This is a genomic window from Massilibacterium senegalense (assembly GCF_001375675.1).
Lineage (GTDB): Bacteria > Bacillota > Bacilli > Bacillales > Massilibacteriaceae > Massilibacterium > Massilibacterium senegalense.
Window position 1 is genome coordinate 352,845 of sequence record NZ_LN831786.1, and the last position, 115,343, is coordinate 468,187.

A 115,343-nucleotide genomic window follows, 5' to 3' on the forward strand; every position below is an offset into this window, starting at 1 on the left:
AGGCATATTCGTCGAAACAGATTTAAATGAAAAAATTGTCGTGTTAGTAGACGATGTATTATATACTGGTCGAACGGTTCGGGCAGCAATGGATGCCATTATGGATCGAGGAAGACCATCGAAAATTGAACTTGCCGTTTTAATTGACCGAGGTCATCGGGAATTGCCGATTAGCCCTGATTTTGTAGGGAAAAATGTTCCGACAGCTCGGATGGAAAATGTGTTAGTAGAATTAAAAGAAGTAGATCAAGAAGATCAAGTAAGTATTCAAGAAAACATATCCCTTTAAACGCGGTCCAGAGAGGCTGCAAAGGATGGAATCGCTTGAGTTTACTTTCGTTTGCACAAAAAAGAGAAGAATTTTTCATCTTTTTAGCATACAGGAAGAACGATTCGACTCCCCCTTTGTTGACGAAGGGGGAGTTTTTTTATAGTCATCTTAGAGGAGGAAAAACAATGGGAATCAAACCAAATTTAGATGTTCACGAAAGGCCTAAACTACTGCATTGGATTTCCTTAAGCTTACAACATTTATTTGCTATGTTCGGTGCAACTATACTTGTTCCATTTTTAATAGGCCTAGACCCAGCGGTAGCTTTAATTTCAAGCGGGGTCGGAACGATTACGTATTTAATTGTCACAAAAGGACAAATTCCAGCATACCTCGGTTCGTCTTTTGCTTTTATTTCGCCAATCATATTGGCAAAGCAAGCAGGCGGGATACAATCAGTAATGCTTGGAGCATTTATAGTCGGATTAGTGTATGGAATTGTGGCGCTCGTTATTTATAAAGTAGGATTTAATTGGATTATGAAATTATTACCGCCAGTTGTGGTCGGACCAGTCATTATGGTAATTGGATTAGGGCTAGCAAATACCGCAGTTGGGATGGCGATGAACCACCCCGACACAGGGAAATATAGTATGACTCATTTTTCAGTCGCACTTGTTACTTTAACAGCCGTTATGATTGCGACAATGTTCTTTCGTGGATTTTTATCACTTGTCCCAATTTTAATTGGAATTATCGTTGGATATATTTTTGCTTATGCAAAAGGATTGGTTGACTTTACGAAAGTAAAAGAAACACCATGGTTTTCCATTCCAGATTTTCATATTCCATTTGTAACGTACAGCCCTGATTTTCAATGGGGAGTTGCCCTTGCGCTTGTTCCTATCGCAGCGGTGACGATGACTGAACATATTGGGCATCAAATGGTATTAAAAGAAGTTATCGGTCGAAACATATTAGAAAAGCCAGGTCTTCATCGCTCGATGCTTGGGGACGGTCTTGCCACGATGTTTGCTTCGCTAATCGGTGGACCACCAGCAACGACATATGGAGAAAATATCGGTGTTTTAGCGATTACGAGAGTATTTAGTGTGTATGTATTGTTCGGTGCAGGATTGATTGCGATAACGTTTGGATTTGTTGGTAAAATTACCGCATTAATTTCTACAATTCCGACGAGTGTGATGGGGGGAGTATCCATCTTGTTATTCGGAATTATTGCTTCTCAAGGTATTCGGACGATGATTGAACACAAAGTTGATTTTAGCGAAAAACGAAATTTAGTGATTACAGCGGTTATTTTAGTGTTAGGGATTGGGGGAGCATATTTAGAGCTTCCTGGAAACTTTCAATTATCCGGAATGGCATTAGCAACATTAGTCGGAATCATTTTAAATCTTGTCTTACCAAAACAAGAAGGGGGAAATAAATAATGAATCATTTGTTGACGATGGCAGAATTACCAATAAAAGAAGTAACGGAATTATTAGACGATGCAGAACGATTTTCAAAAGGAGAAATCGATAAAGTTTCGGAACAAACGTTTATTGCCAACTTATTTTTTGAACCGAGTACACGCACAAGAAATAGTTTCGAAGTGGCGGAAAAAAAGCTAGGACTCGATGTGTTAAACATCCATACAGATGCTTCAAGCGTACAAAAAGGCGAAACACTTTATGACACGATTAGAGCGCTTGAAGAGATTGGCATCCAAGCAGTAGTCATTCGTCATTTTGAAGATGATTATTTTGAACCGTTACGTCACATGGTTCATATCCCCATCTTAAATGCAGGAGATGGTTGTGGAAATCATCCGACGCAATCGCTTCTTGATCTTTTAACGATTCGCCAAGAGTTTGGTCAATTTAAAGGATTAAAAGTAGTCATTGCAGGGGATTTAACACATAGTAGGGTTGCAAAATCTAATGCAAACATTTTATCTAGATTAGGCGCAGAGTTAATTTTTACAGGACCAAAAGAGTGGTTTGAAAATAATGGAGACTTTTCAGTTGGGACATATCTTCCGATGGATGAAGCAGTGAAAGAAGCAGATGTGATGATGCTCTTACGGATTCAACACGAAAGACATGAGCATTTAATGGAAATGTCGAAAGCAGAATATCATCACATGTATGGGCTGACAGAAGAACGATACAACCAATTGAAGGATTATTGTATTATCATGCACCCAGGCCCTGTAAACCGAGATGTAGAACTTGCTTCATCTTTAGTAGAATCTAAAAAGTCACGTATTTTTAAACAAATTCATAACGGTGTATTCGTCCGAATGGCTGCGATCAAACGGGCATTACAACGATAACAAGGAGGCATATCAATGGGTATTTTATTGAAAAATGGTGTGATCTTAAATGAGTCAGGTGATTTGGTGCAAGCGTCTGTTTTAGTAGAAGACGGGAAAATTGCAAAAATTGCTCCGACGTTAGAAGAAGCAACACACGAAGTAATCGATGTCGAAGGAAAGTTGATTAGCCCAGGGTTTGTCGATTTACATATTCATTTACGTGAACCTGGCGGAGAGCATAAAGAAACGATTGCAACAGGAACACTCGCTGCAGCAAAAGGTGGTTTCACAACGGTAGCAGCAATGCCGAACACTCGTCCAGTGCCAGATACAAAAGAGCAATTACAATGGCTGAACGAACGTGTTAAAGAAACAGGTCATGTACGCGTTCTTCCATACGCTTCTATTACAGTAAGAGAAGCAGGAAAAGAATTAACAAACTTTAAAGAGCTAAAAGAAGCAGGAGCATTTGCTTTTACAGATGATGGTGTTGGGGTACAAGAAGCAAAAATGATGTATGAAGCAATGCAACAAGCAAGCGGGTTAGACATGGCGATTGTCGCACATTGTGAAGATAACTCACTTATTTATAAAGGATGCGTACACGAAGGAATATTTAGTAAAAAACAAGGACTAAACGGAATTCCTTCAATTTGTGAATCGGTACAAATTGCACGCGATGTGTTGTTAGCAGAAGCAGCAAATGTGCACTATCACGTTTGTCATATTAGTACAAAAGAATCGGTACGTGTGGTGCGAGATGCTAAAAAAGCAGGGATTCGCGTAACATGTGAAGTAACACCACATCACTTATTGCTATCAGACCTAGACATTCCAGGAAACGATGCAAATTATAAAATGAATCCACCGCTTCGTAGCATTGAAGATAAACAGGCGTTGATTGTGGGATTATTAGATGGAACGATTGATTTTATTGCAACGGATCATGCGCCACATACTGCAGAAGAAAAAGCAGAAGGAATGGAATTGGCACCGTTTGGAATCGTTGGATTAGAAACAGCTTTCCCACTTTTATATACAAATTTTGTGAAAACAGGCATCATCACATTAAAGCAACTGATTGATTATTTAGCAATAAAACCAGCAGAAACATTTAACTTACCATATGGAACATTAGCAGAAGGTAGCATTGCAGATATTACTGTGATTGACTTAAAGCATGAAGAAGAAATTGATGCAAATTCATTTGTATCAAAAGGTAAAAATACACCATTCAATGGCTGGAAATGTGCTGGCTGGCCAGTACTTACAATCGTAGATGGAAAAACGGTTTGGACGAAGGAGTGAAGAAAATGAAAAGACAATTAATTTTAGAAGATGGCTCATTTTTTGTAGGAGAAGCATTTGGTAGTTCAACAGAAGTGACAGGTGAAGTGATTTTTTCAACAGGCATGACAGGATACCAAGAAACGATTACAAATCCGGGAGCATTAGGAACGATTGTTACATTTACGTATCCGCTAATTGGAAATTACGGGATCAATCGTGATGACTTTGAAGCAATTAAGCCTTGGGTACAAGGAGTTGTCGTAAAAGAAGTTTGTACACATCCTTCTAATTTCCGTTCTGAAAAAACATTAGATGAGTATTTAAAAGAATACGACATTCCAGGAATTGCAAATATTGATACACGTAAATTAACGAGACTTATTCGCGACAAAGGGACATTAAAAGGACGCATTTGCTCAGCAGATGTTTCAGTGGAAGAAGTAGTAGAAGAATTAAAAGCAACGAACTTACCAACAGATCAAGTAAAACAAGTGTCTACAAAAGACCCTTACGTTTCACCAGGACGAGGACATCGAGTAGTGATGGTGGATTATGGAATGAAACACGGATTATTACGCGAGTTAATCAAACGTCAATGTGATATCGTTGTTGTCCCATATGATACAACAGCAGAAGAAATTTTACGCTTATCACCAGATGGGATCCTTTTAAGTAACGGACCAGGGAATCCAAAAGATATTCAAGATTCTATCGAAGCAGTAAAAGCATTATTAGGAAAAGTACCTGTATTCGGCATCGGACTTGGCCATCAAGTGCTTGCCTTAGCAGCAGGTGCAGATACAGAAAAAATGAAGCATGGTCATAACGGCGGAAATGCGGTGAAAGTAGTAGCAACAGGAAAAGTAGATATTACATCACAAGCACACGGATATGTGGTGACAACCAACTCTGTAACGAAAACAGATTTAGAAGTTACGCATGTTTCTTTAAATGATGAAACGATTGAAGGGCTTCGTCATACGAAATACCCAGCATTTTCTGTACAATTCCATCCAGAAGCGTCACCAGGAGCGGAAGACGCAAACGGCGTGTTCGACCAGTTCATCACACTCATCGAAAATACAAAGAAAGAGGGAATGTAAAATGCCAAAACGTACGGATATTAAGAAAATCTTAGTAGTTGGTTCAGGGCCTATTGTGATCGGACAAGCAGCAGAGTTTGACTATGCAGGTACACAAGCTTGTCAATCACTAAAAGAAGAAGGATACGAAGTAGTTCTTGTTAACTCTAACCCTGCGACGATTATGACGGATACAACCATGGCAGATAAAGTTTACATTGAACCTTTAACGGTTGAATTTGTGAGCCGAATTATTCGTAAAGAGCGTCCAGATGCCATCCTTCCAACACTAGGTGGACAAACAGGATTAAACATCGCAGTAGACCTTGCAAAAAGCGGTGTGTTAGATGAATGTGGCGTGGAAATTTTAGGAACGAAATTATCTGCTATTGAGCAAGCAGAAGACCGTGAATTGTTCCGTAATTTAATGAACGAATTAGGAGAACCAGTCCCAGATAGTGCGATTATTCATACTTTAGAGGAAGCGTATGAATTCGTAAACCAAATTGGGTACCCAGTAATTGTTCGTCCGGCTTATACACTTGGAGGAACTGGTGGAGGAATTGTTGAAAACGAAGAAGAACTAATCGAAATTGTTTCAAACGGATTAAAACTAAGCCCAGTTTCTCAATGTTTATTAGAAAAAAGTATTGCTGGCTTTAAAGAAATTGAATATGAAGTAATTCGCGATGCGTATGATAATGCCATTGTGATTTGTAATATGGAAAACGTCGATCCGGTTGGGGTTCACACTGGGGATTCTATTGTTGTCGCACCGACGCAAACATTAACGGATCGTGAAAACCAAATGATGAGAAATGCATCATTAAAAATTATCCGTGCGTTAGGAATTGAAGGTGGTTGTAACGTACAATTAGCGTTAGACCCTGATAGCTTTCAATATTACTTAATCGAAGTAAACCCTCGGGTAAGTCGTTCAAGTGCATTAGCGTCTAAAGCAACTGGTTATCCAATCGCAAAAATTTCATCTAAAATTGCGGTAGGAATGTCACTTGCAGAAATGATTAACCCAGTAACAGGTACATCTTATGCAGCAGTAGAGCCAACAATTGACTATGTTGTGGCGAAAATTCCACGTTGGCCGTTTGATAAATTTGAGTCGGCAAACCGTCAACTAGGAACACAAATGAAAGCGACTGGTGAAGTAATGTCGATGGGGCGTAACTTTGAAGAAGCTATTTTAAAAGCAATTCGTTCATTGGAAACAGGCGCTATTCACTTAGAAATCGAAGAAATGAAACAATTAGATGAAGAAACATTAGCGAAGCGGATTAAAAGTGCGGATGACGAACGAATTTTCGTAATTGCAGAAGCCTTCCGTCGCGGTAAATCGATTGAATATGTACATGAACTATGTAAAATGGATCGCTTCTTCTTACAAAAGTTTTATCACATCATTTCATTTGAAAAAGAATTACAACAACATAAACAAGACGTACAGTATTTAAAACAAGCGAAACAAATCGGCTTTGCAGATAACACGATTGCTAAACTTTGGGGTGTAGAAGAAAACGCCGTGTATCAAATGCGTTTAACAGAAAACATCCAACCAGTGTACAAAAAAGTAGATACTTGTGCAGCGGAATTTGTGTCTAATACACCATACTTCTACAGCACATACGAAGAAGAAAACGAATCCATTGTCACAGAAAAACCAAGTGTTATCGTACTAGGATCTGGTCCTATCCGAATTGGTCAAGGGGTTGAATTTGACTATGCAACGGTTCATTCGGTATGGGCAATCAAAGAAGCTGGTTACGAAGCAATTATTATGAACAATAACCCAGAAACGGTATCAACAGACTTTACCATTTCTGATAAACTATATTTTGAACCACTAACAATTGAAGATGTGATGAATGTTATTAATTTAGAAAAACCAGTCGGAGTTGTCGTTCAATTTGGTGGACAAACAGCGATTAACTTAGCAGAAAAATTAGCGGCACACGGAGTGAAAATTCTTGGTACAAGTTTAGAAGACATGGACCGTGCCGAAAATCGCGATAAATTTGAACAAGCATTAAAAGAATTGGGCATTCCACAACCGTTAGGAAATACTGCAACAAGTGTTCCAGAAGCAGTAAAAATCGCAAGTGAAATCGGTTATCCTGTATTAGTTCGTCCATCTTATGTACTTGGTGGACGTGCGATGGAAATCGTGTACAAAGAAGAAGAACTTCTTCACTATATGGAAAACGCGGTGAAAATTAATCCAGATCATCCAGTGTTAATAGACCGTTATTTAGTCGGAAAAGAATTAGAAGTAGATGGCATTAGCGACGGAGAAAATGTGTATATTCCTGGTATCATGGAACATATCGAACGTGCTGGGGTTCACTCTGGTGACTCGATTGCTGTGTATCCGCCACAAACGATTTCTCAAGAAGTGAAAGACAAATTAATTGATCGTACTATTAAATTAGCACGCGGATTAAACATTGTCGGTTTATTAAATATCCAATTTGTTCTTCATGATAACGAAGTATATGTTATAGAAGTAAACCCTCGTTCTAGCCGTACCGTACCATTTTTAAGTAAAATTACAGGCGTGCCGATGGCGAACTTAGCGACAAAAGTAATTTTAGGTCAAAAATTGCCGGAATTAGGTTATGAAACAGGATATCACGCGGAAAGTGACGAAGTAAGTGTCAAAGTACCGGTCTTCTCATTTGCAAAATTACGTCGTGTTGATATTTCACTCGGACCTGAAATGAAATCAACTGGGGAAGTAATGGGACGAGATAAAACGTTAGAAAAAGCATTGTTTAAAGGGTTAATTGCTTCCGGAATGAACATGCCAACGCATGGAACAGTATTATTTACAGTAGCGGATAAAGATAAAGAAGAAACATTACCACTTGTGCAAAAATTCCATAACTTTGGTTTTAGAATTTTAGCAACGGAAGGAACAGCACAAATGATTCGCAAAGCAAATATCCCAGTTCAAGTCGTGAATAAAATTGGGACAGAAAGCCCTAATTTATTAGATATCATTCGCAAAGGGGAAGCGCACTTTATCGTCAACACGTTAACAAAAGGGAAACAACCAGCGCGTGATGGCTTCCGTATTCGACGGGAAGCAGTAGAAAACAACGTTGTTTGTTTAACAAGTTTAGATACGACAAAAGCGGTTTTACGAGTATTAGAAGCGTTAACCTTTACAGCAGAAGCAATGCCATCTTTTGAAACAAATAAATAAGATGGGGTGACAAAATGAAAAAAGAACGGATGACGATTGTACAACATAGTGAAATTGCACGAAATATTTATGAATTAAAAGTAACAGGCTCGATTACTAATGATATTCAAGAACCAGGACAATTTGTTCACTTACGAGTCACAGATAGAACCGATCCACTTTTACGTAGACCAATTAGTATTTGTAACGTCGACGTGGATACACAAATGTTAACGATGATTTATCGTGCAGAAGGAAAAGGAACAAAATTATTAGCACAAAAAGATGCGGGACAAAAAATTGATGTATTAGGTCCACTCGGACATGGGTTTCCAATTGACCATATTCAAGAAGGACAAGAAGTATTATTAGTAGGTGGCGGCATTGGGGTTCCGCCTCTCTACTACTTGTCTAAACAATTAAAAAGTCGCGGTGCTCGTGTAACACACGTGTTTGGCTTTCAAACAAAGGACGTCGTGTTTTATGAAGAAGCGTTTCAAAAATTAGGTCCAACGTATATTGCGACGGTTGACGGCACACATGGTCATCAAGGATTTGTAACGGACGTGATCAAAGCAGAACAACTAGAAACGTTTGAGACGCTATATAGTTGTGGACCATTACCGATGTTAAAAGCATTGCAAACAGCTTATGGTGACCGGGATGTATACATTTCATTAGAAGAAAGAATGGGATGCGGCATTGGGGCTTGTTTTGCATGTGTATGCCATACGCCAGAAGGCGAAACAAGCTATAAAAAAGTATGTAGTGATGGACCAGTATTCAAAGCAGGAGAGGTGATTTTATGAGTCGATTACAAGTGGAATTACCAGGTTTACAATTAAAAAATCCGATTATGCCTGCTTCTGGTTGTTTTGGTTTTGGACGTGAGTATGCACAATTTTACGATTTAAGTAAACTAGGTGCGATTATGATTAAAGCAACAACCGTGGAGCCACGATACGGAAATCCGACTCCGCGTGTTGCAGAAACGCCAAGTGGGATGCTAAATGCGATTGGATTACAAAATCCAGGGCTTGATGTGGTATTAGAACACGAACTACCGTTTTTAGCGCAATATGATGTACCAATTATTGCGAACATTGCGGGTAGTGAAGCAGAAGATTACGTGCAAGTAGCAGAAAAAATTTCAAAAGCTCCGAATGTAAAAGCGTTAGAACTAAACATTTCTTGCCCAAATGTAAAACACGGTGGCATTATGTTTGGTACGGTTCCAGAAGTTGCAGCGGGGTTAACGAAATTAGTAAAAGAAGTGTCAGAAGTACCTGTGTACGTGAAATTATCGCCAAATGTTACCGATATTGTAGAAATGGCGCAAGCGATTGAAGAAGCAGGGGCAGATGGCTTGACAATGATCAATACGTTAATCGGAATGCGCATTGATTTAAAAACAAGAAAACCGGTTATTGCGAATCAAACAGGTGGCCTTTCTGGGCCAGCAGTGAAACCAGTAGCAGTACGAATGATTTATCAAGTATCACAAGCGGTTTCTATCCCTATTATCGGTATGGGAGGCGTGATGACAGCGGAAGATGCGGTTGAATTAATGATGGCTGGAGCGAGTGCGGTGGCTGTGGGAACAGCAAACTTTGTTAATCCGTATGCTTGCCCAGAAATTATTGATGAATTGCCTACGATTATAGATGAACTAGGTTTTGCACACATCACAGATGTTACGGGGGTGAGTCACAATGGTGGAAAAGGACGTCATAATCGCTCTGGACTTTGCCTCAACGAATGAAGTAAAAGAGTTTTTACAACCATTTAAAGGGGAACCGTTATATGTAAAAGTTGGAATGGAACTGTACTATCAAACAGGCCCAGCTCTATTAGAATGGTTAAAACAAGAAAATTATCGTATTTTTCTTGATTTAAAACTACATGATATTCCCAATACCGTAAAAAAAGCAATGCAGGGATTAGCGACGTTAGGTGTGGACATGGTGAACGTGCATGCAGCAGGCGGTATTAGCATGATGCATGCAGCAAAAGAAGGATTAGAAATCGGTGCGAGTGGTTCTCATCGTCCACTTTGTATTGCTGTAACACAATTAACGAGTACATCGAAGCAAGTGATGAACGAAGAAATATTACTTGCTGGAGAAGTACAAGAAATTGTACGCGCCTATGCGACTCACGCTAAACAAGCAGGACTGGATGGGGTTGTGTCTAGTGCTTTAGAAGTTCCAACGATAAAAGAAGCGTGTGGACAACCATTTTTGACTGTCACACCAGGTATTCGATTACTCGGTGACGCTACACAAGACCAAAAACGTGTCGTAACACCTGATAAAGCGTGCCAATTAGGTAGTGACTTTATCGTTGTTGGACGTAGTATTACACAAGCAAAAGATCCGCTTGCTCGTTACCGAGAAGTGAAACAATTATGGGAGGATAACAATCAATGAGTTTACAAGAAAAAATTGCCGGACATTTACTAGATATTGAAGCTGTTTCGTTAAAACCAAGTGATCCATTTACATGGTCTTCAGGAATAAAATCACCCATTTATTGTGATAATCGTTTAACTTTAAGTTTTCCTAGTGTCCGTCGTGATATTGAAAATGGTTTAGTTCAATTAATTCGCGAACATTTTCAGGAGGTTGAAGTGATTGCTGGTACAGCGACTGCTGGTATTCCACATGCTGCGCTTGTAAGTGAATTAATGGATTTACCGATGGTGTATGTACGTAGTAAAGCAAAAGGGCACGGAAAAGGAAATCAAATCGAAGGTCGGATTACAAGCGGACAAAAGGTAGTTGTGATTGAAGATTTAATTTCAACGGGTGGAAGTGCGATTACTGCTGCGAAAGCACTTCGTGAAGCAGGAGCAACAGTGCTAGGTATTGCAGCTATTTTTACGTACGAATTAGAAGCAGGAAAACGTAATTTAGAAGAGAACCATATGAAAGCATATACATTAACTGATTTTTCAACACTTGAAAAAGTGGCACTTGAAAAAGGGTATATTCAACACGATGAGCGCAACAAATTAGCAAAATGGAAACAAAATCCTCAATCAAGTGATTGGTTAAGCGAATAATAGACGAGGTGGTGTTGATTATTGCGTAAATTTGATGCAAAAGAATTTGATGAATTGGTTTGTTTCTTTGATGATATGGTACAAACTAATTGGCTGTCTTCAATCCATGAACGATTAAAAGAGTTAACAGGATCATGGCAAAACCAAGATGTGCTAGATGTAGGCTGTGGAACAGGACGGTTTTTAATTCGTGGAATAAACGAAGCTCGTTCGGTAACAGGTATTGATTTATCACCAGGAATGATTGAATTTGCCGAGAAAATTGTCCAAGAAAGTAATGTTGCTACCAAAGCGACTTTTTTAGCAGGAGATGCGTGTGCGTTACCTTTTCCAAATCAATCTTTTGATGTAGTCATTGCAACTTGTTTATTGTTTTTACTTCCAAATCCGGAAGATGGATTAAAGGAAATGATGCGAGTCGTGAAACCAAACGGTAAACTCGCCATTTTAAATCCATCGGAGCAATTAACCGAACAGGTAGCAGAAAACATTTGCAATGAATATGGGTTAGAAGGATTTGAGCGAAAAAGCTTTTTACACTGGGCGAAAGTAGCGACAAGAAGACATCGTTACGCCAAAGAAACATTTTCATCATGGTTTTATCCATACGCTATTTCCAGTATTCAACACCATACTGTTTTTCATGATTGTGCGTTATTATCGATTATTAAACGCTAAGCCATCTTTTTAAAAGGATAAAAGGTAAGCTTTTCTTTCGTTTTTAGCGAGAGAAGAGCTTACCTTTTTTATCTCTTGTTTACTACTTTGCGTTCTTTTTTAATTGAATGACGACATCTTCATCTGGCGTGACATAGATTGTTTGTTGTCTTTCATACGTCACAAACCCTGGTTTTGCTCCAGAAATTTTTTTGACGTGACGAACGAGCGTATAGTCGACAGGAACATTCGTAGATTGACCTGCTTTACTAAAGTAAGCAGCAAGTGTTGCAGCTTCCATTAACGTTTTTTCATCTACTTCTTCACTACAAATAATGACATGACTACCAGGGATATCTTTTGTATGCAACCATGTGTCATTTTTTCGAGCTAGTTTATTCGTTAAATAATCATTTTGTTTGTTATTTTTTCCGACTAATAGTTTTACTCCGGTACTGGAGTAATATTCTTCGATAGACGGTACTTTCGGTTTTTTGATTTTCTTCTGTTTTGTTTTCCGTTTTAAATATCCTTGTTCGATTAATTCTTCTCGTATTTCTTCCATATCTTTGGAAGTAGCCACTTCTATTTGATGGACCAGTTGTTCAAAGTATTGTATTTCTATCGTTGTTTTTTCAATTTGTTGTTGCACAATTTCTACTGAATTTTTCATTTTCGTATATGTTTTAAAATAGGCTTGTGCATTATTAGCTGGTGATCGCATCGGATTTAACGGAATGGTTACTTTTTTCTGTTCCGGGTCATAAAAATCGACGATTTCGATTTCTTTTTGCCCTTTTTTTATTTCGTGTAAAAAGGCAGTTAACAATTCTCCTTGTCGTCGATATTGTTCGGCATCTTTTGCCTTTTCTAATGTTTTCTTTAGTTTTAGTCGTTTTTTTTCATTTTTCTCAAGTTCATTTTTAATAAACCGTTCTAAATCATGGGATTGTTGCTTAATCCGGTCTCGTTCTCCTTTTTGATAATAAAATCGATCGAGCATTTCACAAACAGTAGAAAAGTATTTTTCTTTTCCATCTAAAGATGTTAAGGGGAATAAAGAAAAGTATTCTTTTCCACTTTTCTCGATTATACATGGAGTGTATGTATGCTCTTTAAGTGGATGAATGACAGAAAAGAACGCATTTCCGATTGTTTTTTCGTTGACTAAATGGGCGCGATGAATGATTTCATTTGCTGTTTGCATGCCCATTCCACTCATCGTGCGCACGAGTTGTTGATTCATTTTCCCTGCATTAAAATCTAACTGTCTTAACAAATCTTCTTCTGTTACCGACAACGGATCGCATTTATGTTGTGCTGGTGGTAACACATAAGGAAATCCTGGTAAAATGGTTCGATGTCTATTGATATTAGCTGAAATATGTTTAATGCTTTCTAATATCTTATTTGTTTGTTCATCGACTAAAATAATATTACTATGTCGCCCCATAATTTCGACATACATCGTTTTTAACGATAAATCGCCAATTTCATCCCGAGCTTTTACTTGGATTTTGATGATTCGGTCCAATCCCATTTGTTCAATGGAGTGGATAATCCCACCATCTAGATGCTTCCGTAAAAACATACAAAACATTGGTGGTTCGCTAGGAAAAGTGTATGATTGATCCGAAAGATGGATGCGTGAATATGTTGGAGAAGCAGAAAAATATATGATATGATTTTTTCTCAGAGAACGAATAGAAAATACTAAGTCCGTTGCAAATGGTTGATGTATTTTTGTAATTCGTCCGCCTATTAATGATTGTAATTCATGGACGACTGCTCGCGTCATAAAACCGTCAAAAGACATTGTGTTCACCTCTCAATGCTATAAGTATAGCATTTTTTTAAACGAAACAACTATGAGAATCCACCTTCGCTTTTCTCTAAGAAAAGAAACATGGATACGCTCCCTTTATTTCCATTGTTCAAGGTGGTAAAATTAGATAGAATAGTGACGTGGATGTGATATAATGATAAAAAGTATGACAGGATATGGTAGAAGTAACGTGCGGCTAGACGATTTACTTTTAACGGTGGAAGTAAAAAGTGTGAACCATCGTTTTTTAGAAACAGTATTTCGTATGCCAAAACAGTTCATGATGTACGAAGATAAAATGAAAAAACAAATTAGCTCATTCATTCATCGCGGACGGTTAGATATCTTTATGACGATTGATGACGGAGCATTTGTGAAACGAAAAATAAAAGTAGATCATTCTTTAATACAAGAGATTATGTCGACTCTTTCTACGATAAAAAAAGAACAACATATACATACAGACATTACGCTTGATCATTTATTGCACTTTGAAGATGCCTTTTCTATTATCGAAGAAGAACAAGAAAATGAAGAGTTAGAAAAAGTACTATTTGCCGCTTTAAAAGAAGCAATGGAAGAACTATTCCAAATGCGTGTGACAGAAGGAGAGACTTTATTTCAGGCTTTCTCTACTCAACTGGAGACATGTCGCACGGTATTGACAGAAATTCAAAAACACGCTCCGTTAGTGTGTCAAAAGTACCGAGAACGGCTAGAAAAACGAATAAAAGAAATGTTATCACAATCAGAGGAATGGGATGAATATAAAATTTTAACGGAAGTGGCGATTTTTAGTGATAAGTGTGATATTACAGAAGAATGCACTAGATTAAAAAGCCATTTCGATCAATTTTCTAGGATTATTCAAGAAGAAGGACCAGTTGGTCGCAAACTTGATTTTCTTATCCAAGAGATGAACAGAGAAGTCAATACGATTGGTTCGAAAGCAACAGATGTGAATATTAGCAAACAAGTTGTAGAATTAAAAAGTATGATTGAAAAAATGAAAGAACAAGTTCAAAATATTGAGTAGCAGCAACGATGAAGGAGGAATTCATGTGGGGAATACGCTCATTAACATCGGGTTTGGCAATATTGTGTTTGCCAATCGAATTATTGCCATCGTCAGTCCAGAATCAGCTCCGATTAAACGGGTTATTCAAGACGCGCGGGAACGCAGTCGACTTGTCGATGCTACATATGGAAGACGTACAAGAGCGGTGATTATTACAGATAGTGATCACATCATTTTATCTGCTATTCAACCGGAAACGGTGGCACAGCGCCTTCATGATAAAGAGATGGAAGTAGAGGAAAATTAACAGAATAAAGGAGTTACAACATGTATAAAGAAAAAGGATTATTAATCGTCCTAAGTGGTCCTTCGGGGGTAGGAAAGGGAACAGTATGTAAAGCATTACGAGAACAAAAAAAAGAAATTTTATACTCTGTTTCGGCAACGACAAGAAACCCAAGACCTGGGGAAGAACACGGTGTGCATTATTTCTTTAAATCAAAAGAAGAATTTGAACAAATGATTGAAAAAAACGAATTGCTAGAATGGGCAGAATATGTTGGGAATTACTACGGTACACCACTAGGTTATGTGCAAAATTCTATTAATGAAGGAAAAGATGTCATTTTAGAAATTGAAGTACAAGGTGCGATGCAAGTACAAAAAAATTTCCCAGAAGCCATTTTTATCTTTTTAGCACCACCTAGTTTATCTGAACTAAGAAATCGTTTAACGACTCGTGGAACAGAAACGGAGGACATTATTAACCATCGTATTCAAGTAGCCAAAGAGGAAATGGATATGATGGATTCGTATGATTATGTAGTAGAAAACGATTCTGTGTTAGCAGCATGCGAACGCATCCATGCGATTGTCGTAGCAGAACATTGTAAACGGAGTCGAATTCAAAAAAAATACAAACAAATTTTAACGGAGGTTGAAGATTAATGTTATACCCATCGATTGATGAATTATTAAAAATTGTAGATTCAAAATATACACTGGTGACTGTTTCAGCAAGACGAGCTCGTGACATTCAAGAAACGAAAAAAATGTATGTAGAAAAACCAAAATCTCATAAATATGTCGGCATGGCATTAGAAGAAATCTACGAAGGAAAATTAACGATTACGCGTCCTAATATGTAAGCAGTGTTCTAACATAAACAACCTATGTTTATAGGTTGTTCTTTTTTTCATGTAAAATAATCCATCTATTCATCTAGAAGGAAGATGTCTGTATAGAGGAGTGAATTCAAAAATGAAAAACATTTTATTATGTGTCACAGGTGGTATTGCTGTTTTTAAAGCAGCTAGTTTAACGAGTAAATTAACACAAAATGGCTTTCAAGTTCGTGTCATGATGAGTCAATCTGCAGAACAATTTGTAACTCCACTGACCTTTCAAGTATTGTCGAAACATCCAGTATATGATGATACTTTTGATGAAAAAGACCCGAGCGTCATTGCTCATATTGATTTAGCGGATTGGCCAGATGCGATTGTCATTGCACCAGCAACTGCTAATATCATCGGAAAACTGGCAAATGGCATTGCCGATGATATGATTTCTACGACATTATTAGCGACGACAAAACCAGTTTTTATCGCGCCAGCAATGAATGTGCATATGTATGAACATCCAGCAGTGAAGAAAAATATGCAAACATTAAAAGCATTCGGTTATCATTTCATTGAGCCAAATAGCGGGCACTTGGCTTGTGGTTATAATGGGGCAGGTCGATTAAAAGAACCAGAGGAAATCGTAGCAGAATTAAAACAATATTTTGATGCTTTGGAACATAAACCGCTACAAGGGAAAAAAGTATTGATTACAGCTGGTCCAACGCAAGAAAAAATTGATCCAGTGCGTTATTTTACAAATCATTCATCCGGTAAAATGGGGTATGAACTGGCGGAAATAGCCCGTCATTTAGGGGCAATTGTGACGCTCGTAACAGGTCCGACTCATTTAACGCCACCAAAAGGAGTAGACGTTGTTCGAATTACATCCGCTGCGGATATGTACGATGTGGTGATGACACGTTATCCTGAACAAGACGTCGTGATTAAGGCAGCAGCAGTTGCGGATTATCGACCGGTCGTTCAATTTGACCAAAAAGTAAAAAAACAACCAGGTGATTGGTCCATTGACATGGAGCGAACATTTGATATTTTAAAAACACTTGGTGAAAATAAAACGAACCAAATTCTAGTAGGATTTGCAGCGGAAAGCGAAAACGTAGAAGCAAATGCTCAAAAGAAGTTGCAAACAAAAAATGCCGATTTTATTGTTGCCAACAATATTACCCAAGTGGGAGCCGGTTTTAAATCCGATACCAACCAAGTTGTCATTTACCGAAAAGATGGCACAAAACACGATTTACCATTATTATCAAAAAAAGAAGTAGCAGAAGAAATATTAGCTGAAGTAGTGGCAGAAATGGAGCGACGATTCATCCAATGATTGCAAAAGTGTTAGTCGATGTCAAAACGAATCAGACGAATCGATTATTTGATTATCGTGTACCGAGCGATTATGAACCGTTCATAGAACGAGGAATGCGAGTGATCGTTCCTTTTGGAGCTAGAAAAGTACAAGGTTTTGTGATTGATTTTACCAATACAAGTGAGTTTTCTCGTTTAAAGTCTATTTCAGATGTACTGGATTATGAACCGGTATTGACGTCAGAACTCTTAGTATTAGGAAAACAAGTAGCAGAAGAAACGTTATGTTTTCTCGTCACAGCTTATCAAGCGATGTTACCTAGCGCATTAAAAGTAAAGGTAAAAAAAGAAGTCATTTTAAAAGAACATGCCAATCTTGATTTATTGCGACCAGAATGGAAAACTATTTTTCAACAGACAACAAAAGTTTCAACCGAACAAATTCAAAAAAATCCGCAATTATTTCGTTCGTTAAAAGAAATGAAAGAACGAGAAATCATTGAAATTCATCATTCCATTCAGCAGCATACAAAGAAAAAAATGAAAAAAGTGGTGCATGTCAACGGTTCGAAACAACAAATAGAACAAGCAATTACTGATTTGCCAAGTCAAGCAGTCAAACAAAAAGAACTATTAACCTACTTGCTAAAACATCCAGAACCGATGGAATCGACGACATTGATGAAAACAATCAATGTCAGCCGATCGACTATTCATAGTTTAGTGGAAAAACAACTAATTCTAGAAAAAGAAGAAGAAGTGTACCGAAACCCACACGAAAAAACATACAAACAGACGACAAAACTAGCGTTAACACCTCAACAAGAAAAAGCGATTCGACCAGTGTTGCAATCAATTTTGGAAAAAACGTATGGTACCTTTCTATTGCACGGGGTGACAGGAAGCGGGAAAACAGAAGTTTATTTGCAAATCATTGAACAAGTGATAGAAAATGGACAAGAAGCTATTGTTCTTGTCCCGGAAATATCGTTAACACCGATGATGGTTGATCGATTTATTGGTCGATTTGGTTCGAAAGTGGCCGTACTTCATAGCGGATTATCGCACGGTGAAAAATTTGATGAGTGGCGAAAAATTTACCGAAAGGAAGTACAAGTTGTCGTTGGGGCACGTTCGGCTATTTTTGCTCCATTTGAAAACTTAGGCGTCATCATTATTGATGAAGAGCATGAAACGAGCTACAAGCAAGAAGATCATCCAAAATATCATGCTCGTGACGTAGCAAAATGGCGTGGTTCTTATCATCAATGCCCTGTCATTTTAGGGAGTGCTACTCCAATGTTAGAATCATATGCTAGAGCAAAAAAAGGGGTATACCATTTATTGGAATTAACAGAACGAGTGAATAACCGTCCGATGCCCTCAGTAGAAATTATCGATATGCGAGATGAATTACGCGCTGGGAATCGTTCGATGTTTTCTCGTCTTTTATTAGAAAAGATAAAAGACCGACTAGAAAAAAATGAACAAATTGTGTTGTTATTAAACCGTCGTGGATATTCTACGTTTGTTATGTGTAGAAGTTGTGGTCACGTAATCGAATGTCCGCATTGTGACATTTCGTTAACCTATCACCGGACAGGTCACAAAATGAAGTGTCATTATTGTGGGTATGAGACTCCAATGGCGCAAACATGTCCAGAGTGTGGCAGTGAACATATTCGTTTTTTTGGAACTGGTACAGAACGGATTCAAGAAGAGTTAACGAAACTATTACCTGAAACAAACGTGATTCGGATGGATGTCGATACGACAAGTAGAAAAGGATCTCATGAACGACTCTTAACAGCATTTGAAAAACAAGAAGCTCAGATTTTATTAGGAACTCAAATGATTGCGAAAGGTCTTGACTTTCCAAATGTGACGTTAGTAGGAGTATTAGCAGCAGATTCGATGTTGCATCTTCCGGATTTTCGGGCATCGGAGCGAACCTTTCAACTTATTACGCAAGTTAGTGGCCGTGCTGGTCGCCATGAATTAACGGGAGAAGTAGTCGTGCAAAGTTATACACCAGACCATTATAGTATTGAGCTAGCGAGTCAGTATGATTATCATATGTTTTTTGAAAAGGAAATGGCTATTCGGAAAATGCTACATTATCCACCGTATTATTATGTAGCATTAATTACGGTTAGTCATTATGATGGTATATTAGCAAACCGTACGTTAGACCAAATATCGAGATATATTCAAAAAAATATATCAAATGAAGCGATGGTTCTTGGGCCAGTGCCATCTTCTATTCCTCGTTTGAATGATAGATATCGTTTTCAGACAATGATAAAATACAAACGAGAACCACATTTAAAGCAAGTATTAAAACAAATTATCGAACGTTATCAAAGTAAAATGACGAAAGAAGATTTATCCATTCAAATTGATTTGAATCCATATCATATGATGTAGGGAAGAAAGGTTGGCGTTTAACGTGTTAAAAATTATTTTTATGGGGACTCCTGATTTTTCGGTTCCTGTTTTAGATCAATTAGTCAAAGATGGGTATGATGTTTGTGCTGTCGTTACCCAACCAGACCGACCAAAAGGAAGAAAAAGAATTATTACACCACCACCTGTAAAAGAAGCGGCATTAAAACATCAAATTCCAGTATATCAACCGGAAAAATTACGAGATTCTGCTGAATTACAACAATTATTAGCATTACAACCAGATTTAATCGTAACGGCTGCATATGGGCAAATTTTGCCGCTTGTTTTATTAGAAGCCCCAAAACTTGGTTGTATTAATGTCCATGCTTCTTTATTGCCACAATATCGCGGAGGAGCACCAATTCATAAGGCGATTATCGACGGAAAAAAAGAAACGGGTGTGACCATTATGTATATGGTTGAAAAATTGGATGCAGGAGATATTTTAACGCAAGTAGTTGTTCCGATTGAAGAAGAAGACAATGTTGGAAGTTTACACGATAAATTAAGTATGGCTGGTGCTGCGTTGTTATCGGATACGATGCCAAAATTAATGGAACAATCGATTGAACCAAAGCAACAAGAAGAATCACTTGTGACATATGCGTGGAATATTACGCGTGAGGAAGAAAAAATAGACTGGTCAAAAGATGGAGAAGCTATTTATAATCAAATTCGTGGTTTACATCCGTGGCCAGTAGCATTTACGATCCTAGAAGGAAAACCATTAAAAGTATGGTGGGGACAAAAAGTGAAAACAACAAAAAATCAGTCACCAGGCGAAATTATCGCCATTGAAAAAGATGGATTTGTCATTGGAACTGGAAATGAAACTGCGATTAAATTAGTAGATATTCAACCATCTGGTAAAAAGCGAATGACAGCAGAACAATTTTTAAATGGTGCTGGAAATCATTTGCAAGTTGGGATGAAGTTAGGGGATTAAAATGAAAGAAAAAACGCTGCGTGAAATCGCGTTAGATACGTTAATACAAATTGAAAAAAATCGTGCGTACAGCAATTTGTTATTAAATCAAGTGATTGAGAAATCGAATTTAAATGCCAAAGATATCGGTTTATTAACAGAAATTGTGTATGGTGTTGTACAACATGATAATACGTTAGAGTATTATGTTGCTTCGTTTCTTTCAAACAAGAAAAAGACAGCACCTTGGGTGAAAATATTATTAAAAATGTCGATTTATCAAATGGTGTATTTAGACCGGGTACCTAATCATGCAATTTTTTATGAAGCAGTAGAAATCGCTAAAAAAAGAGGGCATAAAGGAATTGGTCAATTTGTCAATGGTGTTTTACGAAATATCGAGCGAAACGGACTACCTAAGATTGAAGATATTGACGATCCACTTCTACGCGTAAGTATTATGTATAGTCATCCAAAATGGTTGGTAAAACGTTTTATCGATCAATATGGAGAAGAAAAAGCGATTGAAATTTGTGCATCTAATTTAAAGACACCGAATATGAGCATTCGGGTAAATCGAACAAAAGTCACTCGCGATGAAGTGTTAAAAATGTTAGCGGAACATGGAATAGAAGCCAGAAAAAGCATGATTAGTAAAGATGGGATTGTCATTGAAAAAGGAAATCCGACTAAAATTCCAGCTTTTCAAGAAGGATTTTATACCGTGCAAGATGAAAGCTCGATGTTAGTAGTGGATGCATTAGATGTTCCAAAAGATTCCGTGGTGTTAGATGCATGTGCAGCACCTGGTGGAAAAACGACACATATCGGAGAACGATTACATCAAACTGGTCAAGTAATGGCAATTGATTTACACAAGCATAAAGTAAAATTAATTCACGACCAAAAGGATCGTTTACAGCTGACAAATGTTCAAGCGATAGAAGGAGATGCTAGACGGTTAACGGAAGTGTTTGAGAAGGAGTCCTTTGATCGGATCTTAGTAGACGCACCGTGTAGCGGGTTTGGGGTGTTACGTAGAAAACCAGATGCTAAGTGGCAAAAATCAGAAAAAGACATTGAACGGTTACCGGTGATTCAGCAAGACATTTTGGAAGAAGTTGTCCAACTGTTGAAAAAAGGTGGAAAATTAGTATATAGCACATGTACGATTGACCAGAAAGAAAATGAAGCAGTCGTACAGCAATTTTTACGAAAACATCCAGATTTTTCGCTCGATGATACGTTATATAATCGAGTGGAACCTGCTGTACAGCGCTTTATGAAAGAAAAAAGTATGGTGCAATTATTGCCTTGTGATTTAGACTCCGATGGCTTTTTTATTGCTTGTTTTGTGAAGTAAAGAAAAAATGGAAAAAGGAAAAGGTGTTAAGATGGAAAAAACAATCGAACAAGTGCAAACAAATGAACTTCCGTCTATTTATTCATATACGTTACCGCAATTAAAAGCGTGGTTAAAAGAAGTGAAGGAACCAGCTTTTCGGGCAACACAAATTTATGAATGGTTATACGATAAACGAGCAACATCGTTTGAAGAGATGACGAATTTATCGAAAGGATTACGTGAAAAATTAACGGAAAACTTTTCGATTACAACGTTAAAAGAAGTGGTGAAACAAGTTTCTTCTGATGGAACGATTAAATTTTTATTTGAACTAAAAGATGGCCTTTCAATTGAAACGGTTTTAATGCGTCATAACTATGGTAATAGTATTTGTGTGACGACACAAGTTGGTTGTCGCATTGGTTGTACGTTTTGTGCCTCGACGTTAGGTGGCTTGAAACGTCATTTAACTCCTGGAGAAATTGTTTCACAAGTTGTCCATGTTCAACGGGAATTAGATAAAACGGATGAACGTGTATCTAGTATTGTTGTTATGGGGATTGGAGAACCATTTGATAATTACGACTCCTTAATGAACTTTATTCGTATTATTAACGATGAAAAAGGAATTAATATTGGTGCAAGACATATTACCGTATCAACAAGCGGAATCGTGCCTAAAATTTATGATTTTGCGAATGAAGGGTTACAAGTGAATTTTGCAATTAGCTTACATGCCCCGAACACTTCATTGCGAACACAACTTATGCCTATTAATAAAGCGTATCCGTTAGAAGATTTATTAAAAGCAGTTGACTATTACGTAAAAAAAACAAACCGACGTGTTTCATTTGAATATGGCTTATTTGGTGGCGTGAATGATTCGATTGAACATGCAAATGAATTAGCCGATTTAATTGGGAATATCAAATGTCATGTTAATTTAATTCCTGTGAATTATGTGCCTGAACGCGATTATGTGCGAACACCGAAAAAACAAATTTTAGCCTTTCAAAAAACGCTTCAAGATCGTGGAGTCAATGTAACCGTTAGACGGGAACAAGGGCACGATATTGATGCAGCGTGTGGGCAATTACGTCATAAGGAGCGTCGCGAAGAAACGAGGTGAAAACATGTTAGCAAAGTTTCGAACCGATCAAGGAAAAGTAAGAGAGCATAATGAAGACAATGGAGGAATTTTTCGCAATGACTACGGGGAACTTTGCGTTGTCATTGCAGACGGGATGGGTGGCCATAATGCTGGAGATGTTGCGAGTTTTATGGCTACACAATGCATTCAAAAGTATTGGAATGAAACAGAAGCGGTACAATCGCCTATTCGTGCAGAACAATGGTTAAAAGAAACGATTGCAAAAACAAACGAATCGTTGTATCGTTATTCTCTTGAACATGACATGTGCCAAGGAATGGGTACGACCCTTGTTGTAGCAATTTGTACAGAAGATTTTGTTACGATGGCACATGTTGGAGATAGTCGCTTGTATATGTATCATGAAGGAACGTTACAATTGAAAACAGAAGATCATTCCTTTGTACAAGAACTACTCAAGGCAGGACAAATTTCAAAACAAGAAGCCGAAAATCATCCGAAAAAAAATATTCTATTACGGGCGATCGGTACGGAACCTACTGTTTCTATTGATATCCAAACGATTACATGGGATATAGGGCACATTTTATTATTGTGTAGTGATGGGCTCTCTAATAAATTAACAAAAGAAGAGATGGAGAGACTATTGCGAAACAGTGAATCGTTAGAGGAAACGATTGATTTATTCATTCAACAAGCGAACGACTACGGTGGAGAAGACAATATTACGTTAGCTCTTGTTCAAAATGTCATCGCGCAAACGGAAGAAGAAAGAAGGTGATGAGGTGTTAATTGGACAACATTTAACCGGACGGTATAAAATTTTAGAAGCCATTGGTGGCGGCGGGATGGCGCAAGTATATAAAGCGAATGATTTAATTTTAGACAGAATTGTAGCAGTGAAAGTATTACGACCAGAACTCGTAGGAGATGAGGAGTTTGTGAAGCGCTTTCACCGGGAAGCACAATCAACGACTTCTTTAGATCACCCTAATATTGTCAGTGTGTATGATGTGGGATATGATGAACCCTATTATTTTATTGTAATGGAATTTGTAGAAGGAACGACTTTAAAACAATACATACAAAAACGTGGTGTGATTCCAGTAGATGAAGCCGTTCATATTATGGAACAGATTACGTCTGCCATTTCCCATGCCCATGCGAATCATATTATTCATCGAGATTTAAAGCCTCATAATATATTACTAGATGAATATGGAAATGCGAAGGTGACGGATTTTGGTATTGCCACAGCCATGACACAAACGACGATTACACGAACAAATGCTGTTATGGGGTCAATTCATTATTTATCACCAGAACAAGCACGCGGCGGAATCGTTGATGAAAAAACAGATATTTATTCTTTAGGTATTGTGCTATTCGAAATGGTGACTGGCCGACTACCTTTTACTGGAGATTCTGCTGTTTCCATTGTGATTAAACATTTGCAAGAAGAGATTCCATTGCCAACAACGTTTAATCCTACTATTCCACAAAGCGTGGAAAATATTATTTTAAAGGCAGTCCATAAAGATCCAAATTATCGTTATGCTTCTGTTTCGGAGATGTTAACTGATTTAGACACTGCTCTATCGCCAGAACGGTTACATGAAGAACGAATAAAAATGTCGACTTATGAAGAGGAAAACACAGCTATAATTCCACCTATTACAGAAGGAGATATATCAAAACACACAGCAGAAAATATAAAAAAACAAGAAGAGCAAAAAGGAACCAATGCAAAAAAGAAAAACAATAAAAAATGGTGGATTATCGGAAGTAGTTTTTTTGTTCTATTTCTTCTTTTACTATTTTTCATTCCTAAATTATTGTATGTAGAAGATGTTGTTATGCCAGATGTGACAAATAAAGATTATGCAGAAGCATACGAAATATTATCGAATCTTAATTTAGATGTAGAAAAGAAAGAGCTGCCAAATAGCGAAGTCGAAGCTGGAAAAGTGTTTAAACAAGATCCGGAAGCGAAAAGTACCGTAAAAGAAAAAAGTACTGTCCTTTTATATGTTAGTATGGGGAAAGAAAAAATAAAAATGCTGGATTATGTAGGGAAAGATAAAGAAGTAGTGGCAGCATTATTAAAAGAAAAAGGATTTGAAAAAATAGAATGGATTGAAGAAGAGAGCGTGGATGTACCTGAAAATCAAATAATGAAACAGCATCCTGTAAAAGGCGAAAAAGTAATACCAGAGGAAACAACTGTATTTATGTACTATAGTAAAGGCGCACAATCAATTTTATTAGGCAATCTCGTTGGGTTATCTGTTGGAGAAGCGGAATATTATTTATCTTCTAATGGACTAAAAGTGAAAATGGAAGAAAGTTACTCGGATACCGTCGAACCAGGGAAAGTAATGGCCCAATCACCAAAATCATCAGAAGAAGTAAAAAAAGGATCGGAAGTAGTCATTACGATTTCGAAAGGAAAAGATCCTGCAACCATTCCGAATGATGACAAGGACGAGGAGGAACAAACAAACGGTGAAAAGAAAATAAATGTGAATCAAAAAATTGAAATGGATATTCCAGCTGACTCTGGTAGCCGAAATGTTCAAATTTTTTACACGGATGCAGAAAATGCTAAAGAACAAAAATTTATAGAAGAAGCGATTACCCAATCGAAGACATACGTCTTGCCTTTAGTCGTAACCGATAAAAAAGTTGCTACTTATCGAGTGGTGTTAGATGGAAAAGAAGTTCGTAATCAAACTATTGATTATGAAACGGCGAAAAAAGGATTATAATATTGGAATTCAAGCATCATGTTGTTGGTTTTTAAAAAATAGGAGGGTGTTATGCAAGAAGGGAAAATTATCCGTTCGTTAAGTGGATTTTACGATGTGCAAAGTGAAGACAAATTAGTTCGTTGCCGAGCGAGAGGGCGTTTTCGCAAGGAAAAAGTTACGCCGCTTGTTGGCGACTGGGTAAAGTTTGATATGGAAACAGAAGGATTAGGGTATGTATTAGAGTTGTGTGAACGTAAAAATGCGTTTGTGCGACCGCCAATTGCAAATGTAGATCAAGTCCTTCTCGTTTTCTCAGCTGTAGAGCCAGCGTTTAATACGCATTTATTAGATCGCTTTTTAGTATTAGCGGAGGCGGAACGAGTAACACCCGTCATCATTATAAGTAAAATGGATTTAGTTCGAGCAGAGGAAAAAGAAGCGATTTTACACTATGCAGAAATCTATAAAAAAATTGGGTATGATGTTTTTTTAACATCTATTCAAGACTCTGAAGGACATGTTGCAATCAAAGGTAAAATAGGCGGGAAAATTAGTGTAATTGCTGGCCAATCAGGTGTCGGAAAGTCTTCTCTTTTAAATGCCACCGATTCGTCGTTACAGCTACAAACGGGAGAGATATCGAAACATCTAGGGCGAGGAAAGCATACGACCCGTCATGTAGAGTTGTTGTCTGTATGCGGAGGATATGTAGCAGATACACCTGGATTTTCTAATCTTGATTTAACCCATCTTGAAAAAGAACAATTAACAGATTATTTTTTAGAAATGCATGCCGTAAAAGGGCAATGTAAATTCCGGGGTTGCTTGCACCGGAAAGAACCAAAATGTGAAGTAAAAAGATTAGTAGAAACAAACGAAATAGCATCCTTTCGTTATGAACATTATGTATCATTTTTAGAGGAAATCGAAGAAAAACGGAGGTATTAACTGTGATAAAAATAGCACCATCCATTTTATCAGCTGATTTTGCAAAATTAGGGGAAGAAATTAAAGATGTCGAACGTGGAGGGGCAGATTATATTCATGTAGATGTCATGGATGGACACTTTGTTCCGAACATCACCATCGGTCCATTAATTGTTCAAAGTATTCGCCCTATTACTACTTTACCGTTAGATGTTCATTTAATGATTGAAAATCCAGATCGATATATTCCTGCCTTTGCAAAAGCGGGAGCAGATATTATTTCCGTCCATGTTGAAGCATGCCCGCATCTACATCGCACTGTTCATTTAATTAAAGAACAAGGCAAAAAAGCGGGCGTCGTGTTAAATCCAGCTACGCCAGTCGAAACGATTCAACACATTTTACCAGATGTAGACTTAGTATTATTAATGACGGTAAATCCTGGATTTGGTGGGCAATCGTTTATTCCATCGGTTTTACCAAAAATTCAAAAAGTCCGTCAAATGGTCGATGAGTTAGGACTAGATATTGAAATCGAAGTAGATGGTGGAGTAAATGAACAAACAGCAAAACAATGCATCGAAGCGGGAGCGAATGTGTTAGTTGCAGGATCTGCTATTTATAACAAAGAAAATCGTGCAGCAGCTATACAAAAAATAAGAGAATAAAACCACAAGGGGAGTCTAGAGAGATAGGCTGAGAGGGAAGTGCTTCTTCCGACCCATTGAACCTGAAGGATCATGCCTTAGAAGGGAGTGGAGAAGCCACTACATCTATCGGTGTAGTGGTTTTTTAATCCCTCATCAACGTGCAGTAAGGCCCCAACTTCAACATGTTAAGGTAGAACCTAAAAAACAGTTAGGTGGGGATTAAACTGCCCTTCTCTGCTTTTTGATGAAAGTGGGATAAGTACGTTTAACTATCTGTGGGGAAAGGGTAAAAACCACGCTGATGGAAGATTTCTTTATTTAATTAGACAATAGAAATGGGGAAAGCAACATGAGTTCAAAAACAAAATTTATAACAGAAGTTGCCATGATGGCAGCGTTAGGGATTATTTTAGATTATTTATCTGGTGTATTTAGCATTAAATTATGGCCAAACGGAGGATCTATTTCGATTGCAATGATTCCTATTTTATTAATGGGCTTTCGCTATGGATTAAAGGGCGGATTGTTAACAGGACTTTTAGTTGGTGGTATTCAATTATTTTATGGTTATATTGTACACCCCGTACAAGCATTACTAGATTATCCGATTGCTTATATGGTGCTCGGCCTTAGTGGGTTATTTATTTTGAAAGGTTCAATGTCTGAAGGAAAAAAAGTTCTTTACATTATAATCGGTTCGTTTATTGGAATTATGCTTCGATTAGTGGCACATGTTATTAGTGGATTCGTTTGGTTTGGAGAATTTGCACCAGAAGGAACACCTGTGTTAGAATACTCGGTTGTATACAATAGTTCTTTCTTAATTCCGAGCTTTGTGTTATGTGCGTTTATTTTAATTGTTATGGCAAAAACTGCACCGCAACTTTTTCGAAAAGAAGGGTGAATAGCATGAAAACGATTGCCATTGTAGCTGGTGGCCCCGTAGAATATTATCCAGACTTGACGATATATCATCAAAAAGATACCGTCTGGATTGGTGTGGACCGAGGAGTGTATCATCTCCTACAAGCAGGGATTACACCAAAAGTGGCATTCGGTGATTTTGATTCGTTATCTGAAACAGACCGAATTGAAGCATTAAAACAAGTGGAAATTGTATATCCGTATCCGAAAGAAAAAGATGCCACTGATTTAGAATTAGCAATTGATTGGGCTTTACAAAAACAACCCGCTAATATTATTGTGTTCGGTGCAACTGGCGGGAGATTAGATCACGGGTTAATGAATGTTCAATTACTTATTAAAAGTATCCACACGAGTGTAGAAATGTGGCTGATTGATAAACAAAATAAATTAACGTTAAAACAACCAGGTCGTTACGATGTGAAGCAAACGAGAAACTACCACTATTTATCATTTTTGCCTTTTTCTAGTCCGGTCGAACAGTTAACAATAGAAGGTGTGAAATATCCGTTACAAAATGAAACGTTAACTTGGGGAAATTCCCTTTGTATTAGCAATGAAATTGTAGCAAATAAAGCAACCTTTTCCTTTACAGATGGGCTATTGCTCATTTTGCAAAGTAAAGATGAAAAGCAATGATATTTTTGTCCATTCATGAATAGAGTAATAGTACGAAGTTCATTTTATCCCTCATGAACGAGCAGTAAGACCACCGCTTTAAGCAAAGAAACAGATAAGCGAAAGGTTCAATTGTTCGTAAAAGATGGAACCCATCGATGGTGTAAGATGGCTATATTGTGAGCGAGTAATCAGAGGAGGATCGGGATATGAAGTTTTATACGATTAAATTACCTAGATTTCTCGGTGGATTCATTCGTGTTATTTTAAATTCTTTTAAAAAAGAAGCTTAACAAAAAAGCATCCTATCTATTAGGATGCTTTTTTGTGTATGGATTAAACACGCTCTACTTTACCTGATTTTAATGCTCGAGCAGAAACGTACACGCGTTTAGGTTTTCCATTCACAAGAATACGAACTTTTTGAACGTTTGCACCCCATTTACGTTTCGAAGCGTTTAAAGCGTGAGAACGAGCATTACCAGTGCGAGGTCCTTTACCAGTTACTACACATTTACGTGCCATAAAATGTCCCTCCTCTTTTACGACATCGTCGTTTATTTAGACGATAAAAACCGTTTTTGTAAAAATACTAATTTATCTTATCATGTGATAACTAGAATTGCAAATACCATTTCAAGAATAATTACTTGACAAATGAATCAAAGTAATGCTAACTATGAGATGGTTATGTTTTTATTTGTTACTTCCAAAGCTTGCCTTCAAAATTTAAGCATCTTATAGTAAAATATTTTTAACCCCCATGAATGGGTGAAAAAACGTCGCCCCTCTTAACTGCCTAGTGAAGAGGTTGGAATTTTTTTCTGTTCGCTTAATTCCATTTACAGATAAGAATGCTTTACGAGAAGTGCCAAGCGCAACCGGCGTAGGAATAAGTTTCTTGATAACAACGATAAATATTACGTTTTCTATCAAGTGCCTTATTCCTGCGTCGGGTGACCAAGCGCCCTGCGCCTTTTTATGTAAAAGATAGATAGGTTCTTCTTGCTGTTTGCGATGAAAGATTTTTCGTAAATAGAAGATTTCGTTATCCATCGGTTTTAAAACCAAAGGAGGATTGAATATGTCCATCGAAATGAAAACAGAATTTGGTGAAATCGAAGTATCCAATAATGTGATTGCAACAATTGCGGGTGGAGCTGCGGTTGTTGTTTATGGTATTGTCGGCATGGCATCACAAAAACAATTAAAAGATGGAATTTCCGAGTTATTAAAAAAAGAAAATTTTCAAAAAGGGATTATCGTTCGTCAAGAAGAGGATAGTGTACATATCGATATGTATATTATTGTAAGCTATGGTACAAAAATTTCTGAAGTCGCACACAATGTGCAAGAAAAAGTAAAGTATACATTACAGCAAACGCTTGGCTTAAACGTTGATTCAGTCAACATTTATGTGCAAGGCGTTCGGGTGACGAATCCTTAGGTAGGAGGAAGACAAAAGTGACACTCACTAGATTAAACGGTAAAATGTTCGGACAAATGGTCGCATACGGTGCAAAACATTTGTCTGACAATGCAAACATGATTGATGCGTTAAACGTATTTCCTGTACCAGACGGAGATACAGGAACAAATATGAATTTATCCATGACGCAAGGTGCAAAAGAAGTGCAAAATAACCCAAATGAACATGTTGGGAAAGTAGCTAGTCTTTTAGCTCGTGGTCTTTTAATGGGCGCTCGTGGTAATTCAGGAGTAATCTTATCGCAATTATTCCGTGGATTTTCTAAAATGATTGCAGACGAAGAAACTATTACGTCCATGCAACTAGCAAAAGCTTTTGAAGCGGGTGTAGAAACAGCCTATAAAGCTGTTATGAAGCCAGTAGAGGGAACGATTTTAACAGTTGCAAAAAAAGCAGCAAAAAAAGGAATCAGCGTAGCGAAACACGAAGATGATATCGTGGTTGTAATGGAAGAAATTTTACAAGCTGCGCAAATTGCTTTAGATCAAACACCAGAGTTTTTGCCAGTTTTAAAAGAAGTTGGGGTAGTAGATAGCGGTGGACAAGGATTAGTAACAATTTACGAAGGCTTTTTAGCTGTTTTAAAAGGAGAAGCGTTACCTGTTCGTACTGAATCAACGCCATCTATGGATGACCTTGTGCAAGCAGAACACCATCGTCATGCGCAAACACAATTATCAACAGAGGATATTAAATACGGATACTGTACGGAATTTATGGTGAAATTCGAACAGGAAAAACTCGAAAAAACACCATTTGAAGAGCAAGCATTTCGTAATAAACTAGCAACAATGGGCGACTCTTTACTGGTTGTGAATGATGAAGAACTTGTAAAAGTACACGTTCATGCTGAGCAACCGGGAGAAGTGTTAACGTATGCGCAATCTTTTGGTAGTTTAATCAATATGAAAGTTGAAAACATGCGTGAACAACATACACACATTTTAGAAGAAGCAAAACAAGCGTTTGAAGGACCAACTTCTAAAAGTGAAAGAGAAGAAGAAAAAGCATACGGCATCGTAACGATTGCTTTAGGCGATGGAGTAAAAGAATTATTTACAAGTATCGGAGCTACGCATATTATCGAAGCGGGTCAAACGATGAACCCTAGTACTGAAGATATCGTAAAAGCAGTCGAAGAAACGAATGCTCATGTCGTATATGTATTACCAAATAATAAAAACATTGTGATGGCGGCGAATCAAGCAGCAGAATTAGTAGAAGACCGTAAAGTGATTGTAGTTCCTTCTAAAACGATTCCTCAAGGGATGACTGCTTTATTAGCTTTTAATCCAGAAGATACAGAAGAAGCAAATACGAAAGCGATGACAGATGCACTACAAACCGTTAAAAGTGGGCAATTAACGTATGCAGTTCGTGATACATCCATTGACGGAGTAGAAATTAAAAAAGGTCAATTTATGGGGATTTTAGAAGGTAAAATTGTCGGAACAAATGAAGATAAAATTGAAGCGACAAAAGCACTTCTTTCGAAAATGGTCGATGAGAATGCAGAAATTGTGACAGTTCTATCTGGAGAAGACGTAACGACAGAAGAACAAGAAAAAATAGAACAATTTTTGGAAGAAACAATGGCGGATGTAGAAGTTGAATTTCATAAAGGAAATCAACCTTTATATAGTTTTATTATTGCGGTTGAATAACAAAAAGGGGGATTGGTATCGTGCCAGTCCCTTTTTTATCGTGTTAGAGGGGAGGGCGAAAGATGGAAAACATGCTCATGCAATCAGTATCGTTGATTGATGGAATCGGAAAAGGAAGTCAAGAGGCAATGCATGAGTTAGGCATTGTAACGATTGAGGATTTATTTCATTATTTTCCGTACCGTTACGAAGATTATTCATTAAAAAACATAGAAGAAATCGAACATGAAGAAAAGGTAACGATTGAAGGGAAAGTACAAAGCAATCCAATTTTAAAATATTATGGGAAAAGGAAATCGCGCTTATCGTTTCGATTGCTCGTAGAACGTTATTTAATCCACGTCATTTTTTTTAATCAATCTTATTTAAAAAGTAAAATTCAACCCGGGGATACGGTAATCGTTTCTGGAAAATGGGATAGACATAAAGCAACATTAACAGCGAAACGATTGCTTACTAAAAATGAAATTGCCATAAAGCAACTAGAACCGGTCTATACGCTTGGACAGAAATTAAAAATGACACGATTTCGCGCTTGGATGTTTCAAGCATTTAAACAGTTTGGCCCCTACATTGAAGAAACGTTACCAAAAATACATCAAGAACGGTATAAGTTAATTAGTAAAAAAAGTGCTTTGTATTACATGCACTTTCCAAAAACACATGAACATGCCAAACAAGCGAGAAGAAGAATTGCATATGAAGAATTGTTATTATTTCAGCTTAAAATGCAAGTATATCGAAAAATAGAAAGAGAAAAAACACAAGGTCAACCTTTTATTTTTTCAGATGATGCCATCCAGCAATTTATCCAAGCGTTACCGTTTGTGTTAACGAATGCACAACATCGTGTTATTCAAGAAATTATGCGCGATTTAAAAAGTGAGTACCAAATGAATCGACTTGTCCAAGGAGATGTCGGATCAGGAAAAACAGTCGTAGCGGCAGTTAGTATGTATGCGGCAAACCTTGCTAATTACCAAAGTGCGTTAATGGTTCCAACAGAAATTTTAGCAGAGCAACATGCTGAATCCCTTACTACGATGTTTGCAGATTATCCTATTCGAGTTGAATTATTAACGAGCCGGGTGAAAGGAAAAAAACGTAAGGCATTGTTAGAAGCATTGCGTAATGGGGAAATTGATTTATTAGTTGGCACGCATGCGCTTATTCAAGATGAAGTAAACTTTCAACGGTTAGGCCTTGTCATTACGGATGAACAACATCGTTTCGGGGTGAATCAACGAAAAGTATTACGTGAAAAAGGGGAAAATCCAAATGTGTTATTTATGACGGCGACTCCTATTCCGCGAACTTTGGCGTTAACTACTTTTGGAGATATGGATGTGTCTTCTATTGACGAAATGCCAAAAGGAAGAAAGCCGGTAAAAACTGTTCATGTAAAGCATGAAGCATACGGACAAGTATTAGCATTTGTCGAACGAGAATTGCAAAAAGGTCATCAGGCTTATGTGATTTGTCCATTGATTGAAGAATCAGAAAAATTGGATTTACAAAATGCCATCGACGTGTATGAAGGATTAAAACAACATTTTAAAACGCATCAAGTTGGCCTTATGCACGGTAGATTGTCTTCTGATGAAAAAGATGCAGTCATGGAGGCTTTTAGTGCGAATGAGGTGGATGTATTAGTATCGACGACTGTTGTAGAGGTAGGAGTGAATGTACCGAACGCGACAACGATGGTCATTTATGATGCGGAACGGTTCGGGTTAGCACAATTACACCAATTGCGCGGACGAGTAGGGCGTGCAAGTTTTCAATCATATTGTATTTTAATAGCCAACCCGAAATCAGAAATTGGGAAAGAACGAATGCTCATTATGACGCAAACAACGAATGGATTCGAACTAGCGGAACGAGACTTAGAATTGCGTGGACCAGGAGATTTTTTTGGGTCGAAACAAAGCGGTTTGCCACAGTTTAAAGTAGCAGATATTGTGCATGATTATCGTATGCTTGCGACAGCTCAAACGGATGCAACCGTACTTGTAACGACGAATGAATTATTCCAAAATACAGCATATGCAGCATTAAAAGAGGAATTAGAAAGAACAGGAATTTTTGACGAAATACATTTAGATTAATAAATAGTGATTGAACTTCTATCATTTTTTTTATATACTACTATTAGTACCTAGTCATAATTATGGACGGTGGATAAAATGAAACGTAGCAAAAAGGAGCGACAAGTAGAACTGAAAAAGACGATTCAAGAAAAACCATTTGTAACGGATGAAGACTTGGCGAAAATGTTTGAAGTAAGTATTCAAACGATTCGCCTAGACCGAATGGAGCTCGCCATTCCTGAATTAAGAGAGCGTATTAAAATGGTGGCACAAAAACAATTGGATGAGTTAAAGTCGCTTCAAGTGGAAGAGGTTATTGGGGAAATTATCGATATTGAATTAGATAAAAGTGGAATCTCTATTTTAGATATTCAACAAGACCACGTCTTTGCACGCACTAAAATTGCTAGGGGACATCATTTATTTGCACAAGCCAATTCTCTTGCAACGGCTATTATCAATGATGAACTTGCCTTAACGTCAAAAGCAACGATTCACTTTGTGAGACAAGTACATATTGGTGAACGAGTAGTAGCAAAAGCTCGGGTAATAGATGCACAAGATGATCGTTCGTTACGAACAATTATTGAAGTACAAAGTTATGTACGAGATGAACGTGTTTTTAAAGGGCAATTTTCTATGTACCGATCGAACGAGGAAAAGGAGTGAAAAGATGAAATTAGCAGTAGATGCAATGGGGGGGGACAATGCACCAGAAGCGCCGATTGCCGGTGTGATGAAAGCGTTGGATGCCTTTCCTAATTTAGAAGTTATACTTGTTGGAGACGAAAAAAAAATGGCTCCTTATCTGACACAAAGAGAACGATTAACGATTTTACATACAGAAGAAAAAATAGAAGGTACCGATGAACCGGTACGTGCCGTTCGTAGAAAAAAACAAGCATCACTCGTACTTGCAGCGAAAGAAGTAAAAGAAAACCGGGCAGATGCATGCCTTTCAGCAGGAAATACAGGTGCTCTTATGGCGGCAGGACTTTTTATCGTTGGACGGATGGAGGGTATTGATCGTCCTGCACTTGCTCCGACATTACCAACAACAGTCGGAAACGGTTTTTTATTGATTGATGCGGGAGCAAATATGGATGCAAAGCCGGAGTATTTAGTGCAATATGCCATCATGGGAAGTGTGTATGCAGAAAAAGTTCGTGGAGTTAAACAACCACGTGTTGGTTTGTTAAACGTTGGAACAGAAGATAAAAAAGGGAATGAACTTTGTAAACAAGCTTTCCCACTTTTAAAAGAAGCTCCGGTTCATTTTGTCGGAAACGTAGAAGCGCGCGATGTATTAAATGGTGTTTGTGACGTGCTTGTAACGGATGGATTTGCTGGAAATGTGTTATTGAAAACGGTAGAAGGGACTGCACTTTCGATTTTTTCGATGTTAAAAGAACAGTTACTAAGTTCGTTTACAAGTAAAATGGGAGCACTTCTGTTAAAACCACAATTAAAACAAATGAAAGCAAAGCTCGACTATTCAGAATACGGTGGAGCAGGTTTATTTGGCTTAAAAGCACCAGTGATTAAAGCGCACGGTTCTTCTGATCCACAAGCCTTTTTTAGTGCAATTCGTCAAGCAAAAAATATGGTGGAACAACAGGTAGTGGATAGAATTATCGAAACAATAGAAGAAATGCCTGCGAAAGGGGAATCTTAAATGAGTAAAATGGCTTTTATTTTCCCAGGACAAGGATCACAAACGGTTGGAATGGGGAAAGACGCATATGATAACCATGAAAGAGCAAAAAATATCTTTTTGCAAGCAAATGATCGTCTTGCAATGGAGTTAACGGAATATATTTTTAATGGGCCACAAGAAATACTAACACGAACAGAAAATGCACAACCTGCCTTGTTAACAATGAGTATGGCTTTGTTAGAAGTAATCAAAGAATACGACATCCAACCAGATTTTACAGCGGGACATAGTTTAGGAGAATATTCAGCGTTATGTGCTGCTGGTGCACTTTCTTTTGAAGATGCTGTGTATGCAGTGAGAAAACGTGGTTTATTTATGGAAGAAGCGTTACCTGCGGGATTTGGAACAATGGCTGCTGTGTTAGGTGGCGAGTTTACGATGATAGTAGAAACGACAAAAGAAGTAACAGCCGCTGGTGACGTTGTAGAAGTAGCAAATATTAATTGTCCCGGCCAAATTGTTATTTCTGGAACGAAAGAAGGAGTAGAAAAGGCATCTGCTCTTATTAAAGAACGTGGTGCACGCCGGGTGATTCCTTTAACAGTAAGCGGTCCATTCCATTCCTCCTTAATGGAACCTGCTGCAACTAATTTAAAAAATGTGCTAGATTCGTTAGATATTCACGATGCGACTATTCCGGTTGTGAATAATGTTCTTGCGGAAGCGATGACAAATAAAGACGAAATCAAAGAAAAGTTATTACGGCAACTTACTTCTCCTGTGCAATGGGAAAAAACCGTAGAAATGTTAATCGAGCAAGGAGTAGATACGTTTGTAGAAATCGGTTCAGGAAAAGTGTTAACTGGGCTTGTTCGAAAAGTAAACCGACAAGTACAAACATTTTCTGTCTTTGACCTTGAAACAGCTCGTGAAGTAGGTCAAAAATTAAAGGAGGCGCGCGCATGAAATTAACTGAAAAAACTGCAATTGTAACAGGAGCTTCTCGTGGTATTGGTCGAGCAATCGCATTAGAATTAGCGACACAAGGAGCAGACGTTGTTGTAAACTATAGTGGGAACGAACAAAAAGCGTTAGAAGTTGTCGAACAAATTAAACAACTTGGTCAAAATAGTATTGCAGTTCAAGCAAATGTCGATAACCAAGCATCGGTAGACGCATTAGTAAAACAAACGATAGATACATTTGGGAAAGTGGATATTCTTGTAAACAATGCGGGAATTACACGTGATATGTTATTAATGCGAATGAAAGAAGAAGATTTTGATGCGGTCATTCAAACGAATTTAAAAGGTGTCTTTTTATGTACAAAAGCGGTTACTCGTCCGATGTTAAAACAACGCTATGGTCGAATTGTGAACATTGCTTCTGTCGTTGGATTAATTGGAAACCCAGGGCAAGCGAATTACGTGGCAGCTAAAGCAGGTGTGATCGGACTGACAAAAACAACTGCAAAAGAATTAGCAAGTCGTAATATTACGGTGAATGCGGTAGCGCCTGGTTTTATTGCGACCGATATGACCGACACATTAAAAGGGGAATATAAAGAAGAATTATTAAAACAAATTCCGCTTGCTAGATTAGGGAAACCTGAAGACATTGCACATGTTGTTGCATTTTTATGTACGGATGAAGCATCCTATGTCACAGGACAAACAATTAATGTTGATGGTGGCATGGTTATGTGATAATGTACTTTTGTATATAACATACTTGAGGGGAGGTGAAAGACAATGGCAGACGTTTTAGAAAAAGTAACACAAATCGTTGTAGATCGTTTAGGTGTAGAAGCTGAAAAAGTTACACCGGAAGCTTCTTTTAAAGATGATTTAGGTGCAGATTCTCTTGATATTACAGAATTAGTAATGGAACTGGAAGATGCTTTTGATATGGAAATCAACGAGGAAGATGCAGAAAAAATCGTAACAGTGAAAAATGTAGTGGACTACATAAACAACAATAAATAATAATGCTACGTGATAAAGTCCCGCGATGAAAGCGGGATTTTATCTCAATGAACATTTTAATTTGGAGGTTGACATGGCGAAATCGTCCAATGAAACTCCCCAGAAAAAGGGGAAGTTTAAAGAGAAACGAAAGCTACGTTATCAATTAACGCAAGAGCAAAAACGCTTGTTTCAGCAGCTGCAAGAAAAGTTAAATATTTCATTTAAAAATGAACGTTTATTGTTCCAAGCATTCACCCATTCATCTTATGTGAATGAGCATCGTGGTAAAACGTATGAAGACAATGAACGGCTCGAGTTTTTAGGAGATGCCGTTTTGGAATTGATGATTTCTCAATATTTGTATAAAAAATTTCCACAAATGAGTGAAGGGGAATTAACAAAATTACGTGCTTCCATTGTTTGTGAACCTGCGCTCGTACAATTTGCGAATACGTGTTCTTTTGGTCAGCTTGTTTTATTGGGAAAAGGAGAGGAATTGACAGGAGGTCGAACAAGACCGTCGTTATTAGCAGATGTTTTTGAAGCTTTTATCGGTGCTTGTTATATGGATCAAGGCCTTGATGCCGTTTCGTCTTTTTTAGAACAAGTCGTGTATCCAAAAGTGAACAATGGTGCTTTTTCTCATGTGATGGATTATAAAAGTCAGCTGCAAGAAGTAGTACAAAGAGAAAACTATGGAATGCTAGAATATGAAATTGTCCAAGAAAAGGGTCCAGCTCATAATCGAGAATTTGTAGCGAAGGTCGGATTAGGTGAACGAGTGCTCGGTTATGGATATGGGCGATCAAAAAAAGATGCAGAGCAACAGGCAGCAAAAGAAGCATTGGATAAAGTGCAAAATGGTGATGTAGAAAAGGCATAAAAAGACCCCGAGAACGGGGTTTTTTTATGCCTTACGAAATGTACGTAATTCATCAATAATGGCATTAATTTCACTTACACTAAAAGAATCTTTTTTCGCAATCATTTCGTACACTTCTAATAATTCATCATAATATTTCATATCAATATCTTCTGGTTGAAGTACGGCGCGATTCACCATTTGTAATTTGTCTTGAATACAGGCAATCATTTTTTTAATATTTTCTTTGCTTTTTACGGAAAAATCCACGATAACACCTCTTCATTATTATGCTTGCCTTATTTTATCATATTTTTACTCATTTGATGATGATTTTATGATAAAATGACTTCGTTAACTGAAGAAGGAGGAGAAACGATGTTCCTCAAACAATTAGATATGATAGGTTTTAAATCATTTGCAGAACGTACAAGCATTGAATTTACGAACGGGGTAACAGCTATTGTTGGTCCAAATGGGAGTGGGAAAAGTAATATTATCGATGCGGTTCGCTGGGTATTAGGCGAACAATCTGCAAAATCACTTCGCGGTTCGAAAATGGAAGATATCATTTTTAATGGAAGTGATAGTCGAAAAAAGTTAAACTATGCAGAAGTGACGCTAACGTTTGATAACGAAAAACAATTGATTCCTCTTGAATACCAAGAAATAAGTATCACAAGGCGATTGTATCGTTCTGGTGATAGCGATTTCTTTATTAATAAACAATCGTGCCGTTTAAAAGACATTACTGAATTATTTATGGATACTGGAATTGGAAAAGAAGCGTATTCCACAATTGGACAAGGGAAAATCGATGAAATATTAAATAGTAAACCAGAAGAACGTCGCTCTATTTTTGAAGAAGCGGCAGGTGTACTGAAATATAAGATAAGAAGAAATAAAGCAGAACAAAAATTAGCAGAAACGAATGATAATTTAGATCGTGTAGAAGATATTTTATATGAATTAAATAATCAAATGGAGCCACTAGAGATTCAAAGTTCGATTGCAAAAGAATATGTACATACGAAAAAAGAACTCGAAACGTTAGAAGTAGCATTAATGGCCCACGAGATTGAACAATTTTATCATACGTGGGAGCGGGAAACGAAAGAAAAAGATCGATTGGAAGACACATATATTCAACAAACTACCGAATCGACAACATTAGAACAACAAGTGGAAAAAGAAAAAGCAACCATTCAAACATTAGACCAATCGTTAGAAGGACTTCAAGAAGTATTGATGGATGTGACAAATAAATTAGAAAAGTGTGAGGGAAGAAAAAAAGTTTTAGAAGAAAGAACGCATCATGCTGCATCGAATCGACAACAATACGAGACACAATTGGAAGCTTTAAAAGGAAAACAAGCTAGTCAATCAAAACAGAGAGAAGAAAAGAAAACACAAGTACAAAAGTTAAAACGTGACGTTCATACGATAGAAATGTCCATTGCTGAAAAAGAAAAAGAATTGGCATCATTAGAAGAAAATATCGAGGACAAAATCGAGCAATTAAAAAATCGTTATTTTGATTTATTAAACGAGGAAACGACCTTAAACAATGAAAAACGGTACATTGAGGCAGAATCGACAAAACGACATGTGAAATATGAACGAATCGATCAAGAATTACATGACATGAACGAAAAAAAACAAAAACGATTCGAAGCACTTCAATCATTACAACAAGAACTTGAACAGCTACAGAATAAGCAGGAGATGCTACAGCAAACGATTGCAGCTAGTGAATCAGAGCTTCATACATTAGAAGTAGAATTGGTGAATAGAGAAGAACAAAAGCAAAAAGCACAGCGGATTATTGAACAATGTAAAACAAAAAAAGAAATGTTAGAATCCATGAAAGAAGATTATGCTGGATTTAATCAAGGTGTTCGAGCTGTTTTAAAACATCGTCAGACGTTACTAGTAGCAGGAGCAGTTGCGGAATTACTACAAGTTCCTAAAAAGTTTGAAACTGCAATAGAGATGGCGTTAGGGGCAAGTATGCAACATATTGTAACGAATACTTCCTCTGATGCAGCACGTGCTATTCATTATTTAAAACAACAACAGCTAGGGCGAGCAACATTTTTACCGTTAGATGCGATAAAACAACGGTATGTCGATGTGCATGACGTAGCCCAAATTTCTAGTGAACATGGCTATATTGGTGTAGCAAGTAGTTGTGTAACATGTGATCCGATGTACACACTAGTAAAAGAACATTTATTAGGTTCCATTTTAATAACGGAAGATTTAGCATCGGCACAAATAATTGCGAAACGATTGCGATATCGATATCGGATTGTGACGCTAGAAGGCGACATCATAAGTCCTGGCGGCTCGATGACGGGGGGAAGTATTCGAAAAAAATCAAGTTCCCTTCTCAGTCGCACGCGGGAGTTAGAACAAGTAATCGAAACGACAGAGAAAATGAATGTCCAGTTGGAACAACTAACGGTCATTACGCAAACTATACAAGCCAAAAAAGAAACTATTACAACCAATTTACACAATGCAACTGAACAATGGGAAAAGGTACAAGAAGCATATGAAACAACGAAAGAAATGTACCGTGAACATCATTATGAATATCAACTGTTAGAACAACAGCTTCATATGTATGAAGTAGAAAATGCGGATTTTGTGAAACAAAAAGAAACGACAGAATCACGTATCATAGAAATTGATCGTACGCTTGAACAAATTATGCGGCAAAAAGAACAATTAACAAGTCACATGGATCGATACGAAACGAAAAAACAACAAACAACGAAGCAAAGAGAACGACTTCATATGGAACTAACGAATGAAAAAATTGAACATTCGAAAAGGCAGGAGCGGTTGTTATTTTCAGAAACAGAATTAAAACAAATCATGCAAGCCGTTAAACAAATCGAACGAGAAATAAACGATTTATCTGAAAATTTACAAGTGTTGTCGATGTCAGAAGAAGAAACCGATGAAAATAAAGAAACAATCAAAGAAAAAATTGCTCAATTATTTACTCAAAAGGAACAAATTATTGATGAGATTAGAAATAAACGGCAAGAACGACTTTCTTTTTCTCAACATGTGCAAGATGAAGAATTACGTTTAAAAGAAATGAAACGTGAACAAAAACAAATACAAGAATTTCTTCGGGAAAAAGAATTAACAATAGAACGAGTGACCGTCGAATTAGATCACCGTTTAGATCGTTTAAATGAAACATATAAATTAACGTTTGAACGAGCGAAACAAGAGTATCCATTGACGGTAGCAGAAGAAGAAGCGAAAAAACGAGTGAAATTATTGCAAAAAACAATTGAAGAGTTAGGGAATGTCAATATCGGGGCGATTGAAGAATTTGAACGAATAAGAGAACGCTTTGACTTTTTACATGTACAAAAAAACGATTTAGAAGAAGCAAAAAACACATTATTAACAGTCATTGATGAAATGGATATTGAAGTGAAAAAACGATTTAAAGAAGCATATGATGAAATTCGCCATCATTTTCAACATCTGTTCACTCAATTGTTTCACGGGGGAGAAGCTGATTTGTTATTAACTAATTCAGAGGATTTATTACATACTGGAATTGAAATTGTCGCGAAACCTCCTGGAAAAAAACTGCAACATTTAGCGCTTCTCTCTGGCGGAGAACGTTCGTTAACAGCTCTTTGTTTATTGTTTGCAATGATTGAATATCGGGCCGTTCCATTCGTCATTTTAGATGAAGTAGAAGCAGCGTTAGATGAAGTGAATGTTGTTCGTTTTGGCCAATTTTTAACTCGTTTTAGCAAACGTACGCAATTTATTGTGATTACGCATCGTAAGGCAACGATGGAACAAGCTACTATTTTATATGGTGTGACGATGCAAGAATTAGGTGTCTCGACGATGATGTCAGTGCAATTGCAAGAATCATTACAATTAGTACAATAAGAAGTGTAACGATTAAAGGAGGAAGAACAATGGGGTTTTTTAATAAGTTAAAAGAAAAAATTACGAAACAAACCGAATCTGTAACGGAAAAATTTAAGTCAGGACTAACGAAAACGCGGGAATCATTATCCGAAAAAGTAAATGATTTAATTAGCCGTTACCGTAAAGTAGACGAAGACTTTTTTGATGAGTTAGAAGAAATTTTAATTAGTGCCGATGTAGGTGCAGTGACGGTCATGGATTTAGTAGATGAATTAAAAGATACGGTGAAAAAACGCAACATTCAAGATCCAAACGAAGTAAAAGAAGTGATTTCAGAACAATTAGCGGAAATGTTACAAAAATCAGATGATGAAACGACGTTACACATCCAACAAGATGGATTAACGGTTATATTATTTGTAGGTGTAAACGGAGTTGGGAAAACAACAACGATTGGGAAATTAGCGCATAAATTTAAACAAGAAGGCAAACAAGTGATGTTAGCAGCTGGGGATACGTTCCGGGCTGGTGCGATTGAACAATTAGAAGTATGGGGAGAACGGGCTAGCGTTCCAGTGATTAAACATCAATCAGGTTCTGATCCAGCGGCGGTAATGTACGATGCTATTCAAGCGGCTAAATCACGCGACGTTGATATTTTACTTTGCGATACAGCAGGTCGATTGCAAAACAAAGTAAATTTAATGAAAGAATTAGCGAAAGTAAAAACAGTTATTTCACGTGAAATCCCAGGAGCACCACATGAAGTTCTTTTAGTGCTAGATGCGACAACGGGGCAGAATGCGATGAGCCAAGCGAAAACATTTGGAGAAGCAACCGATGTATCTGGTATTGTTCTTACAAAACTGGATGGTACAGCAAAAGGTGGAATTGTACTGGCGATTCGTCACGAATTAGACATTCCGGTAAAATTAGTCGGTCTAGGAGAAAAAATAGATGATTTAGAAGAATTTGATGCAAATCAATTTATTTACGGATTATTCTCTGGCATGTTTGATTCAGACGAAGAAAATCAAGAGACAGAAAAAGAGTAAAAAAGTAGTTCCAACAACCGTACTTCTTTCATAAGTTTTATTTGTTTTCTAGTGAGTGTTCCTTGTTTTGGGAGGAAGAGATAAAAAATGAAAAAAAACTTGACAAAAGGTTCTTCCCGTTGTAGTATTTTTATTTGTAAAGGCATTTCACTTAACAAGGAGATGAGTCAAGATGTCGCTTGAAAAAACGACAAGAATGAATTATCTATTTGACTTTTATCAATCGTTATTAACGCCAAAGCAAAAAAGTTATATGGCGCTTTATTATTTAGATGATCTCTCTCTTGGTGAAATTGCAGAAGAATTTCATGTTTCGAGGCAAGCTGTTTATGATAACATCAAACGGACCGAATTTATGCTAGAACAGTATGAAGAAAAACTTCGTTTGTTTCATAAATTTCAACAACGCACGACTCTTTTAGAAAAGATTACGGATTGTTTAGAAAAAAGCAACTCCAAAGAAGAAATTTTAGCTCTTGTGGAGGATGTAAAGAAATTAGATTAGGAGGACCTTAAAAAATGGCATTTGAAGGTTTAGCAGAACGTCTTCAAAGTACAATGCAAAAGATTCGAGGAAAAGGTAAAGTTACAGAAGCCGATGTAAGTGAAATGATGCGTGAAGTACGTCTTGCCCTACTTGAAGCTGACGTAAACTTTAAGGTCGTTAAACAATTTGTGAAGCGGGTAAAAGAACGTGCTATTGGTCAAGATGTGTTAAAAAGTTTAACTCCTGGTCAACAAGTCATTAAAGTGGTAAAAGAAGAATTGACGGAATTAATGGGCGGGGAAACAAGTAAAATTGCGGTGAGCAATCGCCCACCTACAGTTATTATGATGGTCGGATTACAAGGTGCTGGTAAAACAACGACAACTGGTAAGCTTGCGAATTTACTTCGTAAAAAATATAACAAACGTCCGATGTTAGTTGCATGTGACATTTATCGACCAGCGGCGATTAAACAGCTCGAAACGTTAGGAAGTCAACTAAATATGCCTGTTTTTTCTCTCGGAGACCAAGTAAGTCCTGTTGAGATTGCAAAACAAGCGATTGAAAAAGCGAAAGAAGAACACTATGATTATGTTCTTTTAGATACAGCAGGTCGTCTTCATGTGGATGAAGCATTGATGGATGAGTTGCAACAAATGAAAGAAGTAACAAAACCAGATGAAATCTTTTTAGTGGTAGACTCTATGACTGGTCAAGATGCGGTAAACGTCGCAGAAAGCTTTAATAATCTTCTAGGCCTTTCAGGTGTCGTCTTAACAAAACTAGATGGGGATACACGCGGTGGGGCTGCGTTATCGATTCGCTCCGTAACGAAAACACCGATTAAGTTTGTTGGGATGGGTGAAAAAATGGATGCCCTGGAAGAGTTTCATCCAGAACGGATGGCTTCACGTATTTTAGGCATGGGCGATGTGTTAACACTCATCGAAAAAGCACAACAAAATGTTGATGAAGAAAAAGCAAAAGAACTAGAAGCAAAAATGCGGACAATGTCTTTTACATTCGATGACTTTTTAGACCAACTTGGGCAAGTTCGTAACATGGGGCCATTGGAAGACTTGTTAGGAATGATTCCTGGGATGAACAAGCTAAAAGGAATGAAAAACATCCAAATTGATGAAAAACAACTTGTTCATGTTGAAGCAATTATCCAATCGATGACGAAAGATGAAAAAACGCATCCAGAAATTATTAATGCGAGTCGTAGAAAACGAATTGCAGCAGGGAGTGGTACTTCTATTCAAGAAGTCAATCGACTGTTGAAGCAATTTGAAGAAATGAAAAAGATGATGAAACAAATGACTGGTATGACAAAAGGTAAGAAAAAAGGTTTGAAATTCCCATTTATGTAAGACATATTTTATGATAAAAAAACAGTGGGATGATATATATTTTAAAAAATTATTGGAGGTGCCGTTATTATGGCAGTAAAAATTCGTTTAAAACGCATGGGAGCAAAAAGATCTCCTTTCTATCGTGTAGTAGTTGCTGATTCTCGTTCACCACGTGATGGTCGTGTGATTGAAGAAATCGGTACGTACAATCCAGTAGCAAACCCTGTAGAAGTTAAAATTGATGAAGAAAAAGCGTTACAATGGATGCAAAATGGTGCAAAACCATCTGACACTGTTCGTAACTTATTCTCAAAACAAGGCCTTATGGAAAAATTCCATAACGCAAAAAACAACAAATAAGACATAAAGCAATAATGGTTGTCACAATTTAATTGGTTTAGACAAAGATAAATAGACAAAGAAAAAAAGGGGGGATGACCTCCTTTTTTTCATTATATAAAGAAATTTCCCATCAATAGGGAATAATTATTTGACGAAGAGAAAGAAACTTTTCATATGCGAGGTGACCTATGAAAATTTTAGTAGAAGCAGTAATAAAACAAGTCATCACAGAGAAAAGTAAACAAACACTCATGGACCGAATCCATGCACAAATTGTTCAATTTGAAAAAGAATGTGAACAATTGCAATTTGAAAGGAAACGACTAGAGAAACAATATAAACATTACGAACAAACAGTAGATGAAAAGTTTCAAAAAGAAATAAATAAACGAAAGCAAAAGCAATCGTTGTTACAAACCCAATTAGGACAAATTGCCATGCTATCAGATGGAAGTGAAATAGAAGACGGGGTTGTGCAGTCGGTGGTGGATGTTCAAGTTGGCGATTCCGTCACAAAGTTGCAAAAACAAAAGGAAATTGTTATAAAAGATGGTGTCATTATTGAAATTAGATAAGTGAGGTGTGCGTATGGACGACATATTAAAGGTTGGAAAAATTGTAAATACACATGGAATTAGCGGGGAAGTTCGCATTATTCCGATTACTGATTTTGTAGAAGAACGATTTCAAAAAGGTCAATCGCTTCTCATAAAAATGCCTTCGGGTGAAGAAAAGACCGTGACCATTAAGACGCATAGAAAACATAAACAATTTGAATTAGTGACGTTTGATCACTATGAAACTATTCATGACGTGGAACCGTTTAAAGGGCTTACTCTTTATATTGCAAAAGACCAACTTCATTCATTACCAGATGGAGAGTTTTATTATTACGAAATTATCGGTTGTTCGGTAGTGACAGATGATGGACAAGAAATTGGGGAAGTGAAAGAAATTTTGTCCCCTGGTGCAAATGATGTTTGGGTTGTATCGGATAAAAATAGTAAAAAGGAGTACTATATTCCATATATTGATGATGTCGTCTTGCAAGTAGACATAGAGGAAAAGAAAGTGATCATTCATCCGATGGAAGGGTTGTTAGGTTGATGAGAATAGATGTTTTAACGTTATTCCCAGAGATGTTTCATGGTGTATTCCAATCTTCCATTTTAAAAAAAGCACAAGAAAAGCAAATTGTCGATTATCATCTTACTAATTTTCGTGACTATTCAACGAATAAGCATCAAAATGTCGATGATTATCCGTACGGTGGTGGAGCTGGGATGGTGTTAACGCCACAACCCATTTTTGATGCAGTAGATGCTGTCAAAAAAGAAACAAGAAGTACAAAGCCACGGATAATTTTAATGTGTCCACAAGGGGAAACATATACACAACAAAAAGCGGAGCAATTGAGCAAAGAAGAGCATTTGATTTTTATTTGTGGGCATTATGAAGGATATGATGAGCGTATTCGGGAACATTTAGTAACGGATGAGATATCTATCGGCGATTATGTGTTAACTGGTGGGGAATTAGCAGCAATGGTCGTGATTGATAGCGTTACTCGTCTATTAAAGGATGCGCTTGGTAATGAAGAATCTGCTCCGTGTGATTCGTTTAGCAGTGGTCTTTTAGAATATCCTCAATATACGAGACCAGCGAATTTTCACGATATGAAAGTACCTGACGTTTTGTTAAGTGGAAATCATCAGAAGATTGAGGAATGGAGAAAGAAAGCTTCCTTGAAACGAACGTATGAAAGACGTCCGGATTTATTAGAAAATTATCCGTTAACAGAAGAAGAAAAAGAGTGGGTAAAAAAGTTAAAAAAGAATAGAGGAAACCTTGCTTATCCCGATAAAATATGATAATATTTCTTTTGTTACTGTATAGATGATGAAAGCAGTTTGCAATCATTTGTTTTTATTTCTATACGACACGGTTAAGAAACGAACCGATTGAATGGCATTACTATTCCTTATGATAGTAGTCATTCATGAACGTCTAAGAAACTCACATAAATGACTTAGACCAACGTGAGATTATCGCGTGGCGTTTCATTAATACGATGTTCCGCTGCATACATCTTTTTAGATATGTAAGAGCATGGTACGGAAGGAGGAAACATCCTATGCAAGAATTAATTCGTGAAATTACTAAAGAGCAACTAAAAACAGACCTTCCAGCATTTCGTCCTGGTGATACTGTTCGTGTTCACGTAAAAGTAGTAGAAGGTACTCGTGAACGTATCCAAATCTTTGAAGGCGTTGTAATTAAACGTCGTGGTGGAGGAATTAGTGAAACTTTTACTGTTCGTAAAATTTCTTACAACGTTGGTGTAGAACGTACATTCCCAATCCATTCACCAAAGATTGCTCAAATCGACGTAGTACGTCGTGGTAAAGTACGTCGTGCTAAACTTTACTACTTACGTAAATTACGCGGAAAAGCAGCTCGTATTAAAGAAATTCGATAGGTTTAAAAGGGGAGCTTGTGTGTATCATCACAAGCTCTCTTTTTTCTAAAAAAAGAAAGATGATGGAGGATGTTTGATGTCTAAACATCACATAGATGGAAAAGGAACCTTAAAAGTAATGGTGCTTGCTTTTTTATTAGCGATACTAGTGCGTACTTTTGTCTTTGCACCGATTTTAATTCAAGGTGATTCTATGAACCCGACATTAAAAAATAATCAACGTGTTTTATTAAATCGGCTATACACATTCCAATCGTCAAATCGGTTTGATATTATCGTTTTTCACGCCCCCGACCAACGAGATTATGTGAAACGTATTATCGGGCTTCCTGGTGATAAAGTGGAATATAAAGACGATCAATTATATATTAATGATGCTCCTGTCCAAGAGACGTTTTTAACGAAAAAAACAAATACAGCGTTTACTGGGGACTTTACGTATGACTTTACCTTACAAGAAGTAATCGGTACAAACACAGTTCCAGATGGAGAAGTGTTTGTGATGGGGGATAATCGAAGATATAGCAAAGATAGTAGAACGATTGGCACTATTCCTATCGAAGACATTGTAGGAGAAGCGACAATCATCTATTGGCCTTTTTCGTCTGTTAAAAAAGTAGAGTAGGTGAAAAAATGACAATTCAATGGTTTCCAGGTCATATGGCAAAGGCTAGAAGGCAGATTGAAGAAAAAATAAAAATGATTGATATCGTGATTGAACTGGTAGATGCTCGGATTCCAGAGTCTTCGCGCAATCCGATGATCGATGAAATAGTAAAACAGAAACCAAGACTGCTCGTGTTAAATAAAGCAGATTTAGCGGATGAAATTGTTACGACTGCTTGGCTTCAACATTACAAAAAAAAGGATGTAGCAGCGATTTCTATCAATTCAAAACTTGGCGAAGGTATTCAAAAAGTAGTCGGAAAATCTCGGGAAATGTTACAAGAAAAACGCGAGAAGTTAGAGAAAAAAGGGATTAAAAATCGTCCGATTCGTGCATTAATTATCGGTATTCCTAATTCAGGGAAATCAACGTTAATTAACCGTATGGCGAAAAAGAATATTGCGAAAACAGGTAACCGTCCAGGGGTAACGACGCAACAACAATGGATAAAAGTTGGGACTGACTTCGAATTGCTGGACACACCAGGTATTCTTTGGCCAAAATTTGAAGACCAACAAGTAGGTCTTCGATTAGCCGCTACAGGAGCAATTAAAGACCAATTATTACATTTTACCGATGTTGCTACCTTTTTATTAGAATATTATTCGAAAGAATACAAAGAACGATTAATCAATCGATATAATTTGACTGCGTTTCCTGATGACATCGTGGAATTATACGATGAAATTGGAAAAAGACGAGGCTGCTTTATTCGTAAAGGGGACATCGATTATGACAAAGTAGCAGAATTAATTATTCGGGAAACGAGAAATGGACAATTAGGTCGATTATCATTTGAAAAACCAGAGTAGATACGCGAACAACAGCGTATCTTTTTTATATTATACGTATTTTTCTATTCGTCTTGTGCAAATGCATTCATTCCATTACGAAAATAACCGATAGTAAAGATAGGGGATAAACATGAAACGAACGATTAAAGAAATAGCAACATTATTAGCAAACGATACGATTTCAAAAGAAGTGTACGACACATTAGCAAATGATGCACGCAAAGGTGTACAAACGTTATTAAAGCGTTATGAACGTCAACAAGAAACGAAACAAAAATTAATGGAAAAATGGCACAAAATGATGGAATTTGAACATTCTATTTATGAGAAAGGGCTACACTACATTGCGGGAGTGGATGAGGTAGGAAGGGGGCCTCTTGCTGGTCCTGTCGTCGCCAGTGCAGTCATTTTACCGAAAGATTGTATGATTCTTGGTTTAAATGATTCAAAAGCAATGAGTAAAGAAAAGCGTGAGTGGTTATATACAGAAATTATGGAGCAAGCGGTAGCAATTGGAATGGGCGTTGTATCACCCGCAGAAATAGATGAATTAAACATTTATCAAGCGACAAAAAAAGCGATGACATTAGCATTATCCGATTTGCAAACGAAGCCAGAATATGTGTTCATTGATGCGATGGAACTTACGATCCCAATCCCGCAACAATCCATTATTAAAGGAGATGCCAAAAGTGTCAGTATTGCAGCTGCCTCTATTATCGCAAAAGTAACGAGAGATCGTTATATGGAAAAGCTAGCAAAAGAATATCCAGTGTATCATTTTGAAAAAAATATGGGGTATCCAACAAAAGAACATTTAGAGGCAATTGGAAAATACGGAATTATTGAAACGGTTCATCGGAAAAGTTTTAATCCGATTAAAGAGATGTTGACGCAATAGAGGTGACGATGATGGAATTAACGAGTGTCATATCACAAGCATATCGTAAATCTAATCAAAAACAACAAGACCTTCATTTAAAACAAGGGCAAATCATTTACGGAAAAGTAGTAAAGGAGGAAAATGGCAAGGCGTTTGTTCAAATTGGTTCTCATTTTTTAAAAGCAAGCGTCGAAACATTTGTACAAGAAAATAAAAATTATTGGTTTCGAGTGTTTCAACAAGAAGATACGATTCAATTAAAAGTGATGAAACAAGCACAACAATTAGTAGAAGGTAACCCTAATCATTTAGAAGGAATGTTAAAAGAATGGGGTATGAAGGCGACGAAAGAAAATCAAATGATTCTCTCTTTTTTTATGAAAGAGGGGATGAGTATATCAAAAGAATTGTTTGAGCAAGTTCGTGCATTATTATCTAATGTAACTTCCTTACAAGAAGGACTAACAACGATTAAACTAATGATAGCGAGAGGGCTTCCGATGAAAGAACCGTTTTTTTCTATCCTCATGCAAGCCCAATCGAAACAACAGTTTTTAACGGATTTTTCTCAGTTTTTACAAAAAGCAGAAACATTGCCACTACAACCAGATACGAAGCGAAGGATTGAACAATTACAACAAAAAATAACGGTCGATGGAATGGAATTTTTAAAAACAGGAGCCGTGACGGATGAAAAAAGTAGCAAAGCACTTTTATTTTTAGTGAAAGAAGCGTATGTATCAGACAATAAAGAAGCAAAAAGGATGATGGAGTTATTGCTTCCAAAAGTTTCAATCACACAACAGGAGATTCAACAAGTTTTACAATCAAAAGTACCAATGGAGGCATTACAGGTATTATTAGCAAAAAAGAATGCTCCAGTAACAGTTCCACAACTTCTAGAACGGCTTCAACAATCAATCAATGAATCAAATGAAACGATGCAGCAAATGGCTAAAATCATAGAAAAAGCACCGGTACAAGAATTAGCGAAAACATTAAAAAGCATCGTTCCTTTTCTCGGATTGCAATACGAAAAAGATATGGTAACATTTATGGCAAACCGAGAATGGATGCCGAAAGAACAATTGTTAGCCCAAACAAAAGCGATTCTTTTAGAAATGAGAAATCAGTGGAAAGAAAGTTCGGAAGGGTTTCAACAAGTAAATGAATTATTGAATCGCCATACCGCATTGCAACTAGTAAACGTACAAAATCAACCGCTTTTTCAATTGCTATTTCATTTTCCTATTTCGTTTACAAAGCACATAGAGGAAGCGATTGTACAATTTGAAGGGAAGAAAAATAAAAATAACGAAATTAATCCTGATTTTTGTCGAATTGTTTTTTATTTACAGTTAGAACATGTGAAAGAAACGATTGTCGATGTGCAAATTCAAAATAAAATTGTAAGCATTCATCTCTACAATGAACATTCGTTAGAAAAGCAAGTTCGCATCTTAACCCCAATGTTAAAAATGGCATTAGAAGATTTAGATTATCAACTTTCATTTGTAAAATCAATAGAGAAGAACGAACCAGAGCAAAAACCATTATTAGAAACAATTAGTGATGCAACGTATCAAGAGGTGGATATTCGAATATGAGCGAAGAAAAAGAAAGCATTCAAAGTGCGGTAGCATTGTCGTATGAATCAGAAAGCGATGCAGCACCTAAAATAGCTGGAAAAGGTAAAGGCGACTTAGCGAAACGGATGATTCAAATGGCAAAAGAAAATCAAATCCCCATTCAAAAAGATGAAACATTAGTAGAATTATTAAGTAAGTTGGAAGTGAATGAAACGATACCAGAAGAACTTTATCAAGTTGTAGCGGAAATTTTCTCTTTTATCTACAAATTAGATAGCTTATCAAAATGAAAAAGTACTTGTTGATTCAAACAAGTATTTTTTTGTGCAGCAAAAAGTATAGAAAAGCTTGATTATTTTCAAAAGTGTAAAAGGAATATTGTAATTGAGCGTAGAAAATAAGGGTATTAGGGGAAATACCTTCAAGCAATCTTTTCTAGTAGATAGGGGGAAACGGTATGAATATTCACGAATATCAAGGAAAACAGATTTTAAAGCAATTTGGTATAGCAGTTCCAGAAGGATACGTCGCCTATTCGAAAAATGAAGCAACAGAAAAGGCTGGTTTATTAAATAGCGATGTGATTGTTGTCAAAGCACAAATTCATGCAGGTGGTCGCGGGAAAGCTGGTGGCGTTAAAATAGCAAAAAATAAGGCCGAAGTACGAAGTTACGCCGCAGAATTATTAGGAAAAAAATTAGTGACCCACCAAACAGGTCCACATGGGACGGAAATTAAACGGTTATTAATTGAAGAAGGTGTAGATATTGATCAAGAATTTTATGTTGGATTAGTGTTAGACCGTAATCTTTCACGAATTGTGTTAATGGGTTCTGAAGAAGGTGGCGTGGATATTGAAGAAGTGGCGCATCGTACACCAGAAAAAATTATAAAAGAAGTCATAGACCCATCTATCGGTTTGCAAATGTTTCAAGCACAACGATTAGCTTTTAAAATGAATATTCCAGCACCATATATTCCGAAAGCAGTGCAATTTATGCTTGCTTTATATAAAGTGTATACCGAAAAAGATTGCTCGATTGCAGAAATTAATCCGCTTGTTACGACGAAAAGTGGAGAGGTGTTAGCGTTAGATGCAAAGTTAAATTTTGATGACAATGCGTTATTTCGTCATTCAGATATTGTTGAATACCGTGATTTAAATGAAGAAGACCCAAAAGAAATTGAAGCATCTAAATACGGGCTTAGTTATATTGCGCTTGATGGCAATATTGGTTGTATGGTAAATGGCGCAGGACTTGCAATGGCAACGATGGATATTATTAAATTTTATGGTGGTGAGCCAGCTAACTTTTTAGATGTTGGCGGAGGTGCCTCAGAAGAAAAAGTAACAGAGGCGTTTAAAATTATTTTATCTGACCTACATGTAAAAGGCATTTTTGTCAATATTTTTGGCGGTATTATGAAGTGTGACGTCATTGCGCAAGGTATTATTCAAGCAACAAAAGAAGTAGGATTACAAATTCCTCTTGTCGTTCGTTTAGAAGGAACAAACGTCGAACAAGGAAAACAAATGTTAAAACAGTCTGGTTTAAATATTGTTCCAGCAGATTCCATGGCGGACGGGGCACAACAAATTGTGGAACTTGTAAAACAATAAAACGAACGGAGGATAAAAAATGAGTATTTTAGTCAATCGTGATACGAAAGTCATTGTGCAAGGAATTACTGGTAGACAAGGATTGTTTCATGCGGAACAGATGATTGAGTATGGAACAAAGATTGTCGGTGGTGTTACACCAGTACGAGGAGGAACGACCGTTCTAAATGGGATTCCAGTATTCAATACTGTCGAAGATGCAGTAAGGGAAACAGGTGCAACAGTGTCGATTGTATACGTACCACCTTTTTTTGCAGCAGATGCTATTATGGCAGCTGTAGATAGTGAACTAGAACTAGTTATTTGTATTACAGAAGGTATTCCAATTATGGATATGACAAAAGTGAAGCGATTTATGGAAGGAAAAAAGACACGTTTAATAGGTCCTAACTGTCCGGGAATCATTACTCCAGAAGAATGTAAAATTGGTATTATGCCAGGGTATATTCATAAAAAAGGTCATGTAGGGATTGTAAGTCGTTCTGGTACATTAACTTATGAGGCGGTTCATCAATTAACGCAAAAAGGAATTGGTCAATCTAGTGCAGTTGGGATTGGTGGTGACCCAGTCAACGGGACAAGTTTTATTGATGTATTAAAAATGTTTCATGAGGATGAAGACACAAAAGCAGTGATTTTAATTGGAGAAATTGGTGGATCTGCTGAAGAAGAAGCGGCGAAATGGATCAAAGAAAACATGACAAAACCAGTCGTTGGCTTTATTGGAGGACAGACTGCACCACCAGGAAAAAGAATGGGGCATGCTGGAGCTATTATTTCGGGTGGAGAAGGAACGGCGCTTTCTAAAATAGAAACGATGACACAATGTGGAATTCGAGTTGCAGCCAATCCGTCCATTATTGGAGAAACACTCGTTCAATTATTGACAGAAAAAGGAAGATTAGAAGAGTTTTTAACGATAAATTAAAATATCTCTTGCGCTAATACAAAAGAAAAGTTTGTAAATAGGCACAACGACGAAAATAACCATTCCATCTGTCATTATCTTGATATAATAGTAAGAATATTCAAATAATAATGCGAATTTACTAGTTTTTGTGTGGTGTTCGTTTTGTTTCCTACTGTTTGTGTTTAAAAAGAAAAATACTCCGAAGTTTGTAAGCTAAAAGAATGACGAGAGGGCTCTCCGATTTTAGGAGGCCTTTTTTGTGCGGAAGGATGTTGACGATGACAGAAGAACGAGCATTAGTTGTTTTGCACCATTGTCGCGGTGTAGGATATGGCACATTAGAAAAAATAGTAAAACGAAACCTATCATTTTCCACATTCCTCTCACTTTCTCCAAAAGAATGGGTACACCAACAATTTATTAAAAAAGAAAATCTATCTAAGTTTCAAGAAGACCTCCAACGTATCAACTATTCCAACTTAAAACGTGTGTATGAAAAAAGAGGAATTACCATTATTACTATTTTAGATGAAAGATATCCCGCCCCTTTAAAAGAAATTGATACCCCTCCATTTGTTTTATATGCGAAAGGACGTATAGAATGGCTCTCTGTGTATCAAATGATAGCGATTGTCGGAAGTAGGAAAATGAGTACATTTGCTAAAAAAAATCTAGAAAAAATTTTACCTCCCCTTTTACAAGAAAATTGGATAATTGTGAGCGGATTAGCAAAAGGGGTCGATACGTTAACGCACAACATGACGATGGCATTAGGAGGGAAAACAATTGGTGTGCTAGGTTCAGGATTTGGGTATATATATCCGAAAGAAAACAAAGCAATAATGGAACAAATGGGGAACGAGCAATTGTTGATAACCGAATATCCCTTTCATTATCCACCTAATAAATGGCAATTCCCGTTTAGAAACCGAATTATTAGTGGATTAACAAGAGGAACTTTCGTGTTGGAAGCAAAGGAACGAAGTGGTTCATTAATTACAGCAAATTATGCATTAGAGCAAGGACGAGAAGTATTTGCTTGTCCTGGTCCACCAAGTTTAGAAGCGTTTGTTGGGACGAATGAATTGATTTTAAATGGGGCAAAATTAGTCCAAAACGGACAAGATATTTTAGAAGAATTACCGAAATTTATGCGATAAATAAGAGAAATCCGGAACAAAATTTAATTTTTATGTTTGACAAACCTTACCTTTCTATTTAATAATAGTGGGGATTTTAAATTACCTCTTAGGGGGGAGGAAACAGCAATGGGACAATATTTAGTAATTGTGGAATCTCCTGCTAAAGCAAAGACGATACAACGCTATCTAGGAAAGAGATATACAGTGAAAGCATCAATGGGACATGTTAGGGATTTACCTAAAAGTCAAATGGGTGTAGATGTAGAACACAATTATGAACCGAAATATATTACGATTCGTGGAAAAGGTCCAGTTTTAAAAGAATTAAAAAAAGAAGCGAAAAAAGCACAGAAAATATATTTAGCAGCTGACCCTGACCGAGAAGGGGAAGCGATTGCATGGCACTTAGCACACGTATTAGGTGTAGATGAAAATAGTGATTGTCGAGTTGTCTTTAATGAAATTACAAAAGATGCAATTAAGGATGCGTTCAAAACGCCAAGATCCATTAATATGGATCTTGTAGATGCGCAACAAGCAAGACGTGTGTTAGACCGATTAGTAGGATACAATATTAGCCCTTTATTATGGAAGAAAGTAAAAAAAGGATTGAGTGCAGGGCGGGTACAATCGGTTGCACTTCGGCTTATTGTAGAACGAGAACGAGAAATTGAAACGTTTGTTCCAGAAGAATATTGGTCGATTAAAGTAATGTTTGAAAACGAAGGACAAATATTCGAGGCTGATTTTGTAACTGTTGATGGACAAAAGCTAAAATTAAAAAACGAACAAGACGTTTTACAAGTTGTCAATCGATTAACATCGGATGATTACATTGTTCAATCCGTCAAAATGCGCGAACGTAAAAGAAATCCGGCACCGCCTTTTATTACTTCTAGCTTACAACAAGAGGCGGCGAGAAAATTAAACTTCCGTACGAAAAAGACAATGATGATTGCTCAACAACTGTATGAAGGGGTTGAGATGGGAAAAGAAGGTACGGTCGGGTTAATTACGTATATGCGTACGGATTCTACAAGAATTTCAGAAACAGCCCAACAGGAAGCGAAAAGTTATATCGAGTCTACATTTGGTAAAGAATTTATCGCGACAGAACAACGAAAAACAAAAAACAAAGCGAATGCACAAGATGCTCATGAAGCAATTAGACCAACGTCAATTTTACGGGAACCAGGCATTGTAAAATCATTTTTAAGCAATGATCAGTATCGTTTATACAAATTAATTTGGGAACGTTTTGTTGCGAGTCAAATGGCACCAGCAATTTTAGATACAATGGCGGTGGACATTGCACAAAACGGGGTTGTGTTCCGAGCGAATGGTGCGAAAATTAAATTTAAAGGTTTTATGAAAGTATATGTAGAGGATACCGATGACGGCAAAAAAGAAGAAGAAAAATGGTTGCCAAGTTTGTCAGAAAACCAAGTGGTGAAAAAAGAAAATATAGAATCAAAACAACATTTTACACAACCACCACCACGGTATTCAGAAGCTCGTTTAGTACGTACGTTAGAAGAGTTAGGAATTGGTCGTCCATCCACGTATGCACCAACGCTTGATACGATTCAACGTCGCGGGTACGTTGCGTTAGAGGACAAACGTTTTGTGCCTACGGAATTAGGAGAAATTGTTTTAGAATTAGTGATGGAATTTTTCGCTGATATTATCGATGTTGATTTTACCGCTAACCTTGAACATAGCCTAGATGAAGTAGAAGAAGGAAAAGCAGAGTGGATTGCGGTTATTGATGCCTTTTATAAAGAATTCGAGAAAAAACTAGTCGTAGCAGAAGAAGAAATGAAACATGTGGAAATTAAAGATGAACCTGCTGGCGAACAATGTGAAAAATGCGGAAGTGAAATGGTGTATAAAATGGGACGTTACGGTAAATTTATGGCGTGCTCTAACTTCCCGGATTGTCGAAATACAAAACCAATCGTGAAAGAAATCGGTGTAAAATGTCCAAAATGTAAAGAAGGAAATATTATTGAACGTAAAAGTAAAAAATCACGTATTTTTTATGGGTGTGATTGTTATCCAGCGTGTGATTTTGTATCTTGGGATAAACCGATTGCCCGTCCGTGTCCAAAATGTAACAGCATGCTTGTGGAGAAAAAATCAAAAAAAGGCAAGCAAGTCGTTTGTACGGAATGTGACTATCAAGAAGAACAGCAATAGGGGGAGTATACCGTGGAGTTTGTAAATGTCATTGGTGCTGGTCTTGCTGGAAGTGAGGCAGCATGGCAATTAGCAAATCGTGGTGTGAAAGTAAAGTTATATGAAATGCGTCCGAAAAAACAAACACCTGCACATCATACCGATAAGTTTGCGGAATTAGTATGTAGTAACTCACTTCGAGCAAACGCATTAACAAATGCAGTCGGTGTGTTAAAAGAAGAAATGAGACGAATGAACTCGGTCATTATTCGAGCTGCAGATGAAGCTCAAGTACCTGCAGGGGGGGCACTTGCAGTTGATCGCCATGATTTTAGCGAACGAGTAACGAATTATGTAAAAGAACACGAAAACATAGAAGTACTCTACGAGGAAGTGACAGAAATTCCTGAAGGACCGACTGTCATTGCTACGGGTCCGCTAACTTCCGAATCGTTTGCAAAAGCAATTCAAGAAATAACCGGAGAAGAATATTTATATTTTTATGATGCAGCGGCTCCTATCATCGAAAAAGATAGTATTAATATGGATAAAGTGTATTTAAAATCACGGTATGATAAAGGGGAAGCAGCCTATTTAAATTGTCCGATGACAAAAGAGGAATTTGAAGCCTTTTATGAAGCGCTCATAACAGCAGAATGTGCCCCATTAAAAGAATTTGAGAAAGAATTTTATTTTGAAGGCTGTATGCCATTTGAAGTAATGGCAACACGTGGTCAAAAGACATTATTATTCGGGCCAATGAAACCAGTAGGCTTAGAAGACCCAAAAACAGGAAAAAGACCGTATGCTGTTGCTCAATTAAGACAAGATGATAGTGCTGGTACGCTGTACAACATCGTTGGATTCCAAACGCATTTAAAATGGGGCGAACAAAAACGAATTATTCAAATGATTCCTGGATTAGAAGAAGCGGAAATTGTTCGATATGGTGTGATGCACCGCAATACTTTTTTAAATTCCCCAGCATTGCTTAAACCAACGTACCAATTAAAAGCTGTAGATCATTTATTCCTTGCGGGGCAAATGACTGGTGTGGAAGGATATGTTGAAAGTGCGGCATCAGGCTTAATTGCGGGATTGAATGCAAGCCAATTTGTGAAAGGGAAAGAACTGTTTGTTTTGCCAAAAGAAACGGTGATTGGTAGTATGGCACATTATATTACTACGACAAATGTGAAACATTTCCAACCGATGAACGCAAACTTTGGATTATTGCCACCACTTGATGTTCGAATGAAAAACAAAAAAGAGCGGTACGAGCAACTCGCTAATCGAGCGCTTGAAACAATTCAGAATTTTGTGTCAATATTATAAGCAAGTGTTGAAAGGGGTACTAAATTATGATACGATTTAGTAGCCCTTAATCCATGAGGAGGAATGAGTGTGAAAGAAGATATTCAATCTTTTATCGTTTATTTACAAGTAGAAAAGAACTATTCACCTCATACCATTTTAAATTATGAAGAAGATATCCATCATTTTGTAGCGTTTATGAAGCAGCAGAAACTTCATTGTTTTGCTGCTGTTTCTTATGCTTATATTCGTCTTTACCTTTCCGAATTATATGAAAATCCTTATGAACGAACATCGATTTCTCGAAAAATATCGTGTTTACGAACTTTTTACCGTTTTTTAGAACGAGAAAATATCGTTTCGAAAAATCCTTTCTTAATGACGGTTCTCCCAAAGAAGAAGCAACGATTGCCTAATTTTTTATACGAAGAAGAAATGAATGAATTATTTTCCATCTCCGATTGTTCTACACCTGTTGGGCAACGTGATCAAGCGATTTTAGAATTGCTGTATAGCTCTGGGTTACGTGTAAGTGAATGTGTAGGAATTACGATTGCTCATCTTGATTTCCAATTTGAAACCGTATTTGTAAAAGGAAAAGGAAGAAAAGAGCGTTATGTGCCGATTGGGCATTTTGCGTTAGAAGCTCTAAAAACGTATATAGAAAATGGACGTAAGCATTTATTGAAAAAGAATTCAGAAAAATGTGATACACTATTTTTGAATCAAAGGGGAAAACCTTTGACGACAAGAGGAATTCACTATATTATAAATAAGCTTATAGAACAATCATCTCTAACAGGACATATTTCTCCCCATACGCTTCGTCATACGTTTGCTACCCATTTATTAAACAATGGTGCAGATTTACGTTCTGTTCAAGAATTATTGGGACATTCGAATCTTTCAACAACGCAAATTTATACACATGTAACAAAAGAACGTTTACGAGAAGTTTATATGAAAGCCCATCCAAGAAGTGAATAAGAGGAGGTCGTCTTAATGGATCAAACGTTTCATGCCACAACAATTTTAGCTGTTCAACATAACGGGAAATGTGCAATGGCTGGTGATGGTCAAGTAACATTTGGAAATAGCGTCGTGATGAAACATACCGCTAAAAAAGTACGTCGCCTGTATCATAATCAAGTGATTGCTGGGTTTGCTGGTTCTGTAGCAGATGCTTTTACATTATTTGAAAAGTTTGAATCTCGTTTAGAAGCATACCATGGTAATTTACAACGTGCGAGTGTGGAATTAGCAAAGGAGTGGCGCGGTGATAAAATGTTACGTCAATTAGAAGCGATGCTAATTGTCATGAATAAAGAAGAAATTTTATTAATCTCTGGAACAGGTGAGGTCATTCAACCAGATGACGGTATTTTAGCAATCGGATCTGGTGGTAATTATGCATTAAGTGCTGCTAGAGCATTAAAGCGTTACAACAAAGATATGACCGCAAAAGAAATTGCAAAAGCTTCTTTACAGATTGCTTCAGAGTTATGTGTTTATACAAATGATCATATCATTGTAGAAGAAATAGCAGAATAAATAAGTGTTGGATAGATAATCGATAGTATGTGATTTGGATACGAAGAAAGTGGATATCGTAAAAGGAGGACGTCGTCAAATGCAAGCGTTAACACCAAAAGAAATTGTGAATCAATTAGACCGATATATTGTTGGACAAAAAAAGGCAAAGCGAGCGGTTGCGATTGCGCTTAGAAATCGATATCGTCGCAGTAAATTAAAAGAGGAATTGCGCGAAGAAATTATTCCTAAAAATATTTTAATGATTGGTCCGACTGGTGTCGGAAAAACAGAAATTGCTAGAAGATTGGCAAAAATGGTTCGAGCTCCTTTTGTAAAAGTAGAGGCGACGAAATTTACGGAAGTTGGATACGTTGGTCGTGATGTAGAATCCATGGTTCGAGATTTAGTGGAAACGAGTATTCGTCTTATAAAAACAGAAAAAATGCAATCTGTGAAACAAAAAGCAGAAGAACAAGCAGATGACCGAATTGTAGAAATTCTTGTTCCAGTAAAAAAACAAACGCAAACCTTTAAAAATCCGTTTGAAATGTTATTTAATACACAACAGCAAACAGAAGAAAAAGATGATACCGTTCAACAAGAAAATCTGCAACAAAAACGAATTCAAACAAAAAAATTATTAAAACTTGGAGAATTAGAAGACCGAGTTATTACGGTTGAAATCGAAGAACAGCAACAAAATATGTTTGATTTATTTCAAGGAACGGGAATGGAACAAATGGGCATGAACGTTCAAGATATGCTAGGATCGATTATGCCTAAGAAAAAGAAAAAAAGAAAAGTAACTGTCCGAGAAGCGAGAAAAATTTTAACGCAAGAAGAAGCACAAAAATTGATTGACATGGACGAGGTAATTGCAGAAGCGGTTTTTAAAGCAGAGGAATCAGGAATTATTTTTATTGATGAAATAGACAAAATAGCAGGGAAAAATCATCATTCTGCGGATGTTTCGCGTGAAGGAGTACAACGTGACATTTTGCCAATTGTCGAAGGTTCGACGGTTGTAACGAAATATGGCGCTGTAAAAACAGATCATATTTTATTTATTGCAGCTGGTGCTTTTCATATTTCAAAACCATCGGATTTAATTCCAGAATTACAAGGGCGATTCCCAATTCGCGTGGAATTATCGAGTCTATCGATTGAGGACTTTATTTCTATTCTCGTAGAACCAAATAATGCTTTATTAAAACAATATGTAGCAATGCTTGAAACAGAGGGTATAAAAGTTTCGTTTACAGACGAAGCTATCCATAAATTAGCAGAAATTGCAACGCAAGTGAACGAACAAACCGATGATATCGGTGCAAGACGTCTGCACACTGTTCTTGAAAAATTGTTAGAAGATCTTTCGTTCGAAGCGCCAGAGATTACGTTAGAAGAAATAATGATTACAAAAGAATATGTAGAAGAAAAACTGCAGTCGATTGCGAAAAATCGAGATCTTAGTCAATTTATATTGTAGTCACCAGAATTAGGAGGAAAAATGGATGAAATTATTAGATAAAACTCGTAAAATTAACGCAATGCTTCAAGAATCAGCAGGAGAACCAGTTAATTTTAAAGAAATGGCGGAAACTTTACGAGATGTGATAGAGGCCAATATTTTCGTTGTGAGTCGTCGTGGCAAATTATTAGGATACGCCATTAAACAAGAAATTGAAAATGATCGTATGAAACAAATGCTTGAAAAACGTCAGTTCCCAGAAGAATATACAAAAAGTTTATTTAATGTTACGGTTACTTCTCCGAATTTAGATATTGACAGCGAATACACTGCTTTTCCGATTGAAAACAAAGAATTGTTTGCATCTGGATTAACCACTATTGTACCTATTATCGGTGGTGGCGAGCGCTTAGGAACGTTAGTATTAGCACGTCTAATTGCGCCTTTTTCAGATGATGATTTATTGTTAGCAGAGTACGGTGCAACGGTGGTAGGAATGGAGATTTTACGTGAAAAATCGGAAGAAATTGAAATGGAAGCACGAAGTAAAGCGGTAGTTCAAATGGCAATCAATTCATTATCATATAGCGAATTAGAAGCCATTGAACATATTTTTGAAGAATTAGACGGGAAAGAAGGATTATTAGTAGCTAGTAAAGTGGCAGATCGTGTAGGTATTACACGTTCTGTTATCGTCAATGCATTGCGTAAATTAGAAAGTGCTGGTGTGATTGAATCACGTTCGCTTGGGATGAAAGGGACGTATATTAAAGTATTAAACGATAAATTTTTGGATGAATTAACAAAAATTAAAGAACGGTAATCAGTAAAAAAATGAAAGAATAAAAAAAACCATTTTTCTTGTATAAAGAAAAATGGTTTTTTTATGATAAAACATAAGGCTATTGTCCTATAATCATTTCTATACTATAATTGAAAAAAATAACAAGATTTTATGGTACTAATATTAATAACGTTTATATAGTGTTAATATAGGAAGTTATATTTAGATAGTAAAAAAGTTTTTTTGTAAATAAACGATAGCACTTAATTTGGATAGGTCTTTATAAGTGAATGTATCTTTTTCTTTTAGAGTAGTGGACAAAATATAGCTGTTTAACCTAAAATTACATAGGATGAAAATAAAAAGAACTAGAAAAGCGAGGGACATTTTATGGAATTATTTTCTAGGCCATTATTCCCGATGATGGAACAAACATTACGTCAATCGTCGATGAAACAAAAAGTAATTGCACAAAATTTAGCAAATTATGATACTCCGGGATATAAGTCAAAGGACGTAGTTTTTAAAAATGAATTAAATCGTGCTTTACAATCACAAGAAATGAAAGCAAATCGAACGCATCTTAAACATGTAGATTTTAAATATAGTAATTCTTTATCTACTATTATTTCAAAATCCAACCACTTAACGATGAATAATAATGGAAACAGCGTAGATATTGATAAAGAAACAACAGATATGGCGAAAAATCAACTTTATTATAATTCGGTAATAGAAGGATTAAATAGTGAATTTCAAAAATTAAAATTAGCAGCTAGAGGAGGACGATAATGAATGGGTATTTTTTACGGAATCAACACAACTGCATCAGCCTTAACTGCGCAACGTTTACGGATGGATGTTGTTTCTTCTAATATGTCTAATATCGATACAACAAGAGAAAGAATGGTAGATGGGGAATGGGAACCATATCGTAGGAAAATGGTAGTAATGGAGTCGAAAGAAGGAACCAACTTTAAAAATTTTTTAAATTTAGCTCAAAATAAGGTGAATAATCCTGGTAATGGGGTATTAGTAAAAAGGATAGTAGAGGATCAAACCCCATTTAAACAAATGTATAATCCGGATCATCCTGATGCGAACGAACTAGGGTACGTTCAGTATCCGAATGTAGATCCGTTAAAAGAAATGGTAGATATGATGAGTGCTACTAGATCGTATGAAGCAAATGTTACATCGTTAAATGCATCAAAAAATATGCTTTTAAAAGCACTTGAAATAGGGAAATAGAAATAAAGAAGGAGGGGTATGATGCCTAATTTAATAAACGGAGTACCTACGATAGGCGTAGTAAAATCGATGGCACCATCTTCGGTAAAACCTACACCAATGGAAGCGCAACAGTCGTTTAAAACTGCTTTGAATGATGCAATAAATAAAACGAACCAACTACAAGTAGATGGGCAAGGGGCACTAGAAAAATTAATACAAGGACAAGATATAGATTTGCACGAAGTGATGATTGCACAACAAAAGGCTTTAGTCTCACTACAAACGACAGTAGAAGTTCGAAATAAGGTCATTGAAGCTTATCAAGAAGTAATGAGAATGCAAGTGTAATCATTCGTTACGTAAACTTAACATTATGCGCTATGTCACAAATGATTACACTATTTCAACGTCGTGATACATACTATAAAAATCTCAATAATGAAAAATAGAAAAAGCTGGGGGAAGTAATGAAGGAAAAGCTCACACAACTAAAAGAACGCGTGGGAACATTTTGGAAAGAGCGAACGAAACTTCAAAAAATATTGATGATTGGCACGCTACTCCTGTTCATTATCGGTGTTAGTGTAATTAGTTTTTTTGCTAGTAATCCAAAATTAGTACCTTTATATAGTCAGTTAACGCCACAAGAAACAGGACAAATCAAAGAAAATCTCGATCAAAAAGGAATCCCTTCAGAAGTAACGGATAACGGAACAACCGTATTAGTTCCAGAAAAACAAGTAAATGATTTAAAAGTTCAGTTAGCTTCAGAAGGGATTCCAAAAAGTGGAACGATTGATTATTCTTTTTTTAAAGACAAAAGTAGTTTTGGAATGACAGATAATGAATTTAGTGTATTAGAACGTGCGGCGATGCAAACGGAATTAGAAAATTTAATTAAAAACGTGAATGGTGTAAAGAATGCGAAAGTAATGATTACTCTTCCGGAAGAAAGTGTTTGGGTAACCGATAAAGAGAAAACAGCTTCCGCATCAGTTGTCTTAGAAGTAGATCCAGGTTATAAACCAGATCAAAAACAAATTATGGCGATGTATACACTAGTTTCTAAAAGTGTTCCTAATCTACCTACTGAGAATATCGTTATGACCGATCAAAACTTTAATTATTACGATTTAAATCAAACTACAAATGGTAGTTCTTTAACGAAATTCCAGGAACAGATGCAAATGAAAAAAGAAATTGAACGAAATATACAAACACAAATTCAACAAATGCTGGCAACTATGATGGGACCAGATAAAGTGGCCGTTAGTGTTTCAGCAGATGTGGATGTGAAGGAAGAAACGAGAGAAGAAAATCTAGTAGAACCAGTGGATGAAGAAAACATGGAAGGAATTCGAGTAAGTGCAGAAAAAATCACAGAAACTTACAATGGTGAAAATGCCCAAGTTGGAGGAGTACCGGGAACAGGAGAAAATGATGTGCCTGGATATCCAGCAGCAAATGGTGCAGGTGGGAATGGAAACTATGAAAAAGTGGAAGACCGTGTGAACTATGATGTGAACCGGATTCAACGTTCTATCAAAGAAAGCCCGTATTCTATTCGTGATTTAGGAATTCAAGTAATGGTAGAACCACCGGAAGCGGATAATCCAGCTTCTCTTCCAGCGCAAACGATTAATGATATCGAACAAATTTTATCTACGATTGTTCGTACTAGCATTTCTAAAACAGAAATGCGCCCAGAATTAACAGAACAAGAAATTCAAAATAAAATTTATGTAGCAGCACAAGAGTTTCAAGGGAAACAAAAAGTAGCAAAAGAAGAAACAACAAAAATTCCTTGGTGGGTATATGTTGTGGGAGCTGTTTTATTAGTTTTCATTATCGTTTTAGTTATTTTACTCATGAGAAAACGTCGTGCTGCTGAAGGATTAGAAGAAGAACTTCCTATTTTAGAAGAGCAATTAAACGTAACAGAAATAGAAGATTTAGAAGAAGAATTAACAGAAGGTGCTGTTCAAAAGAAACAACTAGAAAAATACGCAAAAGACAAACCAGAAGATTTTGCCCGTTTATTGCGAACTTGGCTATCTGAAGAGTAGGGGGAGTTTATATGCCAGGAACAAAAGAATTAACAGGAAAACAGAAAGCGGCCATATTGCTCATTGCTCTTGGACCAGATGTATCGGCTCAAATTTATAAACATTTAACAGAAGAAGAAATAGAAAAACTAACATTAGAAATTTCAAGTGTAAAAAAAGTAGATAGTGATTTAAAAGATGGGATTTTATCGGAATTTCATCAAATTGTGAAAGCACAAGATTATATTGACCAAGGTGGGATTACCTACGCAAAAGATGTACTAGAAAAAGCGTTAGGAAAACATGAAGCGATGGAAATTATTCAACGACTAACATCCACGTTACAAGTTCGACCATTTGACTTTGCTAGACGAGCAGATGCTGGACAAATTTTAAACTTTATCCAAAATGAACATCCGCAAACAATTGCGCTCATTCTATCTTATTTAGAACCGCAACAAGCAGGTCAAATTTTATCGGAATTGCCACAAGAATTTCAAGCGGATGTAGCCAAACGGATTGCTGTCATGGATGGTACTTCACCTGAAATTATTAATGAGGTCGAGCATGTGTTAGAACAAAAGCTTTCTAGCACGGTTGTAAACGACTATACACAAACGGGTGGCATTGAAGCGGTCGTAGAAGTATTGAATGGTGTAGATAGAGCGACAGAACGGACCATTTTAGAGTCACTAGAAATTCAAGATCCTGAATTAGCAGAAGAAATTAAAAAACGGATGTTTGTATTCGAGGATATTGTTACACTCGACAGCCGCGCTATTCAACGTGTCATTCGCGACGTAGAAAACGAAGATTTGATGCTTTCATTGAAAGTAGCAAGCGAAGAAGTAAAAACCGTTCTTTTCAAAAATATGTCACAACGTATGGCTGAAACGTTTAAAGAGGAAATGGAATATATGGGACCTGTTCGACTTCGTGATGTAGAAGAGGCGCAAACACGTATCGTTGGAGTAATTCGGCGTCTTGAAGATGCAGGAGAAATTGTCATTGCTCGCGGTGGTGGTGATGATATCATTGTCTAAAATTATTAAACGTCAACATGCAGTGAAACATGATCAAGGTATTACAATTCAAGTTCGGTCACTTGAACTAGCCCATGAAGAAGCTTCGGAACATGATATCTCGATAGAAAATGCGAACATTGCTTATCAAGAAATGTTAGAGCAGGCTCAAAGAGAAGTAAATGAAATGCATGAAATGGTAAATCAACAAGTAGAGCAAGCTAGACAAATGATTGACTTAGAAAAACAACAGTGGGAAGAAGAACGACAACAATGGGTCGAACAAGCAAAACAAGAAGGTTATGAAATTGGATATGCTCAAGGTCTAGAGATTGGTCAAAATGAATATGTAGAAAAGATAGAACAAGCCAAACAGTTAATCTTACTAGCGAAAGAAGACTATTATAAGCATATTGAACAAGCTGAGTTAGATATTGTTTCAATCGGTTTAAAAGCTGCAGAAAAAATTATTGGCCATCAATTAGAGGAAGAAAATACGGTTTGGATTGATATTGTGAAGCAAGTTATTCACGAAGTACGTGATCAAGATATCGTGAAACTTTACGTTCATCCTAATCAATATGAATGGACCTTGAAACATCAACAAGAATTAAAAGATTTTTTTAAGTTGAATACCGAGCTGTACATTATACCGAATGTGGACTTACAAGAATATGGTTGTGTAGTAGAATCCCCATTTGGACAAATTGATGCAACGATTGATAGTCAATTAAAAGAATTAAAACGTAAATTATTAGAAAAACTTGAGGAGCTAGATGATGGATCTTTCCGTAATATTGAATGAAATTAATAAAATTGATAGTTTTAAGCGATACGGGAAAGTGAAAAGGGTTGTTGGATTAATGATTGAATCTCAAGGCCCAGAAGCATCTGTTGGGGATCTTTGTTACATCTATTTAGATAACATGAAGAAAAAAAGTGTCCGAGCGGAAGTAGTCGGATTCCGTGATGAGTTTGTTTTATTAATGCCTTATACAGAAGTAAGTAAAATCTCACCAGGGAGCATTGTAGAAGCAACTGGTGCGCCATTACAAGTAAAGATAGGAAATAGTTTAATAGGACAAGTGATTGACGGATGTGGGGAGTTGTTAGATGGCAGGAAATTGCCGAAAGGATTGTCTAATATCTCAACAAACAACGAACCCCCAAATCCGATGCAACGACCTCCTATTTCGGAGCCAATCAGTGTGGGTATTCGTTCTATTGATAGTTTGCTAACAGTAGGAAAAGGCCAACGTGTCGGTATTTTTGCCGGTAGTGGTGTAGGAAAAAGTACGTTGATGGGGATGATTGCCAAAAGTACAACGGCAGATTTAAATGTTGTTGCACTTGTGGGGGAACGCGGACGTGAAGTACGTGAATTTATCGAGCGAGAGTTAGGGGAGGAAGGATTGCAACGAAGCATCGTAGTTGTCGCAACGAGTGACCAACCAGCACTTATGAGAATAAAAGCAGCATATACAGCAACTGCAATCGCAGAATATTTTAGAGACCAAGGACTCGATGTTATGTTCATGATGGACTCCGTTACGCGTGTAGCCATGGCACAGCGTGAAATAGGGTTAGCGTCAGGCGAACCACCAACAACAAAAGGATATACACCAAGTGTATTTGCGATTTTACCGAAATTGTTAGAAAGAACTGGAACAAATGAGCTTGGGTCGATTACAGCATTTTATACGGTTCTCGTAGATGGGGATGATTTTAACGAACCGATTGCAGATACGGTTCGCGGAATATTAGATGGGCATTTTGTTCTCGATCGAACATTAGCAAATCGCGGACATTATCCAGCGATTAATATTTTAAAAAGTGTTAGTCGTGTCATGAATTCTATCGTTTCGAAAGAACATCGCCTAGTAGCAGAAAGATTACGGAACTTATTATCCATATATACAGAATCAGAGGACTTGATTAACATTGGTGCCTATAAGCGGGGTTCTTCGCAACAAATTGATGAAGCAATTCAATCTTATCCGGTAATTACACAATTTTTAAAACAAGCCGTAGATGAAAAAACAACGTTAGAACAATCGGTAATAGATATGATGAGTCAATTTGGTGAAGGAGCATAATTGGATGAAGTATGAATATGGACTAGAAAAAGTGCTGACGATTAAAGAAAAAGAAAAACAAACAGTTGCAAATGAATATGAAAAGGCTCGAGAATCCTTTCAAAAACGAGCGATGCAGTTATATGAACAACTAAAGAAAAAAGAACAATTAGAAGAAGAAAGGCAAGCATTATTAAAAAAAGGAATTATCATTCGGGATTTACAACAAAATCAATTTTTTCTTCATAAAATAGAAGATAAAATCGCAGAAACAGAAGAAAAGGTAAATGAAGCACGAACACATATGCAAGTTAAACAACAAATGCTAGTGTATAAAAATATAGAAATGAAAAAGTACGAAAAAATGAAAGAAAAAGAAAAATTAGCGTATCTCAAACAGCAAAAACAAGAGGAAGAGCGTTTGATGGATGAAATATCTATTCAGCAATATATGAATGACAGGAAATAGGTGACAGTATGAGTAAAAAAGAACAGGATGAAGTGGAAGAATTTGAAGCGTTAGATGAGAAAAAGTTAACAAGTGGATTTAAAAAGTTTATTGTCTTAGTCTTCATTCCAATCATATTTGCAATTGTTGTAGTGATAATCTTTTTTTCTATTATTGGTGTGGATGTGTTTGGGAAAATTCAAAATATAGCAAGTAACATTCCTGGAATCTCAAAGTTAGTCACGGATGAAAAAGAACAGCCAAGTGAAAAAGATAAACTAAAATTTCAAGTAGAAGAACAACAAGCAAAAATTAATCAGTTAACAAAAGAATTAGAAAAAAAAGAAAAAAAAGTAAATGAATTGGAACAAAAAAGCACCCAACTTGAGCAAGAAAAACAAACGCTTACTCAGGAACAAAGCGCTAATCAAGAGATTCAAAATATGGATACACAAAAAAATATCGATGCCGACAAAGAGTTAAAAGATGCTGCCAAAACATATTCTTCGATGTCATCCCAAAAAGCAGCGGATATTTTGACGGTCATGAAACGCGAGGAAGCAGTTTTAATCATGAAACAAATGCGTACAGATACGAGAGCATCCATTTTGCAAAAAATGGAACCTGTCGATGCTGCTGATTTCACAAAAAGGCTTGCGGAAAAAGGTCTGGAAGAGGGTGAAATAGATAATGAAGGTGAGTAATGTTGCTACGGATTTCGTTGCTGTAAGTGAACAAAAAGTAAAACAATCTTCAGTCGAACATTCTTTCCAAGAAACCTTACATGAAACAATGCATCAATCAGAACAAACGGAAAATCAGAATGAAATGGTCACTACAAAATCAGTTGAAACAAAAGGAGAGGGAGAGCAAAGTAAGGACGAGATAACGGAACAAAAAATGGAATCGATTAAAGAAAAAATAGAAGAATTTTTGCAACATTTTCCTTTGGAAGCTGGTTTCTTAAAATCTGACATGTTACACCATACAGATGTACAAAAGCTGATTATTAAATTACCGAAAGATACACAAAAGTTGTTACATTTTGTCATAAATCAAGGTTTTTCCATCGAACAGGCTATAGACAAAACGTCTAAAAACGGATTAGCATTACAAACCTTGTTAAGTATCTTTACAGAACAAATGAAACAAACGAAAGGCTTTGAAACGAAATTTCTCTCTTTTTTACAACAGTTAAGTAAAGGAGATCAAAAACAATTAGCTGATTGGTTTAAGTCCTCTTTTTCTAAACGATTACACTTATTTGGAGAAAAAGGAATAGAACAAACAGTCCGTTCGTTTTCTAAAACAACAGATACGAAGTCTGTTTTCGATAAATTCACCACCGTCACAATGGGTAAACAAGATACTCGTGCAACACAACAGGAGGTAACATCTAAACAAAAGGCAATAGGTTTTCAGTCGGGATTTATGAATCCATCACAGCAACTGTCCTTTTTTGCACAATTAAAGCAGCCTGTTCAACCAGCAACTTCGCAAAAGTTAGTACAACAATTTACACAGATGATGCAGCGCGGGGTGTTTCAAACGTTACCTAATGGAGCCCAAAGTTTTTCAATTCAATTATATCCAGAACATTTAGGGCAAATGGAAGTACAACTTATTAGAGGTAATCAAGAAATGATGGCCCGTTTGATTGTCGGAAATAAGCAAGCAAAAGAGCTCATTGAATCACAATTTCATCAATTACGCCAAGCTATTCATCAACAAAACATTCAAGTAGATAAATGGGAAGTTGTGATAGATGAAAAACAAGCGATGATGCAATCCAATGCAAATCAAGAACAACAAGAACGACAATCATCTGATAATAAAGAAACAAACAAAGAGAATCAAAAAGAAGAAAACTCTTTTGTGAACTCTTTTATGGATTTTTTATTACAATCTGAACAAGAAGGGGAATAAAATATGTCTGAGATTAATAGGAAATCAGCAACTATTGACCCAAATTTGTTTTACAGTAATAAACCGAAACAAGAACGATCAACTGGTAATAACGCATTAGGAAAAGATGACTTTTTAAAAATTTTAATCACACAACTTCAACATCAAGATCCGATGTCACCGATGCAAGATCGGGAATTCATTGCTCAAATGGCGCAATTTACGCAAGTAGAGCAAATGACCAATATGTCGAAAATGTTAGAGAAATTCATTCAATTTGAAGCAGGGAACCCGTTAGTTAAATTTTCGGAATTAATCGGGAAAGAAATTCATTTTGAAACGGAAATTCCCTCTGATGAAAAAGACACTCCGTCAAAAATAGAGTCTGGTAATGGAATGGTGAAGACGGTCGTTACGAGAGAAAATGGGATTTTTGCTATTTTGGATAATGGGAAAGAAGTCAGTGTGAATGATGTCATTCAAGTTGGCTCTCCTAGTAATAAATAATGACATTATCTATTTATTTTAGACTATTGAAAAAAATAAGTAATTCAAACATGAGAGGAGCATCATTATGTTACGTTCAATGTACTCAGCAATTTCAGGGATGAAAAACTTTCAGTTGAAATTAGATGTAATTGGTAATAATATTGCGAATGTGAATACGTATGGTTACAAAAAAAATCGTGCCGTTTTTAAAGATATGGTGTATCAAGCTCAAGGCGGAGCGAGTGCACCAGTTCAAGGTGGACGAGGTGGAACGAATCCAAAACAAGTTGGATTAGGGTCACAAGTTGCTACAATTGACTCGGTTGCAACGCAAGGTTCTTCTCAATCTACTGGTCGACCATTAGATTTAATGATTAATGGAGACGGTTATTTTATGGTATCCGACGGAACTACAGATTACTATACACGATCTGGAAACTTTTATTTGGATCAAGAAGGAAATATCGTTAATGGAGACGGGATGTACTTAAAAGGATATGGGTATAATCGTTTACCAAACGGAACATTCGAAGATGCTAATCGTCAAGCGGTAGATGGTTTAGGGTACCGTATCAATGAAAATGACAATTATCTTGCTGTAAATCCAGCAAATCCAAACGGTGCTCCATTACAAGTGAATGCCGATGGATATCGCGTCAATAATGATGGGAAATTGGTTCATACAGATGATCGGTTAATCGACGAACTAGGGTATTTAGTAAATGAAGATGGTCAATATTTAAATGCAGCAGGACAAGTTGCTCAAAATAAAGAGGATCGCATCTATTTAGGGAAACCAGTAAAACTAGATCGTATTGTAGGAGAAAAAGCTCCATTAGACCGTTTTACAATTGATCCTAATAATACAAAAAGCTTCAGTATCGGACCTGATGGGAAGATTAACATCGTTACAGCGACAGAAGGACTTGATAGTTCACAACAAGTCTTTATTGCAAAATTTAATAACGCAGAAGGTCTTCAACGTTTAGGTAGTAGTTTATATGTTGTTTCCTCGAACTCAGGAGCCCCAATTATTGGAGAGCCAGGTTTAGATGGAAATGGTGATATTATTTCTTCGACACTTGAAATGAGTAATGTGGACTTAGGAGAAGAATTTACAGAAATGATTGTTGCACAACGTGCATTCCAAGCAAATACAAGAACTATTACAACAGCAGATCAAATTTTACAAGAATTAATGCAAATGAAACGATAAAAGAGGTGCATTAGTATATGCTTGATTCTTTCTATTCTGGTGTTTCTGGTATGACTCAATCGCAACGTCGATTGGACGTTACCGGAAACAACTTATCCAATGCTAATACAGTTGGATTTAAAAAATCCCGTACGATGTTTAAAGATTTGATTTATAACGAAATAAAAGCACCACAAGAAGCAGCACAAAACCGTGGTTCTATCCATACGCTTCAATCAGGTTTAGGTGCAACGACAGCTTCTATTGATCGGATTCATACTACAGGAAATGCTCAAGCTACGGGGAGACCGTTAGATGTCATGATACCTGGACCAGGGATGTTTGTGACAATTGGAAATACCGCGAATCAAGGAGAACCATTGTATACTCGGTCCGGTAATTTTTATGTCGACCAAAATGGTTATTTAGTAACACAAGACGGACGGTACGTTACACAAGCAAACCCACAAAATCAAGGATTGGTTGGCTTAGCCCCGATACAAGTTGGCCAAGATGCGAGGAACGTTCGTGTAAACCAGTTAGGTGCAGTGCTATATGACGATGTAAATGGCAACACCCAACAAGCAGGGCGTCTAGTTATTGCGTTACCAGCAAACGAAGAAGGCTTAGAAAAAATAGGTCAAAATAATTATCGTATTACTGAAAATAGTGGAGATGTACGGTTAGCATTTGCTGGTCAGGGAGAACTTGGTTTATTAATAGCAGGTGTATTGGAAATGAGTAATGTAGATGTTGGAGAAGAGATTACCGAGTTAATTTTATCGCAACGTCATTTTCAGGCAAGTGCCCAAGCGGTGAAAACGAGTGATGAGATTTTACAAGAAATCGCAAATTTAAGAAGATAGGGGGTAGCGAGGAGACTTCCTCCTTCTACATCATATGATTGAAGTGACACGTTTAAATGGACAACCCTTTTCTATCAATGCAATTTATATTGAATTGCTTGAAGAAACACCAGACACCATTATTACATTAACAAATGGAAAAAAATATATTGTTCGAGAGCCAATCGAAGAAGTAAAAGAAAAAATTACGAACTTTTACAAACAAATTACGATAATCGGTAGACCAGAAATGGAGGGTTCATAAATGGCAAAAGGAAATAAACTAGTAAATATTATGATTATATTAATGTTGTCGATTGTCTTAGTTGCAGTCGTTGGATTTGTAGTTTTTAAATTTATGACCGCTCCAAAAGAAAAAACAGAACCGAAAGCAAAAGAATTAGTGGAGTTGACGGTAGATACAGAAGAAATTACTACTAATTTGGCGGATGATTCTTATGTGAAAATTAAATTTAAATTACAAACAGATAACAAAGATGCAAAGAAAGAACTAGAGCAACGATCATTCCAAGTAAACGATATTATTATTAATAAGCTTTCTACTATGACTTCTGAAGAGGTTCGTTCGCAAGAAGGAATGCTAAAAGCGGAAGAGGAAATTCAAAACAAAGTAAACGAACTCATGCAAGAAGGAAAAGTGACTAATATTTATACAACGATGAAAGTAATTTCATAGTTTAACGTTTGTTGGCGAAAGAGAGGTGAGCTACATGGCTGAAGATGTATTATCGCAAAGTGAAATAGACGCATTACTATCTGCCTTATCAGCTGGAGAAATGAATGCAGAAGAATTAAAAAAAGAAGAGTCAGAAAAAAAGGTAAAAGTATACGATTTTAAACGTGCCCTTCGTTTTTCAAAAGATCAAATTCGCAGTCTTTCAAGAATTCATGAAAATTTTGCGAGATTACTAACTACTTATTTTTCAGCACAATTGCGCACATACGTGCAAATCTCTGTCGCTTCTGTAGACCAATTACCGTATGAAGAGTTTATTCGTTCGATACCGAAATTGACGATTTTAAACGTTTTTCGAGCCGAGCCGTTAGAAGGAAGACTTTTAATGGAAGTAAACCCTAACATTGCTTATGCGATGTTAGATCGAATTTTAGGTGGACAAGGCGATAGTTTGAACAAGGTGGATAATTTAACAGAAATAGAATCTAGCATTATGAAGCAAATGTTTGAACGGTCCTTATATGCATTTAGTGAGGCTTGGGAATCAGTTATTAATCTCGATTGTTATTTAGAAGAATTTGAAGTCAATTCGCAATTTATGCAAATGGTTTCACCAAATGAAACAGTCGTTGTTATTTCTCTTAATACAGTAATTGGGGACATAAGTGGAATGATTAATATTTGTTTGCCGCATGTCGTTATTGAACCAATTATTCCAAAACTTTCTGGACACTATTGGATGCAAGAATCGAAAAAGGAGCGTGCTCCAGAAGAACTTCATAATTTAGAACAGAATATTAAACGAGCGTTCGTGCCTGTAGTTGCTGAACTCGGAGAAACGACCATTTCAGTAGAAGATTTTCTTTATTTAGAAGTTGGCGATTGTCTTTCATTACATACAAAAACAACGGAACCATTAAAGATTAAAGTTTCAGGAGAATCAAAATTTTTAGTGCAACCAGGGAAAGTGAATAAAAAAGTAGCTGTTCAAATTTTAGAAAGTTTGGAAGGAGAGTATAACGATGACTAGTGATATGCTTTCACAAGAAGAAATCAATGCTTTATTACAAGGGACTAATGCAGATGCATCAAATGAACCGAGCGGAAATGATGCTACTGATCAATTGAATATGTCAAATGATATTAATGATTACTTGGATTCCATGGAGCAAGATGCATTAGGGGAAATTGGGAATATTTCCTTTGGCAGTGCCACAACAACGTTATCTACTTTATTAAACCAAAAAGTAGATATTACCACTCCAACCGTTTCGGTTATTACACGAGCTAGATTAATGGAAGAGTTTCCAAAACCACATGTTTCTGTGCAAGTGGAATACACGGAAGGTTTCGAGGGAGAAAATCTATTAGTTATTCGTACAGAAGATGCCCAAATCATTGCCGACTTAATGCTAGGCGGAGACGGGACGAATCCTATAGAAGAATTAACAGATATGCATTTAAGCGCTGTACAAGAAGCGATGAATCAAATGATGGGTAGTGCTGCAACTAGTATGTCAACTATCTTCAATAAGCGAGTAGATATTTCTCCACCTAAAATAGATGTGTTAGATGTGAAAAATGAAAAAGGAATTCCGCATGAAGATATTTTAATTAAAGTTTCTTTCCGGTTACGGGTAGGGGAACTTATTGATTCTAGTATTATGCAATTACTACCAGTTCCTTTTGCGAAAGAATTAATTCAACAATTGTTTAACCCAGGAAGCGGAAGTGAACCAAAGGAACAACCTAAACAAGCAACACCACAACGACCAAAGCAAGATACACCATCGCGATCTGTAGAACAACCAATGCCATCAAGTCGGCCAACATATGAGAAACAACAATCAGTCGATGTGCAGCCGGCACGCTTTGCGGAATTTACTACACCATCGCTTGATGAACAAGAAGCACAAAATTTAAATTTATTACTGGATATCCCACTCAATGTGACAGTGGAATTAGGTAGAACAAAAAAGTCGATTCGTGAAATTTTGGAACTTTCCCCAGGATCGATTATTGAATTGGATAAACTTGCAGGTGAACCTGTCGATATTTTAGTGAATAATAAAATGATTGCACAAGGTGAAGTTGTAGTCATCGATGAAAACTTCGGTGTTCGTATTACGAAAATTTCAAGTCAAGAAGACCGAATTAGAAAACTTCGATAAATTTTAAAAAAGAATGCTAGGAGGCAAATAAGATGGCAAACCGTATTTTAGTAGTAGATGATGCAGCATTTATGAGAATGATGATTAAAGACATTTTAGAGAAAAATGGTTTTGAGGTAGTAGGGGAAGCTGAAAATGGTGCACAAGCAGTAGAAAAATATAAGGAATCTACACCAGACTTAGTGACAATGGATATTACAATGCCTGAAATGGATGGCATTACGGCATTAAAAGAAATAAGAAACATTAACCCAGATGCAAAAATTATTATGTGTTCAGCGATGGGACAACAAGCAATGGTAATTGACGCGATTCAAGCAGGTGCCAAAGACTTTATCGTAAAACCATTCCAAGCAGATCGCGTATTAGAAGCGATTAAGAAAACACTAGGATAAAAGGTTTTCGTCGTGTTCAAAACAAAACTAAGTATACTTTTTTGTTTTGTTATTTTAGTAATGTTTCCGCTACGTAGTCAAATTGCGTTTGCGGAAACATTTGAATTTTCAAGTGGACCATGTAACGGCACCGTAGAAGAATGTTTACAACAAAATAAAAAAAGTGAAACAAAACAACCATCAAAAGAAAAAATCGAGTCTGAAGCAGAAGTCCCAGGTGTGTCTCAGCAAAGCCTCTGGGGTAGTTTTTTAAAACTTATTGTTGCCTCTGTATTTGTTATCGGTCTTTTAATACTTTTATTAAAGTTTATCAATCGACGAACGAAAGAGTTTCAATCGGGAAAGGCAATGCAAACCCTTGGTGGAATCAGTGTTGGAAATAATAAATCGGTGCAGCTGATTAGACTAGGAAATGAGATATTAGTTGTAGGCGTTGGGGAAAATGTTCAATTATTAAAAGAGATTACAGAAGAAAAAACGATTCAAACTCTTGTTCAATTGTCTGAAAATGAGACGGCAAGTTCAACTGTTCCGTTAGAAAAAATGAAACAATGGTTTCAATCGAAAAAAAATCAAGATGAGCAAGAACCAATGAATTTTAAAATGTATATAAAAGAGCAACTATTATCGTCTCAGAGAGAACGGAAAGAAATTATCGAAGAAGCAAAAAAGAAAGGTAAAGATCAATGATTCCAGGTATTGATTTAAATTTTTTAAACGACAGTCCAGAAAGTGTTGCGACAACGATACAAATATTAGTTCTTCTTACAGTTCTTTCGCTAGCACCAGCGATGCTTGTATTAATGACATCTTTTACTAGAATAGTTGTTGTTTTATCTTTTGTACGGACGTCACTAGCAACACAACAAATGCCACCAAACCAAGTGTTAATTGGTTTAGCACTTTTCTTAACGTTTTTTATTATGGGACCTACTTTTAGTGAAGTAAATGAACAAGCTTTAAAACCTTATTTAAATAATGAAATTTCTCAAGAAGAAATGTATGACAAGGCAAGTAAACCAATGAAAGAATTTATGGCCAAACATACAAGACAGAAAGATTTACAGTTGTTTTTAAATTATAGCGGTGCAAAACAACCGGAATCAATTGAAGATATTCCCCTTACAACGTTAGTTCCAGCATATGCCATTAGTGAACTAAAAACAGCTTTTCAAATTGGTTTTATGATTTTTATTCCATTTTTAGTGATTGATATGGTTGTTGCGAGTATTTTAATGGCAATGGGGATGATGATGTTACCGCCAGTAATGATTTCGTTGCCTTTTAAAATTCTATTATTTGTCCTTGTAGATGGATGGTATTTAGTCGTTAAGTCATTACTTTTAAGTTATTAAAGGGTTGTGGTATGAATGAGTCAAGATGCAGTTCTGCGAATTGCAGAACAAGGTGTATATGTCACGCTGTTAATCGCAGGGCCTTTATTACTATTAGCCCTTGTGGTTGGACTAATTGTTAGTATTTTTCAAGCAACGACACAAATTCAAGAGCAAACATTAGCTTTTATTCCAAAAATTGTGGCTGTTTTAGTAGGATTAGTATTTTTTGGACCGTGGATGTTGCAACAAATGGTTACTTTTACATTTAATATTTTTAATAATTTACATAGGTTTATCGGATGATGGATAGTGTATTTAATCAATTTCCTGTCTTTTTGTTAATTTTGGTGCGCGTTGCAAGTTTTTTTGTAACAGCACCACTCTTTTCCTATCGCAACATTCCTAATACGTTTAAACTAGGTTTAGCTCTGTTTTTTTCATGGATGATGTTTTATAGTGTCGATGCTTCATTAGATGTTAACCAATTTTATTTTTTACTTATTATAAAAGAAGCGCTAGTCGGCTTATTTATTGGTTTTATCGCTGCCGTAATGACGTATGCTTTACAAGTAGCCGGTGGATTTATTGATTATCAAATAGGGTTTGCGATTGCAAACGTAATTGACCCACAAACCGGTGTTCAAAGTCCACTCATTGGACGTTATTTTTATATTGTAGCCATCATTTTTATGTTTGCTGTAAATGCCCATCATTTACTGTTAGATGGCATTTTTTATAGTTATCAATTTATTCCTTTACAAGACGTTTTTTTCCCGTTTGATAAGGAAGCAGTCCCAATGTTTGTCTTAAAAACGGTATCCGCAATGTTTTTAATCGCATTTCAAATGGCTATTCCCATTGTCGGAAGCATTTTTTTGCTCGATGTAGCATTAGGGATTATTGCAAGAACTGTTCCACAAGTGAATGTGTTTGTTGTCGGATTACCGTTAAAAATTTTAGCTGGGTTTGTTGTTATTCTTTTTATTATGCCTATTTTGTTTATGACAATCCAATATATTGTAGAACAAATGGCCGTTGTTATGCGTGATTTTATGTTGTTGATAGGAGCGTCGTAACGTGTATGTTTTAAAGCTTAATTTACAATTTTTTGCTGGAGAAAAAACAGAAAAAGCTACTCCAAAAAAACGTCAGGAATCGAGAAAAAAAGGGCAAGTAGCAAAAAGTAACGATATTAATACAGCGATTTCATTATTAGTTGTGTTTCTTTTTTTAGGTTCTATCGCTGGATTTTTGCGCGATGAAATTATTGGCTTTTTTGTTGAATTTTATACATATGATTTGTTAATGGATATAAATGAACAAAATATTCACCAAATGTTTGTAAAAGTAACGATGAAATCGGTCGTTATTGTTGCGCCTGTGTTAGCGGTAGCGCTTGTTGCTGGTATTTTTTCTAATTTTATTCAAGTTGGTGCATTATTCTCAACAGATGCGATTAAATTTAAATTGGAAAGAATTGATCCAATCAAAGGTTTTAAACGAATTTTTTCCTTGCGTGCTATTGTTGAATTATTAAAATCATTATTGAAAATCACATTAGTAGGAATTGTGACGTTTACTATTCTTTTTATGAATAAAGAGCAAGTGATGCAGCTGAGTGAACATTCTATTGAAAATGCTTTGATTATCATTGCTAAATTAACTTTTCAAATGGGACTTGCCACGTCTATTTTACTTATTTTCCTTGCCATTTTAGATTATGCATATCAAAAATATGATTTTGAAAAAAATATCCGAATGTCCAAACAAGATATAAAAGATGAGTATAAAAAAGTAGAGGGTGACCCGCTTATCAAATCAAAAATCAAAGAGCGCCAGCGACAAATGGCGATGCAACGAATGATGCAAGAAGTACCAAATGCAGATGTCATTATTACAAATCCTACCCATTATGCGATTGCATTAAAGTATAATGATGAGCAAATGGATGCTCCTATTATCGTTGCCAAAGGTGTCGATTATTTAGCAATGAAAATCAAAGAAGTCGCAAAAAAGCATCAAATTGTTATGGTTGAAAATAAGCCACTAGCTAGGGCGTTATATAGTAAAGCGGAAATTGGAGATGTTATTCCAGAAGAGTTTTATAAATCCATCGCAGAAATCATTGCTTATGTGTATCGTTTACGAAACAAAGCATAATGGAGGGAGAGAGAACGTATGAAAGCAAGAGAGTTAAGTGTCATTATCGGTGTTATTATCATCATTAGTATGTTAATTATCCCTCTTCCACCGGTATTACTAGATTTTTTAATTATTATTAACATTGCTTTAGCTTTACTAATTATTTTAGTTTCCATGAATACAAATGAACCATTACAATTTTCCATTTTTCCATCGTTATTATTACTAGTAACGTTATTTCGTTTAGGTTTGAACGTATCAACGACTCGTTCTATTTTAGGTAAAGGAGAGGCGGGGAATGTAATTGATACGTTTGGAAAGTTCGTAGTTGGAGGAAATGCACTAGTTGGGTTTGTTGTGTTCATTATCTTAATTATTATTCAATTTATCGTTATTACAAAAGGAGCAGAACGTGTTTCTGAAGTATCTGCTCGCTTTACGTTAGATGCGATGCCAGGGAAGCAAATGAGTATTGATGCGGATTTAAATGCTGGCATGATTTCTGAGCAAGAAGCAAGAGAGAGACGAGAAAAAATTTCACGAGAAGCCGATTTTTATGGAGCGATGGATGGTGCAAGTAAGTTCGTCAAAGGGGATGCGATTGCCGGGATTATTATTGTCATTATTAATATGGTTTTTGGAATTGTCATTGGAATGTTGCAACAAGGTCTTGATTTTGGCCAATCGGTCCAAACGTATACGTTATTAACGGTTGGAGACGGATTAGTGTCGCAAATTCCTGCCTTATTAATTTCAACTGCTACTGGTATTATTGTGACCCGGGCAGCATCCGATGGAAATTTAGGAGAAGATATTACAAAACAATTACTTGCTTTTCCAAAATTATTATATGTGTCAGGCGTGACAATTTTTTTACTCGGTATTGTAACGCCAATTAATCCACTTATTACGACACCGATTGCTCTTGTACTAGGAGTAGGAGGATACTTCATATTACGCAATCAAACAAAAGAGCAAGAGATGGTTGAAATGGAGTCAGAGGAAGACATTGAAACGGATCAGTTAAAAAGTCCTGAAAGTGTCGTGAATTTATTACAAGTAGATCCGATAGAATTTGAATTTGGATATGGGTTAATCCCGCTTGCGGACACTTCACAAGGTGGAGATTTATTAGACCGAATTGTTATGATTCGTCGTCAGCTTGCGATAGAACTTGGGATTGTCGTACCAATTGTACGAATTCGAGATAATATTCAATTAAAACCAAATGAATATCGGATTAAATTACAAGGACAAGAATTGGCTCGTGGAGAGATTTTACTAGATCATTATTTAGCGATGAGCCCAGGGGTAGAAGATGAATCGATTGACGGGATTGATACAGTAGAACCAGCCTTTGGTATGCCAGCGAAATGGATTACAGAAGAAACGAAAGAAAAGGCAGAGTTATCTGGGTACACAGTAGTAGATCCTCCTTCTGTTGTATCAACCCATTTAACAGAAATTATTAAAGGACATGCAGATGAATTACTTGGTCGACAAGAAACAAAACAATTAATTGACCATTTAAAAGAACAATATCCTATTCTAGTAGAAGAAGTTACACCGGATCCACTAAGTGTAGGGGAGATTCAAAAAATTCTAGCAAAATTATTACGAGAACGTGTTTCTATTCGTAATTTACCGATTATTTTCGAAACGATTGCAGATTATGCAACAATGACGAATGACCCAGAATTAATTGCAGAATATGTACGACAATCGTTAGCTAGACAAATTACAACCCAATATGCGATGGAGGGAGAACCGTTACGTGTCATTACGTTATCTGCTAATGTAGAAAAAGAAATTGCAGAAAGTGTGCAACAAACGGAACATGGAACCTTTTTATCAATGGATCCGAATCGGTCAAACCAACTTCTTGAAACGATTGCACAAGAAATTAATCAATTTCCAGGAATGGGTCAAACACCGATATTATTATGTTCACCTGCTATTAGGATGTACGTAAGACAATTGATTGAACGTTATTTTTCCAATATTCCAGTGTTATCATATAACGAATTAGAATCGACAATTGAAGTTCAAAGTGTAGGAGTAGTGAATAGCTGATGAAAGTGAAAAAATATATAGCCCCTACCATGGCAGAAGCCAGTGAAAAAATAAAAAAAGAATTAGGAAAAGATGCCATTATCTTAAATTCGAAAGTGGTCTATACAGGTGGTTTTTTAGGCTTTTTTAAAAAAAAGAATATCGAAGTAATCGCCGCTTTAGACGCAGAAAAAGATATCCCGATGAAAAGTGTGTTAAAAGAAAAAAAGGTAAAAAAAAACAACGGAACGAACGGAAAAGATGGAGGCGAAACGGACCTTTTATTGCATGAAATGCAAGAGTTAAAATCAATTGTGACTCATTTGAAAACGAAAGTAACAGATTATGCACAATATCCACAATCAATTCAGAAGATATATCTTCAACTATTGAATCAAGAAGTGCCAGAAGAATGGATTCAACGTTGGATTGAAGAATTGCTAGAAAAAGAACCAGCTTTGGTAGAAGAAAACATTGGTATCGTTCGAAAACAGCTGAAACAATATTTACTTCAAGAGCTTACGTCTTTTTCGTATGAAGGATTATCGTTTCAAAAAAAATATGTGTCTTTGCTTGGACCAACTGGTGTTGGAAAAACGACCACCCTTGCCAAATTAGCAGCTATTTGTAGTTTGCAAAAACAGAAAAAAGTAGCGATGATTACGACCGATACGTATCGAATTGCAGCGGTGGAGCAATTGAAAACATATGCTCAAATTTTAAATGTACCAATAGAGGTAGCATATAATATCGATGATTTTAAACGGGCAAAAGAAACATTTCAACATCATGACATTGTGTTTATTGATACAGCAGGACGAAATTTTCGTGATGAACATTATGTGAAAGAGTTAAAAACCTTAATTGATTTTGATGAAGAAATGGAAACGTTTCTTGTATTGGCATTAACGAGTAAACCAAAAGACATGAAAGAAGTCTATGAACAGTTTTCGGAGCGATTAGATATTAATCGAATTATTTTTTCTAAATTAGATGAAACAAGTTCCATCGGCGGTATGATTGATTTTATGTTTACCTTCTCACGTGGGATTTCTTATGTCACAACCGGACAAAATGTACCGGACGATATGATAGAAGCTACTCCACAATACATTATTCAACAACTGCTTAAAGGGGAAAGTGAAGAATGAACGATCAAGCAGATGTGTTACGAATGCACGTATTAAAACAAAATATTCAAAAACAGACTAGAGTAGTAAGTATTGTTAGTGGTAAAGGTGGAGTAGGAAAATCTAATTTTTCTTTAAATTTTGCGATTTTTCTTGCGAAAAGAGGGAAAAGAGTACTAGTAGTAGATATGGATATTGGAATGGCGAATATCGAAATTTTACTAGGTGGAACTGGTGCATTAGATATAATTGATTTTTTTCAAAATCAATTAGCGATTGAACAAGTGATGACTAAAGGCCCGCTTGGTATTGAATTTATTGCAGGTGGAAATGGAATTGGTGATATTTTTTCGTTATCAGATAAACATTTTATATATTTTTTAAAAGAGTTAGAACGAATTTCTAGTCAGTATGATTTTATTTTCTTTGACATGGGAGCAGGTTTATCAGAAAGTAGCTTATCCTTTATTCAAGCGACGAACGATGCAATAGTGATAACGACACCCGAACCGACATCCATTGCTGATGCTTATGCACTAATAAAAACGATTCATCGTCATGATTCGACTTTCCCGTTTTCAGTTGTGATGAACCGGGCGCACTCAGAAAAAATAGGGAAAGAAGTTGGAATACGAATTCAACAGGCAGCTTTGCGATTTTTACATAAAAAAATTAACTTACTTGGTGTCATTTTGAATGATGAACATGTAACAAAAGCAGTATATGAGCAAAGCCCATTTATTATTGCGTATCCTAATTGTAAAGCAAGTGTAGCAATCGAAAAAATAGGGTCCTGTTATTTACAAGAAGACGAGCGATTGAATCAAGAAAGACTTTTCCCAGCGTTTATATCCAAACTAAAACGTTTTTTTAAAGAAAGGTAGGATAATAATTGCCATGAAGATTCGTGTGTTAGTGGTAGATGACTCGGCTTTTATGCGCAAATTAATTTCCGATTTTTTAAATGAGGATCGGCGCATTGAAGTAGTTGGGGTTGCTAAAAATGGAAACGAAGCGTTAGAAAAAGTGCAACAATTGAATCCTGACGTCATTACACTCGATATAGAAATGCCAGTGATGGATGGATTAACGGCTTTATCAAAATTAATGAGAACAAATCCAAAACCAGTAGTAATGCTAAGTAGTTCTACAGCAGAAGAGGCAGATGCTACGTTTGTTGCAATGCAACGAGGAGCCATTGATTTTGTTGCTAAGCCGTCTGGTGCCATTTCGCTTGATTTATACAAAGTAAAAGAAGAAGTAATTGAAAAAGTCGTATCGGCTAGTAAAGCGAATATCCGTCAAATGGTTCGGCAGTCATCAAATGTACAATCAATAAAACCAAGTATAAACGTTCGTGCTTCCCAAAAGGAACAAGTAGAGAAGAAAAAGGATAGTAAAACGTTACTCCATCAAATTGTTTGTATCGGAACGTCAACAGGCGGTCCACAGGCATTACAAGAGGTAATAACAAAATTTCCGAAAAATTTGAATGCTCCAGTACTAGTCGTACAACACATGCCACCTGGGTTTACAAAATCATTAGCAGATCGTTTAAATCATCTTTCGCAAATACCCGTCAAAGAGGCAGAAGATGGGGAGATGCTTGAAAGTGGTGTTGTGTATATCGCGAAAGGAGCTTATCACTTAAAAGTGAAAAAAATAAATCAAAACGTGAAAATTGTGCTTGATCAATCGCCGCTTGCAAACGGACATCGACCTGCTGTGGATCCGATGTTTGCATCGGTTGCAGAAGAGTTACGTGATTTTAATAAAGTAGCTGTAGTAATGACTGGCATGGGAAGCGATGGTGCCAAAGGACTTCAAGTATTAAAAAATAGTGGTCGCTTAGTGGCAGCGATTGCAGAGTCAGAAAAAACATCTGTTGTGTTTGGAATGCCAAAGGCGGCAATCGAAACAGGCGATGTAACAGAAGTAGTACCTTTAGAAAAAATTGCGGAAACGATTAGTAAATATATTCGTTAATATGGGGGCAAAAACTATGGATATGAATCAATATTTAGACGTTTTCATCGATGAAAGTAAAGAACATTTGCAAGCGATTAATGATAACTTATTAGAATTAGAGCAAAATCCAGAAAACATCGATATCGTAAATGAGATTTTCCGTTCAGCACATACACTAAAAGGGATGTCTGCAACGATGGGATATGAAGATTTAGCGAATCTAACACATAAAATGGAGAATGTACTAGACGCCATACGTAATCATAAAATTACGGTAACGACAGAACTTTTAGATATCGTGTTTCGTTCTGTAGATGACCTTGAGGCAATGGTCGTTTCAATTGCCGAAGGAGGAGATGGAAAACGTGATGTGACAGAGATTGTAGAACTTTTAAAAGCAATCGAAAGCGGGGAATCACCTATTAGCTCTGTGAATAAAAAACAGTCAAAAAATGAGACGACAACGGTCCCTACACCTGCGGTAGAATCAACTGATAACGAGTTATTCGATCAATACGAATTAGCGGTGTTACGAGATTCGATGGCACAAGGGTTTACACCATACAAACTGACGGTAACGTTACAAGAAACATGTATGTTAAAAGCGGTACGAGTATATATGATTTTTCAAATTATCGAGCAATTAGGAGAAGTTATTAAGTCGAAACCTTCTGTAGAAGATTTAGAAGAAGAAAAATTTGATTTAACGTTTACCATTGCCATTATTTCCAAAGAGCCAAAAGAAGATATCGAAGCGAAGATTAATAAAGTTTCAGAATTAGAATCTGTAGTAGTAGACACATTGCAAATTAACGAAACAGACGTATCAAATAAGGAAGCAATGCAAGAGCCGACGAAAAAGCAAGAAGAAGACTCTAAAGAGCAAAAAAAAGTGGCAAAAAAAGGGGTGGAAAAGAAAAAAACAGCAACACCAAAAGGAAAAGGTGCTACAGTTGGTTCTAAAACAATCCGTGTCAATATCGAACGTTTGGATATTTTAATGAATTTATTTGAAGAGTTAGTGGTAGATCGAGGACGTTTAGAACAAATTGCTCATGAGTTAAATAAAGCAGATTTAAATGAAACAGTAGAACGTATGTCTCGCGTAACGGGTGATTTACAAAATATTATTTTAACAATGCGAATGGTTCCAGTGGACCAAGTATTTAATCGCTTCCCGCGCATGGTTCGAGGATTAGCTAGAGATTTAAATAAAAAAATAAATTTAGACATTATCGGTGCAGAAACCGAACTAGATCGTACTGTGATTGATGAAATAGGGGACCCGCTTGTTCATTTATTACGAAATGCGATTGACCATGGTATTGAAATGCCGGAAGAACGTGTAAAAAAAGGAAAACCAGAAGCCGGAACTGTGACTCTTCGAGCGTATCATAGTGGAAATCATGTATTTATTGAAATAGAAGATGACGGCGCTGGAATTAATCGTGATGTTATTTTAAATAAAGCGATTGAACGAGAGATTATCACACCAGAGCAAGGAGAAAAATTAACAGATAAGCAAGTATATAATTTATTATTTGCTTCTGGTTTTTCAACAGCAGAAAAAATATCAGATGTATCTGGTCGAGGGGTTGGACTAGATGTCGTGAAAAGTACGATTGAAGCATTAGGTGGTAGTGTTTCTGTTGATTCGGAGAAAAATAAAGGTAGTTTATGGTCTATTCAGTTACCATTAACGTTATCTATTATTTCTGTTATGTTAGTAGAATTGCAAAAAGAAAAATATGCCATTCCATTATCTTCTATTATCGAGACAGCTATTATTAAAGAATCAGATATCTTTAGTGCACATGGAAAAAAAGTAATTGATTTTAGGGGGAAAATTGTACCGTTATTATTTTTAAATGATATTTTTGATGTACCACAAGCGACAGAAAAAGTCGATGCATTTTATTCGATTATTATCGTTCGCAAAGGAGAAAAATTAGCAGGATTAGTAGTAGATTCTTTTATTGGACAACAAGAAGTAGTGTTAAAATCTCTTGGAAACTATTTAACAAATGTATTTGCAATTAGCGGGGCAACCATTTTAGGTGATGGACAAGTCGCTTTAATTGTTGATTGCAATGCGTTGATTAAATAGGAAAGGATGGGTTATAATGGAAAATTTTTCTGAGACGAATATGATGGATGAATCAAAAGTCATTGTTTTTCAATTACAAAATGAAGAATATTGTATTCCCGTTCATCAAGTCCAAGGTATTGAACGGATGGAATATATTACGAGAGTTCCGGGTACGCACCCGTTTGTAAGAGGGGTTATTAATTTAAGAGGAGTAGTAACGCCAATTATTGATCTTCGTAAGCGACTGCATTTAGGAGAAAGTGAGTACAAAGATAGTACAAGAATTATTATTGTTTCTGTGGGTGATATTGAAGTTGGACTGATTGTAGATGCGGCCAATGACGTGCTTGACTTACCAATGCATCAAGTAGAGCTACCGCCAGATACAGGGGAAGTGAATGAGGAATATTTACAAGGTGTCGTAAAAGTAGATAATCGTTTATTAATTTTATTAAATCTTGAAAAAGTGCTCGAACAAGAAAAAAATTAATGGAGATTGAAGGGAAATGTTATGGACTTGTTTTCGAAAATTACAAGCTTTCATTTAGATGCATTAAAAGAAGTTGGGAATATTGGTGCGGGGCATGCAGCAACCGCACTTTCTCAATTACTTAATAAAAAAGTAGATATGAGTGTGCCAGCCGTTCGAATTATGTCTTTTAATGAAATGATGCAACTCGTAGGTGGTCCAGAGGAAATTATCGCATCTGTTTTTTGCCGAATACAAGGTGGTGCACCAGGAACGATTTATTTTATTATGCCTGTCAAAGATGCATCAGCATTGTTACAACGGTTAATGGGGGATCCTACTGTAACGCTAGAACAAGGAGAAGAGTCTGAATTAGCAATGTCAGCGCTTCAAGAAGTAGGAAATATCGTGGCTGGCTCTTACTTATCGTCATTTTCCGATTTTACGCAATTACGTTTAACACCTTCAACTCCCGCTTCAAGTATTGATATGGCAGGTGCAATTTTGAGCTTTGGATTAAATGAATTAGCTAGGTATACAGATATGGCTATTGTAATTGATACTCGTTTTAGTGAAATAGATGAAGAAGTATCAAACCATATTAATGGATACTTTTTTTTATTACCAGATCCAAGTGCTTTTGAAACAATCTTTCAATCACTAGGAGTTTCGCTGGATGAGTAGTGTTGTAAAAGTAGGGATAGCAGATATGAATATTGTAACAGCACCTGGTTCTATTCGTACTGCTGGTCTTGGTTCTTGTGTAGGGGTCGTTATTTATGATGAAGTAAAACAAATTGCCGGTCTTGCTCATGTGATGTTGCCAAATTCTACTTTGATGAAAGCAGGTATGATTAATCCTTGTAAGTATGCAGATACAGCTATTGAAAAATTATTGTCTAAGCTGATGAAAAAGGGGGCATCTTCTCGGCTAAAAGCAAAAATGGCTGGAGGAGCAGAAATGTTTCATTTCACTTCTACCAATGAGATGATGCGGATTGGTCCGCGCAATGTGGAAGCTGTGAAACAGCAATTGCGAAAATTTCGTATTCCGATTATTTCCGAAGATTGCGGTGGAAATAGTGGGAGAACGATAGAGTTTTACACTGAAACAAATATGTTAATGGTTCGAACAGTGAAACAAGGAGTTAAAGAAATATAATGCATAGAATGAAAATTGGGATTCATAGTATTTTTTTTCTATTTATTTTTATCTTAATATTGATTATTTCCTTACCGGTGAATACGTGGGGAACGTCAATAATTAGGGCTTTTCTATCTGGTATTGGGGCGATAAGTATAACAATTTTATTTGATTATTTATTTTCTAAGTCCGTTAAAAAGCAAAAGGAAGAACAAGTGATAGCGGAGGCGGAGGAGTCAAAGGAGTTTGCAGATAAAGAGCAAATAGAACAAGAAGAATCGAAGCCTCCATTTGAAGAAATTTCAATCGAACAATTACCGAAAATTATGGATGAAAAAGTGGAACAATCTTCAAAAGTAATTCGCACACTTTTGAATGAAGAGGAGGAGTAACATGTCTCACGTTTTAACAGTAGAAGATGAAAAGTACTGGGAAAAGTGGATAGAGGCAAGGGAACCTCAAGCAGCTGATCATTTGCTCCGCATTTATATGCCATTAGTTCATTACCACGTTCATCGATTATTAATGAATTTACCTAAAAATGTAGATAAAGAAGAAATGAAAAGTTATGGAATGATGGGCTTATATGATGCACTAGAAAAGTTTGATCCGACAAGGGAATTAAAGTTTGATACGTATGCTTCGTTTCGTATTCGTGGTGCTATTATTGATGGATTGCGCAAAGAAGATTGGATTCCTAGAACGTTGAGAGATAAAATAAAAAAATTAGAAATAACGATTGAAACGTTAGAACAGGAACTCATGCGTGATGCTACGCCAGAAGAAGTAGCCTTGCGATTAAATATATCTGTAGATGAAGTGGAATCGTTGATGAATGATAGTTTAATGGTTCATGTGTTATCAATGGATGATACGAATAAAGATACGACAAATAAAGAAGAGTTGAAGTATCTAATTCGTGATGATAAAAAATCAACACCAGAAGAAGAAGTGTTAAAAAAAGAAAAAATTGAACAATTAGGATCTGTGATTGAAAAGTTAAATGAAAAAGAACAATACGTCATTACGTTATTTTATTTTGAAGAATTAACATTAACTGAAATTGGGGAATTATTAGGATTATCTACGTCAAGAATTTCACAGATTCACTCTAAAGCAATTAGTCGTTTGCGAAATTATTTAATGTAATTTTGGGAGGTGGTTAAAATAGAGCTATTGCAATATTTTCAAATTCGCTTTACGCAAAATAAATTAATAGTATTTATTCAGTTAAAGAAAGAAGTACCAAACGAAATAGTACTAACAAAAAACGACTTGTTGCAGTTTTTAAATCAACAATCTATTACATATGGGATTAGAGAAGAGGAAGTAGAACGGATTGCTAATTCTCCTAATTTTTTAGATTATCCTATTGAAATTGCTAAAGGAAAAAGTCCAGTGAATGGGGAAGATGCCTATATCGAATGGCTAGCTCCTGGATTAAAAGAAACAATAGAAAAAAAGGAATTAAGCGATAGTGATTGGATTGATTATCGCAATCTTGTGAAAATTCCAATGGCAAAAAAAGATGAAGTAATAGCAAAAAAAATAGTAGCAACGGCTGGTACACCAGGTTTAAATGTCTCCGGAGAAGAAATCCAACCACGTCCAGGAAAAGATATTCGGATTCGTTCTGGTAAAAATACTAGTTTTAACGAGGATACACAGGAAATAACTGCGACGATTGATGGACAAATTGGTGTTAATAAAAATAGTTTAAGCATTAATCCTGTCTATGAAGTGCGCGGGGATATTTCATTAGAAACAGGAAATATTGATTTTATCGGACATGTGCATATTCACGGTAGTGTACCTAGTGGATATAAAATTATCGCAGGTGGAGATATCATTGTCGAGGGAATTGTGGAAGTATCTCATTTAGAAGCTGGTGGAACAGTATATGTAAGGAATGGTATTATTGGTGCGCAAAAAGGATATATCAAGGCAAAGGGAAACATTCAAACTCGTTACATTAATCAGGGTGTGATTGAGGCAGATGGCGACGTTATCGTGGAGCAAATGATTATGCATAGCCAAGTAACAGCGGGTGGGCAAGTGATTTGCAACGGAGAGCGTGCGGAAATTGTTGGTGGAGTTATTTCAAGTCAAAAGAAAATTATGGTGCGCACATTAGGAAATGATTCTCATACGAAAACGAGAGTTTATTTAGGTGTGAATCAAAAAACGGTTGATCGAACAAAAGAAGTAAAAGAAACAATTCAAAATTTAGAAGAAACCAACCAGAAAATACGGATGATTGAAAACAAACTTCGTGAAAAACAACACCAAATACCATTAACACCAGAAGAACGAATTATGTTATTGCGCATTCGAAATACGACGTTACAAAATAAAGAAAAGTTAGCGGCATTAAAGGTGGAATATGAAGAATTACAAGAAATTTTTGAAAAAGCAAAAGATGCTCAATTGGAAATTAGTGGAGAAGCATTCCCGAATGTCAAAATTGTATTCGGTAAATTTCACGAACAGCTACAACGCTCTTATGATCATGTTAAAGTAAAATTAGTGGACGGAGAAATCGTATTTTCACCATTATAAAAAGGAGAAAGGAATAGGTGCGATGAGTTTAAAAAACATCGAAATGCAAGTAGCTCTCCCACGGACGCATGATGCAGGTAAGGTGCAACACGAATTAAATCAACAATCTAATATTGTGCAAAGTCACCTTGCGGAAGAAGCAAATCGGAAAGAAGCGTTAAAACAAAAACAAGTGAATGAATTAAATAAATCAGAGTATGCACGCCGTCAAAAAGAAAAACAAGAATCCAAACAAAAAAAGAAAAAGCCTGCAAAACACCCATATAAAGGTCAAAACTTTGATTGTACGATGTAGTAGTGAAGGAGTGTATGTATGGTTCTTTTATTAGCAATTAGTTTTGTTTTGCATTTTGTTGCTTTTTTCTTTATGGTTATTCTTTACCAAAAAGTATATGCAAAAGAAGATACGTTACAAAACATGAAAAAAGAAAAACAAGAAATTGAAGATTTACTCATAGCTTATATGGAAGAAATGAAAGAAGAAAATCGTCAATTAAAAGAATGGATACATCAAGAACATCTTGTTAAAAATGAAATAAAAGAGCAATCAAAAGAAAGTAAAAAAGAGACAAAAGAAGATCAAACTATAAAAAAACAAATGGTATTACCTGTAGATAATGTACAAGATATTTATGATTTCTCCCCGTCAATGCAGGCAATTACATTAGCGAACCAAGGATTATCGATTGAAGAAATTGCAAAAAAGATGAAGAAGGGAAAAGGCGAAGTAGAATTATTATTGAAGTTTAACCCTTCTACGAAAAAAAACAACACAAAATAAATATAAAGAATGAGCAAGAAGGTTTCTCTTAGCGAGAGCATATTTGCTATAAGCCGGGCGCTTATAAACGGAATACATGCTAAACCAGGTATGTCATAATAAAGAGGGGTGCTCGACTATTTATTCGTTAAGAAATGAAAGTAGTTTACGTTTACCACAAAATATAAATTGACTTTTAAATAAAAAATAGGCATAAAAGGTTCTGATGAAAAACGTCTCTTCTTATGCCTATTTTTTTGTCCCTTATTAATCAAAATCAGTGAGCAAAAGGTCCTTGAACAAGAGGATGATTTTATCATTCGATGAAAGAAAAATCGTCATTTGCTATACCAGAATAAAAAATTATCGGTACATGATTTAGCAATAAGAAGGAAAGGGAAAATTAACTTTCGCTCTAAAATTAAGGGAAGGGTTTATGACTTAAAGGTTTCTCATATATAGCGGTTGAAATCTCTTCACTAAAAGACCGCAAGCTAACGATGGTTGTTGTTTACGGTTATGGTCAGGAGCCAATGGTACTCTTAACAAATAAATGTGTTTCAAAAAAGACGAAGTCCTGTTTTTGAAAGCTTACATAACAAAATGGCGAATAGAGGAAATGTTTCGTGTCCAAAATCAGGAACTCCAACTTGAAGGGACTCGTGTAAAATTCTTAAAAAGACTGAATAGACTATTTATGTTTTTATCTATCATCATTACCGTCATGTCCCTAAAATTGAGAAACAAAATGGCTTTTTCCACATCATAATTGAACGGGCAAGAGGAATAAAGGGGAAGAATAATATAAAAATGTTCCTGTATCGTTTTTCAACTGGAATGAAGTCAATACTAGAAAAAGATACTTGCGGAATCCAACATTTCAAATAGATAGAAAAGCCGAAGAGTAACAAGCAACTAAAACTTTCCCTTTGAATTAAGGAGCTGAAGACATTGGTAAAAGGTGTGTTGAAACAGTACATCTATTTTCTAGTGTCCAAATTTAATGGCATTTTGTTTTGGAAAAATCGGTAAACTTAAAGAAAGTTGCCCTTGCATCTTAAAAAAAGTTGTGATATATTACTAACGGTGTCAATCACACACGTATTTTGATTTATTCAAAGGTGCTGCCTTGCAGTCTTGGATAAAAATGAGAAATGCGGAGGAAACAAAACCTAAGGAGGAAATAAAATGGCAGTTATTTCAATGAAACAATTATTAGAAGCTGGTGTTCATTTCGGTCATCAAACACGCCGTTGGAACCCAAAAATGGCTCGTTACATCTTTACTGAACGTAACGGAATTTACATCATCGACTTACAAAAAACTGTAAAAAAAGTGGATGAAGCATACAACTTTATTAAAAGTATCGCTGCTGAAGGCGGTAAAGTTTTATTCGTTGGTACGAAAAAACAAGCGCAAGACTCTGTAAAAGAAGAAGCAGAACGTTCAGGTATGTACTATGTGAACCAACGTTGGTTAGGTGGTACATTAACAAACTTCTCTACTATTCAAAAACGTATCAATCGTTTAAAACAACTTGAAAAAATGCAAGAGAACGGAACTTTCGATGTTCTTCCGAAAAAAGAAGTAATCGGTCTTAAAAAAGAAATGGAACGTTTAGAAAAATTCTTAGGTGGAATCAAAGATATGCCTGGTATTCCAGATGCATTATTTATTATTGATCCACGTAAAGAACGTATTGCAATTGCAGAAGCACATAAATTAAAGATTCCAATCGTAGCAATTGTTGATACAAACTGTGACCCAGACGAAATTGACTACGTTATTCCTGGTAATGACGATGCAATTCGCGCAGTAAAACTTCTTACAGCTAAAATGGCAGATGCAATTATCGAAGGGAACCAAGGAAACGAAGAGGCAGAAGCTACAACTGCTGAATAATAGCAGCTTGTTTATGAATAAAGGGTGATAAAGGGAGGTTTACCTTTTATCGCCCTTTTTTTGAAAGAAATATATTCATTTAAAATCGACCTAACTCATAAGGAGGAATAAATAATGGCAGTTACTGCACAAATGGTAAAAGAATTACGCGAAAAAACAGGTGCTGGTATGATGGATTGTAAAAAAGCGCTTGTAGAAACAGATGGAGATATGGACAAAGCAATTGACTATCTTCGTGAAAAAGGGATTGCAAAAGCAGCGAAGAAAGCTGACCGTATTGCAGCAGAAGGTTTAGCAGCAATTTTAGTAGACGGAAACAAAGCGGTAATCGCAGAAGTAAACTCTGAAACTGACTTCGTTGCAAAAAACGAGAACTTTAAAGTGGTAATTAATGATATTTTAGCTCATTTATTAAAACAAGCACCAAAAACAGTAGAAGAAGTATTAGCGCAAAAAATGGAAAGCACAAACACAACAGTAGAAGAATATTTAAATAATGCGATTGCAAAAATCGGAGAAAAAATTTCTTTACGTCGTTTTGAAGTAGTAGAAAAATCAGAAGCAGATGCATTCGGTGCATACTTACATATGGGTGGCCGCATCGCTGTATTAGCAACATTAACTGGCACAACAGATGAAACTGTTGCAAAAGATATTGCCATGCATGCAGCAGCAGCAAACCCTAAATACATTGATCGTACGCAAGTACCAGAAGCAGAAGTAAAACACGAAAAAGAAGTATTAAAACAACAAGCATTAAACGAAGGTAAACCAGAAAAAATCGTTGAAAAAATGGTTATTGGTCGTTTAAATAAATTCTTCGAAGAAATCTGTCTTGTAGATCAATCATTCATTAAAGATCCAGATCAAAAAGTAGGCAAATACGTAGCAGCTAAGGGTGCAAAAGTAGCATCATTCATCCGTTACGAAGTTGGCGAAGGTATGGAAAAACGTGAAGATAACTTTGCTGAAGAAGTAATGTCTCAAGTGAAAAAAGACTAATTTTAAAAGGGAACACCGTTTTGTGTTCCCTTCATTTTAGAAATACATCCAAGTCGGAGGTTGCTATGACTGAAGCGAAATATAAACGAATTGTCCTCAAGTTAAGCGGGGAAGCATTAGCAGGTGAGCAAGGATTTGGAATTGATCCAAAAGTTATCCAATCCATTGCGAAACAAGTAAAAGAAATTATCGAATTAGGTGTGGAAGTAGCCGTTGTTGTTGGAGGCGGAAACATTTGGCGTGGTAAAATCGGTAGTGAAATGGGAATGGACAGAGCAACTGCAGATTATATGGGAATGTTAGCAACTGTAATGAATTCTCTCGCTCTTCAAGATAGTCTAGAGAATATGGGAATTCAAACACGTGTGCAAACATCGATTGAAATGAGACAAGTAGCAGAACCATATATTCGTAGACGTGCCATTCGCCACTTAGAGAAAAAACGTGTCGTAATTTTTGCGTCAGGAACTGGAAATCCGTATTTCTCTACGGATACAACAGCAGCGCTTCGAGCCGCTGAAATTGAAGCAGAAGTTATTTTAATGGCTAAAAATAATGTGGACGGTGTCTACAGTGCAGACCCAACTGTCGATAAAAATGCCAAAAAATATGATGAATTATCGTATTTAGATGTGATTAAAGAGGGACTGCAAGTAATGGATTCTACAGCATCATCATTATGTATGGATAATGATATTCCGTTAATTGTGTTTTCTATTATGGAAGAAGGAAACATTAAACGAGCAGTTCTTGGTGAAAATATCGGAACTATTGTAAGGGGGAAATAATATGTCTCAAACTGTGATGAAAACAGCAGAAGAAAAAATGGAAAAAGCTGTACAAGCACTTTCACGTGAATTATCAACTGTACGTACTGGACGCGCGAACCCTTCTCTATTAGATCGTGTAATGGTTGATTATTACGGAGCGCCCACTCCATTAAATCAATTAGCAACGATTACAGTACCTGAAGCTCGTCTTTTAGTAGTGCAACCATTTGATAAATCATCAATTGGTGATGTGGAAAAAGCAATTCAAAAAGCAGATTTAGGTCTTTCTCCATCTAATGATGGAAATGTTATTCGTCTTGCATTGCCACAATTAACAGAAGAACGTCGGAAAGAGCTTGTAAAGCTTGTAAAAAAATATGCAGAAGAAGGTAAAGTAGCCATTCGTAATATTCGTCGCGATGCGAACGAGGATCTTAAAAAAGAAGAAAAAGAAGGTACGATTACGGAAGATGACCTTCGTCGTGCTACAGAAGAAATTCAAAAAATTACCGATAAATATATTGCAAAAATTGATGAAGTTGCTAATAATAAAGAAAAAGATATTATGGAAGTGTAAAGTACAAACACTAAGACCCTCTATTGTCAGGGGGTTTTTTTGTTAAGTTTACTCTTGGAGGCTTATTCATGCTTGACAAACTTAACCAATGGAAAAAAAGTAAAATCAAACAACAACCACAGTTGACACAAGAATTAGACGTCATTCCAAAACATGTAGCCATTATTATGGATGGAAATGGCCGCTGGGCTAAGAGTAGGGGACTTCCTCGAGTAGCAGGGCATAAGCAAGGAATGGAGAATGTAAGAACGACGGTAAAGGCAGCAAATAAAATTGGTATTGAAGCGTTAACTCTTTATGCATTTTCTACAGAAAACTGGAAACGGCCACCGAAAGAAGTGGAGTTTTTATTGCGTTTGCCTAATCAGTTTTTATCCCGCTTTTTACCAGAGTTAATCGAAGAAAATGTAAAGGTTACGATGATTGGAACGAAAACAGGATTGCCAACTTATACACTTGAGGCAATTGAAGAAGCAATCGAACAAACCAAAAATAATACAGGGCTTGTGTTAAATTTTGCTTTAAATTATGGCAGTCGTTTTGAAATGGTAGAAGCTATTAAGCATATTGTGGACGATGTAGCCCACGATAAGTATGGAAAAGATGATATTACAGAGGAAACCGTTTCCCGCTATTTAATGACTTCCTTTTTGCCAGATCCAGATTTACTTATTCGTACTAGTGGCGAATTACGGATTAGCAATTTTTTATTATGGCAAATTGCTTATTCAGAACTGTATTTTACCGATGTTTTATGGCCAGATTTTACAGAAGAACATTTTTATCAGGCTATCGAAGAGTTTTCCAAACGAAGTCGTCGTTTTGGAGGGGTTTAAAACTAGGAGGATATTATGAAGCAAAGAATAATCACAGGTGTTATTGCAGGTGCGTTGTTTATTAGCATTGTCATTTTAGGAGATGCTTATTTATCTTTACTCATTATGCTTATGGCTACAGTTGGATTGTATGAATTGTTACGAATGAAAGATATTCCCCCTTTTTCAGCTATAGGAATTGTTTCCTTTTTAGGAATGTGGACGATTTTATTACCCTTAGAAACCGCTTATCCTCAAAAAGAAACCCTTCTTTTATATGTGATGCTTGCATTAATCGTGACGGTAATTTCGAAAAACCGATATACGTTTGATCACGTTGGTTTTATTATTATTAGTGCTCTTTATGTAGGGGGAGGCTTTTTTTACTTTTTACAAACGAGAGCTGCTGAAAATGGGCTTTTGCTAGTGTTTTTTATTTTGTTTAGCGTTTGGGCTAGTGATAGCGGTGCATATTTTACTGGTCGTAAATTTGGAAAGCATAAACTTTGGCCGGAGATTAGTCCGAAAAAAACAATTGAAGGTTCTGTCGGGGGAATTATTTGGTCCATTTTAGTGGCGATTTTATTCCAAATCTTTGCACCTATTTTTGACCACACTTGGTATGCGATTGTTGTTGCGATTGTCATTTCTATAGCTGGACAAATAGGTGATTTAGTGGAATCTGCTTTTAAACGTCACTATGACGTGAAGGATTCAGGGAAAATTTTACCTGGCCATGGAGGTATTCTAGATAGATGCGATAGCTGGCTTTTTGTATTTCCTATCCTTCATTTGTTACAATTAATATAAGAAAAGTAGCGGATTGTTTTCAACCATATATAGAAAGATAATAAACAGTATACGGTTCATAAACGTCGATTCGTATGAAAATCGTAACCTCACGTCATCGTGCTTGAACGGAAAGAAGGTCATATCTAATGAGAAAAATTAGTTTACTAGGTGCAACTGGATCCATAGGTACACAAACGCTTGATGTCATTCGAACGCATAGAGAAGAGTTTCAATTGATCGCAATGTCAGTTGGATACAATTTAGCGCTTGCGGAACAAATTATTCATGAATTTCAGCCCGAAGTAGTTTCGGTGATCGAAAAAGAAGCAAAAGAACAATTAACATTACGTGTTCCGAGTCATGTGAAAATTGTGTACGGTAAAGAAGGACTATTAGAAGTTGCTACACATAAAAATAGTGATGTGTTAGTAAATGCAATAATTGGTAGCGTAGGATTAATTCCGACATTAGAAGCGATTAAACAAAAGAAAACGATTGCGATTGCGAATAAAGAGACATTGGTCACAGCAGGGCATCTCGTGATGAAATCAGCAAAAGATTACGGTGTGCAAGTGTTACCGATAGACAGTGAACACTCGGCTATTTTACAATGTTTACAGTCAGGAGAAAAGAAAGAAATTAGTCGGTTAATTTTAACTGCTTCTGGTGGAAGTTTTCGTGATAAAAAGCGGTATGAACTTGCTAATGTAACAGTGGAAGAAGCACTGAAACATCCCAATTGGTCCATGGGTGCTAAAATTACGATTGATTCGGCTACGATGATGAATAAAGGACTAGAAGTGATTGAAGCACATTGGTTGTTCGATGTTCCTTATGAGCAAATAGACGTCCTTCTCCATCGGGAAAGTATGATTCATTCCATGGTTGAGTTTACCGATAAAAGTGTGATTGCACAACTTGGAACACCTGATATGCGTGTGCCCATTCAATATGCATTGACATATCCAAAGCGTTTGCCACTCCCAATCACAAAATCGTTGCAATTATGGGAAATCGGTGCACTTCATTTTGAAAAAATGGATTTTAATCGTTTTAAATGTTTACAATATGCGTATGAAGCAGGCCGAATAGGTGGAACAATGCCTACTGTATTAAATGCTGCAAATGAAGCTGCTGTAAAGTTTTTCTTAAAAGGAAAAATATCATTTTTAACGATTGAACAAATGCTTGAACAGGCGTTAAATCGTCATCAGCCGCTAGAACAGCCTAGTCTAGATACGATTCAGTTAGTAGATAAGGAAACACGTGAATTCGTTAATTCTCTACTCTCATAAAAAAAAGGTGGGGACAAAGAATGGATACGGTTATTAAGTTTATTATTATTTTTGGTGCATTAGTTTTTTTTCATGAATTAGGCCATTTAATGCTTGCAAAACGAGCAGGTATTTTATGTCGTGAGTTTGCGATTGGATTTGGCCCTAAGTTATTTTCCATTCGAAAAAAAGAAACGTTGTATACAATTCGTTTGTTGCCGTTAGGCGGATACGTATTAATGGCAGGGGAAGACCCGGAAAAATTAGAATTAAAACCAGGCGATCGAATCGGTCTTTTGCGAAATGAAAAAGGAGAAATTGATAAAATTATTATGAATGGGAAAGAAAAATTCCCAGATGCAAAAATGGTAACAGTTGAAGAAGCAGACATTGAACATAGCATGTTTATCCGTGCTTACGATGATGAAGATCAAGTAGCGACTTATCCTGTAAGTAAAACAAGTTTTTATGTAGAAAATGGTCGAGAAGTTCAAATTGCTCCATATGATCGTCAGTTTGCTTCTAAACCAGTTTGGGATCGAATTTTAACCATTTTTGCGGGTCCTGCCATGAATTTTATTTTAGCCTTTTTTATTTTAATTGCGGCTGGTTTAATTGCAGGAAAACCGATTGATGAAGCGAAAATTGGAAAAGTGGTCGAAGAAGGTCCAGCTGCAGTTGCGGGATTACAAAAGGACGACCAAGTGTTAGCAATTAACGGACAAAGCGTGGAAAAATGGGAGGAAATGACGAAAATTATTCGAGAGAATCCAAAAGAGTCCTTAACGTTTACCATTAATCGTGATGGAACAGAGAAAGACATTACAGTAACACCTGATGAAAGAAAAAATCAAGACGGTGAATTAGAAGGTGTTATCCAAGTGTATGCTCCAACCGAATTTTCGGTAAGTCACGCCATTAAATTTGGAGCTGTAGAAACGGTTCAATGGACAAAACTTATTTTTGTTGCGCTCGGTGATTTATTTACTGGAAAAGTTGGGATTGACCAATTAAGTGGACCAGTTGGAATCTATAGTTATACCGATCAAGCAGCGCAATTAGGAACCGTTATTTTATTGCGGTGGGCAGCGGTATTAAGTATTAACTTAGGAATTTTTAACTTGCTACCTCTTCCTGCATTAGATGGTGGACGCTTACTATTTTTATTTGTGGAAGCTTTACGTGGAAAGCCAGTAGATAAAAATAAAGAAGGACTTTTTCACTTTATTGGATTTGCCTTGTTATTTTTACTTATGATTGTCGTCACATGGAACGATATTCAAAAATTTTTCTTATAATTTTATGATGTCAAATAGAGGTGCAAGAGAATGAGACAAGAACATATGTTAATTCCAACATTACGTGATAATCCAAGTGATGCAGATATTAAAAGTCACCAATTATTATTACGTGCAGGATATATTCGTCAAAATGCTGCAGGTGTGTATAGTTTTCTTCCTTTAGGAAGCCGAGTGTTACGAAAAGTAGAACAAATTGTTCGCGAAGAAATGGACGAAGCAGGAGCGCAAGAAGTATTAATGCCAGCGTTGCAACCAGCAGAATTATGGCAAGAATCAGGGCGCTGGGAAGTATACGGTCCTGAATTAATGAGACTAAAAGATCGCAACAACCGTGATTTTGCACTCGGTGCTACACACGAAGAAGTAATTACTAGTTTAATGCGAGATGAAGTAAAGTCATATAAAAAGCTACCGATGACGCTTTACCAAATTCAAACAAAGTTTCGTGATGAACAACGTCCTCGTTTTGGAATTTTACGCGGACGTGAATTTTTAATGAAAGATGCGTATTCATTTGATACGTCACAAGAAGGATTAGATGAAAGTTATCAAAAAATGTTTGATGCGTACACACGCATTTTTACTCGCTTAGGGTTAAATTTCCGTGCGGTAATCGCTGATAGCGGGGCAATGGGCGGAAAAGATACGCATGAATTTATGGCGCTATCTGAAATTGGAGAAGATACAATTGCGTATAGTGATTCTTCTTCTTTTGCGGCTAATATTGAAATGGCACCGTGTGTGAATCAATATGAAAAAAGCATAGAAAAAGAGCAAGAATTAACATTAGTAGAGACTGAGTCACATAAATCAATGGAAGAAGTAGCAAATTATTTAAACGTTTCGGAACATCAATTATTAAAATCTTTATTATTTACGGTTGATGATCAATTGGTACTTGTGTTAGTTCGTGGGGATCATGAAGTAAACGATATTAAATTAAAAAATTATTTTGATGCGGCATTTGTAGAATTAGCATCCCATGAAATCGTAAAAGAAAAAATGGGGTGTGAAATCGGTAATATCGGACCAATTAGTGTTCCAAAAGGGATTACAGTTGTTGCTGATCTTGCTGTTCAATCGATGGTAAATTTCGTTTGTGGGGCAAATGTGGAAGGAAAACATTACACAAATGCTAATGTCAATCGTGATTTTATGGTGCAATCATTTGCAGATTTACGGTTTATTAAAGAAGGCGACTTATCTCCAGATGGACAAGGTATAATTAAATTTGCACGCGGGATTGAAATTGGACACGTGTTTAAATTAGGAACTCGTTATAGCGAGTCGATGGGTGCCCTTTATTTAGATGAACAAGGAAAAACCCAACCAATGATTATGGGAAGTTATGGTATTGGTGTAAGCCGCTTGCTCTCTGCTATTGTGGAACAATCAAACGATGAACATGGAATTATTTGGCCAACTGCTATTTCTCCATTCGATGTTCATTTAATTCCGGTTAATGTGAAAAACGAAGAACAAGCACAACTTTCAGAAGAAATTTATGCAACATTGAAAAAAGCTCGTTTTGATGTTTTATTTGACAATCGGAAAGAACGACCAGGTGTAAAATTTGCAGATAGCGAATTGATTGGATTACCAGTACGTATTACAGTTGGTAAAAAAGCAAGCGAAGGAATTGTAGAATTGAAAATTCGCAAAACAGGTGAAATGAAGGAAGTAGCTGTTTCTCAATTAGCAGCTGAACTAACTACAATTTTTCAAGCATTATAAAAAAACTCTGTCATGATAGAGTTTTTTTATCCTCCATGTAATGGTTAAATCTTTTTCCATTATAAACTGGGGGATTTTTTTCATTTTACATGAGATTCTTTTTAGGAGTATCATTTTCTGTCCCCTTAAAAATTGTATAATAGAAAAAGAGAGGAGTGAAATTGTGGAACAAGAAAAACAGGAACGATTTCAATTGTTACTAGAGCAAATTCATTGGCCAGATGAGTTAAAAACAGAAGAGCTAATGCAAGCAACGATTGAAAAGTTACAAGTGTATCCGAAAGAAGGAAAATGGCACTTTCATTTTGGTGTTCCATCCATTTTACAAGCAAATCTGTTTGAAGGGTTATACGAAAAAATTCGTCATGAATTTGCAAAGATTACAAAAAAAATTGATGTCACGATTCATCCGAAAAATGAGACGTATACAGAAACACAATTTTTAGAATACTGGTCTGTATTCATGAAATATATGACGGGATTTTCTGATATTATTTTGCGCTCTATTCATGCCTCATCCCCAACGGTAGAAGGCAATAAAGTGAATCTCTTTTTTTCCAATGAAGCGGAAGCGATGTTATGTGAACAAAAAACAGCAGATACGATTAAACGACTCTATGATAAAGCTGGATTTAAACAAATCATGTTCCATTACCAAGTAAAACAAAATACAGAAGCAGAATTGCAATCATTCCGGGAAAATGTCCAAAAAGAAATAGAAGAACGAATGGTGAAAGCAAAAATAGAATTTGAAAGACAGCAAAAAGAACGAGCGAATGAATCGGATATACCAGTGCACGAAGTTTGTATCGGGTATGAAATTAAAGACCAACCCGTTACGATTAAAACGATTCAAGATGAGGAACGTCGGATTGTTATTGAAGGGTATATTTTTGATAGTGAGGTGCGCGAATTACGCAGTGGCCGTGTACTGTTAACGTTTAAAATGACAGATTATACGGATTCTATTTTAGTAAAAGTATTTTCAAGAGGAAAAGAAGATATTCCACTTTTAAAAGCAGTAAAAAAAGGAATGTGGGTAAAAGTACGAGGATCGGTACAAAATGATTCCTTCGTTCGTGATTTAGTTGTGATAGCAAACGATATTAATGAAATCAAAGTAGCAAAACCGACCGATCCGTATGATGGTGAAAAACGCATTGAGTTACATGCACATACGACCATGAGCCAAATGGATGCAGTAGTGAGCGCTAGTGATTTAATTGAGAGAGCAGCAAATTACGGCCATAAAGCAATAGCGATTACAGATCATGCAGTCGTGCAAAGTTACCCTGAAGCATACCAAGCTGGACAAAAACATGGGGTGAAGATTTTATATGGAGTAGAAATGAACTTAATCAATGATGGCGTATCTATAGCTTATCAATCTGCGCATCGAAAATTATCAGATGATACGTATGTCGTTTTTGACGTGGAAACGACAGGGCTTTCGGTTATGTACGATACAATTATTGAACTAGGCGCGGTAAAAATAAAAAATGGGGAAATTATTGACCGATATGAATCGTTTGCCAATCCACATCGCCCTTTAGCCGATGTCATTATTGAGTTAACACATATTACCGATGATATGTTAGTGGATGCTCCGGAAGCGGAACAAGTTTTTAAAGAATTTTATGAGTTTAGTAAAGATTGTATTTTAGTTGCGCATAACGCTAGTTTTGATATGGGCTTTTTAGATGCAGGGTATGAAAAAATAGGTATTGGAAAAGCAACAAATCCCGTTATTGATACGCTTGAATTAGCGCGCTTTTTATTTCCGAATAGTAAAAATCATCGGTTAAATACACTTTGTAAAAAGCTTGATATTAAATTAACGCAGCACCACCGGGCAATTTATGACGCAGAAGCAACCGGGTATTTATTATGGAAGTTATTAGAGATTGTGAAAGAAGAAAAACAGGTGGAATACCACGATCAATTAAATGCGGCTAGAGGAAGTGCTGATTACAAAAATGGTCGACCTTCTCATTGTACCGTTTATGCAAAAGACCAAGCGGGATTAAAAAATTTATATCGATTAGTGTCTAAGTCACATGTGAAGTTTTATTACCGTGTTCCACGTATGCCAAAATCCATATTAGAAGCAAATCGAGAAGGATTACTTATCGGTTCCGCTTGTTACCAAGGGGAAATCTTTGAAGCAATTATGAATAAAACGCCAGATGAAGTAAAAAAACTAGCGACTTTTTATGACTTCTTAGAAATACAACCGTTAGAATATTACGGTCATTTAATCGAAAAAGGATTTATTCGCGATGAATTGGCGTTAAAAGATATGTTATCTTTAATTGTAAAAATTGGCGATGAATTAAATATCCCGGTTGTAGCTACTGGAAATGTCCATTATCTAGATTCGCATGACCATATGTACCGGACGATTTTAATTCAATCGATTACAGGACCTAGTCCGTTAAAAAATATTACGTTACCACCAGCACATTTTCGAACAACAGCAGAAATGCTTGATATATTTTCTTTTTTAGGAGAAGAGAAAGCAAAAGAAGTAGTGATTACGAACACACATAAAATTGCGGATAGTATCGAAGAAGTAAAGCCGGTAAAAGAAGATTTGTATACTCCTAAAATTGAAGGCGCAGAAGAAGAGATTCGTGAAATGAGTTATAAACGTGCACGTGAGGTTTATGGAGATGAATTACCTGAAATCGTAGAAAAACGATTAGAAAAAGAATTAAAAAGTATTATCGGACATGGATTTGCGGTTATTTATTTAATTTCCCATAAACTCGTAAAAAAATCGTTAGACGATGGATATTTAGTTGGATCACGTGGTTCTGTCGGTTCATCCTTCGTAGCGACGATGACAGAGATTACCGAAGTGAACCCATTACCACCGCATTATGTTTGTCCTGATTGTAAGCATTCGGAATTCTTTAACGACGGATCTGTTGGTTCTGGTTATGATTTACCGGATAAACAATGTCCAAAATGTGGAACGAAGATGAAAAAAGATGGACAAGATATTCCGTTTGAAACGTTTTTAGGATTTAAGGGGGATAAAGTACCGGATATTGACTTAAGTGCGCCACGTTACTAATGGAAAAGATTAGTCACTAGCACAGTGCTAGGAGAACTGTTAACTCGAAGTATGGAATGATAGGGTAACGCCTAGAAACATACTCACTGAGCTGCGGCAAGCAATACTCACGTTGTAAATGGTAGAAGTTGTTTGAAGCCCGCTAAAGTCGGCTGAAGTTTACCCTAACACAGTAAGATGGTGAGGAAAGACGATTTTCGTTGTAAATGATAGGTCGGGTGTCTATAAGGTTCCTATGGTTAGAATTAAAAAAAGACGAATCCTCGACTGACGCTCCGTTACATCACTAAGTAGAAATGCTTAGTATCCAAAAAGGACTACCTAGTGTGGAGGAGTAAAGGTTAAGTTGTGAAAATTCACCATGCTTTACAGGAGCATGCAAGCTAGGCGGAGTTTAGAGGAAACCTAAGGGAAAGATGCATAGATAGAGTTAATGGAACGTGGGAAGCTTCGGAGACTTGAGATGATTACATATCGCTTGAAAGTCGTTCTTCAAAAACCATAGAAAGGATAATGAAGATTTGTCGAAGTGGCAGGAAAGCTGTAGTACCGTTTGGAGGAATTACCGATGATGACTGAATAGATAGAATAGGTCGGAGGAGAAAATAATTCTGAGGGAAGGGCTTAAGTCGTCTGTTCTAAGACGATAGAGCGCCGTATGACACCGAAAGGGTCACGTACGGTGCGGGACAGGGGAAAAGCCGGAGAGAAAATCAAACGCTTACCTATTGTCATACTTTAGTGGAGATTATCAACCCCATGCGCATAACTATACGAAAGTCCTGTTTGGAGAAGATTATGTGTATCGAGCAGGTACAATTGGAACCGTGGCGGAAAAAACAGCGTACGGTTATGTAAAAAGTTATGCATCGAAAAATGAATTAATGTTACGAAACGCAGAAGTGGATCGGCTTGTGAGTGGATGTACAGGCGTCAAAAGAACGACTGGGCAACATCCAGGTGGAATTATTGTTGTACCAGATTATATGGATGTTTATGATTTTACTCCAATTCAATATCCAGCGGACGATGTTCATTCAGAATGGAGAACAACACACTTTGATTTCCATTCTATTCATGACAACATTTTAAAACTCGATATTCTCGGACACGATGATCCAACTGTTATCCGGATGTTACAAGATTTAAGCGGAATTGATCCAAAAACGATTCCTGTTGACGATAAGGAAGTAATGAAAATTTTTAGCGGGCCAGAATCGTTAAACATTACACCGGAACAAATTATGTGTAATACGGGCACGCTAGGTATTCCGGAATTCGGCACACGCTTCGTACGGCAAATGCTAGAAGAAACAAAGCCAAGTACGTTTTCGGAATTAGTCCAAATTTCAGGACTATCGCATGGGACGGATGTTTGGTTAAATAACGCTGCTGATTTAATTCAGAGTGGTACATGCGTGTTAAAAGATGTTATTGGATGTCGGGATGACATTATGGTGTATTTAATTTATAAAGGATTAGAGCCATCCCTTGCGTTTAAAATCATGGAAAGTGTTCGTAAAGGAAAAGGGTTAAATGAAGAATGGATGGAAGAAATGAAAAAGCATGATGTTCCGGATTGGTATATTGGATCTTGTTTGAAAATCAAATATATGTTTCCTAAGGCGCATGCGGCTGCTTATGTGTTAATGGCGGTACGGATTGCTTATTTTAAAGTGCATATGCCTATTTTGTTTTATGCTGCTTATTTTAGTGTCCGTGCTGATGATTTTGAATTAGATACGATGGCAAAAGGTTCTGCTGCGATTCGAAAACGAATTGAAGAAATTAATGAAAAAGGCTTGGAGGCAACACCGAAAGAAAAAAGTTTGTTAACTGTTTTAGAAATTGCATTAGAGATGTGTGAACGAGGTTTTTCTTTCCAAACGATTAATTTGTATCAATCGGATGCAAACAATTTCATTGTCGATGGAAATTCATTAATTCCGCCATTTAGTGCAATTGGTGGATTAGGGAAAAATGCAGCAGAAAATATTGTTATTGCAAGGGAAGAAGCACCATTTTTATCGAAAGAGGATTTACAGAAACGGAGTAAAATTTCGAAAACAGTGTTAGAGTATCTTGATGAACTAGGATGTTTAGCTGATTTACCAGATCAAAACCAATTATCGTTGTTTTAGTAACATTGCAACTTTTTGGTTTGTATGATATATTCAATAGTGTATTCGGTGAGATTATATGCTTTTTACTAGAAAAGAGTGGGTTTTCCCACTCTTTCGTTTCGTTTAATAAAGGAATCTTCCTTCAATGGGGGGATTCGCACTTCCTCCCATGATGCTAGAAGAGTGTATCCACTTTTTACGAGCAGTTCATTCGCGACTTCAAATGATGCATCATTTGAAGTCGAAAGTGTTAACTTGCTCTTTATAACGGATAAAAAATTTTACTTCTTGATTGACTCTTAAAAGGGGGAACAAAATGAGCAAAAAAGTAACACAAGTTGTGGAAGAACTTGTGACACCCATTTTAAATGAAGAACAACTAGAATTAGTCGATATTGAGTTTGTAAAAGAAGGTAAAAATTATTTTTTACGTGTTTTTATTGATTGCGAACAAGGAGTAGGGATTGAAGAATGTAGCCGAGTGAGCGAACAGTTAAGCGAAAAACTGGACGAAGTCGATCCCATTGCCTTTCCCTACTTTTTAGAAGTGTCTTCTCCAGGAGTGGAACGACCGTTAAAAAAAGAAAAAGATTACTATCAAGCAATTGGAAAAAACGTATATGTTAAAACTTATGAACCGATTGATTCAAATAAAGAATTTGAAGGACTATTACACCATTTTGATGGAGAAACATTAACTATCTTAATCCAGGTGAAAACAGTAAAAAAAGAAGTTCAAATTCCATTTAAAAAAGTTGCAAGCGCTAGACTTGCTGTTATGTTTTAATTTATCCCTCATGAACGGGCAGTAAGACCTCACTTCAAAATAAGCTAGAATCGAAAATAGTTAAGTGGGGAGAAAACAGCTCATAAAAGTGGGATAAGAGCATCTAACCATCAGTGGGGTAAGGGCAAAAAACCTACTGATGGAAGATTTCTTTATAAAAGGGGAGAATCAGGCGATGAACAGTGAAGAATTGTTAAAATCAATTGCCGTTATCGAAAAAGAAAAAGGAATTAGCAGAGAAGTTTTAATCGAGGCAATTGAAATTGCACTTGTATCAGCATATAAGAAAAACTTCAACCAAGCACAAAATGTGCGTGTTGATATTAATGAAAAAAAAGGAACAGTAAAATTATTTGCTACAAAACAAGTGGTAGAAGAAGTAGAAGACCCACGCCTTGAAATTTCGGTAGAAGAGGCAAAAAGTATGAACCCGAATTATGAAGTGGGCGATTATATGGATATCGAAGTAACACCAAAAAATTTTGGCCGAGTAGCTGCGCAAAATGCAAAAAATTTAGTACAACAACGTATTCGTGAAGCAGAGCGCGGTGTTATTTATAATGAATATATTGATCGCGAAGATGATATGATGGTTGGAATTGTTCAACGAAAAGATGCACGAAATGTATATGTTCATCTTGGGAAAATTGAAGCAGTGTTACCAGTTACCGAGCAAATGCCGAATGAAGTATTAAATATTCATGACCGCGTGAAAGTATATATTACAAAAGTAGAAAAAACAACAAAAGGACCTCAGATTACAGTATCAAGAACTCACCCTGGACTTTTGAAACGTTTATTTGAAAAAGAAGTGGCAGAAATTCAAGACGGAACAGTAGAAATACGTTCCATTGCTCGTGAAGCTGGCGATCGTTCAAAAATTGCTGTTTCAGCAGAGCGCGAAGATATCGATCCAGTTGGAGCATGTGTAGGACATTCCGGAACTCGTGTGCAAGCGGTTGTGAATGAACTAAATGGTGAAAAAGTAGATATCGTAAAATACTCAGAAGATCCAAAAGTATATGTTGCTCAATCATTAAGCCCATCGGAAGTACTAGAAGTACAAGTAGATGAGGAAAACAAATCAACGTTAGTCATTGTTCCTGATTCACAATTATCATTAGCAATCGGTAAGAAAGGACAAAATGCACGTTTAGCTGCAAAATTAACTGGTTGGAAAATTGATATTAAAAATGAATCAGAAGCAAGAGAATTAGGCCTTTATCAAGGAGACAATCGTCTCGAACTTTTTGACGTGGAAGAATAAAAGTTGAGGTGAGGTCCAATGAAAAAAAGAAAAATTCCGATGCGAAAATGTGTCGTGACACATGAAATGAAACCGAAAAAAGAATTGATTCGAGTCGTTCGGAATCAAGAAGGAATCGTCTCAATTGACCCAACCGGTAAAATGGCTGGACGCGGTGCGTATTTAACGAAAAGTGAAGAAGTTATTTTACTAGCTAAACAAAAAAAATCATTGAATGAACATCTGAAAGCGCAAGTCGATGATGCTATTTATGATGAACTGTTATCTTTCATTCAAAAGGAGAAGCAACATAGATGAGTAGTAAATGGTCATCGCTTTTAGGGCTTGCGAACCGTGCGCGAAAAATTGTTTCTGGTGAAGAGTTGGTTGTTAAAGAAGTGCAAAAAAAACAAGCTAAATTAGTGTTATTGTCAAAAGATGCATCAGCAAATACGACAAAAAAAATTACCGATAAATGTTCGTATTATCGTGTTCCTCTTCGTTTTATTGAAGATCGATATACCCTTGGGCAGGCAATCGGAAAAGATGCCAGAGTGGTAATTGCGATTACGGATGATGGATTTGCCAAAAAGTTGAACGAATTAGTTGAACAATAATTTATGGAGGTGGTTCTATGGCGAAAATGCGCGTATATGAATTAGCCAAAAAGTGGAACTTTTCAAGTAAAGAAGTGATTACAAAACTCAAAAATATAGGGATTGAAGTGACAAACCATATGTCTGTTTTGGAGGAATCTCAAATTACACAAGTAGAAAAAACTTTTATAGGAAATAATGAGAAGCCGAAAGCAGAAGTGAAAAAAGAGAACAGCAATCAATCAAAACCGCAAACACAGAAAAAAGAAAAAAAAGGGAAGAAGCAATCTGGTAAACAACAAAAGCAACAACAAAAGCAACAAAAACAGCGTAAACCAGAACCGAAACCAAAAGAACTTCCTGAAAAAATTGAATTTGAAGGATCGCTTACTGTTAGTGAGTTAGCCAAAAAACTTCACCGTGAACCATCAGAAATCATTAAAAAATTATTCTTACTTGGTGTGATGGCTACGATTAACCAAGAATTAGATCCTGATACAATCGAAGTGATTTGTGGAGAATACAACGTAGAAGTCGAAGAAGTGAAAACAATCGATGTGACAGATATTGAAAATTATGAAATTATCGATGATCCAAAAGATTTAACAGAACGTCCACCAGTTGTAACGATTATGGGACATGTCGACCACGGGAAAACAACGACATTAGATGCGATTCGTCATTCTAAAGTAACAACAGGCGAAGCGGGTGGCATTACACAACATATCGGAGCGTATCAAGTGGATAAAAACGGTAAAAAAATTACGTTTTTAGATACACCAGGGCATGCTGCCTTTACTTCCATGCGTGCGCGTGGTTCGCAAGTGACAGATATTACGATTCTAGTTGTTGCAGCGGATGATGGTGTGATGCCACAAACAATCGAAGCGATTAACCATGCAAAAGCTGCGGAAGTACCAATTATTGTAGCGGTGAACAAAATTGATAAAGAAACAGCAAACCCAGACCGTGTGATGCAAGAATTAACCGAGCATGGATTAGTTCCAGAAGCTTGGGGTGGTGATACTATTTTCGTACCAATTTCCGCTCTCAAAGGGGAAGGTATTGATGAATTATTAGAAATGATTCTATTAGTTTCTGAAATGTTAGAATTAAAAGCAAATCCAAAACGGGAAGCGTTAGGTACAGTTATTGAAGCGCAACTAGATAAAGGACGCGGACCGGTTGCGACATTGCTTATTCAAAATGGTACGCTTCATGTTCAAGATTCTATCGTAGTAGGTTGTGCTTTTGGGCGTGTTCGTGCGATGACAAACGATCTTGGACGCCGGATCAAGGTGGCAGGTCCTTCTACTCCTGTCGAAATTACAGGTTTAAATGAAGTGCCTAAAGCAGGGGATCACTTTATGGTCTTTAAAGATGAAAAAAAAGCTCGACAAATCGGGGAAGCACGTGCACAAAAATATCGCGAAGCAAACCGTGCGGAAAGCTCTCGCGTTAGCTTAGATGATCTCTTTAAACAAATCCAAGAAGGAGATATTAAAGAGATTAACGTAATCATTAAAGCAGACGTACAAGGGTCAGTAGAAGCACTTCGTGGATCATTAGAAAAAATTGACGTAGAAGGCGTTAAAATTAAAATTATCCATACGGGTGTTGGTGCGATTACGGAATCTGATATTATTTTAGCCTCTGCTTCGAATGCCATTGTTATAGGCTTTAATGTTCGTCCGGATGTTAATGCAAAACAAACAGCAGAAGCAGAAGATGTAGATGTTCGTTTATACCGAGTTATTTATAATGCTATCGAAGAAATCGAAGCTGCAATGAAAGGAATGCTTGACCCTGAATATGAAGAAAAAGTGGTCGGACAAGCAGAGGTTCGTGAAACATACAAAGTTTCTAAACTTGGTACGATTGCAGGTTGTTATGTAACGGAAGGAAAAATTGTTCGTGATGCTGGCGTGCGATTAATCCGTAACGGCATTGTTGTATACGAAGGTAAATTAGACTCGTTAAAACGTTTTAAAGATGATGCAAAAGAAGTAGCAAAAGGTTACGAATGCGGAATCATGTTAGAAAACTTTAATGATATAAAAGAAGCAGACGTTATCGAAGCATTCGTAATGGAGGAAATTAAGCACGTATGATGATAGGTTACGTCCGGTGTGAATGTTTCATCTATGATGCGAATTCTTTGAAAGAAAAACGTTCTGTTCTAAAAAGTATAATCACTCGTTTAAAAGGGCACTTTAACATTGCTGTTAGTGAAATAGAGGAGCATGACAAGTGGCAAAAAGCAGTAATTGGGATTGTTACGATTGCGACGACGCAAAAACGGGCAGAACAGGAATTACAAAAGGCCATTTCGATGATGGACCAAGATTCACAGTTAGAGCTTATAGATATCACATACGAGTGGTTATAGAGAAGAGGTGTACCTAATGGGAAATATGCGTGTAAACCGTGTAGCAGAACAAATGAAAAAAGAAGTTAGTGATATTATTGCACATAAAATAAAAGACCCTCGCGTTGGATTTGTTACGGTAACGGATGTAGAAGTAACAGGTGACTTACAACAAGCAACCGTTTTTATTTCTGTTCTAGGAGATGAAGAACAAAAAGAAGCTTCCCTTGTAGGGTTAGAAAAAGCAAAAGGATTTATTCGAAGTGAAGTTGGAAAAAGAATTCGTTTAAGAAAGACACCTGAATTATTTTTTGCCTTTGATGAATCAATCCAGTATGGGAATCGTATTGATGAATTGTTAATGAAATTAAAAAAGAGTGAACAAGAATAAGAAGGAAAAAAGGATAGACATCCGTTTGTCTATCCTTTTTTAAAGTAAACAGAAACAGAGGTGCGGAAATGGAAGGGATTATTGCTTTGCATAAACCGCGAGGAATGACCAGTCATGACTGTGTATATAAGCTTCGTAAACTGCTAAAAACGAAAAAAATTGGTCATACCGGAACACTAGATCCAGAAGTAAATGGCGTATTACCGATGTGTATTGGAGAAGCGACAAAAATAGCTAGCTATTTGACTGACTACGATAAAGAATACATCGGGGAAGTAACGCTCGGGTATAGTACAACAACGGAGGATGCACATGGAGAGATTGTATCGAAAAAAGAGGTTACACATCCGATAAATAGGGAACAAATTATGCAAGTGCTAGAATCGTTTGTTGGAAACATTGAACAAATCCCCCCGATGTATTCTGCCGTGAAAGTGAACGGGAAAAAATTATATGAATATGCGAGAGAAAACATCGAAGTCGAACGCCCAAAACGAGAAGTGACGGTTTACGAATTAGAGCTTCTTTCAGAGGAAGAACAATTTACTGGGGATATGATTCGATTTTCAATTCGTGTTCGTTGTTCAAAGGGGACATATGTACGCACATTGGCATACGATATCGGACAAAAATTAGGTTATCCTGCCCACTTATCTGATTTAGTTCGGACAACATCCGGTCTGTTTACACTNGGATGCACATGGAGAGATTGTATCGAAAAAAGAGGTTACACATCCGATAAATAGGGAACAAATTATGCAAGTGCTAGAATCGTTTGTTGGAAACATTGAACAAATCCCCCCGATGTATTCTGCCGTGAAAGTGAACGGGAAAAAATTATATGAATATGCGAGAGAAAACATCGAAGTCGAACGCCCAAAACGAGAAGTGACGGTTTACGAATTAGAGCTTCTTTCAGAGGAAGAACAATTTACTGGGGATATGATTCGATTTTCAATTCGTGTTCGTTGTTCAAAGGGGACATATGTACGCACATTGGCATACGATATCGGACAAAAATTAGGTTATCCTGCACATTTATCTGATTTAGTTCGGACAAAATCCGGTCCGTTTACACTAGAAGAATGTGTCACTTTTGAAGAAATAGAACAATATGTACAAGCAGAAAAAATAGATGAGCTATTGTTTCCGATGGAAAAAGGAATTGCACACTTGGCATCTATCGTGGTAACAGAAGAAATAGAAGAAAAAGTGAAACATGGGGCTGTCTTACCAGTAATTGAAAAGATGGAAGATTGTCCGTATGCTGTTTATAATAAAGATAAACGTATTA

General features: G+C 36.5%; 116 protein-coding genes and 3 pseudogenes (2 of these 119 cut by a window edge). 115 read left to right on the forward strand and 4 right to left on the reverse strand.

All coding sequences use genetic code 11. The features are described 5' to 3' along the window. From pyrR to BN1372_RS05245, 11 genes are all read left to right on the forward strand, one after another. Positions 1 to 289: the 3' portion of a bifunctional pyr operon transcriptional regulator/uracil phosphoribosyltransferase PyrR gene (gene pyrR, locus BN1372_RS05195; protein WP_062197789.1), read on the forward strand. Its footprint begins 263 nt before the window's first position; 289 of the gene's 552 nt are visible here — the last part of the coding sequence; its start codon lies beyond the left edge, outside the window; the stop codon is at positions 287 to 289. A gap of 167 nt (positions 290 to 456) precedes the next feature. After that, entirely contained in the window at positions 457 to 1,725 is a 1,269-nt protein-coding gene (locus BN1372_RS05200; protein WP_062197790.1) for a solute carrier family 23 protein, read from the forward strand. Next, on the forward strand, positions 1,725 to 2,612 hold the full coding sequence (locus BN1372_RS05205) for an aspartate carbamoyltransferase catalytic subunit (protein ID WP_062197791.1): 888 nt from the start codon (positions 1,725 to 1,727) through the stop codon (positions 2,610 to 2,612). The genes BN1372_RS05200 and BN1372_RS05205 overlap by 1 nt, the downstream gene beginning before the upstream one ends. Positions 2,613 to 2,627: 15 nt before the next feature. Beyond that, on the forward strand, positions 2,628 to 3,902 hold the full coding sequence (locus BN1372_RS05210) for a dihydroorotase (protein WP_062197792.1): 1,275 nt from the start codon (positions 2,628 to 2,630) through the stop codon (positions 3,900 to 3,902). A gap of 5 nt (positions 3,903 to 3,907) precedes the next feature. Next, positions 3,908 to 4,987 (forward strand): carbamoyl phosphate synthase small subunit, encoded by a 1,080-nt coding sequence (locus BN1372_RS05215; protein ID WP_062197793.1) that lies wholly within the window; start codon positions 3,908 to 3,910, stop codon positions 4,985 to 4,987. Position 4,988: 1 nt separating this feature from the next. Next, positions 4,989 to 8,186, forward strand: a complete 3,198-nt coding sequence (gene carB, locus BN1372_RS05220) for a carbamoyl-phosphate synthase large subunit (protein WP_062197794.1) — start codon at positions 4,989 to 4,991, stop codon at positions 8,184 to 8,186. Between the two features lie 14 nt (positions 8,187 to 8,200). Continuing rightward, a complete protein-coding gene (locus BN1372_RS05225) occupies positions 8,201 to 8,974 on the forward strand; it encodes a dihydroorotate dehydrogenase electron transfer subunit (RefSeq protein WP_062197795.1) in 774 nt (257 codons plus the stop codon). Then, the gene (locus BN1372_RS05230; protein WP_062197796.1) at positions 8,971 to 9,927 is read left to right on the forward strand and encodes a dihydroorotate dehydrogenase; all 957 of its coding nucleotides are present in this window, start codon (positions 8,971 to 8,973) and stop codon (positions 9,925 to 9,927) included. Before BN1372_RS05225 ends, BN1372_RS05230 begins: the two co-directional genes overlap by 4 nt. Then, a complete protein-coding gene (pyrF, locus tag BN1372_RS05235) occupies positions 9,881 to 10,594 on the forward strand; it encodes an orotidine-5'-phosphate decarboxylase (RefSeq protein WP_062201120.1) in 714 nt (237 codons plus the stop codon). The genes BN1372_RS05230 and pyrF overlap by 47 nt, the downstream gene beginning before the upstream one ends. Then, on the forward strand, positions 10,591 to 11,229 hold the full coding sequence (pyrE, locus tag BN1372_RS05240; protein WP_062197797.1) for an orotate phosphoribosyltransferase: 639 nt from the start codon (positions 10,591 to 10,593) through the stop codon (positions 11,227 to 11,229). The genes pyrF and pyrE overlap by 4 nt, the downstream gene beginning before the upstream one ends. A 21-nt stretch (positions 11,230 to 11,250) precedes the next feature. After that, positions 11,251 to 11,907 carry a class I SAM-dependent methyltransferase gene (locus BN1372_RS05245; RefSeq protein WP_062197798.1) on the forward strand — a complete coding sequence of 219 codons (657 nt, stop codon included), beginning with the start codon at positions 11,251 to 11,253 and terminating at the stop codon, positions 11,905 to 11,907. Positions 11,908 to 11,989: 82 nt separating this feature from the next. Here BN1372_RS05245 and BN1372_RS05250 read toward each other — a convergent pair whose 3' ends face one another. Further along, complete coding sequence (locus tag BN1372_RS05250; protein WP_062197799.1) at positions 11,990 to 13,702, reverse strand: Rqc2 family fibronectin-binding protein; 1,713 nt, start codon at positions 13,700 to 13,702, stop codon at positions 11,990 to 11,992. Between the two features lie 163 nt (positions 13,703 to 13,865). Here BN1372_RS05250 and BN1372_RS05255 point away from each other — a divergent pair, with 163 nt between their 5' ends. The 16 genes from BN1372_RS05255 to spoVM all read left to right on the forward strand — a co-directional run bounded on the left by BN1372_RS05255 (position 13,866) and on the right by spoVM (position 29,167). Further along, the gene (locus BN1372_RS05255; protein WP_062197800.1) at positions 13,866 to 14,747 is read left to right on the forward strand and encodes a YicC/YloC family endoribonuclease; all 882 of its coding nucleotides are present in this window, start codon (positions 13,866 to 13,868) and stop codon (positions 14,745 to 14,747) included. 25 nt (positions 14,748 to 14,772) lie between these two features. Continuing rightward, positions 14,773 to 15,036, forward strand: coding sequence for an extracellular matrix/biofilm regulator RemA (gene remA / locus BN1372_RS05260; RefSeq protein WP_062197801.1), 264 nt, complete (start codon positions 14,773 to 14,775; stop codon positions 15,034 to 15,036). A gap of 20 nt (positions 15,037 to 15,056) precedes the next feature. Next, on the forward strand, positions 15,057 to 15,677 hold the full coding sequence (gene gmk, locus BN1372_RS05265; RefSeq protein WP_062197802.1) for a guanylate kinase: 621 nt from the start codon (positions 15,057 to 15,059) through the stop codon (positions 15,675 to 15,677). After that, complete coding sequence (gene rpoZ / locus BN1372_RS05270) at positions 15,677 to 15,877, forward strand: DNA-directed RNA polymerase subunit omega (protein WP_062197803.1); 201 nt, start codon at positions 15,677 to 15,679, stop codon at positions 15,875 to 15,877. The genes gmk and rpoZ overlap by 1 nt, the downstream gene beginning before the upstream one ends. A 112-nt stretch (positions 15,878 to 15,989) precedes the next feature. Continuing rightward, the gene (gene coaBC / locus BN1372_RS05275; RefSeq protein ID WP_062197804.1) at positions 15,990 to 17,195 is read left to right on the forward strand and encodes a bifunctional phosphopantothenoylcysteine decarboxylase/phosphopantothenate--cysteine ligase CoaBC; all 1,206 of its coding nucleotides are present in this window, start codon (positions 15,990 to 15,992) and stop codon (positions 17,193 to 17,195) included. Beyond that, a complete protein-coding gene (gene priA / locus BN1372_RS05280) occupies positions 17,192 to 19,603 on the forward strand; it encodes a primosomal protein N' (RefSeq protein WP_062197805.1) in 2,412 nt (803 codons plus the stop codon). The genes coaBC and priA overlap by 4 nt, the downstream gene beginning before the upstream one ends. Positions 19,604 to 19,625: 22 nt before the next feature. Continuing rightward, positions 19,626 to 20,570: a methionyl-tRNA formyltransferase gene (gene fmt, locus BN1372_RS05285; RefSeq protein WP_062201126.1), complete on the forward strand. Its 945-nt coding sequence runs from the start codon at positions 19,626 to 19,628 to the stop codon at positions 20,568 to 20,570. 1 nt (position 20,571) lies between these two features. Further along, entirely contained in the window at positions 20,572 to 21,912 is a 1,341-nt protein-coding gene (gene rsmB, locus BN1372_RS05290) for a 16S rRNA (cytosine(967)-C(5))-methyltransferase RsmB (RefSeq protein WP_062197806.1), read from the forward strand. A 31-nt stretch (positions 21,913 to 21,943) separates the two neighbouring features. Continuing rightward, on the forward strand, positions 21,944 to 23,023 hold the full coding sequence (gene rlmN, locus BN1372_RS05295) for a dual-specificity RNA methyltransferase RlmN (RefSeq protein WP_062201123.1): 1,080 nt from the start codon (positions 21,944 to 21,946) through the stop codon (positions 23,021 to 23,023). A 4-nt stretch (positions 23,024 to 23,027) separates the two neighbouring features. Then, on the forward strand, positions 23,028 to 23,786 hold the full coding sequence (locus BN1372_RS05300; RefSeq protein WP_062197807.1) for a Stp1/IreP family PP2C-type Ser/Thr phosphatase: 759 nt from the start codon (positions 23,028 to 23,030) through the stop codon (positions 23,784 to 23,786). Between the two features lie 4 nt (positions 23,787 to 23,790). Beyond that, positions 23,791 to 25,773 carry a Stk1 family PASTA domain-containing Ser/Thr kinase gene (gene pknB / locus BN1372_RS05305; RefSeq protein ID WP_062197808.1) on the forward strand — a complete coding sequence of 661 codons (1,983 nt, stop codon included), beginning with the start codon at positions 23,791 to 23,793 and terminating at the stop codon, positions 25,771 to 25,773. A gap of 51 nt (positions 25,774 to 25,824) precedes the next feature. Further along, positions 25,825 to 26,703 (forward strand): ribosome small subunit-dependent GTPase A, encoded by an 879-nt coding sequence (rsgA, locus tag BN1372_RS05310; RefSeq protein WP_062197809.1) that lies wholly within the window; start codon positions 25,825 to 25,827, stop codon positions 26,701 to 26,703. A gap of 2 nt (positions 26,704 to 26,705) precedes the next feature. Beyond that, positions 26,706 to 27,350, forward strand: a complete 645-nt coding sequence (rpe, locus tag BN1372_RS05315; protein ID WP_062197810.1) for a ribulose-phosphate 3-epimerase — start codon at positions 26,706 to 26,708, stop codon at positions 27,348 to 27,350. Between the two features lie 331 nt (positions 27,351 to 27,681). Next, entirely contained in the window at positions 27,682 to 28,236 is a 555-nt protein-coding gene (gene thiT, locus BN1372_RS05320; RefSeq protein WP_062197811.1) for an energy-coupled thiamine transporter ThiT, read from the forward strand. A gap of 5 nt (positions 28,237 to 28,241) precedes the next feature. Next, positions 28,242 to 28,895, forward strand: a complete 654-nt coding sequence (locus tag BN1372_RS05325) for a thiamine diphosphokinase (RefSeq protein WP_062197812.1) — start codon at positions 28,242 to 28,244, stop codon at positions 28,893 to 28,895. A gap of 188 nt (positions 28,896 to 29,083) precedes the next feature. Further along, on the forward strand, positions 29,084 to 29,167 hold the full coding sequence (gene spoVM / locus BN1372_RS05330; RefSeq protein WP_062197813.1) for a stage V sporulation protein SpoVM: 84 nt from the start codon (positions 29,084 to 29,086) through the stop codon (positions 29,165 to 29,167). 43 nt (positions 29,168 to 29,210) lie between these two features. Here spoVM and rpmB read toward each other — a convergent pair whose 3' ends face one another. Together rpmB and BN1372_RS05340 are read right to left on the reverse strand one after the other, a co-directional pair. Continuing rightward, positions 29,211 to 29,399, reverse strand: a complete 189-nt coding sequence (rpmB, locus tag BN1372_RS05335; RefSeq protein WP_062197814.1) for a 50S ribosomal protein L28 — start codon at positions 29,397 to 29,399, stop codon at positions 29,211 to 29,213. 213 nt (positions 29,400 to 29,612) lie between these two features. Further along, the gene (locus BN1372_RS05340) at positions 29,613 to 29,930 is read right to left on the reverse strand and encodes a hypothetical protein (RefSeq protein ID WP_147515341.1); all 318 of its coding nucleotides are present in this window, start codon (positions 29,928 to 29,930) and stop codon (positions 29,613 to 29,615) included. A 28-nt stretch (positions 29,931 to 29,958) separates the two neighbouring features. Here BN1372_RS05340 and BN1372_RS05345 point away from each other — a divergent pair, with 28 nt between their 5' ends. The 9 genes from BN1372_RS05345 to rnc all read left to right on the forward strand — a co-directional run bounded on the left by BN1372_RS05345 (position 29,959) and on the right by rnc (position 38,624). Continuing rightward, complete coding sequence (locus BN1372_RS05345; protein WP_062197816.1) at positions 29,959 to 30,321, forward strand: Asp23/Gls24 family envelope stress response protein; 363 nt, start codon at positions 29,959 to 29,961, stop codon at positions 30,319 to 30,321. A gap of 17 nt (positions 30,322 to 30,338) precedes the next feature. Continuing rightward, positions 30,339 to 32,027, forward strand: a complete 1,689-nt coding sequence (locus BN1372_RS05350) for a DAK2 domain-containing protein (protein ID WP_062197817.1) — start codon at positions 30,339 to 30,341, stop codon at positions 32,025 to 32,027. A gap of 62 nt (positions 32,028 to 32,089) precedes the next feature. Further along, complete coding sequence (recG, locus tag BN1372_RS05355; protein ID WP_062197818.1) at positions 32,090 to 34,135, forward strand: ATP-dependent DNA helicase RecG; 2,046 nt, start codon at positions 32,090 to 32,092, stop codon at positions 34,133 to 34,135. A gap of 78 nt (positions 34,136 to 34,213) precedes the next feature. Beyond that, positions 34,214 to 34,786: a transcription factor FapR gene (fapR, locus tag BN1372_RS05360; RefSeq protein WP_062197819.1), complete on the forward strand. Its 573-nt coding sequence runs from the start codon at positions 34,214 to 34,216 to the stop codon at positions 34,784 to 34,786. A 4-nt stretch (positions 34,787 to 34,790) separates the two neighbouring features. After that, complete coding sequence (gene plsX / locus BN1372_RS05365) at positions 34,791 to 35,792, forward strand: phosphate acyltransferase PlsX (RefSeq protein WP_062197820.1); 1,002 nt, start codon at positions 34,791 to 34,793, stop codon at positions 35,790 to 35,792. After that, positions 35,793 to 36,740, forward strand: coding sequence for an ACP S-malonyltransferase (gene fabD / locus BN1372_RS05370; RefSeq protein ID WP_062197821.1), 948 nt, complete (start codon positions 35,793 to 35,795; stop codon positions 36,738 to 36,740). Then, positions 36,737 to 37,480, forward strand: coding sequence for a 3-oxoacyl-[acyl-carrier-protein] reductase (gene fabG / locus BN1372_RS05375; RefSeq protein WP_062197822.1), 744 nt, complete (start codon positions 36,737 to 36,739; stop codon positions 37,478 to 37,480). The genes fabD and fabG overlap by 4 nt, the downstream gene beginning before the upstream one ends. Positions 37,481 to 37,525: 45 nt before the next feature. Continuing rightward, entirely contained in the window at positions 37,526 to 37,759 is a 234-nt protein-coding gene (locus BN1372_RS05380; protein ID WP_062197823.1) for an acyl carrier protein, read from the forward strand. A gap of 73 nt (positions 37,760 to 37,832) precedes the next feature. Continuing rightward, positions 37,833 to 38,624, forward strand: coding sequence for a ribonuclease III (rnc, locus tag BN1372_RS05385; RefSeq protein WP_062197824.1), 792 nt, complete (start codon positions 37,833 to 37,835; stop codon positions 38,622 to 38,624). 24 nt (positions 38,625 to 38,648) lie between these two features. On the opposite strand, the gene BN1372_RS05390 is transcribed toward rnc, so the two are convergent. Continuing rightward, positions 38,649 to 38,873 carry a DUF1128 domain-containing protein gene (locus BN1372_RS05390; RefSeq protein ID WP_062197825.1) on the reverse strand — a complete coding sequence of 75 codons (225 nt, stop codon included), beginning with the start codon at positions 38,871 to 38,873 and terminating at the stop codon, positions 38,649 to 38,651. Positions 38,874 to 38,981: 108 nt separating this feature from the next. Between BN1372_RS05390 and smc the strand changes: the two genes are divergently transcribed. The 79 genes and pseudogenes from smc to BN1372_RS05790 all read left to right on the forward strand — a co-directional run. Further along, positions 38,982 to 42,539 (forward strand): chromosome segregation protein SMC, encoded by a 3,558-nt coding sequence (gene smc / locus BN1372_RS05395; protein WP_062197826.1) that lies wholly within the window; start codon positions 38,982 to 38,984, stop codon positions 42,537 to 42,539. A gap of 29 nt (positions 42,540 to 42,568) precedes the next feature. Next, a complete protein-coding gene (gene ftsY / locus BN1372_RS05400) occupies positions 42,569 to 43,576 on the forward strand; it encodes a signal recognition particle-docking protein FtsY (protein ID WP_062197827.1) in 1,008 nt (335 codons plus the stop codon). Between the two features lie 172 nt (positions 43,577 to 43,748). Next, positions 43,749 to 44,081 (forward strand): putative DNA-binding protein, encoded by a 333-nt coding sequence (locus BN1372_RS05405; RefSeq protein WP_062197828.1) that lies wholly within the window; start codon positions 43,749 to 43,751, stop codon positions 44,079 to 44,081. A 14-nt stretch (positions 44,082 to 44,095) separates the two neighbouring features. Continuing rightward, positions 44,096 to 45,436: a signal recognition particle protein gene (gene ffh / locus BN1372_RS05410; RefSeq protein ID WP_062197829.1), complete on the forward strand. Its 1,341-nt coding sequence runs from the start codon at positions 44,096 to 44,098 to the stop codon at positions 45,434 to 45,436. A 69-nt stretch (positions 45,437 to 45,505) separates the two neighbouring features. Next, a complete protein-coding gene (gene rpsP, locus BN1372_RS05415; RefSeq protein WP_062197830.1) occupies positions 45,506 to 45,778 on the forward strand; it encodes a 30S ribosomal protein S16 in 273 nt (90 codons plus the stop codon). A 170-nt stretch (positions 45,779 to 45,948) separates the two neighbouring features. Then, positions 45,949 to 46,335 carry a YlqD family protein gene (locus tag BN1372_RS05420; RefSeq protein ID WP_062197831.1) on the forward strand — a complete coding sequence of 129 codons (387 nt, stop codon included), beginning with the start codon at positions 45,949 to 45,951 and terminating at the stop codon, positions 46,333 to 46,335. 13 nt (positions 46,336 to 46,348) lie between these two features. Next, complete coding sequence (gene rimM, locus BN1372_RS05425; protein WP_062197832.1) at positions 46,349 to 46,867, forward strand: ribosome maturation factor RimM; 519 nt, start codon at positions 46,349 to 46,351, stop codon at positions 46,865 to 46,867. Then, a complete protein-coding gene (trmD, locus tag BN1372_RS05430; RefSeq protein ID WP_062197833.1) occupies positions 46,867 to 47,631 on the forward strand; it encodes a tRNA (guanosine(37)-N1)-methyltransferase TrmD in 765 nt (254 codons plus the stop codon). The genes rimM and trmD overlap by 1 nt, the downstream gene beginning before the upstream one ends. 263 nt (positions 47,632 to 47,894) lie before the next feature. Next, entirely contained in the window at positions 47,895 to 48,239 is a 345-nt protein-coding gene (gene rplS / locus BN1372_RS05435; RefSeq protein WP_062197834.1) for a 50S ribosomal protein L19, read from the forward strand. 76 nt (positions 48,240 to 48,315) lie between these two features. Next, positions 48,316 to 48,864, forward strand: coding sequence for a signal peptidase I (lepB, locus tag BN1372_RS05440; RefSeq protein ID WP_062197835.1), 549 nt, complete (start codon positions 48,316 to 48,318; stop codon positions 48,862 to 48,864). 8 nt (positions 48,865 to 48,872) lie between these two features. Next, positions 48,873 to 49,718 carry a ribosome biogenesis GTPase YlqF gene (gene ylqF / locus BN1372_RS05445; protein WP_062197836.1) on the forward strand — a complete coding sequence of 282 codons (846 nt, stop codon included), beginning with the start codon at positions 48,873 to 48,875 and terminating at the stop codon, positions 49,716 to 49,718. A 112-nt stretch (positions 49,719 to 49,830) separates the two neighbouring features. Then, positions 49,831 to 50,601 carry a ribonuclease HII gene (locus BN1372_RS05450; RefSeq protein WP_062197837.1) on the forward strand — a complete coding sequence of 257 codons (771 nt, stop codon included), beginning with the start codon at positions 49,831 to 49,833 and terminating at the stop codon, positions 50,599 to 50,601. A gap of 11 nt (positions 50,602 to 50,612) precedes the next feature. Then, entirely contained in the window at positions 50,613 to 52,190 is a 1,578-nt protein-coding gene (locus BN1372_RS05455; RefSeq protein WP_062197838.1) for a hypothetical protein, read from the forward strand. After that, positions 52,187 to 52,462: an EscU/YscU/HrcU family type III secretion system export apparatus switch protein gene (locus tag BN1372_RS05460; protein ID WP_062197839.1), complete on the forward strand. Its 276-nt coding sequence runs from the start codon at positions 52,187 to 52,189 to the stop codon at positions 52,460 to 52,462. The genes BN1372_RS05455 and BN1372_RS05460 overlap by 4 nt, the downstream gene beginning before the upstream one ends. A gap of 167 nt (positions 52,463 to 52,629) precedes the next feature. After that, on the forward strand, positions 52,630 to 53,793 hold the full coding sequence (gene sucC, locus BN1372_RS05465; RefSeq protein ID WP_062197840.1) for an ADP-forming succinate--CoA ligase subunit beta: 1,164 nt from the start codon (positions 52,630 to 52,632) through the stop codon (positions 53,791 to 53,793). 19 nt (positions 53,794 to 53,812) lie between these two features. Beyond that, the gene (gene sucD / locus BN1372_RS05470) at positions 53,813 to 54,721 is read left to right on the forward strand and encodes a succinate--CoA ligase subunit alpha (RefSeq protein ID WP_062197841.1); all 909 of its coding nucleotides are present in this window, start codon (positions 53,813 to 53,815) and stop codon (positions 54,719 to 54,721) included. Between the two features lie 260 nt (positions 54,722 to 54,981). Further along, complete coding sequence (gene dprA / locus BN1372_RS05475; protein ID WP_187118395.1) at positions 54,982 to 55,863, forward strand: DNA-processing protein DprA; 882 nt, start codon at positions 54,982 to 54,984, stop codon at positions 55,861 to 55,863. 108 nt (positions 55,864 to 55,971) lie between these two features. After that, the gene (topA, locus tag BN1372_RS05480) at positions 55,972 to 58,044 is read left to right on the forward strand and encodes a type I DNA topoisomerase (RefSeq protein ID WP_062197843.1); all 2,073 of its coding nucleotides are present in this window, start codon (positions 55,972 to 55,974) and stop codon (positions 58,042 to 58,044) included. A 12-nt stretch (positions 58,045 to 58,056) separates the two neighbouring features. Next, positions 58,057 to 59,358, forward strand: coding sequence for an FADH(2)-oxidizing methylenetetrahydrofolate--tRNA-(uracil(54)-C(5))-methyltransferase TrmFO (trmFO, locus tag BN1372_RS05485; protein WP_062197844.1), 1,302 nt, complete (start codon positions 58,057 to 58,059; stop codon positions 59,356 to 59,358). A 63-nt stretch (positions 59,359 to 59,421) separates the two neighbouring features. After that, a complete protein-coding gene (gene xerC, locus BN1372_RS05490) occupies positions 59,422 to 60,324 on the forward strand; it encodes a tyrosine recombinase XerC (RefSeq protein WP_062197845.1) in 903 nt (300 codons plus the stop codon). 15 nt (positions 60,325 to 60,339) lie between these two features. After that, entirely contained in the window at positions 60,340 to 60,888 is a 549-nt protein-coding gene (gene hslV / locus BN1372_RS05495) for an ATP-dependent protease subunit HslV (RefSeq protein WP_062197846.1), read from the forward strand. Positions 60,889 to 60,967: 79 nt separating this feature from the next. Further along, entirely contained in the window at positions 60,968 to 62,356 is a 1,389-nt protein-coding gene (gene hslU, locus BN1372_RS05500) for an ATP-dependent protease ATPase subunit HslU (protein ID WP_062197847.1), read from the forward strand. 25 nt (positions 62,357 to 62,381) lie between these two features. Beyond that, positions 62,382 to 63,161: a GTP-sensing pleiotropic transcriptional regulator CodY gene (gene codY, locus BN1372_RS05505; RefSeq protein WP_062197848.1), complete on the forward strand. Its 780-nt coding sequence runs from the start codon at positions 62,382 to 62,384 to the stop codon at positions 63,159 to 63,161. A 351-nt stretch (positions 63,162 to 63,512) separates the two neighbouring features. Beyond that, entirely contained in the window at positions 63,513 to 63,914 is a 402-nt protein-coding gene (gene flgB, locus BN1372_RS05510; protein ID WP_062197849.1) for a flagellar basal body rod protein FlgB, read from the forward strand. A 3-nt stretch (positions 63,915 to 63,917) separates the two neighbouring features. Further along, on the forward strand, positions 63,918 to 64,373 hold the full coding sequence (gene flgC / locus BN1372_RS05515; protein WP_062197850.1) for a flagellar basal body rod protein FlgC: 456 nt from the start codon (positions 63,918 to 63,920) through the stop codon (positions 64,371 to 64,373). Between the two features lie 21 nt (positions 64,374 to 64,394). Continuing rightward, entirely contained in the window at positions 64,395 to 64,703 is a 309-nt protein-coding gene (gene fliE, locus BN1372_RS05520) for a flagellar hook-basal body complex protein FliE (RefSeq protein ID WP_082418960.1), read from the forward strand. A gap of 119 nt (positions 64,704 to 64,822) precedes the next feature. After that, positions 64,823 to 66,421: a flagellar basal-body MS-ring/collar protein FliF gene (fliF, locus tag BN1372_RS05525; protein ID WP_062197851.1), complete on the forward strand. Its 1,599-nt coding sequence runs from the start codon at positions 64,823 to 64,825 to the stop codon at positions 66,419 to 66,421. An 11-nt stretch (positions 66,422 to 66,432) separates the two neighbouring features. After that, a complete protein-coding gene (gene fliG, locus BN1372_RS05530; protein WP_062197852.1) occupies positions 66,433 to 67,443 on the forward strand; it encodes a flagellar motor switch protein FliG in 1,011 nt (336 codons plus the stop codon). Next, positions 67,436 to 68,227, forward strand: a complete 792-nt coding sequence (fliH, locus tag BN1372_RS05535) for a flagellar assembly protein FliH (protein ID WP_187118396.1) — start codon at positions 67,436 to 67,438, stop codon at positions 68,225 to 68,227. The genes fliG and fliH overlap by 8 nt, the downstream gene beginning before the upstream one ends. After that, positions 68,202 to 69,518, forward strand: coding sequence for a flagellar protein export ATPase FliI (gene fliI, locus BN1372_RS05540; protein ID WP_062197854.1), 1,317 nt, complete (start codon positions 68,202 to 68,204; stop codon positions 69,516 to 69,518). The genes fliH and fliI overlap by 26 nt, the downstream gene beginning before the upstream one ends. A gap of 4 nt (positions 69,519 to 69,522) precedes the next feature. Then, entirely contained in the window at positions 69,523 to 69,966 is a 444-nt protein-coding gene (gene fliJ, locus BN1372_RS05545) for a flagellar export protein FliJ (protein ID WP_062197855.1), read from the forward strand. Positions 69,967 to 69,974: 8 nt separating this feature from the next. After that, positions 69,975 to 70,649 (forward strand): MotE family protein, encoded by a 675-nt coding sequence (locus BN1372_RS05550; RefSeq protein WP_062197856.1) that lies wholly within the window; start codon positions 69,975 to 69,977, stop codon positions 70,647 to 70,649. Continuing rightward, the gene (locus BN1372_RS05555) at positions 70,636 to 71,871 is read left to right on the forward strand and encodes a flagellar hook-length control protein FliK (protein WP_062197857.1); all 1,236 of its coding nucleotides are present in this window, start codon (positions 70,636 to 70,638) and stop codon (positions 71,869 to 71,871) included. The genes BN1372_RS05550 and BN1372_RS05555 overlap by 14 nt, the downstream gene beginning before the upstream one ends. 3 nt (positions 71,872 to 71,874) lie before the next feature. Continuing rightward, entirely contained in the window at positions 71,875 to 72,357 is a 483-nt protein-coding gene (gene flgD / locus BN1372_RS05560; RefSeq protein ID WP_062197858.1) for a flagellar hook assembly protein FlgD, read from the forward strand. A gap of 67 nt (positions 72,358 to 72,424) precedes the next feature. Beyond that, on the forward strand, positions 72,425 to 73,555 hold the full coding sequence (locus BN1372_RS05565) for a flagellar hook-basal body complex protein (protein WP_062197859.1): 1,131 nt from the start codon (positions 72,425 to 72,427) through the stop codon (positions 73,553 to 73,555). 17 nt (positions 73,556 to 73,572) lie between these two features. Continuing rightward, on the forward strand, positions 73,573 to 74,400 hold the full coding sequence (locus BN1372_RS05570) for a flagellar hook-basal body complex protein (RefSeq protein WP_062197860.1): 828 nt from the start codon (positions 73,573 to 73,575) through the stop codon (positions 74,398 to 74,400). Between the two features lie 34 nt (positions 74,401 to 74,434). After that, on the forward strand, positions 74,435 to 74,644 hold the full coding sequence (locus BN1372_RS05575) for a flagellar FlbD family protein (RefSeq protein ID WP_062197861.1): 210 nt from the start codon (positions 74,435 to 74,437) through the stop codon (positions 74,642 to 74,644). Further along, positions 74,645 to 75,076 (forward strand): flagellar basal body-associated protein FliL, encoded by a 432-nt coding sequence (fliL, locus tag BN1372_RS05580; RefSeq protein WP_062197862.1) that lies wholly within the window; start codon positions 74,645 to 74,647, stop codon positions 75,074 to 75,076. 34 nt (positions 75,077 to 75,110) lie between these two features. Then, positions 75,111 to 76,106 carry a flagellar motor switch protein FliM gene (gene fliM, locus BN1372_RS05585; protein WP_062197863.1) on the forward strand — a complete coding sequence of 332 codons (996 nt, stop codon included), beginning with the start codon at positions 75,111 to 75,113 and terminating at the stop codon, positions 76,104 to 76,106. Continuing rightward, complete coding sequence (gene fliY, locus BN1372_RS05590) at positions 76,099 to 77,247, forward strand: flagellar motor switch phosphatase FliY (protein ID WP_062197864.1); 1,149 nt, start codon at positions 76,099 to 76,101, stop codon at positions 77,245 to 77,247. The genes fliM and fliY overlap by 8 nt, the downstream gene beginning before the upstream one ends. 32 nt (positions 77,248 to 77,279) lie before the next feature. Continuing rightward, positions 77,280 to 77,642, forward strand: a complete 363-nt coding sequence (locus tag BN1372_RS05595; RefSeq protein ID WP_062197865.1) for a response regulator — start codon at positions 77,280 to 77,282, stop codon at positions 77,640 to 77,642. Positions 77,643 to 77,654: 12 nt separating this feature from the next. Then, positions 77,655 to 78,332 (forward strand): flagellar biosynthetic protein FliO, encoded by a 678-nt coding sequence (locus BN1372_RS05600; protein ID WP_062197866.1) that lies wholly within the window; start codon positions 77,655 to 77,657, stop codon positions 78,330 to 78,332. Next, entirely contained in the window at positions 78,329 to 78,997 is a 669-nt protein-coding gene (fliP, locus tag BN1372_RS05605) for a flagellar type III secretion system pore protein FliP (RefSeq protein WP_062197867.1), read from the forward strand. The genes BN1372_RS05600 and fliP overlap by 4 nt, the downstream gene beginning before the upstream one ends. Before the next feature lie 15 nt (positions 78,998 to 79,012). Continuing rightward, positions 79,013 to 79,282 (forward strand): flagellar biosynthesis protein FliQ, encoded by a 270-nt coding sequence (gene fliQ / locus BN1372_RS05610; RefSeq protein WP_062197868.1) that lies wholly within the window; start codon positions 79,013 to 79,015, stop codon positions 79,280 to 79,282. Further along, positions 79,282 to 80,055 (forward strand): flagellar biosynthetic protein FliR, encoded by a 774-nt coding sequence (gene fliR, locus BN1372_RS05615; protein WP_062197869.1) that lies wholly within the window; start codon positions 79,282 to 79,284, stop codon positions 80,053 to 80,055. Before fliQ ends, fliR begins: the two co-directional genes overlap by 1 nt. 1 nt (position 80,056) lies before the next feature. Continuing rightward, positions 80,057 to 81,139: a flagellar biosynthesis protein FlhB gene (gene flhB, locus BN1372_RS05620; protein WP_062197870.1), complete on the forward strand. Its 1,083-nt coding sequence runs from the start codon at positions 80,057 to 80,059 to the stop codon at positions 81,137 to 81,139. A gap of 18 nt (positions 81,140 to 81,157) precedes the next feature. Beyond that, entirely contained in the window at positions 81,158 to 83,194 is a 2,037-nt protein-coding gene (gene flhA, locus BN1372_RS05625; RefSeq protein WP_062197871.1) for a flagellar biosynthesis protein FlhA, read from the forward strand. Next, complete coding sequence (gene flhF / locus BN1372_RS05630) at positions 83,194 to 84,324, forward strand: flagellar biosynthesis GTPase FlhF (RefSeq protein ID WP_062197872.1); 1,131 nt, start codon at positions 83,194 to 83,196, stop codon at positions 84,322 to 84,324. Before flhA ends, flhF begins: the two co-directional genes overlap by 1 nt. After that, the gene (locus BN1372_RS05635) at positions 84,321 to 85,187 is read left to right on the forward strand and encodes a MinD/ParA family protein (RefSeq protein ID WP_062197873.1); all 867 of its coding nucleotides are present in this window, start codon (positions 84,321 to 84,323) and stop codon (positions 85,185 to 85,187) included. The genes flhF and BN1372_RS05635 overlap by 4 nt, the downstream gene beginning before the upstream one ends. Positions 85,188 to 85,200: 13 nt before the next feature. Next, positions 85,201 to 86,289, forward strand: coding sequence for a protein-glutamate methylesterase/protein-glutamine glutaminase (locus BN1372_RS05640; RefSeq protein WP_062197874.1), 1,089 nt, complete (start codon positions 85,201 to 85,203; stop codon positions 86,287 to 86,289). A 16-nt stretch (positions 86,290 to 86,305) separates the two neighbouring features. Beyond that, entirely contained in the window at positions 86,306 to 88,378 is a 2,073-nt protein-coding gene (locus BN1372_RS05645; protein WP_062197875.1) for a chemotaxis protein CheA, read from the forward strand. Positions 88,379 to 88,421: 43 nt separating this feature from the next. Then, entirely contained in the window at positions 88,422 to 88,850 is a 429-nt protein-coding gene (locus BN1372_RS05650; RefSeq protein ID WP_222704676.1) for a chemotaxis protein CheW, read from the forward strand. Positions 88,851 to 88,871: 21 nt separating this feature from the next. Further along, entirely contained in the window at positions 88,872 to 89,513 is a 642-nt protein-coding gene (locus BN1372_RS05655) for a chemotaxis protein CheC (protein ID WP_062197876.1), read from the forward strand. Beyond that, the gene (locus BN1372_RS05660) at positions 89,506 to 89,991 is read left to right on the forward strand and encodes a chemotaxis protein CheD (protein ID WP_062197877.1); all 486 of its coding nucleotides are present in this window, start codon (positions 89,506 to 89,508) and stop codon (positions 89,989 to 89,991) included. The genes BN1372_RS05655 and BN1372_RS05660 overlap by 8 nt, the downstream gene beginning before the upstream one ends. After that, positions 89,991 to 90,365 carry a hypothetical protein gene (locus tag BN1372_RS05665; RefSeq protein WP_062197878.1) on the forward strand — a complete coding sequence of 125 codons (375 nt, stop codon included), beginning with the start codon at positions 89,991 to 89,993 and terminating at the stop codon, positions 90,363 to 90,365. Before BN1372_RS05660 ends, BN1372_RS05665 begins: the two co-directional genes overlap by 1 nt. A gap of 1 nt (position 90,366) precedes the next feature. Next, a complete protein-coding gene (locus tag BN1372_RS05670) occupies positions 90,367 to 91,122 on the forward strand; it encodes a FliA/WhiG family RNA polymerase sigma factor (protein WP_062197879.1) in 756 nt (251 codons plus the stop codon). Between the two features lie 27 nt (positions 91,123 to 91,149). After that, positions 91,150 to 92,532 carry a DUF342 domain-containing protein gene (locus tag BN1372_RS05675; protein WP_062197880.1) on the forward strand — a complete coding sequence of 461 codons (1,383 nt, stop codon included), beginning with the start codon at positions 91,150 to 91,152 and terminating at the stop codon, positions 92,530 to 92,532. Positions 92,533 to 92,554: 22 nt separating this feature from the next. Continuing rightward, positions 92,555 to 92,827, forward strand: coding sequence for a hypothetical protein (locus BN1372_RS05680; protein WP_062197881.1), 273 nt, complete (start codon positions 92,555 to 92,557; stop codon positions 92,825 to 92,827). A gap of 18 nt (positions 92,828 to 92,845) precedes the next feature. Then, entirely contained in the window at positions 92,846 to 93,313 is a 468-nt protein-coding gene (locus tag BN1372_RS05685) for a DUF6115 domain-containing protein (RefSeq protein WP_062197882.1), read from the forward strand. Between the two features lie 1,167 nt (positions 93,314 to 94,480). Continuing rightward, positions 94,481 to 95,194, forward strand: a complete 714-nt coding sequence (gene rpsB, locus BN1372_RS05695) for a 30S ribosomal protein S2 (RefSeq protein ID WP_062197884.1) — start codon at positions 94,481 to 94,483, stop codon at positions 95,192 to 95,194. A 114-nt stretch (positions 95,195 to 95,308) separates the two neighbouring features. After that, positions 95,309 to 96,196: a translation elongation factor Ts gene (gene tsf / locus BN1372_RS05700; protein ID WP_062197885.1), complete on the forward strand. Its 888-nt coding sequence runs from the start codon at positions 95,309 to 95,311 to the stop codon at positions 96,194 to 96,196. Between the two features lie 65 nt (positions 96,197 to 96,261). Continuing rightward, positions 96,262 to 96,984, forward strand: coding sequence for a UMP kinase (gene pyrH / locus BN1372_RS05705; RefSeq protein WP_062197886.1), 723 nt, complete (start codon positions 96,262 to 96,264; stop codon positions 96,982 to 96,984). 1 nt (position 96,985) lies between these two features. Further along, the gene (gene frr, locus BN1372_RS05710; protein ID WP_062197887.1) at positions 96,986 to 97,543 is read left to right on the forward strand and encodes a ribosome recycling factor; all 558 of its coding nucleotides are present in this window, start codon (positions 96,986 to 96,988) and stop codon (positions 97,541 to 97,543) included. Positions 97,544 to 97,611: 68 nt separating this feature from the next. Next, a complete protein-coding gene (locus tag BN1372_RS05715) occupies positions 97,612 to 98,379 on the forward strand; it encodes an isoprenyl transferase (RefSeq protein ID WP_062197888.1) in 768 nt (255 codons plus the stop codon). A gap of 15 nt (positions 98,380 to 98,394) precedes the next feature. Then, entirely contained in the window at positions 98,395 to 99,168 is a 774-nt protein-coding gene (locus tag BN1372_RS05720; RefSeq protein WP_062197889.1) for a phosphatidate cytidylyltransferase, read from the forward strand. A 128-nt stretch (positions 99,169 to 99,296) separates the two neighbouring features. After that, the gene (locus BN1372_RS05725) at positions 99,297 to 100,445 is read left to right on the forward strand and encodes a 1-deoxy-D-xylulose-5-phosphate reductoisomerase (RefSeq protein ID WP_062197890.1); all 1,149 of its coding nucleotides are present in this window, start codon (positions 99,297 to 99,299) and stop codon (positions 100,443 to 100,445) included. Positions 100,446 to 100,465: 20 nt separating this feature from the next. Continuing rightward, the gene (rseP, locus tag BN1372_RS05730) at positions 100,466 to 101,722 is read left to right on the forward strand and encodes an RIP metalloprotease RseP (protein WP_062197891.1); all 1,257 of its coding nucleotides are present in this window, start codon (positions 100,466 to 100,468) and stop codon (positions 101,720 to 101,722) included. A 30-nt stretch (positions 101,723 to 101,752) separates the two neighbouring features. Next, a complete protein-coding gene (locus tag BN1372_RS05735) occupies positions 101,753 to 103,459 on the forward strand; it encodes a proline--tRNA ligase (RefSeq protein WP_062197892.1) in 1,707 nt (568 codons plus the stop codon). A 160-nt stretch (positions 103,460 to 103,619) separates the two neighbouring features. After that, positions 103,620 to 106,523, forward strand: a pseudogene (locus BN1372_RS05740) (PolC-type DNA polymerase III); the annotation flags it as partial. Between the two features lie 752 nt (positions 106,524 to 107,275). After that, positions 107,276 to 108,679 (forward strand): annotated as a pseudogene (locus BN1372_RS05745) (PolC-type DNA polymerase III); the annotation flags it as partial. Positions 108,680 to 108,977: 298 nt separating this feature from the next. After that, complete coding sequence (rimP, locus tag BN1372_RS05750) at positions 108,978 to 109,448, forward strand: ribosome maturation factor RimP (protein ID WP_062197894.1); 471 nt, start codon at positions 108,978 to 108,980, stop codon at positions 109,446 to 109,448. A 175-nt stretch (positions 109,449 to 109,623) separates the two neighbouring features. Further along, complete coding sequence (nusA, locus tag BN1372_RS05755; RefSeq protein WP_062197895.1) at positions 109,624 to 110,715, forward strand: transcription termination factor NusA; 1,092 nt, start codon at positions 109,624 to 109,626, stop codon at positions 110,713 to 110,715. A gap of 18 nt (positions 110,716 to 110,733) precedes the next feature. Beyond that, the gene (rnpM, locus tag BN1372_RS05760) at positions 110,734 to 111,012 is read left to right on the forward strand and encodes an RNase P modulator RnpM (RefSeq protein WP_062197896.1); all 279 of its coding nucleotides are present in this window, start codon (positions 110,734 to 110,736) and stop codon (positions 111,010 to 111,012) included. Beyond that, positions 111,009 to 111,311: a YlxQ family RNA-binding protein gene (locus tag BN1372_RS05765; RefSeq protein WP_062197897.1), complete on the forward strand. Its 303-nt coding sequence runs from the start codon at positions 111,009 to 111,011 to the stop codon at positions 111,309 to 111,311. Before rnpM ends, BN1372_RS05765 begins: the two co-directional genes overlap by 4 nt. Before the next feature lie 17 nt (positions 111,312 to 111,328). After that, complete coding sequence (infB, locus tag BN1372_RS05770; RefSeq protein ID WP_062197898.1) at positions 111,329 to 113,401, forward strand: translation initiation factor IF-2; 2,073 nt, start codon at positions 111,329 to 111,331, stop codon at positions 113,399 to 113,401. Then, entirely contained in the window at positions 113,401 to 113,679 is a 279-nt protein-coding gene (locus BN1372_RS05775) for a DUF503 domain-containing protein (protein WP_062201136.1), read from the forward strand. The genes infB and BN1372_RS05775 overlap by 1 nt, the downstream gene beginning before the upstream one ends. 16 nt (positions 113,680 to 113,695) lie before the next feature. Continuing rightward, positions 113,696 to 114,049, forward strand: a complete 354-nt coding sequence (gene rbfA / locus BN1372_RS05780; protein WP_062197899.1) for a 30S ribosome-binding factor RbfA — start codon at positions 113,696 to 113,698, stop codon at positions 114,047 to 114,049. 68 nt (positions 114,050 to 114,117) lie between these two features. After that, positions 114,118 to 114,765: pseudogene (gene truB, locus BN1372_RS15145) on the forward strand (tRNA pseudouridine(55) synthase TruB); the annotation flags it as partial. Positions 114,766 to 114,787: 22 nt separating this feature from the next. Then, on the forward strand, positions 114,788 to 115,343 hold the 5' portion of the coding sequence (locus BN1372_RS05790) for a tRNA pseudouridine synthase B (RefSeq protein ID WP_230198840.1). 74 nt of this gene lie beyond the right edge of the window; 556 of the gene's 630 nt are visible here — the first part of the coding sequence; the start codon lies at positions 114,788 to 114,790; its stop codon lies off the right edge, out of view.

Excerpts from the sequence above, each read along its gene's own strand:
- BN1372_RS05250 (WP_062197799.1), bottom strand. The coding sequence starts at position 13,702 with ATGTCTTTTGACGGTTTTATGACGCGAGCAGTCGTCCATGAATTACAA.
- rbfA (WP_062197899.1), top strand. The coding sequence starts at position 113,696 with ATGGGAAATATGCGTGTAAACCGTGTAGCAGAACAAATGAAAAAAGAA.
- rpmB (WP_062197814.1), bottom strand. The coding sequence starts at position 29,399 with ATGGCACGTAAATGTGTAGTAACTGGTAAAGGACCTCGCACTGGTAAT.
- fliQ (WP_062197868.1), top strand. The coding sequence starts at position 79,013 with ATGAGTCAAGATGCAGTTCTGCGAATTGCAGAACAAGGTGTATATGTC.
- xerC (WP_062197845.1), top strand. The coding sequence starts at position 59,422 with ATGAGTGTGAAAGAAGATATTCAATCTTTTATCGTTTATTTACAAGTA.
- BN1372_RS05210 (WP_062197792.1), top strand. The coding sequence starts at position 2,628 with ATGGGTATTTTATTGAAAAATGGTGTGATCTTAAATGAGTCAGGTGAT.
- gmk (WP_062197802.1), top strand. The coding sequence starts at position 15,057 with ATGTATAAAGAAAAAGGATTATTAATCGTCCTAAGTGGTCCTTCGGGG.
- recG (WP_062197818.1), top strand. The coding sequence starts at position 32,090 with ATGGAAAACATGCTCATGCAATCAGTATCGTTGATTGATGGAATCGGA.
- fliM (WP_062197863.1), top strand. The coding sequence starts at position 75,111 with ATGGCTGAAGATGTATTATCGCAAAGTGAAATAGACGCATTACTATCT.
- flhA (WP_062197871.1), top strand. The coding sequence starts at position 81,158 with ATGAAAGCAAGAGAGTTAAGTGTCATTATCGGTGTTATTATCATCATT.
- BN1372_RS05645 (WP_062197875.1), top strand. The coding sequence starts at position 86,306 with ATGGATATGAATCAATATTTAGACGTTTTCATCGATGAAAGTAAAGAA.
- trmD (WP_062197833.1), top strand. The coding sequence starts at position 46,867 with ATGAGAATAGATGTTTTAACGTTATTCCCAGAGATGTTTCATGGTGTA.
- fliR (WP_062197869.1), top strand. The coding sequence starts at position 79,282 with ATGGATAGTGTATTTAATCAATTTCCTGTCTTTTTGTTAATTTTGGTG.
- BN1372_RS05735 (WP_062197892.1), top strand. The coding sequence starts at position 101,753 with ATGAGACAAGAACATATGTTAATTCCAACATTACGTGATAATCCAAGT.
- spoVM (WP_062197813.1), top strand. The coding sequence starts at position 29,084 with ATGAAGTTTTATACGATTAAATTACCTAGATTTCTCGGTGGATTCATT.
- BN1372_RS05565 (WP_062197859.1), top strand. The coding sequence starts at position 72,425 with ATGTTACGTTCAATGTACTCAGCAATTTCAGGGATGAAAAACTTTCAG.
- BN1372_RS05670 (WP_062197879.1), top strand. The coding sequence starts at position 90,367 with ATGTCTCACGTTTTAACAGTAGAAGATGAAAAGTACTGGGAAAAGTGG.
- flgD (WP_062197858.1), top strand. The coding sequence starts at position 71,875 with ATGTCTGAGATTAATAGGAAATCAGCAACTATTGACCCAAATTTGTTT.
- ffh (WP_062197829.1), top strand. The coding sequence starts at position 44,096 with ATGGCATTTGAAGGTTTAGCAGAACGTCTTCAAAGTACAATGCAAAAG.
- BN1372_RS05450 (WP_062197837.1), top strand. The coding sequence starts at position 49,831 with ATGAAACGAACGATTAAAGAAATAGCAACATTATTAGCAAACGATACG.
- rseP (WP_062197891.1), top strand. The coding sequence starts at position 100,466 with ATGGATACGGTTATTAAGTTTATTATTATTTTTGGTGCATTAGTTTTT.
- ylqF (WP_062197836.1), top strand. The coding sequence starts at position 48,873 with ATGACAATTCAATGGTTTCCAGGTCATATGGCAAAGGCTAGAAGGCAG.
- BN1372_RS05460 (WP_062197839.1), top strand. The coding sequence starts at position 52,187 with ATGAGCGAAGAAAAAGAAAGCATTCAAAGTGCGGTAGCATTGTCGTAT.
- BN1372_RS05765 (WP_062197897.1), top strand. The coding sequence starts at position 111,009 with ATGAGTAGTAAATGGTCATCGCTTTTAGGGCTTGCGAACCGTGCGCGA.
- BN1372_RS05405 (WP_062197828.1), top strand. The coding sequence starts at position 43,749 with ATGTCGCTTGAAAAAACGACAAGAATGAATTATCTATTTGACTTTTAT.
- dprA (WP_187118395.1), top strand. The coding sequence starts at position 54,982 with ATGACAGAAGAACGAGCATTAGTTGTTTTGCACCATTGTCGCGGTGTA.
- BN1372_RS05720 (WP_062197889.1), top strand. The coding sequence starts at position 98,395 with ATGAAGCAAAGAATAATCACAGGTGTTATTGCAGGTGCGTTGTTTATT.
- fliP (WP_062197867.1), top strand. The coding sequence starts at position 78,329 with ATGATTCCAGGTATTGATTTAAATTTTTTAAACGACAGTCCAGAAAGT.
- sucD (WP_062197841.1), top strand. The coding sequence starts at position 53,813 with ATGAGTATTTTAGTCAATCGTGATACGAAAGTCATTGTGCAAGGAATT.
- rnpM (WP_062197896.1), top strand. The coding sequence starts at position 110,734 with ATGAAAAAAAGAAAAATTCCGATGCGAAAATGTGTCGTGACACATGAA.
- BN1372_RS05325 (WP_062197812.1), top strand. The coding sequence starts at position 28,242 with ATGAAAACGATTGCCATTGTAGCTGGTGGCCCCGTAGAATATTATCCA.
- pyrE (WP_062197797.1), top strand. The coding sequence starts at position 10,591 with ATGAGTTTACAAGAAAAAATTGCCGGACATTTACTAGATATTGAAGCT.
- fliE (WP_082418960.1), top strand. The coding sequence starts at position 64,395 with ATGCCTAATTTAATAAACGGAGTACCTACGATAGGCGTAGTAAAATCG.
- BN1372_RS05635 (WP_062197873.1), top strand. The coding sequence starts at position 84,321 with ATGAACGATCAAGCAGATGTGTTACGAATGCACGTATTAAAACAAAAT.
- priA (WP_062197805.1), top strand. The coding sequence starts at position 17,192 with ATGATTGCAAAAGTGTTAGTCGATGTCAAAACGAATCAGACGAATCGA.
- topA (WP_062197843.1), top strand. The coding sequence starts at position 55,972 with ATGGGACAATATTTAGTAATTGTGGAATCTCCTGCTAAAGCAAAGACG.
- fliF (WP_062197851.1), top strand. The coding sequence starts at position 64,823 with ATGAAGGAAAAGCTCACACAACTAAAAGAACGCGTGGGAACATTTTGG.
- hslU (WP_062197847.1), top strand. The coding sequence starts at position 60,968 with ATGCAAGCGTTAACACCAAAAGAAATTGTGAATCAATTAGACCGATAT.
- BN1372_RS05205 (WP_062197791.1), top strand. The coding sequence starts at position 1,725 with ATGAATCATTTGTTGACGATGGCAGAATTACCAATAAAAGAAGTAACG.
- nusA (WP_062197895.1), top strand. The coding sequence starts at position 109,624 with ATGAACAGTGAAGAATTGTTAAAATCAATTGCCGTTATCGAAAAAGAA.
- BN1372_RS05575 (WP_062197861.1), top strand. The coding sequence starts at position 74,435 with ATGATTGAAGTGACACGTTTAAATGGACAACCCTTTTCTATCAATGCA.
- BN1372_RS05680 (WP_062197881.1), top strand. The coding sequence starts at position 92,555 with ATGAGTTTAAAAAACATCGAAATGCAAGTAGCTCTCCCACGGACGCAT.
- fapR (WP_062197819.1), top strand. The coding sequence starts at position 34,214 with ATGAAACGTAGCAAAAAGGAGCGACAAGTAGAACTGAAAAAGACGATT.
- smc (WP_062197826.1), top strand. The coding sequence starts at position 38,982 with ATGTTCCTCAAACAATTAGATATGATAGGTTTTAAATCATTTGCAGAA.
- rsmB (WP_062197806.1), top strand. The coding sequence starts at position 20,572 with ATGAAAGAAAAAACGCTGCGTGAAATCGCGTTAGATACGTTAATACAA.
- rpoZ (WP_062197803.1), top strand. The coding sequence starts at position 15,677 with ATGTTATACCCATCGATTGATGAATTATTAAAAATTGTAGATTCAAAA.
- rplS (WP_062197834.1), top strand. The coding sequence starts at position 47,895 with ATGCAAGAATTAATTCGTGAAATTACTAAAGAGCAACTAAAAACAGAC.
- BN1372_RS05340 (WP_147515341.1), bottom strand. The coding sequence starts at position 29,930 with ATGGATAACGAAATCTTCTATTTACGAAAAATCTTTCATCGCAAACAG.
- coaBC (WP_062197804.1), top strand. The coding sequence starts at position 15,990 with ATGAAAAACATTTTATTATGTGTCACAGGTGGTATTGCTGTTTTTAAA.
- BN1372_RS05550 (WP_062197856.1), top strand. The coding sequence starts at position 69,975 with ATGAGTAAAAAAGAACAGGATGAAGTGGAAGAATTTGAAGCGTTAGAT.
- tsf (WP_062197885.1), top strand. The coding sequence starts at position 95,309 with ATGGCAGTTACTGCACAAATGGTAAAAGAATTACGCGAAAAAACAGGT.
- rpsP (WP_062197830.1), top strand. The coding sequence starts at position 45,506 with ATGGCAGTAAAAATTCGTTTAAAACGCATGGGAGCAAAAAGATCTCCT.
- rpsB (WP_062197884.1), top strand. The coding sequence starts at position 94,481 with ATGGCAGTTATTTCAATGAAACAATTATTAGAAGCTGGTGTTCATTTC.
- BN1372_RS05650 (WP_222704676.1), top strand. The coding sequence starts at position 88,422 with ATGGATGAATCAAAAGTCATTGTTTTTCAATTACAAAATGAAGAATAT.
- fliG (WP_062197852.1), top strand. The coding sequence starts at position 66,433 with ATGCCAGGAACAAAAGAATTAACAGGAAAACAGAAAGCGGCCATATTG.
- rimP (WP_062197894.1), top strand. The coding sequence starts at position 108,978 with ATGAGCAAAAAAGTAACACAAGTTGTGGAAGAACTTGTGACACCCATT.
- BN1372_RS05380 (WP_062197823.1), top strand. The coding sequence starts at position 37,526 with ATGGCAGACGTTTTAGAAAAAGTAACACAAATCGTTGTAGATCGTTTA.
- rlmN (WP_062201123.1), top strand. The coding sequence starts at position 21,944 with ATGGAAAAAACAATCGAACAAGTGCAAACAAATGAACTTCCGTCTATT.
- BN1372_RS05640 (WP_062197874.1), top strand. The coding sequence starts at position 85,201 with ATGAAGATTCGTGTGTTAGTGGTAGATGACTCGGCTTTTATGCGCAAA.
- BN1372_RS05300 (WP_062197807.1), top strand. The coding sequence starts at position 23,028 with ATGTTAGCAAAGTTTCGAACCGATCAAGGAAAAGTAAGAGAGCATAAT.
- plsX (WP_062197820.1), top strand. The coding sequence starts at position 34,791 with ATGAAATTAGCAGTAGATGCAATGGGGGGGGACAATGCACCAGAAGCG.
- BN1372_RS05775 (WP_062201136.1), top strand. The coding sequence starts at position 113,401 with ATGATAGGTTACGTCCGGTGTGAATGTTTCATCTATGATGCGAATTCT.
- BN1372_RS05660 (WP_062197877.1), top strand. The coding sequence starts at position 89,506 with ATGAGTAGTGTTGTAAAAGTAGGGATAGCAGATATGAATATTGTAACA.
- sucC (WP_062197840.1), top strand. The coding sequence starts at position 52,630 with ATGAATATTCACGAATATCAAGGAAAACAGATTTTAAAGCAATTTGGT.
- BN1372_RS05685 (WP_062197882.1), top strand. The coding sequence starts at position 92,846 with ATGGTTCTTTTATTAGCAATTAGTTTTGTTTTGCATTTTGTTGCTTTT.
- BN1372_RS05345 (WP_062197816.1), top strand. The coding sequence starts at position 29,959 with ATGTCCATCGAAATGAAAACAGAATTTGGTGAAATCGAAGTATCCAAT.
- BN1372_RS05655 (WP_062197876.1), top strand. The coding sequence starts at position 88,872 with ATGGACTTGTTTTCGAAAATTACAAGCTTTCATTTAGATGCATTAAAA.
- BN1372_RS05715 (WP_062197888.1), top strand. The coding sequence starts at position 97,612 with ATGCTTGACAAACTTAACCAATGGAAAAAAAGTAAAATCAAACAACAA.
- BN1372_RS05595 (WP_062197865.1), top strand. The coding sequence starts at position 77,280 with ATGGCAAACCGTATTTTAGTAGTAGATGATGCAGCATTTATGAGAATG.
- hslV (WP_062197846.1), top strand. The coding sequence starts at position 60,340 with ATGGATCAAACGTTTCATGCCACAACAATTTTAGCTGTTCAACATAAC.
- fliL (WP_062197862.1), top strand. The coding sequence starts at position 74,645 with ATGGCAAAAGGAAATAAACTAGTAAATATTATGATTATATTAATGTTG.
- BN1372_RS05255 (WP_062197800.1), top strand. The coding sequence starts at position 13,866 with ATGATAAAAAGTATGACAGGATATGGTAGAAGTAACGTGCGGCTAGAC.
- infB (WP_062197898.1), top strand. The coding sequence starts at position 111,329 with ATGGCGAAAATGCGCGTATATGAATTAGCCAAAAAGTGGAACTTTTCA.
- pyrH (WP_062197886.1), top strand. The coding sequence starts at position 96,262 with ATGACTGAAGCGAAATATAAACGAATTGTCCTCAAGTTAAGCGGGGAA.
- rnc (WP_062197824.1), top strand. The coding sequence starts at position 37,833 with ATGGCGAAATCGTCCAATGAAACTCCCCAGAAAAAGGGGAAGTTTAAA.
- flgB (WP_062197849.1), top strand. The coding sequence starts at position 63,513 with ATGGAATTATTTTCTAGGCCATTATTCCCGATGATGGAACAAACATTA.
- flgC (WP_062197850.1), top strand. The coding sequence starts at position 63,918 with ATGGGTATTTTTTACGGAATCAACACAACTGCATCAGCCTTAACTGCG.
- thiT (WP_062197811.1), top strand. The coding sequence starts at position 27,682 with ATGAGTTCAAAAACAAAATTTATAACAGAAGTTGCCATGATGGCAGCG.
- rimM (WP_062197832.1), top strand. The coding sequence starts at position 46,349 with ATGGACGACATATTAAAGGTTGGAAAAATTGTAAATACACATGGAATT.
- BN1372_RS05555 (WP_062197857.1), top strand. The coding sequence starts at position 70,636 with ATGAAGGTGAGTAATGTTGCTACGGATTTCGTTGCTGTAAGTGAACAA.
- BN1372_RS05230 (WP_062197796.1), top strand. The coding sequence starts at position 8,971 with ATGAGTCGATTACAAGTGGAATTACCAGGTTTACAATTAAAAAATCCG.
- fabD (WP_062197821.1), top strand. The coding sequence starts at position 35,793 with ATGAGTAAAATGGCTTTTATTTTCCCAGGACAAGGATCACAAACGGTT.
- BN1372_RS05215 (WP_062197793.1), top strand. The coding sequence starts at position 3,908 with ATGAAAAGACAATTAATTTTAGAAGATGGCTCATTTTTTGTAGGAGAA.
- BN1372_RS05570 (WP_062197860.1), top strand. The coding sequence starts at position 73,573 with ATGCTTGATTCTTTCTATTCTGGTGTTTCTGGTATGACTCAATCGCAA.
- frr (WP_062197887.1), top strand. The coding sequence starts at position 96,986 with ATGTCTCAAACTGTGATGAAAACAGCAGAAGAAAAAATGGAAAAAGCT.
- ftsY (WP_062197827.1), top strand. The coding sequence starts at position 42,569 with ATGGGGTTTTTTAATAAGTTAAAAGAAAAAATTACGAAACAAACCGAA.
- fliI (WP_062197854.1), top strand. The coding sequence starts at position 68,202 with ATGGATCTTTCCGTAATATTGAATGAAATTAATAAAATTGATAGTTTT.
- BN1372_RS05225 (WP_062197795.1), top strand. The coding sequence starts at position 8,201 with ATGAAAAAAGAACGGATGACGATTGTACAACATAGTGAAATTGCACGA.
- BN1372_RS05725 (WP_062197890.1), top strand. The coding sequence starts at position 99,297 with ATGAGAAAAATTAGTTTACTAGGTGCAACTGGATCCATAGGTACACAA.
- flhF (WP_062197872.1), top strand. The coding sequence starts at position 83,194 with ATGAAAGTGAAAAAATATATAGCCCCTACCATGGCAGAAGCCAGTGAA.
- BN1372_RS05420 (WP_062197831.1), top strand. The coding sequence starts at position 45,949 with ATGAAAATTTTAGTAGAAGCAGTAATAAAACAAGTCATCACAGAGAAA.
- fliJ (WP_062197855.1), top strand. The coding sequence starts at position 69,523 with ATGAAGTATGAATATGGACTAGAAAAAGTGCTGACGATTAAAGAAAAA.
- carB (WP_062197794.1), top strand. The coding sequence starts at position 4,989 with ATGCCAAAACGTACGGATATTAAGAAAATCTTAGTAGTTGGTTCAGGG.
- fliY (WP_062197864.1), top strand. The coding sequence starts at position 76,099 with ATGACTAGTGATATGCTTTCACAAGAAGAAATCAATGCTTTATTACAA.
- BN1372_RS05200 (WP_062197790.1), top strand. The coding sequence starts at position 457 with ATGGGAATCAAACCAAATTTAGATGTTCACGAAAGGCCTAAACTACTG.
- lepB (WP_062197835.1), top strand. The coding sequence starts at position 48,316 with ATGTCTAAACATCACATAGATGGAAAAGGAACCTTAAAAGTAATGGTG.
- BN1372_RS05665 (WP_062197878.1), top strand. The coding sequence starts at position 89,991 with ATGCATAGAATGAAAATTGGGATTCATAGTATTTTTTTTCTATTTATT.
- codY (WP_062197848.1), top strand. The coding sequence starts at position 62,382 with ATGAAATTATTAGATAAAACTCGTAAAATTAACGCAATGCTTCAAGAA.
- rsgA (WP_062197809.1), top strand. The coding sequence starts at position 25,825 with ATGCAAGAAGGGAAAATTATCCGTTCGTTAAGTGGATTTTACGATGTG.
- BN1372_RS05455 (WP_062197838.1), top strand. The coding sequence starts at position 50,613 with ATGGAATTAACGAGTGTCATATCACAAGCATATCGTAAATCTAATCAA.
- fabG (WP_062197822.1), top strand. The coding sequence starts at position 36,737 with ATGAAATTAACTGAAAAAACTGCAATTGTAACAGGAGCTTCTCGTGGT.